Source organism: Pectobacterium brasiliense (assembly GCF_016950255.1).
In the GTDB taxonomy this organism is placed as follows: domain Bacteria; phylum Pseudomonadota; class Gammaproteobacteria; order Enterobacterales; family Enterobacteriaceae; genus Pectobacterium; species Pectobacterium brasiliense.
Genome location: NZ_JACGFN010000001.1, coordinates 748,818 through 864,160 on the forward strand (window position 1 = coordinate 748,818; position 115,343 = coordinate 864,160).

The 115,343-nt window shown below is 55.2% G+C and carries 90 protein-coding genes and 1 pseudogene (2 of these 91 cut by a window edge); 42 read left to right on the plus strand and 49 right to left on the minus strand.

Annotation, left to right across the window (positions count from 1 at the left end):
* Positions 1-11,682, minus strand: partial view of a hemagglutinin repeat-containing protein gene (locus H4F65_RS21980; protein WP_275899373.1) — the 5' portion only. 7,773 nt of this gene lie to the left of the window's left edge; 11,682 of the gene's 19,455 nt are visible here — the first part of the coding sequence; its start codon is at positions 11,680-11,682; the stop codon falls past the left edge of the window.
* A 50-nt stretch (positions 11,683-11,732) separates the two neighbouring features.
* Positions 11,733-13,397, minus strand: a complete 1,665-nt coding sequence (locus H4F65_RS03415) for a ShlB/FhaC/HecB family hemolysin secretion/activation protein (RefSeq protein WP_039319859.1) — start codon at positions 13,395-13,397, stop codon at positions 11,733-11,735.
* 334 nt (positions 13,398-13,731) lie between these two features.
* On the opposite strand from H4F65_RS03415, the gene H4F65_RS03420 reads away from it, so the two are divergent.
* Positions 13,732-14,397, plus strand: a complete 666-nt coding sequence (locus H4F65_RS03420) for a GntR family transcriptional regulator (protein WP_010681714.1) — start codon at positions 13,732-13,734, stop codon at positions 14,395-14,397.
* 20 nt (positions 14,398-14,417) lie between these two features.
* On the opposite strand, the gene H4F65_RS03425 is transcribed toward H4F65_RS03420, so the two are convergent.
* Positions 14,418-14,840 (minus strand): type III secretion system chaperone, encoded by a 423-nt coding sequence (locus H4F65_RS03425; protein ID WP_010681712.1) that lies wholly within the window; start codon positions 14,838-14,840, stop codon positions 14,418-14,420.
* A 35-nt stretch (positions 14,841-14,875) separates the two neighbouring features.
* Positions 14,876-19,759: an AvrE-family type 3 secretion system effector gene (locus tag H4F65_RS03430; protein ID WP_010681711.1), complete on the minus strand. Its 4,884-nt coding sequence runs from the start codon at positions 19,757-19,759 to the stop codon at positions 14,876-14,878.
* A gap of 173 nt (positions 19,760-19,932) precedes the next feature.
* Here H4F65_RS03430 and H4F65_RS03435 point away from each other — a divergent pair, with 173 nt between their 5' ends.
* Together H4F65_RS03435 and H4F65_RS03440 are read left to right on the plus strand one after the other, a co-directional pair.
* Positions 19,933-21,363 carry a pectate lyase gene (locus H4F65_RS03435; RefSeq protein WP_010681710.1) on the plus strand — a complete coding sequence of 477 codons (1,431 nt, stop codon included), beginning with the start codon at positions 19,933-19,935 and terminating at the stop codon, positions 21,361-21,363.
* A gap of 1 nt (position 21,364) precedes the next feature.
* Entirely contained in the window at positions 21,365-21,688 is a 324-nt protein-coding gene (locus tag H4F65_RS03440; protein WP_010681709.1) for a hypothetical protein, read from the plus strand.
* Positions 21,689-21,815: 127 nt separating this feature from the next.
* Here H4F65_RS03440 and H4F65_RS03445 read toward each other — a convergent pair whose 3' ends face one another.
* From H4F65_RS03445 to H4F65_RS03500, 12 genes are all read right to left on the minus strand, one after another.
* Positions 21,816-22,274, minus strand: a complete 459-nt coding sequence (locus tag H4F65_RS03445; RefSeq protein ID WP_010681708.1) for a hypothetical protein — start codon at positions 22,272-22,274, stop codon at positions 21,816-21,818.
* Between the two features lie 310 nt (positions 22,275-22,584).
* Positions 22,585-23,655, minus strand: a complete 1,071-nt coding sequence (locus tag H4F65_RS03450; protein ID WP_010681706.1) for a harpin HrpZ family protein — start codon at positions 23,653-23,655, stop codon at positions 22,585-22,587.
* Positions 23,656-23,799: 144 nt separating this feature from the next.
* On the minus strand, positions 23,800-24,147 hold the full coding sequence (locus H4F65_RS03455; protein WP_010681705.1) for a hypothetical protein: 348 nt from the start codon (positions 24,145-24,147) through the stop codon (positions 23,800-23,802).
* Positions 24,140-24,331 (minus strand): HrpT family type III secretion system protein, encoded by a 192-nt coding sequence (gene hrpT / locus H4F65_RS03460; protein WP_010681704.1) that lies wholly within the window; start codon positions 24,329-24,331, stop codon positions 24,140-24,142. Before hrpT ends, H4F65_RS03455 begins: the two co-directional genes overlap by 8 nt.
* A gap of 27 nt (positions 24,332-24,358) precedes the next feature.
* Positions 24,359-26,428 carry a type III secretion system outer membrane ring subunit SctC gene (sctC, locus tag H4F65_RS03465; RefSeq protein ID WP_010681703.1) on the minus strand — a complete coding sequence of 690 codons (2,070 nt, stop codon included), beginning with the start codon at positions 26,426-26,428 and terminating at the stop codon, positions 24,359-24,361.
* Positions 26,421-26,855, minus strand: coding sequence for a type III secretion system chaperone (locus H4F65_RS03470; RefSeq protein WP_010681702.1), 435 nt, complete (start codon positions 26,853-26,855; stop codon positions 26,421-26,423). Before H4F65_RS03470 ends, sctC begins: the two co-directional genes overlap by 8 nt.
* Positions 26,842-27,066: a type III secretion protein HrpF gene (locus H4F65_RS03475; protein ID WP_009112566.1), complete on the minus strand. Its 225-nt coding sequence runs from the start codon at positions 27,064-27,066 to the stop codon at positions 26,842-26,844. The genes H4F65_RS03470 and H4F65_RS03475 overlap by 14 nt, the downstream gene beginning before the upstream one ends.
* A gap of 146 nt (positions 27,067-27,212) precedes the next feature.
* Complete coding sequence (sctL, locus tag H4F65_RS03480) at positions 27,213-27,812, minus strand: type III secretion system stator protein SctL (RefSeq protein ID WP_010681701.1); 600 nt, start codon at positions 27,810-27,812, stop codon at positions 27,213-27,215.
* Between the two features lie 37 nt (positions 27,813-27,849).
* Positions 27,850-28,479, minus strand: coding sequence for a hypothetical protein (locus H4F65_RS03485; RefSeq protein ID WP_010681700.1), 630 nt, complete (start codon positions 28,477-28,479; stop codon positions 27,850-27,852).
* Positions 28,476-29,243 carry a type III secretion system inner membrane ring lipoprotein SctJ gene (sctJ, locus tag H4F65_RS03490; RefSeq protein ID WP_010681699.1) on the minus strand — a complete coding sequence of 256 codons (768 nt, stop codon included), beginning with the start codon at positions 29,241-29,243 and terminating at the stop codon, positions 28,476-28,478. Before sctJ ends, H4F65_RS03485 begins: the two co-directional genes overlap by 4 nt.
* 6 nt (positions 29,244-29,249) lie before the next feature.
* Positions 29,250-29,621: an EscI/YscI/HrpB family type III secretion system inner rod protein gene (locus tag H4F65_RS03495; protein ID WP_010681698.1), complete on the minus strand. Its 372-nt coding sequence runs from the start codon at positions 29,619-29,621 to the stop codon at positions 29,250-29,252.
* Between the two features lie 69 nt (positions 29,622-29,690).
* On the minus strand, positions 29,691-29,897 hold the full coding sequence (locus H4F65_RS03500) for a type III secretion system major pilin HrpA (RefSeq protein WP_010681697.1): 207 nt from the start codon (positions 29,895-29,897) through the stop codon (positions 29,691-29,693).
* Between the two features lie 345 nt (positions 29,898-30,242).
* Between H4F65_RS03500 and H4F65_RS03505 the strand changes: the two genes are divergently transcribed.
* The gene (locus H4F65_RS03505; RefSeq protein WP_010681696.1) at positions 30,243-31,823 is read left to right on the plus strand and encodes an EAL domain-containing protein; all 1,581 of its coding nucleotides are present in this window, start codon (positions 30,243-30,245) and stop codon (positions 31,821-31,823) included.
* Between the two features lie 82 nt (positions 31,824-31,905).
* Here H4F65_RS03505 and H4F65_RS03510 read toward each other — a convergent pair whose 3' ends face one another.
* The 4 genes from H4F65_RS03510 to H4F65_RS03525 all read right to left on the minus strand — a co-directional run bounded on the left by H4F65_RS03510 (position 31,906) and on the right by H4F65_RS03525 (position 36,271).
* Positions 31,906-32,961: a sigma 54-interacting transcriptional regulator gene (locus H4F65_RS03510; protein WP_010681695.1), complete on the minus strand. Its 1,056-nt coding sequence runs from the start codon at positions 32,959-32,961 to the stop codon at positions 31,906-31,908.
* A gap of 378 nt (positions 32,962-33,339) precedes the next feature.
* Positions 33,340-33,981, minus strand: coding sequence for a response regulator transcription factor (locus H4F65_RS03515; RefSeq protein ID WP_010681694.1), 642 nt, complete (start codon positions 33,979-33,981; stop codon positions 33,340-33,342).
* 36 nt (positions 33,982-34,017) lie between these two features.
* Complete coding sequence (locus tag H4F65_RS03520; protein WP_010681693.1) at positions 34,018-35,487, minus strand: PAS domain-containing sensor histidine kinase; 1,470 nt, start codon at positions 35,485-35,487, stop codon at positions 34,018-34,020.
* Positions 35,488-35,728: 241 nt separating this feature from the next.
* The gene (locus H4F65_RS03525) at positions 35,729-36,271 is read right to left on the minus strand and encodes an RNA polymerase sigma factor (RefSeq protein ID WP_010681692.1); all 543 of its coding nucleotides are present in this window, start codon (positions 36,269-36,271) and stop codon (positions 35,729-35,731) included.
* Positions 36,272-36,609: 338 nt separating this feature from the next.
* On the opposite strand from H4F65_RS03525, the gene sctW reads away from it, so the two are divergent.
* From sctW to sctU, 11 genes are read left to right on the plus strand one after another with little or no spacing between them, the layout of a single operon-like run.
* Positions 36,610-37,818 (plus strand): type III secretion system gatekeeper subunit SctW, encoded by a 1,209-nt coding sequence (sctW, locus tag H4F65_RS03530; RefSeq protein ID WP_010681690.1) that lies wholly within the window; start codon positions 36,610-36,612, stop codon positions 37,816-37,818.
* Positions 37,815-39,917 (plus strand): type III secretion system export apparatus subunit SctV, encoded by a 2,103-nt coding sequence (gene sctV, locus H4F65_RS03535; RefSeq protein WP_010681689.1) that lies wholly within the window; start codon positions 37,815-37,817, stop codon positions 39,915-39,917. Before sctW ends, sctV begins: the two co-directional genes overlap by 4 nt.
* A 9-nt stretch (positions 39,918-39,926) precedes the next feature.
* Positions 39,927-40,862 carry an FHA domain-containing protein gene (locus H4F65_RS03540; RefSeq protein ID WP_010681688.1) on the plus strand — a complete coding sequence of 312 codons (936 nt, stop codon included), beginning with the start codon at positions 39,927-39,929 and terminating at the stop codon, positions 40,860-40,862.
* The gene (gene sctN, locus H4F65_RS03545; protein ID WP_010681687.1) at positions 40,862-42,229 is read left to right on the plus strand and encodes a type III secretion system ATPase SctN; all 1,368 of its coding nucleotides are present in this window, start codon (positions 40,862-40,864) and stop codon (positions 42,227-42,229) included. The genes H4F65_RS03540 and sctN overlap by 1 nt, the downstream gene beginning before the upstream one ends.
* Entirely contained in the window at positions 42,219-42,656 is a 438-nt protein-coding gene (locus H4F65_RS03550; RefSeq protein WP_010681686.1) for a hypothetical protein, read from the plus strand. Before sctN ends, H4F65_RS03550 begins: the two co-directional genes overlap by 11 nt.
* Positions 42,653-43,186: a type III secretion system HrpP C-terminal domain-containing protein gene (locus H4F65_RS03555; RefSeq protein WP_010681685.1), complete on the plus strand. Its 534-nt coding sequence runs from the start codon at positions 42,653-42,655 to the stop codon at positions 43,184-43,186. The genes H4F65_RS03550 and H4F65_RS03555 overlap by 4 nt, the downstream gene beginning before the upstream one ends.
* Positions 43,183-44,340, plus strand: coding sequence for a type III secretion system cytoplasmic ring protein SctQ (gene sctQ / locus H4F65_RS03560; protein ID WP_010681684.1), 1,158 nt, complete (start codon positions 43,183-43,185; stop codon positions 44,338-44,340). Before H4F65_RS03555 ends, sctQ begins: the two co-directional genes overlap by 4 nt.
* Entirely contained in the window at positions 44,337-44,990 is a 654-nt protein-coding gene (gene sctR, locus H4F65_RS03565) for a type III secretion system export apparatus subunit SctR (protein ID WP_010681683.1), read from the plus strand. Before sctQ ends, sctR begins: the two co-directional genes overlap by 4 nt.
* Positions 44,991-44,997: 7 nt before the next feature.
* Entirely contained in the window at positions 44,998-45,258 is a 261-nt protein-coding gene (gene sctS / locus H4F65_RS03570) for a type III secretion system export apparatus subunit SctS (protein ID WP_010302163.1), read from the plus strand.
* Between the two features lie 6 nt (positions 45,259-45,264).
* Positions 45,265-46,068, plus strand: a complete 804-nt coding sequence (gene sctT, locus H4F65_RS03575; RefSeq protein WP_010681682.1) for a type III secretion system export apparatus subunit SctT — start codon at positions 45,265-45,267, stop codon at positions 46,066-46,068.
* A 10-nt stretch (positions 46,069-46,078) separates the two neighbouring features.
* Positions 46,079-47,158 (plus strand): type III secretion system export apparatus subunit SctU, encoded by a 1,080-nt coding sequence (sctU, locus tag H4F65_RS03580; RefSeq protein WP_010681681.1) that lies wholly within the window; start codon positions 46,079-46,081, stop codon positions 47,156-47,158.
* 10 nt (positions 47,159-47,168) lie between these two features.
* Here the strand turns inward: sctU and H4F65_RS03585 are convergent, their stop codons facing one another.
* Complete coding sequence (locus H4F65_RS03585) at positions 47,169-48,095, minus strand: LysR family transcriptional regulator (protein ID WP_010681680.1); 927 nt, start codon at positions 48,093-48,095, stop codon at positions 47,169-47,171.
* A gap of 142 nt (positions 48,096-48,237) precedes the next feature.
* Between H4F65_RS03585 and H4F65_RS03590 the strand changes: the two genes are divergently transcribed.
* A complete protein-coding gene (locus H4F65_RS03590) occupies positions 48,238-49,638 on the plus strand; it encodes a M20 family metallopeptidase (protein WP_010681679.1) in 1,401 nt (466 codons plus the stop codon).
* 98 nt (positions 49,639-49,736) lie between these two features.
* On the opposite strand, the gene H4F65_RS03595 is transcribed toward H4F65_RS03590, so the two are convergent.
* The 5 genes from H4F65_RS03595 to H4F65_RS03615 form a co-directional block, all read right to left on the minus strand.
* Positions 49,737-50,027, minus strand: coding sequence for a Bor/Iss family lipoprotein (locus tag H4F65_RS03595; protein WP_010681678.1), 291 nt, complete (start codon positions 50,025-50,027; stop codon positions 49,737-49,739).
* A gap of 198 nt (positions 50,028-50,225) precedes the next feature.
* A complete protein-coding gene (locus tag H4F65_RS03600; protein ID WP_010681677.1) occupies positions 50,226-51,035 on the minus strand; it encodes a MetQ/NlpA family ABC transporter substrate-binding protein in 810 nt (269 codons plus the stop codon).
* A 287-nt stretch (positions 51,036-51,322) separates the two neighbouring features.
* Entirely contained in the window at positions 51,323-52,435 is a 1,113-nt protein-coding gene (gene menC / locus H4F65_RS03605) for an o-succinylbenzoate synthase (protein WP_039319844.1), read from the minus strand.
* Between the two features lie 41 nt (positions 52,436-52,476).
* Positions 52,477-53,136 carry a methionine ABC transporter permease gene (locus H4F65_RS03610; RefSeq protein WP_010681674.1) on the minus strand — a complete coding sequence of 220 codons (660 nt, stop codon included), beginning with the start codon at positions 53,134-53,136 and terminating at the stop codon, positions 52,477-52,479.
* Positions 53,129-54,151, minus strand: a complete 1,023-nt coding sequence (locus H4F65_RS03615) for a methionine ABC transporter ATP-binding protein (protein WP_010681673.1) — start codon at positions 54,149-54,151, stop codon at positions 53,129-53,131. The genes H4F65_RS03610 and H4F65_RS03615 overlap by 8 nt, the downstream gene beginning before the upstream one ends.
* A gap of 603 nt (positions 54,152-54,754) precedes the next feature.
* Here H4F65_RS03615 and H4F65_RS03620 point away from each other — a divergent pair.
* Together H4F65_RS03620 and H4F65_RS03625 are read left to right on the plus strand one after the other, a co-directional pair.
* The gene (locus H4F65_RS03620; RefSeq protein WP_010681672.1) at positions 54,755-56,044 is read left to right on the plus strand and encodes an acid phosphatase; all 1,290 of its coding nucleotides are present in this window, start codon (positions 54,755-54,757) and stop codon (positions 56,042-56,044) included.
* Positions 56,045-56,442: 398 nt separating this feature from the next.
* On the plus strand, positions 56,443-57,969 hold the full coding sequence (locus H4F65_RS03625) for a methyl-accepting chemotaxis protein (RefSeq protein ID WP_010681670.1): 1,527 nt from the start codon (positions 56,443-56,445) through the stop codon (positions 57,967-57,969).
* A 34-nt stretch (positions 57,970-58,003) separates the two neighbouring features.
* On the opposite strand, the gene H4F65_RS03630 is transcribed toward H4F65_RS03625, so the two are convergent.
* From H4F65_RS03630 to H4F65_RS03665, 8 genes are all read right to left on the minus strand, one after another.
* Positions 58,004-59,305, minus strand: coding sequence for an aspartate aminotransferase family protein (locus H4F65_RS03630; RefSeq protein WP_010681669.1), 1,302 nt, complete (start codon positions 59,303-59,305; stop codon positions 58,004-58,006).
* Positions 59,302-60,426 carry a phosphotransferase gene (locus H4F65_RS03635; protein ID WP_039319839.1) on the minus strand — a complete coding sequence of 375 codons (1,125 nt, stop codon included), beginning with the start codon at positions 60,424-60,426 and terminating at the stop codon, positions 59,302-59,304. Before H4F65_RS03635 ends, H4F65_RS03630 begins: the two co-directional genes overlap by 4 nt.
* Positions 60,419-61,153 (minus strand): SDR family NAD(P)-dependent oxidoreductase, encoded by a 735-nt coding sequence (locus H4F65_RS03640; RefSeq protein WP_010276956.1) that lies wholly within the window; start codon positions 61,151-61,153, stop codon positions 60,419-60,421. The genes H4F65_RS03635 and H4F65_RS03640 overlap by 8 nt, the downstream gene beginning before the upstream one ends.
* A gap of 420 nt (positions 61,154-61,573) precedes the next feature.
* Positions 61,574-62,392 (minus strand): ABC transporter permease, encoded by an 819-nt coding sequence (locus H4F65_RS03645; RefSeq protein ID WP_010276953.1) that lies wholly within the window; start codon positions 62,390-62,392, stop codon positions 61,574-61,576.
* Between the two features lie 27 nt (positions 62,393-62,419).
* A complete protein-coding gene (locus tag H4F65_RS03650) occupies positions 62,420-63,688 on the minus strand; it encodes an ABC transporter permease (protein WP_010276950.1) in 1,269 nt (422 codons plus the stop codon).
* Positions 63,689-63,730: 42 nt separating this feature from the next.
* Positions 63,731-64,810, minus strand: coding sequence for an ABC transporter substrate-binding protein (locus H4F65_RS03655; protein WP_010276947.1), 1,080 nt, complete (start codon positions 64,808-64,810; stop codon positions 63,731-63,733).
* A gap of 342 nt (positions 64,811-65,152) precedes the next feature.
* A complete protein-coding gene (locus H4F65_RS03660) occupies positions 65,153-66,619 on the minus strand; it encodes an NAD-dependent succinate-semialdehyde dehydrogenase (RefSeq protein ID WP_010276944.1) in 1,467 nt (488 codons plus the stop codon).
* 10 nt (positions 66,620-66,629) lie between these two features.
* Entirely contained in the window at positions 66,630-67,895 is a 1,266-nt protein-coding gene (locus H4F65_RS03665) for a 4-aminobutyrate--2-oxoglutarate transaminase (protein ID WP_010276941.1), read from the minus strand.
* A gap of 154 nt (positions 67,896-68,049) precedes the next feature.
* On the opposite strand from H4F65_RS03665, the gene pdxR reads away from it, so the two are divergent.
* Both pdxR and H4F65_RS03675 read left to right on the plus strand, forming a co-directional pair.
* Positions 68,050-69,543 (plus strand): MocR-like pyridoxine biosynthesis transcription factor PdxR, encoded by a 1,494-nt coding sequence (gene pdxR / locus H4F65_RS03670; RefSeq protein WP_010276938.1) that lies wholly within the window; start codon positions 68,050-68,052, stop codon positions 69,541-69,543.
* Between the two features lie 191 nt (positions 69,544-69,734).
* Complete coding sequence (locus H4F65_RS03675; protein ID WP_010276935.1) at positions 69,735-70,829, plus strand: ABC transporter ATP-binding protein; 1,095 nt, start codon at positions 69,735-69,737, stop codon at positions 70,827-70,829.
* Between the two features lie 101 nt (positions 70,830-70,930).
* Here H4F65_RS03675 and H4F65_RS03680 read toward each other — a convergent pair whose 3' ends face one another.
* From H4F65_RS03680 to H4F65_RS03700, 5 genes are all read right to left on the minus strand, one after another.
* Positions 70,931-71,179 carry a GlsB/YeaQ/YmgE family stress response membrane protein gene (locus H4F65_RS03680; protein ID WP_005972245.1) on the minus strand — a complete coding sequence of 83 codons (249 nt, stop codon included), beginning with the start codon at positions 71,177-71,179 and terminating at the stop codon, positions 70,931-70,933.
* Positions 71,180-71,440: 261 nt separating this feature from the next.
* Positions 71,441-72,286: an excinuclease Cho gene (gene cho / locus H4F65_RS03685; RefSeq protein WP_010276924.1), complete on the minus strand. Its 846-nt coding sequence runs from the start codon at positions 72,284-72,286 to the stop codon at positions 71,441-71,443.
* Entirely contained in the window at positions 72,283-73,548 is a 1,266-nt protein-coding gene (gene umuC, locus H4F65_RS03690) for a translesion error-prone DNA polymerase V subunit UmuC (RefSeq protein ID WP_010276922.1), read from the minus strand. The genes cho and umuC overlap by 4 nt, the downstream gene beginning before the upstream one ends.
* Positions 73,548-73,967, minus strand: a complete 420-nt coding sequence (gene umuD, locus H4F65_RS03695; protein ID WP_010276920.1) for a translesion error-prone DNA polymerase V autoproteolytic subunit — start codon at positions 73,965-73,967, stop codon at positions 73,548-73,550. The genes umuC and umuD overlap by 1 nt, the downstream gene beginning before the upstream one ends.
* A gap of 173 nt (positions 73,968-74,140) precedes the next feature.
* Positions 74,141-74,764 (minus strand): helix-turn-helix transcriptional regulator, encoded by a 624-nt coding sequence (locus tag H4F65_RS03700; protein ID WP_010276918.1) that lies wholly within the window; start codon positions 74,762-74,764, stop codon positions 74,141-74,143.
* 279 nt (positions 74,765-75,043) lie between these two features.
* Between H4F65_RS03700 and H4F65_RS03705 the strand changes: the two genes are divergently transcribed.
* From H4F65_RS03705 to H4F65_RS03715, 3 genes are read left to right on the plus strand one after another with little or no spacing between them, the layout of a single operon-like run.
* Complete coding sequence (locus tag H4F65_RS03705) at positions 75,044-76,018, plus strand: threo-3-hydroxy-L-aspartate ammonia-lyase (RefSeq protein WP_010276917.1); 975 nt, start codon at positions 75,044-75,046, stop codon at positions 76,016-76,018.
* 9 nt (positions 76,019-76,027) lie between these two features.
* Entirely contained in the window at positions 76,028-76,966 is a 939-nt protein-coding gene (locus H4F65_RS03710; RefSeq protein WP_010276915.1) for an ornithine cyclodeaminase family protein, read from the plus strand.
* Positions 76,966-78,108, plus strand: coding sequence for a DSD1 family PLP-dependent enzyme (locus tag H4F65_RS03715; RefSeq protein ID WP_010276913.1), 1,143 nt, complete (start codon positions 76,966-76,968; stop codon positions 78,106-78,108). Before H4F65_RS03710 ends, H4F65_RS03715 begins: the two co-directional genes overlap by 1 nt.
* A 57-nt stretch (positions 78,109-78,165) precedes the next feature.
* On the opposite strand, the gene H4F65_RS03720 is transcribed toward H4F65_RS03715, so the two are convergent.
* A complete protein-coding gene (locus H4F65_RS03720; RefSeq protein ID WP_010276910.1) occupies positions 78,166-78,729 on the minus strand; it encodes a MarR family winged helix-turn-helix transcriptional regulator in 564 nt (187 codons plus the stop codon).
* A gap of 62 nt (positions 78,730-78,791) precedes the next feature.
* On the opposite strand from H4F65_RS03720, the gene H4F65_RS03725 reads away from it, so the two are divergent.
* A complete protein-coding gene (locus tag H4F65_RS03725) occupies positions 78,792-79,664 on the plus strand; it encodes an EamA family transporter (RefSeq protein WP_010276907.1) in 873 nt (290 codons plus the stop codon).
* Positions 79,665-79,765: 101 nt separating this feature from the next.
* On the opposite strand, the gene narI is transcribed toward H4F65_RS03725, so the two are convergent.
* The 5 genes from narI to H4F65_RS03750 all read right to left on the minus strand — a co-directional run bounded on the left by narI (position 79,766) and on the right by H4F65_RS03750 (position 88,668).
* Positions 79,766-80,455, minus strand: a complete 690-nt coding sequence (gene narI / locus H4F65_RS03730) for a respiratory nitrate reductase subunit gamma (RefSeq protein WP_010276906.1) — start codon at positions 80,453-80,455, stop codon at positions 79,766-79,768.
* The gene (gene narJ, locus H4F65_RS03735) at positions 80,455-81,174 is read right to left on the minus strand and encodes a nitrate reductase molybdenum cofactor assembly chaperone (RefSeq protein ID WP_010276904.1); all 720 of its coding nucleotides are present in this window, start codon (positions 81,172-81,174) and stop codon (positions 80,455-80,457) included. The genes narI and narJ overlap by 1 nt, the downstream gene beginning before the upstream one ends.
* Positions 81,167-82,732 carry a nitrate reductase subunit beta gene (narH, locus tag H4F65_RS03740; RefSeq protein ID WP_010276902.1) on the minus strand — a complete coding sequence of 522 codons (1,566 nt, stop codon included), beginning with the start codon at positions 82,730-82,732 and terminating at the stop codon, positions 81,167-81,169. Before narH ends, narJ begins: the two co-directional genes overlap by 8 nt.
* Entirely contained in the window at positions 82,732-86,493 is a 3,762-nt protein-coding gene (locus tag H4F65_RS03745) for a nitrate reductase subunit alpha (RefSeq protein ID WP_010276900.1), read from the minus strand. The genes narH and H4F65_RS03745 overlap by 1 nt, the downstream gene beginning before the upstream one ends.
* Positions 86,494-87,279: 786 nt before the next feature.
* Positions 87,280-88,668 carry a NarK family nitrate/nitrite MFS transporter gene (locus tag H4F65_RS03750; RefSeq protein WP_039289088.1) on the minus strand — a complete coding sequence of 463 codons (1,389 nt, stop codon included), beginning with the start codon at positions 88,666-88,668 and terminating at the stop codon, positions 87,280-87,282.
* Between the two features lie 336 nt (positions 88,669-89,004).
* Here H4F65_RS03750 and narX point away from each other — a divergent pair, with 336 nt between their 5' ends.
* From narX to H4F65_RS03770, 4 genes are all read left to right on the plus strand, one after another.
* Complete coding sequence (gene narX / locus H4F65_RS03755; RefSeq protein WP_172644786.1) at positions 89,005-90,813, plus strand: nitrate/nitrite two-component system sensor histidine kinase NarX; 1,809 nt, start codon at positions 89,005-89,007, stop codon at positions 90,811-90,813.
* On the plus strand, positions 90,806-91,456 hold the full coding sequence (gene narL / locus H4F65_RS03760) for a two-component system response regulator NarL (RefSeq protein ID WP_010276892.1): 651 nt from the start codon (positions 90,806-90,808) through the stop codon (positions 91,454-91,456). Before narX ends, narL begins: the two co-directional genes overlap by 8 nt.
* 277 nt (positions 91,457-91,733) lie before the next feature.
* Positions 91,734-93,011 (plus strand): acyltransferase family protein, encoded by a 1,278-nt coding sequence (locus H4F65_RS03765; RefSeq protein ID WP_010276888.1) that lies wholly within the window; start codon positions 91,734-91,736, stop codon positions 93,009-93,011.
* Positions 93,012-93,314: 303 nt separating this feature from the next.
* A complete protein-coding gene (locus tag H4F65_RS03770; RefSeq protein ID WP_010276885.1) occupies positions 93,315-94,355 on the plus strand; it encodes a DUF481 domain-containing protein in 1,041 nt (346 codons plus the stop codon).
* 80 nt (positions 94,356-94,435) lie between these two features.
* Here H4F65_RS03770 and H4F65_RS03775 read toward each other — a convergent pair whose 3' ends face one another.
* Complete coding sequence (locus H4F65_RS03775; RefSeq protein ID WP_010276882.1) at positions 94,436-95,119, minus strand: gamma-glutamylcyclotransferase; 684 nt, start codon at positions 95,117-95,119, stop codon at positions 94,436-94,438.
* Between the two features lie 433 nt (positions 95,120-95,552).
* Here H4F65_RS03775 and H4F65_RS03780 point away from each other — a divergent pair, with 433 nt between their 5' ends.
* From H4F65_RS03780 to dauA, 3 genes are all read left to right on the plus strand, one after another.
* A complete protein-coding gene (locus H4F65_RS03780; RefSeq protein ID WP_010276879.1) occupies positions 95,553-96,356 on the plus strand; it encodes a siderophore-interacting protein in 804 nt (267 codons plus the stop codon).
* Between the two features lie 325 nt (positions 96,357-96,681).
* The gene (gene chaA, locus H4F65_RS03785) at positions 96,682-97,782 is read left to right on the plus strand and encodes a sodium-potassium/proton antiporter ChaA (RefSeq protein ID WP_010276876.1); all 1,101 of its coding nucleotides are present in this window, start codon (positions 96,682-96,684) and stop codon (positions 97,780-97,782) included.
* A gap of 164 nt (positions 97,783-97,946) precedes the next feature.
* Entirely contained in the window at positions 97,947-99,665 is a 1,719-nt protein-coding gene (dauA, locus tag H4F65_RS03790; protein ID WP_010276873.1) for a C4-dicarboxylic acid transporter DauA, read from the plus strand.
* Positions 99,666-99,683: 18 nt separating this feature from the next.
* Here dauA and H4F65_RS03795 read toward each other — a convergent pair whose 3' ends face one another.
* Positions 99,684-100,100 carry a hypothetical protein gene (locus H4F65_RS03795; RefSeq protein WP_010276870.1) on the minus strand — a complete coding sequence of 139 codons (417 nt, stop codon included), beginning with the start codon at positions 100,098-100,100 and terminating at the stop codon, positions 99,684-99,686.
* A 138-nt stretch (positions 100,101-100,238) separates the two neighbouring features.
* Here H4F65_RS03795 and folM point away from each other — a divergent pair, with 138 nt between their 5' ends.
* The 3 genes from folM to H4F65_RS03810 all read left to right on the plus strand — a co-directional run bounded on the left by folM (position 100,239) and on the right by H4F65_RS03810 (position 102,307).
* Positions 100,239-100,961 (plus strand): dihydromonapterin reductase, encoded by a 723-nt coding sequence (folM, locus tag H4F65_RS03800; RefSeq protein WP_010276868.1) that lies wholly within the window; start codon positions 100,239-100,241, stop codon positions 100,959-100,961.
* A 69-nt stretch (positions 100,962-101,030) separates the two neighbouring features.
* Complete coding sequence (locus H4F65_RS03805; RefSeq protein ID WP_010276866.1) at positions 101,031-101,507, plus strand: sigma-70 family RNA polymerase sigma factor; 477 nt, start codon at positions 101,031-101,033, stop codon at positions 101,505-101,507.
* Positions 101,504-102,307: an anti-sigma factor family protein gene (locus H4F65_RS03810; protein WP_010276864.1), complete on the plus strand. Its 804-nt coding sequence runs from the start codon at positions 101,504-101,506 to the stop codon at positions 102,305-102,307. The genes H4F65_RS03805 and H4F65_RS03810 overlap by 4 nt, the downstream gene beginning before the upstream one ends.
* A gap of 49 nt (positions 102,308-102,356) precedes the next feature.
* Here H4F65_RS03810 and H4F65_RS03815 read toward each other — a convergent pair whose 3' ends face one another.
* Positions 102,357-102,932, minus strand: a complete 576-nt coding sequence (locus H4F65_RS03815; protein ID WP_010276862.1) for a YceI family protein — start codon at positions 102,930-102,932, stop codon at positions 102,357-102,359.
* Between the two features lie 251 nt (positions 102,933-103,183).
* On the opposite strand from H4F65_RS03815, the gene rstA reads away from it, so the two are divergent.
* From rstA to H4F65_RS03850, 7 genes and pseudogenes are all read left to right on the plus strand, one after another.
* A complete protein-coding gene (gene rstA, locus H4F65_RS03820) occupies positions 103,184-103,921 on the plus strand; it encodes a two-component system response regulator RstA (protein ID WP_010276861.1) in 738 nt (245 codons plus the stop codon).
* Positions 103,918-105,233 (plus strand): annotated as a pseudogene (gene rstB / locus H4F65_RS03825) (two-component system sensor histidine kinase RstB). The gene rstA and the pseudogene rstB overlap by 4 nt, the downstream one beginning before the upstream one ends.
* Before the next feature lie 177 nt (positions 105,234-105,410).
* Complete coding sequence (asr, locus tag H4F65_RS03830) at positions 105,411-105,875, plus strand: acid resistance repetitive basic protein Asr (protein WP_010276856.1); 465 nt, start codon at positions 105,411-105,413, stop codon at positions 105,873-105,875.
* 404 nt (positions 105,876-106,279) lie between these two features.
* Positions 106,280-106,576, plus strand: coding sequence for a type 1 fimbrial protein (locus tag H4F65_RS03835; RefSeq protein ID WP_072014207.1), 297 nt, complete (start codon positions 106,280-106,282; stop codon positions 106,574-106,576).
* A gap of 234 nt (positions 106,577-106,810) precedes the next feature.
* Positions 106,811-107,677, plus strand: coding sequence for a trypsin-like serine peptidase (locus H4F65_RS03840; protein WP_010276853.1), 867 nt, complete (start codon positions 106,811-106,813; stop codon positions 107,675-107,677).
* Positions 107,678-108,135: 458 nt separating this feature from the next.
* Positions 108,136-109,914 (plus strand): sensor domain-containing phosphodiesterase, encoded by a 1,779-nt coding sequence (locus H4F65_RS03845; RefSeq protein ID WP_010276850.1) that lies wholly within the window; start codon positions 108,136-108,138, stop codon positions 109,912-109,914.
* A 47-nt stretch (positions 109,915-109,961) separates the two neighbouring features.
* The gene (locus H4F65_RS03850) at positions 109,962-110,801 is read left to right on the plus strand and encodes an EcsC family protein (protein ID WP_010276847.1); all 840 of its coding nucleotides are present in this window, start codon (positions 109,962-109,964) and stop codon (positions 110,799-110,801) included.
* 16 nt (positions 110,802-110,817) lie between these two features.
* Here H4F65_RS03850 and hrpA read toward each other — a convergent pair whose 3' ends face one another.
* Complete coding sequence (gene hrpA / locus H4F65_RS03855) at positions 110,818-114,705, minus strand: ATP-dependent RNA helicase HrpA (protein ID WP_010276844.1); 3,888 nt, start codon at positions 114,703-114,705, stop codon at positions 110,818-110,820.
* A 305-nt stretch (positions 114,706-115,010) separates the two neighbouring features.
* Between hrpA and H4F65_RS03860 the strand changes: the two genes are divergently transcribed.
* Positions 115,011-115,343, plus strand: the 5' portion of a protein-coding gene (locus tag H4F65_RS03860) for an FMN-dependent NADH-azoreductase (RefSeq protein WP_010276841.1). Its footprint extends 273 nt past the window's final position; only the first 333 of its 606 coding nucleotides appear in the window; its start codon is at positions 115,011-115,013; its stop codon lies beyond the right edge, outside the window.

Sequence of the window (115,343 nt, forward strand, 5' to 3'; positions counted from 1 at the left end):
CTGATTAGCCAGCGTCGTTGCCTGCACGTTTAGCGTGCCGTCGCTGCTCAGACGTGACTGCGAGGCATTGGTAAACTGACTGGAGACCGTCGCGTTGAGCGCACTATCGCCACGCAAAGTACCATGGTTAGTGAGTTCATCGGTACCCAGCGTCAGTGTGCTTCCCTGTATCTGCCCGCGGTTGGTGATGTCATGTGCCGTCAGACTCAGGTCACCGCCGCTGACCAGCTGGCTGCCCTGCGCCCCCTGATAGGTCCCGCTCAGTTGCAGCGTCCCGCGCTGCACGCCCAGCAGATTGCCCTGCTGTTCCAGGTCACGGGCGGTCAGGTGTAACGCGTCCGACTGCCACAGCCCCTGATTGCTCAGCACGCCGGTCGTCAGTTCCCCGGTACCGCCGCTCAGCAGCCGCCCCGTCGCCAGGTTATCAACACGGTCAGTAAGCTTCAGCGTAAAGCCGCCGATGCCCGTCAGCGTGCCGCCGTTTTCCAGCCTCTTACCGGTTAACGTCACCGCCCCCTGCGAGAACAGTTCGCCCTGATTGTTTAGTGCGTCGCCGTTGAGCAACAGACGGTTCAGCCCCGCCACCGTGCCGCTATTGCTGAACGTATCACCGTCCAGCGTCAGCGTGCCCGCCTGCCATAAACCGGCGTTTTCTGTCTGTTTGGTCTGGAGCGTGGCCGCGCCTTTGCTGAGCAACTGACTGCTTTTATCGCCGACATAGCGCAACACGTCGAGCAGACGCAGCGCGTCAGTGCCCTGAATACGCCCCTGATTGTCGATTTCATTGGCGCGCAGTTGCAGGTCGTTAGTCTGTAGCGTACCGGCATTGCGCAGCGAACCGCTGTCGAGGTGGCCTGCGCCGTTAGTCAGTAGTTCCGCTCCGGCGTGGTTAATCAGCTCATCACGGTTGGTGACCGTCAGGCCATTGCTGCCCAACACGCGCCCTCTGTTATCCAGCGTATTGGTGGTCAGGTTCAGCGTGCCCGCCGCTATCTCACCGCTCTGCGTCAGGCGGTTGGCCGTGATAACGGCCTCACCGTCGCTCAGCAGGCGTGACTGTGCATTCCCCTGATAGGTGCCCGGCAACTCAAGACGCAGCCCGTCCTGACCGAGCAGCGTGCCGCCGTTTGTCAGATCGTTTGCGAACAGTGCCAGCGTGTTGCCCTGCCAGAACCCGTCGTTCAGGACCGTGCCCGCCTGCACCTGCAGGGTCCCGTTGGTCAGCAACTGGCCGGTGCCGCTGACCGTCAGGCCGTCACGTAATTCCAGCGTGATACCGCGCTCACCGATAACCGTGCCGGTGTTGTTGAACGAACTTCCGTTTAGCGCCAGCGCCCGGCTTTCCCAGCGTCCGCTATTGCGCAGTTGATTGCCATGCAGCGTCAGCGTGTCAGCGGTATGCAACAGGCCTGCGCCCTGATAGTCACCATTGAGCGACAGCGCCCCGTCGGCAATCACAGTACCTGCGTTGTTTATCGCCCCGCTGTCGAGCGTCAGCGTACCCACGCCGGACACCGTGCCCTGATTATCGAGCAGGCCAGCGCTTAGCCAGCCGTCACCGCCGGAGAGCAGCGTGCCCTGATTGGTGAGCAGGCTGGCCGGATTAGCGCGGTCCAGCGTAATGGCTAACCCGTTATCCCCCTGCATCCGCCCGCGGTTGGTCAGTTGCTGCGCCTCAAACGTCAGGCGGTCTGCCTGCACGTCGCCGTCGTTTGTCACCGTCGCCGCGCGCAGTACCGCGACGCCCTGCGACAGCAGTGTCGCGTTTTGCTGATTCGTCAGGCCGTTGGCGGCGCTCAGCGACAACGCATCAAGACCAAAAATCTGTCCGCTGTTAATCACATCGTTGGCCTGCAACGTAATGTCACCCGCCTGCCACTGGCCGTGATTGTCGACCCGATCCGCCGTCAGCGTGCTGGTGCCCTGACTCAGCCATTTACCCTGATTGCGTGCCGTTCCCGCAATTGCCAGCGCCAGCGCATCGACGCCCAGCATCTTGCCTTGATTGTTCAGCGTCTCGGCATCTACCTTCAACGCCCGTGCTTCCAGCGTCCCCTGCTGGCCGATATGGTTTGCAACGATACCCAATGTGGTGCTGCCGCTGATTAAACCGCGATTATCCAGCGTATTACGCAGATCGAGTTGCAGATCGTCCGAGCCCAGCACCTGCCCGTGGTTGAGCACGTCAGCCGCTCTGATATCAATGCGCTGGCTGGTGAGGTCGCCGGTGTTGGTCAGCGTGCCGTCCAGCGTCAGTTGCAAACTACTCGTGCCATTAAGCAGTCCGCCGTTGGTCACGTCGCGGGCGGCAATGGCGAGCGCCTGACTGTTCAGCGCCCCCTGATTATCCAGCTGATTACCGAGTTCCAGCGTCAGCCCGTTCACGCCCGTCAGGGTGCCGTGGTTGACGACGTCATTGGCTTTGAGCGTCAGCGCATTGCTACTGATGTCACGCGCGTTGTTCAGCGTCCCGTTCAGGTTCAGAGACAGGCTGTCCATACCGGTGAGCGTGCCGTGGTTGGTCAGGTCGTTCGCGTTCAGCGCCAGCGCCGTTCCGTACAGCGTGCCGGTATTGGTGAGGCTGTCACCGACGGTCAGTTCGAGCTGGTCAAGGCCGTTGATTTTCCCGCGATTGTCCAGCCTGTCGACCTGCGCGGTCAGGTAATAACTGCTCAGCGAACCCTGATTGGTTAAGGCGTCATCCAGTGTCAGTTGCAGACCATCAACGCCGGTCATCTCACCCGCGTTGGTCAGCGTGCGGGCAGCAATCGTGGCGAGCTTGCTCCACAGTGTGCCCTGATTAGTGACATCACCGTTTGCCAGCGTCAGTTTCAGTGACTGGTCGCCCTGAATATGACCGGTGTTGGTCAGTTGCTGCGCGTTCAGCGTCAGGCTGTCCGCCTGCCATTCACCCTCGTTGCTTGCCTCGGCCACGTTCAGCACTGCCAGTCCCTGGGTGAGCAGTTGGCCGGTTTTCGCATTGTCCAGACGGCTTTTCGCCGTCAGCGTCAGCGCCGACAGCCCCAGCAACTGGCCGGCATTTTCGACCTCATCCGCTGTCAGCGTCAGCGTGTTGCCCTGCCAGCGCCCGTCGTTCATGACCGTGCCCGCCTGCGCCTGCAGGGCCCCGTTGGTCAGCAACTGACCGGTGCCGCCGACCGTCAGGCCGTCACGCAGCTCTAGCGTGATGCCGCGCTCACCGATAACCGTGCCAGCGTTACTGAACGACCCGCCGTTCAGCGCCAGCGCCCGGCTTTCCCAGCGTCCGCTATTGCGCAGTTGATTGCCATGCAGCGTCAGCGTGTCAGCGGTATGCAGCAGACCCGCGCCCTGATAATCGCCGTTGAGCGTCAGCGCGCCGTCAGCCATCACGTTGCCCGCGTTGTTTATCGCATCGCTGTCGAGCGTCAGCGTACCCACGCCGGACACCGTGCCCTGATTGTCGAGCTGGCTGGCGCTCAGCCAGCCGTCACCGCCGGAAAGCAGCGTGCCCTGATTGGTTAACACGCTGGCCGGATTAGCGCGATCCAGCGTAACGGCCAACCCGTTATCCCCCTGCATCCGCCCGCGGTTGGTCAACTGCTGGGCCTCAAACGTCAGGCGGCCTGCCTGCACGTCACCGTCGTTTGTCACGCTCGCGGTGCGTAAAACAGCCAGTCCCTGCGACAGGAGTTTCCCGTTTTGCTGATTCGTCAGGTCGTTGGCGGCGCTCAGCGACAACGCATCAATACCAAAAATCTGTCCGCGGTTAGTCAGCTCGCTCGCCTGCAGCGTGAGGTCACCCGCCTGCCACTGGCCGTGATTGTCGACCCGATCCGCCGTCAGCATGCTGGTGCCCTGACTCAGCCATTTCCCCTGATTGCGTGCCGTCTCCGCAATCGCCAGCGTCAGCGCATCCACGCCCAGCATCTTTCCGTGGTTATCCAGCGTCTGCGCGTCCACCGTCAGCGCGCGGGCTTCCAGCGTCCCCTGCTGGTCGATATGGTTCGCGACGATATCCAGCGTGGTGGTGCCGCTGATTAAACCGCGGTTATCCAGCGTATTACGCAGATCGAGTTGCAGGTTGTCCGCGCCCAACACCTGCCCGTGGTTGAGCACGTCAGCCGCTCTGATATCGATGCGCTGGCTGGTGAGGTCACCGGTATTGGTCAGCGTACCGTCCAACGCCAGTTGCAGGTCACGCGTGCCGTTGATCTGACCATCGTTAGTGAGATCGTTGGCGGTGATGGACAGCGCCTGGCTGTTCAGCGCGCCCTGATTATCCAACTGATTGCCAAGCTCCAGCGTCAGCCCGTTCACGCCCGTCAGGGTGCCGTGGTTGAATACGTCATGGGCCCTGAGGGTCAGCGCATTGCTGCTGATGTCACGGGTATTATTCAGCGTTCCGTTCAGGTTCAGGGATAAACTGTCCACACCTGTGAGTGTGCCGCGGTTGGTCAGGTCGTTCGCGTTCAACGCCAGCACCGCGCCGTACAACGTACCCTGATTATCAAGGCTATTGCCAACGGTCAGTTCGAGCCGATCGAGGCCGTTGATTTTCCCCCGATTGTCCAACCTGCCGGCCTGCGCGATCAGGTTATAGCTGCTCAGCCTGCCCTGATTGGTTAAAGCGTCATCCAGCGTCAGTTGCAGGCCGTTAACGCCGGTCATTTCACCCGCGTTGGTCAGCGAGCGGACAGCTATGTCGGCGAACTTGCTCCACAGCGTACCTTTATTGTCTACATCACCGTTTGCCAGCGTCAGCGTCAGTGACTGGTCGCCCTGAAGGTGACCGCGGTTGTTCAGAGTTTGTGCGTACAGCGTCAGGCTGTCTGCCTGCCATTCACCGTCATTGTCGGCACTGGCCGCGTGCAATACCGCGAGTCCCTGGGTAAGCAATGTGCCAGTCTGCGCATTGCTCAGCGTGTTTTTCGCCGTCAGCGTCAGCGCCGACAACCCCAGCAGTTGGCCGTCATTCCCGACGTCCTCCGCCGTCAGCGTCAGCGTGTTGCCCTGCCAGCGCCCGTCGTTCATGACCGTGCCCGCCTGCGCCTGCAGGGCCCCGTTGGTCAGCAACTGGCCGGTGCCGCCGACCGTCAGGCCGTCACGCAGCTCTAGCGTGATGCCGCGCTCACCGATAACCGTGCCAGCGTTACTGAACGACCCGCCGTTCAGCGCCAGCGCCCGGCTTTCCCAGCGTCCGCTATTGCGCAGTTGATTGCCATGCAGCGTCAGCGTGTCAGCGGTATGCAGCAGACCCGCGCCCTGATAATCGCCGTTGAGCGTCAGCGCGCCGTCAGCCATCACGTTGCCCGCGTTGTTTATCGCATCGCTGTCGAGCGTCAGCGTACCCACGCCGGACACCGTGCCCTGATTGTCGAGCAGGCCAGCGCTTAGCCAGCCGTCACCGCCGGAGAGCAGCGTGCCCTGATTGGTTAACCGGCTGGCGGGGTTGGCGCGATCCAGCGTGATGGCTAACCCGTTATCCCCCTGCATCCGCCCGCGGTTGGTCAGTTGCTGCGCCTCAAACGTCAGGCGGTCTGCCTGCGCGTCGCCGTCGTTTATCACGCTCGCGGCGCGCAAAACAGCCAGTCCCTGCGACAGGAGTGTCGCGTTTTGCTGATTCGTCAGGCCGTTGGCGGCGCTCAGCGACAACGCATCAATACCAAAAATCTGTCCGCGGTTAGTCAGCTCGCTCGCCTGCAGCGTGAGGTCACCCGCCTGCCACTGGCCGTGATTGTCGACCCGATCCGCCGTCAGCGTGCTGGTGCCCTGACTCAGCCATTTCCCCTGATTGCGTGCCGTCTCCGCAATCGCCAGCGTCAGCGCATCGACGCCCAGCATTTTTCCGTGGTTATCCAGCGTCTGCGCGTCCACCGTCAGCGCGCGGGCTTCCAGCGTCCCCTGCTGGTCAATATGGTTCGCGACGATATCCAGCGTGGTGCTGCCGCTGATTAAACCGCGGTTATCCAGTGTATTACGCAGATCGAGTTGCAGATCGTCCGAGCCCAGGACCTGCCCGTGGTTCAGCACGTCAGCCGCTCTGATATCGATGCGCTGGCTGCTGAGGTCACCGGTATTGGTCAAACCATCGTCAAGCGTCAGTTGCAGACTGCGCGTGCCGTTCAGCTGTCCGCCGTTGGTCACGTCGCGGGCGGCAATGGCGAGCGCCTGGCTATTCAGCGCGCCCTGATTATCCAGCTGATTGCCAAGCTGCAGCGTCAGCCCGTTCACACCCGTCAGGGTGCCGTGGTTGACAACGTCATTGGCCCTGAGCGTCAGCGCATTACTGCTGATGTCACGGATATTATTCAGCGTTCCGTTTAGGTTCAGAGACAGGCTGTCCACACCGGTGAGCGTGCCGTGGTTGGTCAGGTCGTTCGCGTTCAGCGCCAGCGCCGCCCCGTAGAGCGAGCCCTGATTATCAAGACTATTGCCAACGGTCAGTTCGAGCCGGTCAAGGCCGTTGATTTTCCCGCGGTTGTCCAGTCTGTCGGCCTGCGCGGTCAGGTGATGGCTGCTCAGCGCCCCCTGATTGGTTAAGGCGTCATCCAGCGTCAGTTGCAGACCGTTAACGCCGGTCATCTCACCCGTGTTGGTCAGCGTCCGGGCAGCAATCGTGGCGTACTTGCTCCACAGCGTACCTTTATTGTCTACATCACCGTTTGCCAGCGTCAGCGTCAGTGACTGGTCACCCTGAAGGTGACCGCGGTTGGTCAGTTGCTGCGCGTTCAGCGTCAGGCTGTCCGCCTGCCATTCACCGTCATTGTCGGCATTGGCCGCGTGCACTACCGCGAGGCCCTGGGTAAGCAATGTGCCAGTCTGCGCATTGCTCAGCGTGTTTTTCGCCGTCAGCGACAGCGCGGACAGCCCCAGCAACTGGCCGGCATTTTCCACGTCATCCGCTGTCAGCGTCAGCGTCTTCGCCTGCCATTGTCCACGGTTTTCCAGTCGGCTGGCAGTCAGTGTACTGTCTCCCTGACTCAGCAACTTGCCCTGATTACGTGCCGTATCACGGATGGACAACGTCAGCGCATCGACGCCCAGCAGCGTGCCCTGATTATCCAGCGCGTACCCCTGCAGCCGGATAGCGTTCGCCTGCCAGCGCCCGCGGTTGGTGAGCGTGGTGCCGGACCAGTCCAGCAGACCGTCAGTCTGCAGCGTCCCGTGGCCCTGATAATTACCCGCCAGTGACAGCCCGGTGACGGCCACGATATCGCCGGCATTCTCCACCGTCTCGCCGACAAGGGTTGCTGCACCGTTGCTGGCGAGGGAGCCCTGATTGGCTAGCTGCGCAGCGCGCAGCTGCGTGTCGCCGCCGGAAATCAGCGTGCCGCGGTTGTCCAGAACACCGTCTATTGCTCCGTCGTCCTGGCGTGAGGATGACGCATTGAGTTGCTGGATATCTGTCGCCAGCGACAGCGCCATCGGCAGGAATGAGCGTTGACGAGGGGCACCCGCAGGCTCTATGGCGATGTCCATATTGCCTTCGGTCTGAACCCGTCCCGCATTGCTAAAATGGGCGGCTTGCAGCGTCAGGCTATCTGCCCGCCACTCGCCGTGGTTCGCCGCCTGCGCAGCCTGTAACACCGCCGCGCGCTGCGTCAGAAGTGTGCCGGTTTGCTGGTTGGTCAGTCCGTGCTGTGCAGTGATGGACAGCGCATCAATCCCCAACAGTTGCCCGGCATTCACGATATCGTCGGCCTGCAGCGTCAGACTTCCCGCCTGCATCAGGCCGCTATTGTCCACCTGCTGAGCGGTAACCGACCCGTTGCCCTGCGTCAGCACATTACCACTGTTCGTGACCGTGCCCACGATGGCGAGCGTCAGTGCATCCCACCCCAGCATTTTGCCCTGATTGGTCAGCGAGGCGGCGTCCAGCGTGACGGTTTTTCCTTCCAGCGTGCCGCGCTGTTTAACGTCACCGGCCGTTACCGCCAGCGTATTGCTGCCGCTGATGACGCCTGCGTTATCCAGCAGCCCGGTGGTGTTCAGTTGCAGGGTATTGATGCCCTGCATGTCGCCGCGGTTGTTCACCTCCGCCGCCGCAACCGACAGGCTGTCGCTGCGCAACGTGCCGATATTATTCAGGCTGTCGCCGAGCGACAGCGTTAACGTATCAACGCCGGTGATATCGCCGTGGTTTGTCAGTTGATCCAGAGACAGCGCGACCGTGTTCCCCAGCACCGTGCCCTGATTGGTCAAGTGCTTTCCTTGCAGGGACAGCGCACGACTTTCCCATTGCCCGCCGTTAACCAGCGTGTCGCCATCCAGCGTCAGTGTGCCCGCCGTGTTCAGCAGACCATGCCCCTGATAGTCGCCGCGCAGCGACAGCCCCGTCGCCGCCACCACTCGCCCGTCGTTCATTAGCGACACACCGGTCAGCTCAGTACGCCCTAGGCTGGAGAGCGTGCCCTGATTCTCCATCAGGCGTGCGAACAGCGTGGCATCCCCGCCCGTCGTCAGCGTGCCGCGGTTGATTAACGTCCCTTTGCCGTCAGTAGCGGGCAGCGTCAGGGATAAGGCGTCATCGCCCTGGATCTGGCCGTCATTGGTAAGATTATTCGCCGTCAGCGTCAGCGCTTTCGCCTGCCACTCTCCGGCATTGACGGCTTCTGCTGTCGTTAACGCCGCAGCGCCCTGAGACAGCAGCTTGCCCGCCTGCCGGTTGGTCAGCCCGTTGGCCGCCGTCAGCGTCAGCGAGGACACGCCGAGGATTTTCCCCGCGTTATCCAGTTCATCCACCTGCAGCGCGACGTTTTTCGCCTGCAAGGTGCCCTGATTGATAAACCGCTGTGCTGACGTGGTACTGTCACCGTCGCTCAGCAACTCGCCCTGACTGGACAGGTTGCCCGCTATCGCCAGCGTCAGCACGTCCGTGCCCCGCAGCGTGCCCTGATTATCAAGCTGTACCGCGTCCACATGAAGCCGATTGCCCTGCAGCGTACCGGTATTCGCCAGATGGCCAGTGACAGCCAGCGTCAGCGCATCGCTGCCGTGAAGCGTACCCTGATTATCAAGCTGTGCCGCATTCGCACGAAGTTCATTACCCTGTAGTGTACCGGCGTTAGCCAGATGGCCAGTCAGGAAGAGCGACAGATTATTGATACCGCTGACCGTGCCGCGGTTGTCGAAAGACGCGCCCTCTGCCGTCAGGGTTAACGCCTGCAGCGAGCCCCGGTTCTCGGTCTTCGCCGCCTGAAGACGCAGCATCTCCCCGCTGAGCCAGTCGCCACTATTGGTAAAGGTATCGGCGACGGTCAGGTTCACCGCCCCCCGCGCCTGTGCCTGCCCGCTGCTGGTGAGGGTATTGGCCTGAATCGTCAGGACATTGCCCTGCAACGCACCCGCATTGCTGACTGCATCGCTGTGAATGGTCCAGTTGCCCGCCGTCAACAGGCTGCCGCGGTTGTCCAGTTGCCCGGCGGTAATCTGTCCGTCGCCGGTAAGACTGGTTTTGCCCGCGTTCAGCCAGCGTTCGGCATTCAGCAGGAACTGCTGCGCCTGAATACCGCCATCGGTCTCCGCCTGTCCCGCGTTTATCGTCAGGTCGGTGCCCGCCAGCAGCACGCCTTGGGCGGACTGCGTCAGTGAACGCGTGGCGTCCAGCTGCAGCGCCTTGTCAGCCTGAATCGACCCCTGATTGGCGAGCGTGCCAGTGTGCAGCTGTAAGTCAGGAGCGGTGAGCGTGCCGTCATTGCTGACACGGTCGGCAGTCACCTGCAGGGTGTGGCCCGCCTGCATCAGGCTGCGGTTATCCAGTGAGTCATCCAGCTTCAGCGCCAGTTTTTCACCCGCGCTGAGCGTGCCGCGGTTCACCAGACTGCCGCCGTGCAGCGCCAGCATCTGCCGGGCGTTGATAACGCCGTGGTTCTCAGTCGTCTGGCTGGTCAGGTCAAGTGCGTTTGCCGTCACCTCACCCTGATTGGTGAACTGGTCAGCCTGTGCGGTCAACGTGGCGGCCTGCAGCGTCCCACCGTTGCTGATACTGCCAGCCAGCAAAAACAGCGAGTTATCCGTCAGGATATTGCCCTGATTGTTCAGCACCGTTTGCAGCTCAAGCTTCACGTCATGGCGGGCGCTGAGCAATCCGCGGTTGTCCAGGCGCTGCGCGTTAACCGTCAACCGCTCGGCGGCGGCCAGCGTGCCGCGGTTCGTTATGTCACCGCCGCTGAACGTCAGCGCCTGCCGCGCGGCGATATCGCTGCGGTTATCCAGCACATCCAGCGTCAGCGCGAGGGTTTTCCCTGCCAGCGTGCCGCGCTGTAACAACTGCCCGCCCTCAACACTCAGCGTATTGCCCGCCGTCAGATTCCCCTGCCAGTCACCCTGCTGCGTGACGCGCACCGTGGCATTGTTTTTCGCCTGAAGCTGGGCGCTGTCGGCACCGTTAAGGGTCTTCGCTTCCAGCCGCACGTCTTCAGCGCCCGCGCTGCCCGCCAGTGATACCGCGTCGCCGCGCATCTCAAGCGCCGACTCCGCCTTGATGCCGCTTTGCGCATCCTGCTGCAGCGATTGCCCCGCCTCGACCGTCACCTTTCCCGCGGCAAGCTGGGTATTGCTGAGTGTAACGCCGTCACCTTTGAGAGAGAGTTGATTGGCAGATTTGACCGTGCCATGTGCATCCACGCCGGCACTGATAACACTGTTGTGCGCGTTCAGCGCCCCGTCTGAGCGGAGAGCGATATCCTTCCCGGCACGCAGCGTCGCGTCCTGCAGCGTGATGTCCTGCCTCGCTTTCAGCGTCAGGGTTTCACCTGCCTGCTGTTTGCCCCGCAGCGCCAGCGCGTCGGCGTCGGCCTGAATACTGCCTTTCGCCACCGCATCGCCGAGGCTGAGTTTACCGTTGGCCGACAGCGTGATATCCCCGCTGCGCGCGCTCAGATTGCCGACGTTAACGCCCACGCCTTTATCGCTGGAAACCAGCTTGATGCGGTTGGTGTACATTCCGCCGAGTGCGCCCGTATCGAGCGCGACTTTTACATGACTGCCAGCCACGCCGCTGTCCGCCGCCTGCGCGGTGACCGAACCATTGGCATCGACCTGATTAGCCCCCAGCACAATCCGCGCATCGTTGGCATTCAGCCCGGCATCAATCTGCGCGGTGCGGGCAATCAGGCTGAGGTAGTCGCTCTTGCTCGCATCCAGCCCCTGCCCGGTCAGCGTGATATCGCCGCGTTTCACGTCGATATGCTGCAGGTTACCCTGCGCATCCAGCTGCGGTTTACCGGTGGTCAGCGTCACCTGCGGGGTGTTGATAAAGCCGCAGCCGTCGCAGGTAATGCCGTTGGGGTTGGCAACAATCACGCTGGCATGCTTGCCGCCCACTTCCAGGTAGCCCGCCAGCGTACTGCGGTTGGTGGACACCACTTCGTTGATGATGGCGTCGGCGGCTTTGCCCTTCAGGTTGGGGTTGTTCTGGATCAGCCCGCCGAGCTGGGTCGGATTGAGCTGTTCTGTACCGTTATTCAGGATCAGACCGGGCTTGTCGACGTTAAAATCGTGGTACTGGTTGTGGGAGATCCCCGCGCTGTTTGGCGTGGCGATATTGATGACCGGGACGCCGTTACCAGCCTGATCCAGCGCGGTATTGCCCGTCGCGACCTGCACCCCCGCCGCCATCGCCGGCAGCAGTGGCTGAAATGCAATCAGGTGGATCAGCGTATACGCCAGCAGGCGCTGTGTGGTTTTTATTGGTTTCATCCCTGATCCCCAGTCTTAATGATTACTCATGAACAACGAAAAGTTAAAAATTAAAAAGACAGCCCAACGCGGTAATACACCACGGCACTATCCGGTTTTAGCCAGTCAGGATGTGCCAATGGCCAGCCAACCGTGATTTGTTGTGATAGATATTGATTCGCGACACCCGCGCCTACCGCCGCACCCCACAAGGTACCTGCCGATTCGCTGTCGGCCTGATGTGAGAAAAGATGCCCGCCGTCAACCGCCGCCGTTAGGGTGACGCTGCCCAGCAGCGGCAGTTGCGCCGCTCGCCAGTTGACTTCGTTGCGCCAGTAGCCACCGCGATTGCCTGAGAGATACTGCTCTTTGAAACCGCGAACGGAGGTTTCCCCGCCCAGCGTGACCTGTTCGCTGCCATACAGGCGCTGCGGTGAGTACTGACCGTAGAAGTTGGTGAGATAATGAAGGTTGTCAGCAATCGGGTAGTAATAACTGGCCGCCAGCGTCACTTTGTTGAACTCAGCGCGCAGCGCATCATCAGATTTTCCTTCATCGCTTTCTGCACCGAACCAGCGCGTTCCCCTGCTGTAAGCAGGATTGAGCGTCGCCAGCCCGCCCCACAGCTTCTGGCTGTGGTTGATGCCGATAATCGCGCTGCTGAGTTTACGGCTGCTGGATTGCAGCAGCACATCGTTCAGGTAGTTCTTTCCGATACGGTGCGACAGGCCCGCCGAGAGGCTGGTTTTCATGTCGCCGTTGCGAAACATCACGCGTGACAGAGTGGCGCGGTGCGTCTGGCTGTCACCGGTTGAATGCCAGAGAAAATCCCGGTTGATGAAATCGTTACGGTAACGACTTTGAGAATAGTCGTAGCTGAGCGTCCAGTAACCATAGGGCAACGACACACCCGCTTGCAGGCTTTCGACATTGCGGCTATCGCGAAACTCGCTGCTGTGCCCGCCGTTGACAAACCACTGGTCAGCCAGCCCCAGCACGTTATCCGCCCACAGGCCGCCGCTTAGCTGCTGCTCTCCGGTGCTTTTTTGCCCGCTATTATCAAAACCGATGTTTGCCGTCAGCGGAATTTGCTTTTTACTGGTCAGGTTGACGATGGAATAGCCGGGCTGGCTACCGGGCTGAATTTCGATGCTCACCTGCTGCGTCGGCATGCGGTTGAGCTGTTCCATGCCCTGTTCGATATCCCGGAGATTGAGAATTTTGCCTTCCAGCCCCGGGAAAACCTGTTTTAATGCCCACGTTGATTGGTTATTAAGATTAATAGATTCGAGACGGCCTTCCAGAATATCGATCTGTAATACGCCGCCAGAAAGATCTTGCTCAGCAATAAAGGCTCGACTGGTAATATAACCCCGTTCGATATACCAATTACTGACGTCATGAATCAGCTGATTTATATCGTTAACATTAAGGCAACGATTAATATAATCTTTATTTAACTTATTTTTATCTTTTTCACGCAGCAGAGAGCTATTGTGATAATTAATATCCTTAATGAAAAAGCAGTGCCCGGCATCGCTTCCGCCATTAGGATTTATTGTCGTTTGAGGTTGATTTAACTGTAATAAAGCATCGCGCTGCTGCCGAGACTGGTCAATCACCTCGGCCTGCCGCTGCTGAATGTCATTTCGGTCTGCCGGATTAAGCGGCGCAGAGAATACAGTATAAGAAAATAGCGCAGGCATGATAACGATCAGCCTGAAAAAACCACGCATGGCTTCATCCCTGATAATAATTTTTTTCGGCATAGTAGAACCGTTAATTACCAAGCTCAATATGTCAGGTAATATATAATTTTATGACAATGGGTTTGCGTTAAGTCGCGATAAAATATTTTCTTAACCAATAATTTTAGATTGGTTACGCCTCGTCATACTATGCTGCGTATTTCATGACCTTTTCTTGTCAATTCTTCACCCATGCGATACCTCACCCCATAGCCTCGTTGATGCATCATATTGTATATTAGCGCCTCGTCGCCGCAGGTCGTTGCGGTGCGAACTCATGTTTATCTCATCACGTTGCGCGGCGCTTCTCTCTGGGGGAACAGTGAATTATCCAATTGGGCAGATCAATCACAGCTATCTGGGTTCCAGCGTTTATACCATGCTGCGTGAAGCGTTAATTACCGGCCAACTCAAACCGGACGATCGTTTGAGAATTCGGGAACTCGCCGCACAGGTTGGTACCAGCGTCACGCCGGTGCGAGATGCGATCCTGCAACTGGCAAAAGAACAGGCGCTGGTGCTCAAGACGCCGCGCGATATCCGCGTCCCTCAATTGACCGAAGCCCAGTTTATCGAGATCCGCACATTGCGGCTGGCGCTGGAAGGCACGGGAGCCGAGCAGGCTGCTGCGCATATTACGCCGAAGACGCTGGAGCAGATTGAAGAGAATATTCGCCAGAATCGTCTGGCGATTGACGAGAAAAATCTACGCGAAGCGCTGCGGTTAAATAGCGAATTTCACCTGTTTCTGGCGCAGGCAGCGCGTATGCCGCTGTTGACGCAGTTTATCGGTAGCCTGTGGATGCGCACCGGCCCGCTGATTGCGCAGGCCTATGCGCATTTTTCCGTGCAAATGGCGATCGAACATCACGAAGAGGTCTTCGCGGCGCTACAGCAGAGCGATGCCAGCGCCGCTCGACAGGCCATCCAATCCGATATTCTGGACGGCAGCGAAACGATGCTGGCCTTTATTGCCATCGATCAATAGCATGACGTGGCTCAACCGCGCTACGCCGCCATGAGTCGTGGCAACAAGCCGCGAATCAGCAGTCGGGTTTCTTTTGCCTGACTGATAAACGCGGGCAGCAGCGCGGTAAAGCCGGGTTCATCGAGCGATTCTGCGGAGTGCTGAGTGCACAAGCGCAGCGTCGCATTCTCATCCAACGCCAGCCAGCAGCCTTTCATCGCCGCCATTTCAAAGTTAAGCATCAGCATGAACTGATACACCGCCGTGCTAATGTCCCCCTGGAATCGCATCACGTCGCAGTGCAATAGCAGCACGCCGCTGCTGGCGGGGACTTCCAACACCACCGCCTCCTGGCCGTCAGGTTCGCGTAGTGCACAGATGCCGTCCTGCAAGCCCAGTTGGGTACGGCTGAGCGCGCCGTAATGGCGTAATAGCCGAGTAATATGCTGTTGTGTGGGTGTCATTCTGTTCTCCTGTAATCACCGCATGATATTTACGATTAGCTGTTTAGCTGCAAGCCTACCTGCTGGAGCTGTTGCAACGCGTTAGCGGTCGCGGGATTGGCTTTTGCGATCTCGCCGCTCAGTTTGTAACTTTGCGGTACGGTTTGATCCTGCCCGTAGCTAAAGCTGACGTTGCCGAGCAGTTTATTCATGCTGACGCCCGCGCTGCTTGACGCGTTGATGATGACCGCTGGGGTATTGAACCCTTCGCTTTTCTTCACCGCCTTCGAGACTTCAATGCTGGCGAGACGCAAATTATTGCCGTCTTTAAACAGCGCGATGACGTCATCCTTGCCGTGCGTCTTGTTCTGAATGCCCTTCTCGATCTTTTCCCGCACATCGTCTTTCAGTTCCAGCGAGACCGTCACCGACGCTCGGTCGTTATTCTGCAAGCGGCTCACGATGTCCTTCAGCGCCGGATTGTCCGCGATCAGTTGATTAATGCGATCGGCATTACTCGGCGGCAGCGAAGAAAACAAATGGTTGCCGATCACCTGAAACAGCCCGTTTTCCGTCAGTTTGCTGAGATTGGTATAGGACGTCGTGTGCTTGACGCTATCCAGCGTTGCCCCGTCGCGCAGCGCAACATCCTGCTGCACGTTCAGCTTTTTCAAACTCATTAATCCCTGATGCTGATCGTCGGTTTTTGCCGATTTATCCGCAAAATGCGCATTCAGGATGGCCAGTTGGTCGACCGGTTCCACCATTCCTTTCACGCTGTCGATCAACAGCTGACTGGCCGGATCGCTAAAGGCGGAAGCCAGCGTCTTGGTCACCGCCTCAATGTCTTTGTTTTCCAGCGGTTCTGCCTTTTTCATGCCCAGACTAATTGACTGGTTAGTGCGCGAATCGGTCGCCACATTCACCCCAACACTGGCCGCAGTGAAGAACGGGACGGTGCCATCCGGTGTCGTTCTGGCCGCCCCAGCACTGATAGTGGCATTGAGCCCCCCAGTGGCCTGATTCATGAAGCGCAGACGGTTGTCAGATTCCGCATAGGTGGTGGATTTCTCCCCTTGTGAAACGCTGGATGAACTGGTGCCAGACAGCACGTTAACGCTCGCCGTCACGCCAACCGACCCGCGCAGCGTCGCACTGGTTGGTGCCGCACCTTTTTCCGTCAGGTTGATTCCGCCGCGCAGCTCCAGCGCCGCATTGCCATCCAGATTAAAACTAACCGTTTTACCCGTCTTCACGCTGTGCTGCTCCCCTTTATCCAGCAGGGCAAGCGGGTTGATCGTGCCGCTCGACAAACCGTCAATAAAGCCGGGCAGTTCTTCTTCGCTGAGGGTGAAATTCAGAGCGTTTTGCTGTGCCATTTGCAGGCTGGCGGATACACCGAATGAGGCGCGGACATCCGGTGCAAAACTGTGTTTGCTGTTAATATTTTGCGTCATCTGCTCCGTGGTTTTCCCTGTCAGATACTGGCTGACGTCATACCCGCCGGAGTAACTCACTTTCCCGGTAATTCCGCCTGAACGCTCGAAGGCAACGTTGATGCCATTTTCACCGCGAGAAAAGCTCAGATTGTAATTGCGCTCACCGCTAACACCGCCGCCCGGCACCGGAGGGAAAGGCAATGGCGTGCCGCTGACCACAAACGACATGGATGCCCCGCCGCCATAGGTCCGGTTAAACGCGATGCTTTCGTTGCTGTCCAATGACAGGACGGTTGCCTTCATTTTATCGATCATGTCCGTCTGGCTGGCTGCCTGCATCACGGTTTTCGAGGTGACGCTGATGGCGTTATCCTCTTTCCTGAACGCCTTCATAAAGGTTTTAACCGAATCGTAATCCGCCTCCAGCGACTTATGACTGGTGAACCCCATGTCGGTCATCTTCTTCACCGGGTTTTCGCCGTAATCACCCTGCCGCAGCGCGTTAAGCGCTTTCATCATCGAGGCCAATTCCACCTCACCCGGCGACGTGCCGGATAGCGTATCGATGCGATCGGTCAGCTTATGCAAGTCTCCCAGCACCAGGGTATCCAGTACCAGCCGCGTTTTCGCCAGTGACAGTGCATCGCTGGTATCCCGCTGCTGCCCAAATGATTCACTATTCGGCTTTTGGGCTATCGGCGTTTTGCTGTCGACAAAGGCTTTGAGCAGCGTACCGGCCGTACTCGTTTTCGATGACGGATGACTTTCCATCGCAGCCAGCAGCATCGGGGCCAGATCTTTTTCTCTGCCATGCAGGCTGGCGGGTTTGCCTTCCGTGTTCATGACACCATTATCGTTCACCACGCCCTGCTGTCTGCCGATCAGCAGCGCCGCTTTGGCCGAGCTGCTTTCCAGTTCGGTATGGAACTGTTTTAACAGGTTCACCAGCGGTTTCCCTTTTTCCCCCAGATCCAGCTTGTCTAGCTTACTCGCCAGATCCATCACTGTGCCCTGCGGTTGGCTCGTTGTGGCATCCAGCTTTTTCAGCAATTCGGTTTGCATGTCATAAACAGGTTTCAGGCCTTCACGTCCGCTGACCTGATGCTGCACATGGTCGGCAAAGGTTTTTAACGGCCGCGGCACGTCCAGGGTGAATGAGACCAGATGGGCTCGCAGCAGATCTGACAGTTTGCTTTTCACCTGCTGCGACTCTTCGCCCGTTTTACCGAGAACCTGAACATCGGCTTTAAATGTGACCCCGGTTAACGGTATTTTTCCCCCTTTGGTCGCGACATCCAGCCGACCAAACACCGTTTCTGCGGCTCGTGGCTCCGCGGTTAACGGCGCTTCCCCTTTTGGCACCGTCGTTTTCCACGCGCTCCCTTGCAGGGTATGGAGTTCATGCTCGTCCTGCGCCACCTGCACATGATGCTGCGCATTCGTGCCCAGTGAATTCACTTTGCCCTCTGATGGCGTCTTCACTGGCTGCCATTGTGCGCTGTCGTGATTTGCCGCATTTTGCCAGTCGGCTTTCGGCAGTTGGAAAAGCTGCCCTTCTTTATTCAGGGCAAAGAGCGTCTGCTGGTGATCCAGCGCGATGTCCTGTATCTCACCGGACAAGCCATTTTTAGGCAGGGCCAGCGGTGGCGCGGCGAGCTTATCCGTTCCCGGCTTGATCTGGTGAAAGTGCAGATCGCCCTGCTTATCGACGGCAATAAATTTATTACGGTTGACCACCGCCATTGCCGAGACGTCATCATCCTTGGCAATTCCCGGAAGCGCGGTGCCCGCTGACGGCGTCATACGCACCTGCGGCAGCGTAAACACGGTATTATCACCGTGCGTAAACGAGTCTGATTTCTGGTTAATGGACAGCGGCTTTATTTCACCGTCTTTTAGCGTGTAAGCCTGATTGTCCAGCCCGCGCTTGAGCTGGCTGGCTTCAACGCTGGATGCCTCCCAACTTTTGGTATTGCCGTTGTAAAAATGAACTTTGCCTTCCTGTAGACCAACCTGTCCCAGTCGCCCCAGATCTAAGGTGTCTTTCGCCTCGGGTGCTGCCGTGGTCAGCCCTAGCTTGTTATCCACCACCAGACTGTCGCTCAGGTTCCACCCCGGCGTAGGGGACAACCCATTCTGCCCCAGAGGCGCGACATGCTTTTGTCCCTGACGATCGGTGGCGAGAACCTGCGTCTGGCCGTGTTCATCGTGGGCAAATCCGGTAATACGATGGTCGTCACCCAGCACCGCATTCAGTTCCGGCGTGCTGACCGGGGTTAATGTGGCGTGTGACGCACCCGCCTCGGGCAGCGGTGCGTGGTAAAGCTTGCCGTCATTGTCGGCAATCAGCAGGTGTTCTGCGGTTAACCCCACTGCTTTCGCATACACCGGTTCGCCATTGTCTAGCTTGAGATCCACTGGCTGCGGCGCAGCATCCAACGTGCTCATCAGATGCAACTGCGTAAGGTGATCCTGCTCGGTCAGCACGGCAGATTGCCCGTTTTGATTGGCGGAAAACGCCGTAATTTTATCGCTGAAGGCTGATGACGCCGTGCCTGACGACAAATTGCTCAGCGTGTGGTCGTCTTTGACCGCATACAGTTGACCATCGCCCTGCCGGGATAACTGGCTGTGGGCGACATCGCTGCTTTGCTGCCAGACGCCAAACTCGGTATTCAGTGCAAAGAGCTTGCCGTCATGAAGACGCAGTTGCTCGCCCGCGCCTGACGCTGAATCGGGCTGTCGGTGGACACCGGTTAACAACTCGTGGTTCATGCGTCCAGAGAGCGGCACGCTCGTAGATTCGCCCGAGGTTGCTTTCAGAGAAATACGTTCCGGCGTGGAGTCCAGCTGTATGTTACCCGCGCTCAGCTTGCCCGCAGGCATCGCGCCGCGGCCGCTACTGTGAAGCGCAATATGCTGATTGTCATCGCTTTGAATCACGAACAGCCGCCCTGATTTGTCGGCTAGCGCGTGCTGCTGTGCATCCTGATTTTCATGATGAGCCACGAACGGCTGGCTATTTTTCCCGATAGTCTGTTGTAGCAGCGTGCTCAGCGCCTCCGGCAAGCCTTTGCCAAACTGAAGCTTACCGTGGCTGTCCAGCGCGATATCGGGTTTCGCGGCAGGTGTAGCGGTATGACTGCCATTTATTTTGATCTCAGCGGCTTCAGTGGAGGCAAAACGCGGCAGGCTCTGGATCGGCCCACCGGATGCCAGCGAATCACGCGGCGCACGCGCTACGCTCTGACTCACGCCTTCCGCTGAAAATAGTTCGCGCAAGGTCTTCGAGCGCGAGTCCTGACTCTTCACTGAACTGCCGCTTCCCTGCTCCAGTTGGGGCGGTTTGTTTTTATCATGCAAACCTTGCTGAATCAGGGATTGCGCGCCTTTTTGGCTCGCGCTGGTGCTACTGCCCTGCGATAGCGATGTGTTAGCTAGCGTAGCGGGCGCAATTTCCGACACGGATAGACCGGGCTGAACATGCTGGATTTTCTGCATAACAGGTTCCAAGGGTGATGAATTGATCGTGTCGGTTAAGTGGTCAGTTTCTCCTTCCGGTTCCCGACACCTTTCTCTCCCTGAACGGGAACCGCACCACAGCTTCCCTCACTTAATACGCAACAGACGTAAGCCTGTTAATGACCCACATTATTCACTTTCAAGGAGATGTTATGGCTGATATGACGATCACGCTCAGCATACAACCCGGCGCAGGCCTGTCATCAACAGGTCTGAATTCCCCGCTGTCAGGCAGTAACGGCGGGGCATCGCCACGCTCTGCACAGCAGGATAGCCAGCTCATGGAGGCGCTGGGCACCTTACTTAGCGCGCTCTTGCCTAATGTACAGGGCAATACGCCGTCATCAACCGATGGCAGTCCACTGGGCCAGACTGGCGCAGGCAACGGCGGCAGCTCGCCATTAGGACGAAATGGCAACCCTGCCGATATGCTGATGAAACTGCTGGAAACGCTGATTCCGGGCAAAAATGGGCAGGAAGCAGGGAACCCACTCTCTTCCGGTTCGTCAGGCGCGGCAGGCGGCAGTGGCGGTGCCTCACCACTGGCCGGCTCATCCGGCACGGGCGGCGCAGGCGGTGCACAAAATCCAGAAAATTTAAGCCGTTCTCTACTGCAAGATTCGGCTGGCAGCGCATTAGATAACGCCATCAGCCCAACGGCAGACGGCGGTGGCCAACTGAGTGGCAACGCTCTGTTGAAAGCGCTGATGGAATTGATCGGCAATCTGATGGATTCACAGAAAGGTGAATTCGGCCAGCCGCAAGAAAAAGGACAGTCACAAGGTGGCGGATCGCCATCGGTGGGCGCACCTTCTGCCGGCGGTGGGGGTTCACCTGCTGCACCATCAGCGCCGCCTTCACCCGTTGGTGGTAACGGCGGCGGCGCGCCTGCTCCACTAACAGCCGCACCAACCGGTGTTGATGGCGGTTCGGCAGCATCGCCGACGACGTCAACAGCAGGTGCTGGCCCAGTTGCCTTCCCTAAAGCCAGCGGTGATGCCACCGTGGTCAATGACACCATCAAAGTCGGCCCCGGAGAGGTCTTTGACGGCGGCGGTAAAACCTTTACCGCTGGCAGCAAGTTAGGCGATGGCGGCCAGGCTGAAGGCCAGAAGCCAGTCTTTGAACTGGCTCCAGGCGCAACGCTGAAAAACGTGGTGTTTGGTGATAATGCGGCGGATGGCGTACACGTTCGCGGCGATGCCAAAATTGATAACGTACACTGGACCAACGTGGGTGAAGATGCGCTGACGGTAAAATCCAATACTGGTAAGCCAGCCAATGTTGAAATCACCAACAGTAGCGCTCAGGGCGCTTCCGATAAGATTTTCCAGCTGAATGCGGATGCCAATCTGACCATCGATAATTTCAAAGCGAAAGATTTCGGTACGTTTGTCCGCACCAACGGTGGACAACAGGGTAACTGGAACTTGAATCTGAGCAACATTGACGCAGAGAACGGCAAGTTCTCGTTCGTGAAAAGCGACAGTGAAGGGTTGAACGTCAAAGGCAGCAACATCAACCTGACGAACGTCAATAATCACTACAAAGTGCCGGATTCCGCCAACTTACAGGTGAAGTAAAATGCCAACCACGATGACATCTCCCGCACCGACACGCTGGGCGGATATCGCCAGACAAGGCGGATATATTACACCGGCGCAACGTGAATCGTTCACGCAGGCTATCCATCTGGTGAGAACACAGTTGAACACGGTACTCAGCCAGTCAGGATCGCTGCGGCGGGGTGAGTTCGAGTTCGATGCGTTTGTGGATTCGCTGGAGCAGGATTTTCTGCATCAGGCCGACGTCCATACGAAGAACGGGCTACATAGCGACGTGGCGCAGACCTCGTTCTGGATCGCCCGCCTGATCGCCGATCGTTTTATTGCGGTGCGTCAACTGTAATACGTGCGCCATGCCACACCGGGAAAAAGCCAGCCAGGGAAACCTGCGCTGGCTTTATTACTTACTGACAATAAAAAAGAAGATGACCATTCCTGATCATCTTGTTCTTCCAGCGTCACCAGATCATTTAGTATTGTGGGTAACGCGTTTCCCAATTTTTCTTGAAGTGACTTTCATTAACGCCAAATCTCTGCTTTATGAAGGCCATACATTTATAGAAATCATCGAAGGTATAATATTCGTCATCCTTCACGTGTGCAGCGAAAACCTCGGAGTCAGAGTCTTCCAGATATTGCTTTTCAATATCGCAAATATTTAGGTTATAGAGCCAGAAAACATTGTTTCTATCAGGAACGTAGCCTAATGCTTTTACCTCTGGGTACATCTCTTCCAGCGTCAGCATTCCCTTTTCCAGAAAACCCATTTCTCTTTCGAGCATCTCTTCAGGGAAATAAGCTCTGGGTCTGATGATAATAAAACGTGAATCCTTACCGCCATTGATATCCATTTCACAGTAGGAACCGTCTCTAACATCCCCTCTAAAACCGTAGGGGTATGGGTTATAAGGGGTGATTTTCTCGGTCATTACTGACGTCCTTACTGTGCCCAGTATCGTGATTGCCAATGGGTTTACTCAACAAGAGGCTGGTTTGACGAAGCGAAATAAAATAATGAAAACGTTCCATGTGGTTCCTTGACGCAAGTCCCGTTCAGAAAAAGTTGCGCGTAAAGGATAGCAAGCGAAGGGAAAACACCATAATACAATACAAAGAAAGGACTAAAACGAAGCAAGCTGATTGAATTGATTTGAATTGATTTGAATTGATTTGAATTGAAATAATCACATTAAAACAAGAGAGCAGTGCTTCCGCCCTGCTCCCTGTCGTTTTTTTGTTTTAGCTGGAGAGCTTTTGCAGCCCCATATTGACGATACGGTCGCCGATCATCGCCGCATCAATACCCAAAGACGCACCGCCATTGCCGCGAGCATTCAGGTTAGTATTGCCGGTATCGCCCGCCACCGCGCTCTTGATCATGCCAACCGCCTTCATGAATTTATCCATGCTGCCTTTGGTCATGCCGTCATCATCCGGCTTGCTCAGCGCTTTCGCCCAGGATTTGTCATCCTGCTTTGCCGTCTGCCAGTTATCTTTCTGGTATTCCGGTTTACCGAAGACTTCAGGATATTGATCCATAAACTGACCAATTTCTTTCGCCATCGCCCGATCTTCTTTATCCACGAAGTAACGCGTCGGGCTGTCGTTGTGCGTGCTGATGTTGTTCAGTTCCTGCAAACCGGCTTTTTGCCCAACGCTCATCCCCAGCGTGCTACCCAGTTGATTGAACGCACCCGCACCGCTCAGGCCTTGCAGACCGTTATTGCCCAGTTGCAGCGGTGGCGTTTGCCCTTTCGTCTGGCTCAGGCCGTTGCCCAGAATGGCAGACAGCGCATCGTTAACGCCTTGGGTATAGGCAGAAATTTCCGGTGACGACGGCTGTTTGTTGCCGAACAGCCCCCCCTGCTGCTGCGACATGCCGCCGCCCAGCAGATCTTCCAGCGCGCTAAACAGCAAGCTCCCCATCATGGCCGATGGATTCATGGCATTCATGCCGGCACCCAGCGCCCCGCCTAATCCACCGCCGAGCGCACTGCCCAGCCCACTACCAAGGCTACTGCCGAGACCGCCCCCTAGGCCACCGCCCAGCAAACCGCCGCCGAGTCCGCCCAGGCTGCTGCCTAAACCACCGAGCCCACCACCCATGCCGCCGCCCATCATGCTGCCCATGAACATCATGGTTGTCATGATATCGGACAGTTTTTCTGCGATGTTGCTGCGCTGGCCACCAAACGCTGACTGCAATGGCGATCCGCCATTTTGTGAAGACTGTGATTGAAATAAACCGCCGTTACCGCCCGCCTTGATCGTGATTTGCAGAGAGGTTCCGCCACCAAGAGAATTAAGCATAATGTTTCCTCAATGAGTAAATGGGTTATGAAAGCGCCAATGATGTGCGGTCAACCCGCGTGATTGTGACACTCCCCCATTAAGTGATTTCCTTGCACGCTCAGTTCCCGTCTTATGCACGAAAACGCATGACTTTTTCACGGTTCAGCGCGGCGGCAGACCGGCCAAACGCCACAGTTCGTCGATTGCCACAACCGACTCTGCCAATGTGGATAACGCGCGACGTAACCGCAGATGTTGCTGTTCATCCAGACTCAGGTCGCAGGCAAACAGCGCATCGGCCTCCAGAAAGCGGCGTTGTAAAATTTGCCGCAGCATACCGGGGTAATGTCGAGCGGGAGCCAGCGTTAAGATAAGCATGGCCTTATTCGCCGACACCGCCGTAAACCACAGCGTGACGCCCGACTGTACCGCCCAGCAGGCCGTCGTCGCGGTTTTCAGCGCAGTGAGGAAATCATGCTGATTATCGAATACCGCCACGGGTTCACTCATCCACGCTGACTCTGCTGTAATCCGCCGGGCTGCTACGCAGATCGGGCTGCCACCAGATGATGAGCTGCCGCGTTTCCGGCTGCGGACGACAGGTCACCGAGGCGCAGTTGGCGAGCTGCCGCGGGGTATTGCAGGCGCTCAGCAGGAGTGCGATCAGCGCGACGGACAGTGCTTTATGATTCATGACCATTTCCTGTTTTAATTGGAATCGCTACTGAGATGTCAGCAGATTACGTCGGGCGGGCTGAGACGTCAGCGCGGGCTGCAACGCAAGGAACACCTCGCTGGATTCCCCCGGTGCTAGCGTCGTTTTCGGCCACACCGCCACCGCTAACGTGCGGCTACTGGCACAGGCGGCTTCATCAAAACGCTGGGGCTGTGTGCCGCCGTTACGTACGACGCCGACGCTCAGGCGCACCTGACCATTGCTATACCACTGATAGCGCGAACTGTCGTAGATCAGGCCCGACTGCGAGCGGCATACCTCGCCCAATCGCGTACCTTTACCGTCTGCCTGAAACCCGGCGGGAAGTTGGCGGCTGGCGAGATCGCGAAACGCGCCTTCAATCAGGCTGTAGAGATCCGTTTTACCGTTGCGCTGCGCGACGCGGTTCATCGCACCATTCAACTGCTGACGATTGGCGGAGGACACATAGCGCGTGGGATCGGTTTGATCGCCGACCAGATGTGGCGTCAGGATAAACAGGCGCTCACGGCGCGAGACTTCATGACGCGTCGAGGTAAACAGCTGCCCCAGCAGCGGGATATCCCCGAGGATCGGAATGCGGCGATCGCGGTCACCGCTCTCTTCAACGTGAAAACCACCCAACACCAGCGCACGGTTCTCTCCAATCAGCGCCTGCGTGCTGACAGTGCCACGTTTCACGCCGGAGGCCTCACCTTCACGCCCGGTCTCCACCTGACCGTCTTCGATATCGATAACCAGTTGGATACTGCGCTGCGCCCCTTCGCCAATCACGCGCGGCGTCACCTGCAGGCTGGTGCCAGCGGTCACCGGTTGAATGTCCGCGACGCGTTCACCCGTCGCCGTGATGAACGCCGTCCGGCTGAAATCAACAATCGCGGGTTGATTCTCCAGCGTCAGTACGGAAGGATTGGCGACGATGGACGCCGTTCCTTCCCCTTCGAGCGCCTGAATATCGGCGAAGAAGCGTTTGAAATCGCTGACAAACAGGGTGCTTCGTCCCATCATCATGGTGCTGCCCGCGCTCACATTGCCGAGCTGCGCCTGCCAGTTCGCTTCCAGCCGCGACAGTGCGGTTCGGTCCACATCCAGAATAATGGCATCAATATTGACCAGATTTTGCGGTACATCGATATGGTCGACGAGCTGCTGATACTCCGCACGGCGCTTTTCATCATCCCGAATCAACAGCGCGTTATTACGCACATCGGCGGAAATCTTGCCGCTTAGCGTCACACGGCCTGACGCCTCGCCGTTGCGACCTGGGTTATTACGGGTTGCCAGTCGGGTCATCAGCGAACGCGTACTCTCCCGCATCGCTTCCATGCCGTTATCCGGCTGCACGGGCATCGGGCCGGATGCGCCTGCCGGTGCCGCACGCTGACCATCCATCAACTCATTGAGAATAGTCGCGACGCCGGGAATGGTGACTTTTTGATCGCGATATTGCAGCGTCCGGTCGGATACCGAGGCATAGCGCAACGGAAATATCATCACCTTGCGCCGTTCGTCCTGTTTTTCCCGCTGCTGACTGAAATTACGAATCAGATCGATATACGCCTGCGGGCCGGTGACCAGCACCACGCCCTCTTCCGGCAGTTCCCCCCAGCCGAAGCGGGAATCGAGCAGACCGATACCGCTGAGCGCCTGTTTGATATCGGGCGCGGCATCCGGAGAAATCTCCAGCCGCACCGACGCCTGTTCATCCTGCGGGCTGACATACAGCGCATTGTTATACACGAACCACTGAAAACGGTGCTCCAGCGCCAGCCTGTCGAGGAATAACGTGGGGTTATCCGCGCGAATTTTCGCCGTAACCTCATTGTCCGCAATATTGCCCAGCACCAAATCCACGCCGTGGCTGTTGGCAAAATCCGTCAGAATCGCGGACAGCGGCGTTTGCTCGGCAGAATAGGCATACGCGCCCTTGTTCCAGTCAGCTGGCGTGGCAGCGTGCGCCAGCGAAATCATCCCATTCACCGGGATAATCCCCATCAGCACTACCGCCCAGCAAAACCAGCGATAGACCGCCAGAAAAATGCTATACGCTTGATGACGTATCAGTCCCTTACGCATGTCGTTCTCCTTGCAAAAAAGCCAGCGTGTTCAGATTCAGTGGAGCGGAAACGGGCGTTTTCGCCCGCGGCGTGAGCAGGCTCAGCCAGACGTCCCGTTGGTTTAGTAAGGTTTCCAGGCTGCGGCACAGCTGCATGACGTCATCGGCATCAGGCCGCATCCATAGCCAGAGCTGTTCATCCTGCGGGGAGAGCGACAGTATGGCGGTATCATCCTGAAACTGGGCGCGGGCGGCGTCAGCCAGCTGTAAGGCACGCGCCAGCATCGGCTCATCCGGCAACACGCGCAGCGGAATGGCCGCGCTACACGCCACGCCCGAAGACTGCCGTACAAGCGCCACCGCCCCGCCATCAATGTTCAACTTCAGCGTCGGCGTCCCGCCGTTTAGCCAACGCTCCAGCATCACGGCCAACTCAGTTGAAGTCATTGATGATGGCCTTTGCCAAGCCGTGTTTCACGCTCAGCAACTGCCCGACCGCCCAACTGGCATTGGAATAGTCCATGCTGGCTTCAAAAAAGGCATAACTGTCTGCCTGACTGGCTCCACCTTCGGCAACGTTCAGCGCAATATCATCCAGCTGTTGCTGCGAATCGACCAGATGCGCGTCAAGGCGACGTTGAATGGGGTTAAGGGACATAGCACGCTCTCCTCATAGGGTATTTTCCTCACAACAGGGTTTGGGTCGGTGACGAGAACGTTGGTCGTAAACCTGAGCGTTCTCGTCATTGACTCAATAGTGAGTGGTTAACCCCGGCATGCAGTTCCCATTAGCAGACAGTGATTTCACATCGCAGCGGGATATTCAGGAGGAATCAGCTGTGCTGTCGCCTGTCGCCAGCTCAGCGACATCACGCCATGCGCCGTAATCAGCTTCATGGCATCGCTATCCAGCGTGTCGTCGCTGGCGAGACGCCACTCAAGATGCGTATGTGCATCCAGCCAGTGCTGTACATCGGCAAGTTGGGCGGGATGGCAATACAGCGTTCCCCGACTTTCTCCCTGCTGTTGCTTCAACAACTGTCGCAATAAAGCGTGATGGCGCGACGGTTCAGGCGTTTTATCCAGCAAATGCGCCAGCGCATCACGCAGCAGCTGTCCGGCTTGCGTAATCATGCTCTTTTCCAGATCCATTCGGTCTTGTCGAACGCCCTGTAATAGCGCGTTTGCCTGCTGCCAGAATTCCGCTTCTGCCTGTTCGACAGCCTGCTCACCGAGCGTTCGGGCACGTTCGTGCGCCTGCGCCACAATCGTATCGGCCTGCGCAGTGGCCTCTTCCCAAAGTGTCCGACTGCGGCGGTGCGCCGCGACTCGCTCCGCCGGAATAATCACCGTTTCCTCCCGACTGCCGCCGGGTAATGTCGCAAACGTCTTTGTCATCAGCATGCTTCGTCCTTAGCAAAATGAATAGAAATGAGGAGGGTTATGTGGGTGTCGATGCCTTCCAAATCAGGGCATCGCACAGCGCATTCAGCCGGGCGGCGGGCAATGACATCGTCGGGGCATGGCAGGGAGTATCCCCACAACAGGGCCAATCGCGAGGAAAAAGCAGCCGCAGACGCGGCCAGCACGTTTCACCATAGCGAATGCGCAGCAGCGTCAGCGCATCCTGATAGCTCGTGGCGGGTGACGTCGACGATAAGGCAGAAAAGGTGACCGCTGACGGCAGCCATAAGCCCGGCCGCAGCGCCTTTGCCAGCCGCTCGCACCATATACCTTCCGCGTCCGAGCGGTCCGGATTGCGTACGGGCTGACACACCCGCACCATCAGCCGCAATACCGTTTCGCGCTGCGCCGTATCCAGCGCCCCTATTTGCATCAGTGAAGCCAGCGGATCCGGTGGCAACACCGACGGCAGAGAAAAATGACGATGAAGCTGCACGGCATTCACATGCAGCCAGTCGCGGCGCGGCGGCGAATCGGGCAACCTCACCTTCCCGTCCCACCAACTGAGATCGGCTTGTAACAGGCAATCCTCTGCCCACCAGGTCAGCCAGGCAAGCGGTGTGAGATCGCCCGACTCATGCCGTTGGCGTTGCGCTTGTATGGTCATGGTGACGATACTTCCTTCGCTTTTTTCTGCTGCCATTGTCGCAGGTGAGGCGCGCCGATGCGCCAGCCTAATAGCCCAGCCAGCATTAGGCCAAATAGCCCTGCGCCCCACTGCCAGCGGCGCATCTCATCCGGCGTAAGCGTGAACGGCCCGAGCGTGACCACGGGGATCGTGTCCTGATACGGTTCCGCCGGAACAAAGACGATCGCCAGTTCTTTATCATCTTTGCCAGACAGGCCGGGGATGCTACTGGCGACCATACGGCGGATGCGCTGCTCCATCCCATCGGGCTCAAGCTCGGCACGGTATTTGATAAACACCGCTGCCGAGGCTGGCTGAACCGGCTCGCCGGGAGCAATACGTTCGGGCAGCACCACATGCACCCGCGCCACCAGCACGCCGTCGATCTGCGCCAGCGTCGCCTCCACTTCCTGCGACAGCGCGTAGATATAACGGGCGCGCTCTTCCAGCGGCGTCGAGATCACACCGCTTTTCTGAAAGACCTCGCCCAGATTGGTACGCGATTGCTTCGGTAAACCGGCCGCATTCAGAATATTGACGGCACGTTCCATGTTTTTTGCATCGATCACCAGCGTGACGCCGGTTTTATCCACCCGTTTCTCCGCGCCGATCTGATAGCGGCCGAGCATCGAAATCGCTTCGTTGGCATCGTTCTCCGACAACCCACGATTCAGCTCAATCGGCTCGCCGCAGCCGGTCAATAGCCCGATCAGCAGAAGAAACACTCGCTTATCGATTTTCATAGGCCGCTACTGTAAGTTGGTGAGTTTTTCCAGACTTTGCACACTTTTCGCCACCAATTTAGCGCTCAGCAGACTTTCCAGATAGAACGACGACAGCGTTCGGGTCGCATCCAGCACATCTTTTGGATTATTGGAGCGCATCGACTGGCTCACATCGCGTTCGGCGGATTTAAATACGCCGTTCAGTCCCTGAGATTTTTCCGCCAGTGCGCCCAGCCACTGACTGTTGCCGCTTTCTGCTGTCATCGGTGCCGACGACATCGCTGCGCTAAACCAGGACACATCCTGATTGGTCGAAGAAGAGGAAAAAGACGTGCCGTTGTCCGCCAGCGGAGCATCCCCCGGCTGGGGCAGCGTAGTAGCGTGGTTGATTTTCATGGTGTGGATTCCATCGCGGACGGGATAAAAAATAAAGCCGGAGCAAAGCTCCGGCTCGTTGCATCACGATCAGAACTGGATAGCTTTCGCCGCTTTCTGCCCGGAGTTCAGTGCTTTAGACGCGGAATCCATCTGACCATCCAGAATGGAGTTTTCCGTATCTATCGCCATTTTCTCTGCCTGGGCGCCTGCTGCACGTGTCAGAGAGCCAGCCATCGCGGTATCCAGAGTCTGAGAAGCTGCCTGAGATGCAATCTGGGAAAGTCCAAAGTTCATGATATATCTCCAAATATAATAAATGTTTACGGTAGTGAACTGTCATGCTGTACATACAGTCATCTTGTTCATTCATTAAGTGGGATAGCGGGTCAGTGAGTTCCAACGAAAAGGAAATTCTTTCGGTAATGACAATGCGAGGGGAAGAACTAGCCTAGTTTTCTCTGTGTTTCCGGCCGTTAGTTATCATAGATTTTCTTTTAAAATAATAAAAAACGTTATTACCTGACCGAAAGGCCATACGTTGTTTCTGATTTGCAGGGACGTTTTTATGCTGTGCAACTGGCAAGGATGCGATATTTGAACCCATGCCGTACTATTCCGTCACGCTGCCAAATGGTCGCTATGCTCACCTTAACTACCAATACCAGATTGTGGTTCAGACTTATTTTGATTTCGTTTGCCAGCGCATTGCTGGCGCTGTTTATTGGTCAGGGAATTTTAGCCAGGCTGGAACAAACGCAGTTGCAGCACTATAGCCAGAACGTGCTCGAACAAGGAACCGCCGTCGCCCGTGAAAGCCGGGAAACCATAGACCGCGTACTGACGCTGAATAACACGCCTTGCTCCAGCGCCGATCTGAAAGAATTACGCCTGCTCTCCTTTTACTCCGTCTATCTGCGTGATATTGGGCGAATCAAGAACAACTATCTCATCTGTTCCGCGGGCTGGGGCATCCTCAACCCACCGATTTATCTGCTACAGCCAAACCTGACGACCGATGAAGGCATGCAGTTGTGGACGGCGATGAAAGACGTGATTGATCCACGTATTACCGCCGATATGGCGAGTCTCAACGGTGTCGTCACTGTCACCGCAGCCGCCGCATTTCGTCATTTCACTCAGCCCCCCGCCGAATACAGCGCGATGCTGCTCACGCGTAATCTGGGGCATATCTATCAGACCTTTGGCAACATCGACCTCACGATGTTCAAAGAGAAACGGCATGAGAGTAACGGGTGGCTGACCATGGGAAAACGCCAGACGTTTTTCTGCGCAACAACCCTGAATGTCTGCGTGCTGGCTCAGTTGGATTCTGCCGGCATCCTGTATCGCCCCTGGTATATCATCGCGGCGCTGTTTTCTGTCGGGGCGATCCTCGGGACCAGTTTTGCCCTGTCCTACCAGCTCTATGACGATCGGCACCATGCTTTACCATCACAGCTAAAACGCGCGATCAAACACCAGCGGTTTCAGGTCTATTATCAGCCGCTGATCAGCCTGCCGCAGCGCACCATTATTGGCGTAGAGGCGCTAGCGCGTTGGAAAAATGAACGCGGCGATAGTGTCTCACCGGAATACTTCATCAATATTGCAGAAAAAATGGGCTACTCAGATGAGCTAACCCGCATCATTACGCGTCAGGCGCTGCGTGACATGCAGCCGTACCTCACGCAGGACACGCCCTTTCTTCTGAGTATTAATCTGTCCGTCTCCGACATTATTTCGCCGGATTATCATCACTTCCTGAAGCAAATGTGTGATGAATTGGCGATCGATAAAACACGCGTCATGCTGGAACTCACCGAGCGCTCGAGCACGTCCCACAAGACGCTGGCTGATGGCCTTGAGGCGCTACGGCGCTCGGGCTATAAGATCGCGCTTGATGATTTCGGCACGGGTTATTCCAATCTCGATTATCTGAGCCATTTACCGTTCGATATGATCAAGATCGACAAAATTTTTGTCGACGCTATCGGCACAGACACGGTTAATGCCGCTATGGCCGATCTGTTATTTACCCTCATCAAAAAACTCGACGTCCCGGTGATCGTCGAAGGGGTAGAAACGCGCGAGCAAGCCGCCTACATCCTGCAACAGTGCCCGTCGGCGATTATGCAAGGATGGTATTTCAGTAAGGCGGTAGCCTTGCACGATCTACCGGATATCCATCACTATCCATGCCCGCCGATAGAGACGGTGTAACCTGAAAGCAGGCCTACAGGCAAAAGTCGGCCTGCCGTCATTGGCTACCGTACCCCAATCGGTAAACGGCGGAGAGTCTACCTCATGCCTCACAGGCTTCCCCGCCCCCTGCGCACATCTCTCGCGCCGTCACGTTCAGCACTTTCAGGCGGTGATAAAGCGTCCGCTTGGGGATCCCCAGTTCCACAATCACATCGTCAATGCAGTGGTCGTGGCGGCGCAGCGCATCCTGAATCAGAAATTTTTCAATCCGCTTTAAGCGGTCTTTCAACTGCAAAGGACGCGGATGTAGCAGCGGCTGAGTTTCAGCCAAAGGCGATAGCCCCAGCGCCCATCGATCCGCCGCAGCTTTCAGCTCGCGGATATTGCCCGGCCAGCTGTGAGTCAGCAGCTGTTCGTGAATTTCCGCCGTCATCGGTGGCAGCGCCATTTTCAGGCGCACAGCGGCTTCCTGACTAAAACGCTGAAACAGCGGCAGAATGAGATCGCTACGGGAACGCAGCGTTGGCAGTTGAATCTTTACGGTATCCAGACGGAAATAGAGATCGCGGCGAAACAGCCCTTTTTCCACCAGTTGCAGCAGCGGCGTTTGCGTCGCCACAATCACACGCATATCCACGGGCGTGAACTGGGTGCTTCCCAGCCGCTTTACGCCACGGCTTTCCAGCACGCGCAGCATCTTGGCCTGCAGCGTCATGGGCATACTGTCGATCTCATCCAGAAACAGAATGCCTTTATCTGCACTTTCCAGATAGCCGGCGCGGGAGCGGTTCGCGCCAGTATAGGCACCCGAGACCACGCCGAACAGCTCACTTTCGGCCAGGTTTTCCGGCACGGCGGCGCAGTTCACCGCCACCAGCGGGCCGCTGCATCGAGAAAGTTGATGAATGCGGTTCGCCAGCGTGTCTTTGCCCGTACCGGTTTCACCTTCCAGCACGATGTCGACATTGAGAGGCGCAATAACATTAATGATGGGCGAGAGCGATGAATGAATATCATCTGCTGTGTGTGTGGAATGTCCCGACGATGGCGGGAAATAGTCTACTGATGACCGAGCTTTTTCTAATGAGGGCTTTTCTAATGACGAATGCGCTAATAACGAATCGTGCTGTCTGTCCTGACGGTAATAATGATTCATTAACTACTCCTGAGGCCCAAATGGGCTAACTGACTGCCTTCCATAACGTGGTGCCCTACCGTGCATCTGTCGCGTTTCTCCGCATAACGTCGACAGATACCTCACCGGTAGCACGATGATAAGCATTACCGCCATTGAATAATGAAACCATCAGGCATCGCTGAACATCAGGTAGGAATTCCAGAGGAATTTGTAGGGAAATACCTACAAAAAACGATCAACATAAGCAAAAACAATCTGTTACTTCCCTGAACAATTAGCAGGAAAACGAAAAGATATTGTCAGGAAAGCGTAAATCTCAGCAAAGGGATTCACCGACTGTTGAATCCCTTTTATCTGTTATTTCTCGCACAGCGGATTTCCGCTCCTATTCCGCAACTAGGGAATGAGCTTCTTACTCACGACATACTTCACAATTTCCACATTGGTACTGAACTGCATTTTCTCCATCAGACGCGCTTTATGGGTACTGACCGTTTTGTTGCTGATGGCCAGCTCATTGGCGATGGCGTTGATACCCATCCCCTGCGCAAACATAATCATGATTTGGTGTTCTCTGGCCGTCAGCACATCGTGCGCGGCTCTGTCACCCTCCGTGTAGTTGGAAAACACCAGCTGCTCGGCAATCGTATGATCGATATAGCGAGCGCCCTGCGCCACGCGTCGGATCGCCGACAGCAGCGCTTCCGGGTCTTTATCTTTGGTAATGTAACCTCTGGCACCGCTCTTCAGCGCATGCTGCGCAATTTGTGCCTCGCTATACATGCTGAGCACCAGAATCGGCAGACGCGGATATTGCGCCACCACGCGCGAAATCAGCGCTTCACCGCTGATACCAGGCATCGACATATCCAGCAGCAGCAAGTCGGGGGTCACGCTGCGCAACTGCGCCAGTACCTGTGCGCCATTTCCCGCTTCAGCGACGACGCTCAGCGAGTCATCCAGCGCAAAGATCTGCTTGAGACCTTCACGCATGATGACATGATCGTCGGCGATCATTAAACGTATTGATTTTCCCATCGCTCATTTCTTCCTTTTGTTATTCTTATCCCGCGGTTAGCGGGTATCGCCATTTTTAGGAAACGTTAGCTGCACCAACGTGCCTTTGCCGAGCGCGCTGTCTATAACCACTTCGCCTCCCAGCATCCGTCCGCGTTCTTTCATGCTCATGAGTCCGAAAGCGTTTTTATTTTTAGCGCGGGAATCAAAACCTTTACCGTTGTCCTTGGTGCACAGCACCACGCAGTCCTGCTGGTTATCCAGCGTAATGATGACCTGCGTGGCAGCGGCGTAGCGCGCTACGTTAGTCAACGACTCCTGCACGACGCGGAAGGCCGCCGTGGTGCTCTCGTCATTTAGCGCCAGCGGTTCTCCCGACGTTCGCAGCAGACAGGTTGCGCTGTAGTGCCGGTTAAACTCGTCACACAGCCACTCCAGCGCGGGCGTCAGCCCCATATTCAATACATTCGGCCGGAGCCGGGTCGACACGTTCCGCACCACCTGGATCGTTTGGTCAGTCAGTTGCATCAGCTTTTGCAAATGCGCCTGCATCTCTGGGTTTTCCTTGGCAAAACACATGCGCATGAGCGACAGGCTCATGCGGATCGTGGTCAGGTGCTGCCCCAGCTCATCGTGAATTTCCTGAGCGATATGCTTACGCTCTTCTTCGCGTGAAACCTCACGCTGGCGCGCTAATAAACGCAGCTGCATGTGCGAATCGGCCAGTTTCTTCTCCGCATAGCGAATCGCCGTAATGTCCCGTCCGACGGTCAGAATGGACACCAGCGCGCCGTGCTGATCGAACTCAGGCACACAGCGAATATGGTGAATATGGTGATGACGCTGCTCACCTCTCCCCAGTTCTTCCATGACTTCACCTTCCGCACTACTGCGGGTATCGACAACCATCTGCACCAGCTGTTCCATGCGGATCGCACAGCCCACGCCGGGCATCAGTTCCGTAATCATACGGCCCCGAAGTTGCTCTATGGTGAAATCCAGATGTTTCAGACTGGCAGGGTTGGCGTACAGGCAGTTCAGGTTGGCATCGAAGCGAATAATCAAATCCGGCGTGTTCTCAACCAGCGCGCGAAATTCCTGTTCTCGCGCGTAAGCCAACTGCTCGATATGTTTACGATCCCTGATATCTCTGACGACACACATGTTGTAGCTACGTCCTCTGTGTTGGAAATGCGTGAGATTAACCTCGACCGGAATAGTCATGCCATGGCGGGTGAGGTGCTTGGTTTCAAACGTGGTGCCGACGCCCAATGCGTACTCATGAAACCAGTCGGGCGAGCTATGCTCAGCGACCCAGTCGGGATCGATATCGGCAACGCTCAAATGCATGAATTCCGTAATGCTGTAGCCCAGCGTCTGGCTGGCTGCTTCATTGACGTAACAAAAACGCTGATCTTCGTTGACGATATAAATCGCGTCCTTGATACGACCAAATGCAAAATCCACCAGCTCTAGCTCGGGAGCCTTGGTTTTCTCACCGGAACGAAAAGGTTGAGTGAACATCATTGCCATCTCCTTATTTGAATTAAGACTGTTGTGCAGCCACCCACCGTGCAGGTAGCGCAATACGGCGTCTCAACATTCCAGAAGATGGACAGGGAACCCTGCAACGGCATCAATGCGACCTGATATCACGGCGTGCGACCACGAACTGAACGGCAACCACCATCATTAAATACAGCGGTCACCACCTCAGTCAGTGAAAAACGGCAGGTGCAGGCGCGTCCTTTCGTCCCGTGAAATGCCGTCAGGATTCAACAGCCTGACGGATCACACCTCGGGCACGAGATAGTCGCGACCGCACCGTACCGATCGGGATCTCCAACTGCAACGCAAGATCCTGATAGCTGGCATCGGTATCCAGCAATTGCATCAGCATCTGACGGGTATCTTCAGGCAGTGAGACGATGGCATCCATCGCGCGTTTCAAGGACCGTTGACTTTCGGTGATAGCACCGGGATCGAGTTCTATCGCGATATGTTCCAGCATCTCATCGCCCATTTCCTGAGCACGCTGGCGTGCCTGCTTGAAATAATTGCGAACCAGGTTGAGGGCAATACCGAATACCCACGTCTCCGGCCGCGATGCTCCCGCAAATTTATCCTGATGTTTGAGCACTTCCAGATAGGTCATTTGCTGTAAATCCTCCACGTCGTCATGGTTGCTGACGCGCTTGCGGATAAAGTTATGCAATTTCTTTCCGTGTTGACGAAACACCTGTTCCCAATCGACAGATAACGCCGGGTAAAGCGAAGGGGTCTGTTCGATGTGTTTGGTAGACATTTCCATTTGCTGACTCTCCGTTGTTGTGCCTTATTGGCAAAAACGGAAGAGCAAGCCTTGTGCCAGCCCGAAAATATTTTTATCACACTGATTTTTCATCAGTTATTTTTTATCTTGCCTACTATCGTGCCATTTTTTGCCAGCGCCCACAGCACGAAATTGCAAGTTATTGCAATCCGTAATTTCAATAAGTAACGGCATTTAATCCAATCCGCCATCAAATTCGGCCTGCTCCGATGACTTCACGTCGGGGAACCCATCCTTTTCTGCGTCCACATAGCAATACATTCATACCGCTGCACGTTCACACCACGACACGTAGCCGATTTATTCAGGATGACATCATGATCAAAATGCCGACGGTTCTTCCCTCCAGTAGCGCCCTGCCGCGCCCTGTCGTGGTGGATGACGATCCCGCGCCGCAGGCTGCGGTACAGCAGACGAGTTCGCACCACGCGTCTCCCGGTTCGCCGCTATCCACCTCGATGGAGGAAGTGGCGATGGCGTTTGGCGAGCAGGCCGAGCGAAGGAGCAAATCGCTGAACCGACGCCACATCGCCCAGCAGCCGGACGCGCGCGCCACCGCCAATGTCGAACGGATTGAGAAACTGACCGAACTGTTCAGGATGCTGGAAAATCCATCGCAAAGTACGCTCGATCAGCAGTTGAGCCGGATGCGCGATCTGCTCATGCAGCAGGGCTCGTCGTCTCTTGAGGCGGTGCTGGAAGCCGCGGGCAACGATCCGGCGCGCGGCGATATCCTGCTGCGCCACATCCAGCAGCAATCTCCCCAGCAGCCTGAGCTGACCGCGGCGGCGGAAAGTGCGTTACAGCAGTTACATCAGGAGAAAGGGCCGGAAGTCCGAGCCGGTCTGAATACGGCAACGGCCATTGCGCTGTTCAGCACCCAGCCGGAACAAAAACAGGCGATGCGCGATCTGTACTACCAGAAAATCGTACATCAGCAGTCGGCCAGTGCACTGCTGGATTCCCTGCTGGAACGCTTTGACGCCGCGACGTTTTCCATTGGGCTGCGCACGTTGCAGCGGGCGCTGGCGGCGGATATTGCCTCGCTGACGCCGTCGATTTCGAAAGCCGTACTCAGCAAAATGCTGAGCAACCTCAATGATTCTCGTCACCTGAGCCATACGCTGTCATCCAGCCAGACGCTGCTTACCCGGTTAGCAAACAAAGTGCCCGCCTTTACGCTCGGTGCCGTGGAGCTAACCCGCCGTCTGATTGGTCTGAGCGCCAACGGTGCCTATGCCCGCGACCTGCATAATCTCGGACGGGAAGTCGCCGGTACGCAGGTACAGCATCAAGCCATGTTTTTCAGCGCCCTGCTGCCGCTCGTCAGCGACCTGCCGCATCCCCTGTGGCGCGACAGTAAAAACCGGCAAACGGCGCTCCAGCTGATACGCGGGATGATTGGCGATATCGCCCAATATGAGAAACAGCAGGCCAAAGGCACTCAGCATGATGACCTGACGCAGCGTGATACGGCATCGTGGCAAAAACAGAGTGCGCGCGATTCGGATAAGGAGCAGCCATGAATCTGTTGATTATCTGGCTGAACCGCATTGCGCTGAGCGCGATGCAGCGCTCGGAGGTCGTTGGCGCGGTCATCGTGATGTCTATCGTCTTCATGATGATCATTCCGCTGCCCACCGGGCTGATCGATGTGCTGATCGCACTCAATATCTGCGTCTCTTCCCTGCTGATCGTGCTGGCAATGTACTTACCCAAACCGCTGGCCTTTTCGACGTTTCCGGCGGTCCTGCTGCTGACCACCATGTTTCGACTGGCGATCTCCATTTCCACCACGCGCCAGATTCTGCTCCAGCAGGACGGTGGCCATATCGTTGAGGCCTTCGGTAACTACGTGGTGGGCGGGAATCTGGCGGTCGGTCTGGTTATTTTCCTGATTCTGACGGTGGTGAACTTTCTGGTGATCACCAAAGGCTCCGAACGCGTGGCTGAGGTAGCGGCACGCTTTACGCTCGATGCGATGCCCGGTAAACAGATGTCCATCGACAGCGATCTGCGTGCTGGGTTAATCGAAGCCCATCAGGCACGGCAGCGGCGGGAAAATCTGGCGAAAGAAAGTCAGCTGTTCGGGGCGATGGACGGCGCGATGAAGTTCGTTAAGGGCGACGCCATTGCGTCGCTGGTGATCGTGTTCATCAACATGATCGGCGGTTTCGCCATCGGCGTGTTGCAGCACAACATGGCCGCGTCCGATGCGATGCACGTCTACTCGGTATTGACCATCGGCGACGGGCTGATCGCCCAGATTCCGGCTCTGCTGATCTCGCTGACCGCCGGGATGATCATCACCCGCGTCTCGGCAGACGGGCAAAAAGTGGATGCCAATATTGGCCGCGAAATTGCCGAACAGCTCACCAGCCAGCCCAAAGCGTGGATTATCTCCTCCATCGGCATGTTCGGTTTTGCGCTGCTGCCAGGGATGCCGACGCTGGTATTTGTCACCATCAGTCTGGCATCGCTCGGCAGCGGTCTGTTCCAGCTCTGGCGCATCAAGCAACAAGGTCAGTTGGATGCCAGTCAGTTGGAAGCGGACAATATACCTGCCGAACAGAACGGCTATCAGGATCTGCGGCGCTTCAATCCCACACGCGCCTATTTGCTGCTGTTTCATCCGGTCTGGCAAGAGCAGCCAACGGCAACGGCGCTGGTGCAGAATATTCGCCGCCTGCGTAACAAACTGGTCTACCGCTTCGGTTTTACGCTGCCGTCCTTTGATATCGAATTCAGCGATCGACTGGCAGAGGATGAATTTCAGTTTTGCGTCTACGAAATCCCCTATGTGAAAGCCACGTTTGTCACCGATCGGCTGGCCGTTGCCAGCGGTGCTGTCGAATCGACTGATGTTGATCTTGCCACACCCGGTCCGACGCTGCGGGATGAAAGCCAGTGGCTCTGGCTGCCGCTCGCACAGGTCGCGCAACAGCCGGACGACGTGCCGCGCTGGGGTGCGGATGAGCTGATTCTGGCGCGCATGGAACAGGCCATTCACCGCACTGGCTCACAATTTATTGGTTTGCAGGAAACCAAATCCATTCTGGCCTGGCTGGAGAGCGAGCAGCCGGAATTGGCGCAGGAGCTTCAGCGCATCATGCCGCTTTCGCGTTTCGCCAGCGTGCTGCAACGGCTGGCTTCAGAACGCGTGCCACTGCGGTCGGTACGCCCCATCGCCGAGGCGCTGATTGAAGTCGGCCAGCACGAACGCGACACGCTGGCGCTGACCGACTACGTGCGTCTGGCGCTTAAATCGCAAATCTGTCACCAGTACAGCGACGAAAACAACCTTGCCGTCTGGCTGTTGACGCCAGAAAGCGAAGAGCTGCTGCGCGATGCGCTGCGCCAGACGCAGAACGAAACCTTCTTCGCCCTGACGCAGGACTACGCCTCCACGCTGCTCGGTCAGCTGCGACAGGCGTTTCCACCGCTCTCGCCGCAGCGCAGTCTGGTGCTGGTGGCACAGGATTTACGCAGCCCGCTGCGCACGCTGTTGCAGGACGAATTTCACCACGTTCCGGTGCTGTCCTTCACCGAGTTGGAATCCACCCTGTCGATCAACGTCATTGGACGTCTCGATCTTTACGACTCCCCCGACCCCTTTAGCGCATAGGAACACACCATGTTTGAATTACGCGTGCTGACTGGTTTACATCGCGGTGCAGCGCTGCCGCTCTGTGGAAACGCCTGGCGTATCGGTGCAGCCGATGATGCCGATCTCGTGCTCTACGATCCCGGCATTGCGCCTTATCACGGCCAGTTGGAGAAGACCGCTGGCGGCTGGGCGCTCAGCGCACAGGATGGCGCGTTGTGCAACGCGGAAGGCCATACCGTCGAGCAGATTGACGCCCTACCGCCCGGCACCCCGTTTGCGCTGGGGCAGATTTGGCTCTGCATCGTCGCAGCCGATACGCCCTGGCCTGACGACAACGAAACGCCTCCGACTGCGGAAGAGAATGTTCTTCCTGCGGAGATGCCTGTCGAGGAACCGCCGCACCATACTGCTACGCCGATTCCTGCGCCTGCCCCCGCACCGCGCCTGCCGCTGTGGGCCAAAGCCAGTTACCTGCTGCTTGGCGCGTTGCTGCTGGTGATGGTGGGCAGTTGGCAGCTACAGGAGAGCGTCGCGATGCCTGCCGCCCCATCGCCGCAGGATACCCGCAAGCCGCTCGGCACCCTGCCACAGCTGGAGAGCACGCTGCGCATCATGTTGCAGGAGCGGGAACTGAGCGCGGCCGTGAAAGTGGCGGCGTATCAGGATCGCGTCACACTCACCGGACAATTAACGCCAAACGATCAAAAAAAGCTGGAACGGATGCTCGCCCAACTCCACCAACGTTATAGAACCGCGCTATCCGTGGATAACCGCACGCAGCTAAAAACAGAGCAACTGCCGTTTCAGATCGTTCAGGTAACCAGCGGGTCACGCGCCAACGTCGTCACGGCGGACGGTCAGCGCTTTTTCATCGGTGATGAGATCGACAACCTGCGTCTGGTGAGAATTGACGAGCACCAGATTGAATTCAGTGGCAGACAACAGATAACGGTGAACTGGTAATGCAGACACAACCTTCTTCTTTTCCGCTGCTCGACCAGTGGGTCACACAGCAGCGCCAGCATTTGGCAGCCTATGCGCCCGTGGAGAAAAAAGGCCGCGTCATGGCCGTCAGCGGCATCCTGCTGGAGTGCAGCCTGCCGCAGGCACGCATTGGCGATCTGTGCTGGGTAGCCCGTCAGGATGACAGCCAGATGATGGCCGAAGTCGTGGGATTTAGCCCAGACAACACCTTTCTCTCCGCGCTCGGCGCGCTGGACGGCATCGCACAAGGGGCCACCGTGACGCCGCTCTATCAGCCGCACTGCATTCAGGTGTCGGAACGTTTGCTGGGCAGCGTACTGGACGGATTTGGTCGGGCGCTGGAAGACGGCGGCGAGAGCGCGTTTGTCGAACCGGGTCAGGCTTCCGGCCGCACGCAGCCGGTGCTGGGCGATGCCCCACCGCCCACCTCCCGACCGCGCATCAGCCAGCCGCTCCCCACCGGATTACGCGCCGTCGATGGCCTGTTAACCATCGGTCAAGGGCAGCGCGTCGGTATTTTCGCCGGGGCGGGCTGCGGTAAGACCACGCTGCTGGCCGAACTGGCGCGTAATACGCCATGCGACGCCATCGTTTTCGGGTTGATTGGCGAACGCGGTCGCGAACTGCGCGAGTTTCTCGATCACGAACTGGACGATGAACTGCGCAGCCGCACCGTGCTGGTGTGTTCCACCTCCGACCGCAGCAGCATGGAACGCGCCCGTGCGGCGTTCACCGCCACCGCTATCGCCGAGGCTTACCGCGCCGAAGGCCGTCAGGTGCTGCTGATTATTGATTCCCTGACGCGTTTCGCCCGCGCCCAGCGCGAAATTGGTCTGGCGCTCGGGGAACCACAAGGGCGCGGCGGGCTGCCGCCGTCGGTCTATACGCTGCTGCCGCGCTTGGTCGAACGCGCCGGACAAACGGAAGACGGTGCCATTACCGCGCTCTATTCCGTGCTGATCGAACAGGATTCCATGAACGATCCGGTTGCCGACGAAGTGCGTTCGCTGATTGACGGGCACATCGTGCTCGCCCGACGGCTGGCGGAACAGGGGCACTATCCGGCTATCGACGTGCTGGCCAGCCTGAGCCGCACCATGAGTAACGTCGTGGATACCGATCACACTCGCAACGCGGGCGGCGTACGGCGTCTGATGGCGGCGTACAAACAGGTCGAGATGCTGATTCGCCTGGGCGAATACCAGCCCGGCCATGACGTGCTAACCGATTCTGCGGTCAACGCACAGGCAGAAATCACCCAGTTTCTGCGTCAGTCAATGCGTGAACCGATGCCGTATGGCGTGATTCAACAACAGCTCGCCGGAGTCAGCCGCTATGTCCCATAACACCGAACGCGATGCCGAATTACAGACCGTATTGAACCTGCTGATGCCGATACGCCGCCAGCGCTTAAGCCGCAGCGAGCGTCAGCAGCGGCAGGAAGAACAGCAGTTGATCCGCATTGCGGAACAGCAACGCCGTCATCAGCAGCAAGTTGAGGCGCTGCGACAGGCCAGTCAGACGCAGCGCGACCAGTTTGCCCGAGACACTCAGGGGCAATGCCAAACGCTGGAAAACCTGAAAAAAAACCTTGCTGCCGAACAGCGTTTACTCGGCGAAATCGCGACAGAAACGCAGCAGGTGCAGGCCACACAGCAGCAGCACCGCGATCAGCAGCGTCAGGTTGATCACGCCCGAGATGCCACTCGCCAATGTCAGAAGGCGGTGGAGAAACTGGAATATCTGCTTACGTTACCTCAGGAGCACGTATGAATAACCGACAGATTGCGTCATCCGAGTCCAAGGCGACGCAGAATGCGCAGGCCGTGCTGCACGGCAAGTCCTCGCGCGCAGACCATTCGCAACCCGATCCACAGCATAGGGATTTCTGGGAAGCCTTCACGTTTTCGGACGGCTTTGAAGACGCGTTCTATCAGGACGCGTCTTTCGCCTTAGCGCCGGGCGGCTCCGTCAATGCCCCGCAGCCGTTGCAGAGTGAGGCACCGGACAGCCCACAATATGTGACACCGTCACAGTGGCAGCCGCTGCAATGTGAGCTGATTGAAGCGATGGACAACATCTGCGCCCCGCCGTTTTCCTTCAGTCTACAGCTGCCGCAGTTGGGCGATATTGATGCGCGGTTAGCCGCACTGGTGCCGCGCGGCTGGGATATTTCCCTGCGCTTCAGCCGGGAAAGCTACCACCAGTTAAAAGATCGGCGCGAAGCCTGCCGTCATTCGCTCTCCAGTGCGTTGGACTGCCCGATAAACCTGCGTTTTGACGCCAGAGAGTATGAGCGATGAGTCCAAATTCCCCACACATTCGACAGCTGACACTGCCGACCTTGAGCGCACAGCACGCCCGCATCCGCTCGATGCTGGCCACTGGACTCGTGCTGCCGTTTACCCGCGACGGACTGGCTGGCCGCCTGCACCTTCAGCTGGCGAACGCACGCGGACAGGCAGAGGCATCGTTCACCGCACAGGCCAGCCGTTGGCGTAGCGACATCGGCAATATCTCTCTGACCGATCCGTTTCCCGTGCTCAGCCTGCTGTCGGACTGCCCGCTGCTACCGCTCTCTGAAGACGATGACGCGGCACAGGAGTGGTACTGGACGCTCTACAACCAGTCGCTTAACCCCGTCCTGCGGGCGCTGGTCGGGGAAATTTACCCGCTGGGTCGTTCTCAGAAAGAGCAGGATTCAGCAGAGCAACACGACAACGATGCGCTACTCTGCGCCTGGCTCAGCGTGAACTGGAACGGCATAACCGTGCGCAGCCGGATGCAGGCCACTGACGCCGTCTGGCTGACGCTATTTTCCCGCGCAGACTGGCACCGCCAGCGTCGCGCACTACCCGCAGGAATGGCTATCGCTATTCCGCTCACGCTGGCTGATGCAGTGCTGCCGCTGTCCGCGTTATGTCGTTTGCATCCGGGCGATCTTATTCTGCCCAATCGCCCGTGGTTTACCCCCTCTGGTGAGGGGACGCTGTCAGCCGGCACGCTGCGACTGCGCGGCACGCTACAGCTAACGGAACTCGCCCCCTACACCTTTACCGTTACCGACATGGAGACTGTCTCAATGCCCCCGTCCGCTACCGACACGATGTTCGCCGATCCCCACTCAGAGGTCTCAGCCCTTGAATTCACATCAATGCGTGACAACGTCACTGAGAGCTTACCACCGCTACCGGTCACCTTACACCTTCGCTGCGGCAGCCTGACAATGACGCTGGCTGAATTGCAGCATCTTGCCAGCGGGAGCGTGCTGACGCTGCGCGACGTAGTGCCGGGACAAGCCTGGCTGTATCACGGCGATATCGCACTGGCGAGCGGCGATCTGGTCGATGTGGAAGGCCGGCTGGGGCTACAGATTACCCAGCGTTTTTCCTCGCCGACGCCAATACTGCCGATAGCGGATGAAGAACACGCCGCCGAACCGGAGCTGGCACCATGACCTCCGGCGCATTCGACCCCTTGATGTTTGCGCTCTTTCTGGGCGCACTCTCCCTGATTCCGTTGATGATGATTGTCTGCACCTGCTTTCTGAAGATTGCGATTGTGCTGCTGATCACCCGCAACGCCATCGGGGTACAGCAGGTGCCGCCCAATATGGCGCTGTACGGCATCGCACTCGCGGCGACGCTGTTTGTGATGGCACCGGTGTTTCAGGACATCAGCAAACGCGTGCAGGAAAAGCCGCTGGATATGACCGACATCACGTCGCTTCAGGCCAGCGTGACCTACGGACTGGAACCGCTGCAAACCTTTATGTCACGCAACGTTGACCCCGATATCCTCACCCACCTGCATGAGAACAGCCTGCAAATGTGGCCTGCGTCGCTATCCGAAAAGGTAAACACGCAAAATCTGCTGTTGGTAATTCCGGCTTTTGTGCTGTCGGAGCTACAGGCTGGGTTCAAAATCGGCTTCCTGATCTATATCCCATTTATCGTCATCGACCTCATCGTCTCCAACGTGCTGCTGGCGCTGGGGATGCAGATGGTCGCGCCGATGACGCTCTCGTTGCCGTTAAAGCTTCTGCTGTTCGTGCTGGTCAACGGCTGGACGCGGCTGCTGGACGGCCTGTTCTACAGCTACCTGTGAGGCCGCGATGGAAATAATCACGCTTTTCCGTCAGGCCATGGTGATGGTCGTGCTGCTCTCTGCGCCGCCGCTGCTGGTTGCGGTGATTGTCGGCGTGCTGATTTCGCTGCTACAGGCGGTGATGCAGTTGCAGGATCAGACACTGCCTTTTGCCGTCAAACTGATTTCCGTCGGGCTGGCGCTGGCGCTCTGCGGACGCTGGATTGGCGTAGAGCTGATGCAGTTGGCTATCACCGCATTCAACATGATTGCGCACACCGGAGTATAAATCCGCATGATCGCCACCATTCAGCACGTTTACGACTTTATCATTGCCATTACACTCGGCATCGCCCGACTGTATCCCTGCTTTATTTTGGTGCCGGTTTTTTCACTCAACGTGTTGAAAGGCATGACGCGCAACGCCGTGGTGATTTCCCTGACGCTGCTGCCCGCCCCCATCGTGCAGCAACAGCTTCTGCTGACGCCACTGTCCTGGCCGATGCTACCCGGCCTGTTGCTGAAAGAGGTTATTGTCGGGCTCCTCATCGCGTTGATTTTGGCAATGCCGTTCTGGCTGTTTGAATCTGTCGGTGCCCTGTTTGATAACCAGCGCGGTGCGCTCATGGGCGGTCAGCTCAACCCCGCGCTGGGCTCGGACGCCACGCCGCTCGGCCATCTGCTGAAACAGACGCTGATTCTGCTGTTGATTATCGGTATTGGCCTGAAAGGGCTGACGCAGCTGATTTGGGACAGCTACCACATCTGGCCGGTGCTGTCGTGGCTGCCCGCGCCGGGCGAGCAAGGCTTTGAGGTGTATCTCAGCTTGCTGGCCGACACCTTCACCCATCTTGTGGTGTACGCCGGGCCGCTGGTCGCGCTGCTGCTGCTGTTGGAGTTCAGCATTGCGCTACTCAGCCTGTATAGCCCGCAGCTCCAGGTATTCGTCCTGTCTATTCCGGCCAAATGTCTGGTGGGAATGGCATTTTTCATCATCTATCTGCCAGTGCTGCAATATTTAGGTGACCATAAACTTCAGGGGCTACCGGATCTCAAGCACCTGCTCCCACTGCTTTTTACGACATCAAACAGCGGATAAGGAAGAAGCGATGAGCGAGAAAACGGAAGAACCCACAGAGAAAAAGCTCGAAGATGCACGCCGTAAAGGAGAAGTCGGGCAAAGTCAGGATGTGCCCAAGCTGCTGATCTGCATCGGCCTGCTGGAGTGCGTACTGACGCTGGCGGACAGCACGATGGGGAAACTGCAAACGCTGGTACAACTGCCGCTGCAACGGCTGGATGCCCCGTTTGCGCAGGTGGCGAAAGAGGTGTTCCACGATGCCGCCGTGCTGGCGGGCACGCTCTGCCTATTAGCCGCCGCGATTGCCGTGCTGCTGCGGGTAGTCGGCGGCTGGCTCCAGTATGGTCCGCTGTTTGCACCCGAAGCGCTGAACCTCGATCTCAACCGCCTGAACCCGATCAACCAGTTCAAGCAGATGTTTTCGATGCGCAAGCTGGTAGAAATGCTGACCAATATCCTGAAAGCCGTGGTGATCGGGACCGTCTTTTATAAAGTGGTGGTGCCGGAGCTGGAAGCGCTGGTCGAACTGGCCTATGGCGATCTACACGGCTTCTGGCAAGGGGTTAAAGCGCTGCTGACGCGCATTGCCCGCACCACGCTAACGGCACTGCTGGTGCTGTCCGCACTGGATTTTGGTCTGCAAAAGTATTTCTTTCTCAAGCAGCAGCGCATGAGCCACGAGGATTTACGCAACGAGCACAAGGATTCCGAAGGCGATCCGCATATGAAAGGTCACCGCAAATCGCTGGCGCATGAACTGATGAACGAACCTGCTGCGCCGCGCCCTAAAGCCAAGGTCGAAGACGCCGATATGCTGCTGGTTAACCCGACGCACTATGCGGTGGGACTCTACTATCGTCCCGGTAAAACGCCGCTGCCGCGCATTTTATTCAAGGGGGAAGACAGCGCGGCGCGGGAACTTATTGCGCAGGCGCAAAAAGCAGATATTCCGGTGATTCGCTTTATCTGGCTGACCCGCACGCTGTATCGCACCACGCCGGAAGGCCACTACATTCCGCGCGAAACGCTTCAGGCCGTGGCGCAGGTTTATCGCGTCCTGCGCCAGCTCGAAGACGAGCAAAAACGCGACATTATTGAGATGGAGTGAAGGCAGATAGTTAGCTTTCCGCGATCTGACTCAGATAATACGCCTCCCCCTGACGCAGCTCCGCCATCATGAAATCAAGGAAAGCCTGTTGCTGCGGCGCGTGCGCTTTGCCTGCCAGCGTTTGGATTTGGAGCGAACGCTGGTCAAGTTGCTTAATATTCAGCGGTTTCAGGCTCATCGGTTCCTGTAAGCACTTATACATCACGGAATAGAAGCTACAGGCGGTGACCGCCCCCGGCGTGCTCATCGCATAGTAATAAAGCGTGGTGAAGTTGTTGCAGCACAGCGTCGGTTCCAGAAAGGTACCGTTCATGCGGCATGAGAGGTCAAACAGCTGCCGCAGCGTGGTCGAGGATTCCGGCAAGGCCAGTGGGAAAGGATGCAAATCCGCCAGTTGAATAGACTGCTGCGCCAGCGGGTGATCGTCAGACATCAGCAGCATCAGCGGCGCAGGCAACGCCAGTTCCACATTCACGCCCTGCTCAGGTGCCAGCGCAAACTGGAGCGCGATATCCACTTCACCATTGCGGATCATCTGGGACACCTGCATCGCCGAGTCCACTTTCAGCGCAAAGGTGGTATCCGGGTCATGCTGGCGAAAACGCGCAAATAGCGTCGGCAGCAGATCAAAGGCCATCCCTTCCGTGCAGCCGATGCGTAGCAGCGCCCGCCGGCTGGCTTTCAGCCCCTGAATCTCTGCTACGGCGGCATCCATATCCATCATGCTCTTACGCACGTGATTTTCCAGAATGCGTCCCGCATCGTTTAACACCATACCGCGCGCATGACGCTCGAACAGCGGCACGCCGATGCGTTCTTCCAGCCGCTGGATTTGGCGACTGATCGCAGAAACGGCCACAAACAGGTGCTGACTGGCGGCGCTGAGCGAACCGGTGGTGGCAACCACTAGAAAATAACGAATCTCGGAGCTGTGCATGGTGGCGTTCCTTTCAGACATCGCGGGGGATTCGCAGGTTTATATTAAAAGCAAAGCTTAATTGCAATTTTTATTATTGTTGCAAAGCTCGTTTTTTCTTTAAATATCGGTAACTTCGGCACATTATCCAGCAAGGAAAGGCATGACCAGCGCAGACCTTATTCGTATCGCCTGTGAACGTTTCGATCGCGGAGAATTTAAACAGACGCTGGCTCGGCGTATTGCCCACGCCAGCGAGAGCCAGAAAGCCGGTAACCATCCCGCGCTGAACGGCTATCTGACCGACGAAATCCAGCCCGCCTTGCAGGCGATGGGATTCAGCGTAAGGCTGATTGCCTCGCCAGATGAACGCCATCCCCCTTTTCTGCTGGCCGAACGCATTGAAGATCCCAGCCTGCCGACCGTGCTATCTTACGGCCACGGCGACGTGGTTTTTGGTGATGAAGAAAACTGGCGCGATGGGCTCAAACCCTGGGAATTGGTGGAAGAAGGCGACCACTGGTACGGACGCGGCAGCGCCGATAACAAAGGTCAGCACAGTATTAATCTGATGGCGCTGGAGCAGGTATTTCAGGCTCGTGGGCAGCGTTTAGGGTTCAACTGCAAACTGCTGTTCGAGATGGGGGAAGAAATTGGCTCACCGGGGCTGGCCGAACTGTGCCAACAGCACAAGCAGGCGCTGGCGGCCGATATCTTTATCGCCTCCGACGGGCCGCGTCTTAATGCAGAACGCCCGACGCTGTTCCTCGGCTCTCGCGGCTGCATCAATTTCCGTTTGCGCATCCAGGCACGCGATCAGGCATACCACTCTGGCAACTGGGGCGGATTGCTGAGCAATCCGGGCACTCAGTTGGCGAACGCCGTAGCAAGTCTGGTTGATGGACAAGGACGGATGAAAATCGACGCCCTGCTGCCACCTCGGCTAACACCGGCGCTGCGCGAAATCCTCAGCACAATCGACCCCGCCGGCAGCGAGGGCGATCCAGCGATTGATGAAAACTGGGGCGAAGACGGTCTCACGCCTGCCGAACGGCTATTTGGCTGGAACACGCTGGAAGTACTGTCGTTTATTACCGGTAACCCAAACAAGCCGGTGAATGCGATTCCCGCCGACGCCACGGCGATTTGCCAACTGCGCTTTGTGGTCGGCACCGACTGGCAGCATCTGGCGCAACATGTGCGTCAACATCTCGACCAGCACGGCTTTACGCAGGTGGACGTTGAGGTGCTTAACATCTCTCCGGCGACGCGCTTTAACCCTGAAGATCCGCTGGTGAACTGGACGCTGGCACTGATACAACATATCAGCGGCAAACAGCCCGCGCTGTTACCGAATTTGGGCGGATCGCTGCCCAATGACGTTTTTGCCGATATCCTCGGCCTGCCGACGCTGTGGATCCCCCACTCCTATCCGGCATGCGGTCAGCACGCGGTCAACGAACACCTGCTGAAATCCGTCGCCCGCGAAGGGTTAGCGATCATGACCGGCCTGTTTTGGGAACTGGGGGAGCAAGGCAGCCCGCTGTTGACACAGCAACAGTAACACTCCCTGTCATGACTAAACGACATGAAAAAGCCATCTCAATAGGAGATGGCTTTATCGTAAGACAGCCTTATATTCTATTAAATACAGGCTTTAGTTTAGAGTGAGCAATAAACGCGGGCTTCTCTAGGTGTATAAATCCCGAACGTTACCAGCCCAAGCAGGCCGTTAACAAAGGTCTGCTGTGTTTCGGTGCGAACAACTTTATCAGAACCACCACATACAGCCGCAGCATCAATCGTTTTCTTCTGACCAATACCAGAAACGAAGAAGTGATGCGTTGTCACCTGTTTAGGTGTTGCAACAGACTCATTCTTTACTGTAAAGGTTTGTTGAGCACATCCCGTCAGTACCAGCGCCAATACGGCTGTAGAAAGTATTTTTTTCATCGAACCCTCGTTGTGTTTGTGTCGTCTTAATAACTCTTACAAAGAATGGCATTTATACAAAAAAATACAATACTTGAAATATTTTTATCTTTACGCTAACAAAGAATGTTAGCAGACGGCAATTTGCTGATTGTTACAAGTGTCAGTGAAGGAGCCAGTGGCCTACGGCAATAGGTCACTGGCGGTTTGAAAGAGGGATTACTTCTTCATCCACTCCGGCTTTTGGAACGCGTGGAACATTGAGTTTTTATCCTCAAAGAACGCTGCGAATTCCGGGGATTGAACGGCGGCTTTCAGATCTTGAGCAAATGGTTTGTCGGCATCTTCCGCACGCACAACGATCATGTTTTTCAGGTCTTCCGGCAGCACATCCAGTTGAATCGCGTCAGACAGGTTCAGGCCAGCAGAAATCGCGAAGTTGGCGTTAATCAGCGAGCCAGTTACGCCGCCCAAAGCACGCGGCAGCTGCGCCGCTTCCAGCGGTTTAAACACCAGCCCTTTCGGATTTTCCGTGATATCACGCAGCGAGGCTTTGGTCGGCGTAATGTCTGGATTGATCTTGATCAGGCCGTATTTTTGCAGGAAATCCAGCGAACGTGCCAGGTTTGACGGATCGTTTGGCAGCGTCACGATATCGCCCGCTTTCAGCTCATCCAACGAGCGCACTTTATTGGAGTAAAAGCCCATGCTGGCCGTCGGCACGGTGATCACTTCTGCCAGTTTCAACCCTTTATCCGCGCTGAAACGATCAAGATAGCGGCGGTTTTGGAACAGGTTGGCGTCGATACTCTTGTTCGACAGCGCCAGATTCGGCTGGATGTAGTCGCTGAATTCGCGCACTTTTACCTCGTAGCCTTTTTTCACCATTTCCGGCTTAATCGCTTTCGTGACCATATCGCCATACGGCCCCGGCGAGACGCCGATGGTGATTTCTTTGCCTGAATCTGCTGCGTAAGCCTGAGAGATGCCCAATGCCAGCATGAGTGGAATGAGTTTTTTCAATCGCATCGTCGCGTTCCTGTCTGTCCGATTTAGTCAGTCTTCGCCGTTTTGCTAACGGCATTCTCGTTATGTTGGGCGTCTGTAGCCACGGTTAAGATCGAGATACCGGGAGCGACCACGGTGCGAGGCATCCCTGCGGGAACCTCATCACCGTGTTTCTCCCTAAATCTATACCTTACACGCGATGCAACATCGCTCATTATTTTTCTCTATTTTTATAACGTTATTCCCTGGTGTTGGATAACGTTTTACTGCTCACATGCCTTACTAAAAAAGGCTTACTCAATAATCAGTTAAAACAAAAAGGTTTCCTGCCCGTAGCAATATTTGTCGTATAGCTCAGGGTTAATTTCGAAGCCAATTCCCGGTTTATTTGGCACGGCGACGCAGCTGTCTTTGTCTAATTCGACAAACGGCAGCATGAAGTCTTCATGCCAATAGCGGGAAGATGGCGGGATATCGTGCGCGTAGATAAAGTTCGGCAGCGTGGATACCGCGATGTTGTGTGCTTTACCGACCGCCGTATCCAGCATACCGCCGCACCACACCGGAATATTGTGCGCCTGACAGTAGTCATGAATCAGCTTGGTTTCGGTAATGCCGCCCACGCGCGCGACTTTAATATTGATGATTTTGGCGCTGCCCAGTTCGATCGCCTTACGCGCATCCTCTACCGACGCAATGCTTTCATCCAGACAGATAGGTGTATTCACCGCCGCCTGAAGTTTACGGTGATCGATAATATCGTCGTGCGCCAGCGGCTGTTCAATCATCAGCAGATTGAATTGATCAATGCGCTTAAAGAAATCGATATCGTCCAGCGTGTAGGCTGAATTGGCATCCACCATCAGTGTGATATCACCAAATGCCTGACGCAGCGCCAGAATATAGTCGTAATCTTTTCCCGGCTTGATCTTTATTTTGATGCGCTTGTAGCCTTCATTCAGAAAATTATCGACCACACTGACTAATTTATCGGGCGTTTCCTGAATACCAATACTCACACCCGCTTCGACGTTATTCCGCACGCCGCCCAATAATTGATGCAGCGGTACGCCTTTTATCTTCGCGTAAGCATCCCAAATACCGCCTTCGATTGCCGCTTTAGCGCAGTTATTACGCTTTACCGGGGCGAAAATATCGCGCACCTGAGAAGGATGCTCTATATCTCCGACCTGCTTAATCATCGGGATCAGGAAGTCACGCATAATATGCCAGGCGGTGACGTTGGTTTCTTCGTTATAAAATGGCAGCGAAATTGCCGAGCAATCGCCGTAACCAATTTGTCCGCCCGCGTGTACTTCCGCGATGGAGAAATGCTTCTCCGTCTGCGTCGCAAAGCTGGTCGTAAATGGCGTTTTCAGCGCCATTTTCATTTTTCTTAATACAATTTTGTCTATTTTCATGACATCTCTCTGCTGCCCTGAATACCCTATTCTATCGTGGTTTAGCGGCGTTCGCGCTTATTCGCCCGGCGCGATAACATGTCGCCCAGCGTTTGCACGAGCTGCACCAACACCACCAGCGCAATCACGGTCACCACCATCACTTCGGTTTCATAACGGTAATAGCCGAAGCGAATCGCCAGATCGCCGACACCGCCGCCGCCAACAATCCCGGCCATCGCCGAGTAGCCAATCAGGCTGACCAGCGTGATCGTCAGGCCGCGTAATAATCCAGCCAGCGCTTCCGGTAACAGCACGGTCGCAATGATACGCGTCGGGCTAGCACCAAAGGCTTCCGCCGCTTCTACAATACCCGGATCGACTTCACGCAGCGCGGAATCCACCAGACGCGCATAAAAGGCAATCGCTGCGACGGACATCGGCACCGCCGCCGCAACTGGCCCAATTGTGTTCCCCAGCAGCAGCTGTGTTAATGGCAACAGCAGCACCAGCAGGATCACAAACGGGATCGAGCGGATGATATTCACCAGAATGGTCGAGACCAGATAGACAAAACGGTTCTGCCAGAATAAATGACGATCGGTCACATAAATCGCGATACCTAGCGGCAGGCCGAATATCACCGCACAGAGCGTTGAAATACACACCATCGTGAAGGTTTCACCGAAGGCGAAGATTAATTCACCGATTAACTCAGTCATTGATGACCTCCACCCCAAAGGTATTCTGTCGAATATAAGCAATAGCAGCGGCTAAATTATCCGCTGTCGGATCGTCACGGTATGAAATCTGAGCGATAATGTGCCCCAACGCGCGATCGTTAATGTATTCAATATTGCCGTGCAGAATATTGACCGATACCTGAAACTGCTGTGCCACGTCGGATAATATCGGTTGCTCTACCGAATCATCGGCGAAGAGTATTTTCAGCAAGACGCCTTTATTATTCTGCTTAAAGCGCTCAGGTAATTCGACCGGGCTGGTATGGCTAACTAGCTGTTTGGTGTAGGCGTGCTGCGGCGAGGAGAAAATCGTAAAGACGTCGCCCTCTTCCACAATATTTCCGCCCGTCATCACTGCCATGCGCTGACAAATACTTTTAATCACGCTCATCTCATGGGAAATAAGCACAATCGTGATACCTAACCGGACATTGATACTTTTCAATAGCGCCAAAATAGACGCCGACGTTTCCAAATCCAGCGCCGAGGTCGGTTCATCACACAACAGCACTTCAGGATGGTTGGCGATGGCGCGAGCGATGCCCACACGCTGCTTCTGCCCGCCGCTCAGCTGCGCCGGATAGGCTGTCCCTTTGTCCTGCAACCCGACCAGCGCCAGAATTTCCGGCACGCGTGAGGCAATCTCTTCTTTACTCTTCCCCGCCGCACGCAGGCTGAACGCCACGTTGTCATACACATTGCGGGTATGCATCAGATTAAAATGCTGGAATATCATCCCGATACGCTGCCGATGCTGACGCAGTTCGCGGCCGGACGCATCACTAATCAGCGTGTCGCCCAGAAACACGCGTCCCTCGGTTGGACGCTGCAATAGATTGATCGTCCGCAGCAGCGTACTTTTTCCTGCGCCGCTGGTGCCGACAATCCCAAAAACTTCACCCTGTTGAATGGTCAGGTTGACGTTGTTTACCGCCCTGGACTGTGCTGCTTTACCGGCGGGAAAATCAACGCTCACGTTTTCTAACCGAATCATTACCTGACTCACTCCTGCTGTTACAGACTATTTATCGACATACGCAAACGTATGCCTGTTTGATGTAAGAAAACCACTGTTCTTGGGTAAAACTACTGTTCGTAGGTGAACATTGTTTGTAGGTAAAACAGTATTCGTGGGTAAAATTATTTCGCATTAGTTGACGTTGAACCTATCCCACAGGACTGTTTCACTTGCCATTTTTAACAGGGGTAGGCTCGCCATCGCCTTTTTGCGCTGAGGAATAACCGGGCTATTTATGTCTATCATTTTTGTTATAATTAGATTAATTGCTTATAAATCAATTAAATATTAAAAAATAATCGTCTGTTTAAAGTAGAGAGAAATGAGCTTTGCGTCAATGATAAAAAAAGCAAATCACCTTTCTGTTTTTTAGAAACTCTTTTATGTCTTTTTCTTCTATATAGGTAACTACCGCCTCCGGTTATTCCCGTGGGGGATCACCGCGTCACCAAACATAACAAATCATGATAATGCGTTGATAAGCATCTCAAAATATATCCTGCAACATTACCATCACAATCAGCGCCTAGCCTGATCCCGCACCGACAAACGTTTTTCCTCCCAATTAAGGATGCCACCATGCGTTATCGTTCCACACTGCTGCCTGTTGTCAGTCTTTTCTTATTACCGCTTTCTGAGTTTGCAACGGCGTCTGAGCCGAATAGCGCGACGATCGGCACGATTGTCGATACCACTACGCAGGCCAATAACCGCCCTCAGGTTATTGAACTGGAGCAAAGCATTCAGTCCGCGCTGCGCAAAGCAATTCAGGGGGATGCGCCGACGCTTACTCGGGTACAGTTGGATCAGGCGAAACAAACGTCGCTGATGGCAGATACCGAGTGGCTAAACGCCAGCGGCTATGACTTCACCGTGAAGGCCAACCAGCAGGCCGGTATTGCTTTACTGGATTCTTTCTCACACCTTTCTACTGATGTATTACAGCAAAATACCGCTATTGTGACGCGCATTAACCGCGAAGCGACCAAGGGCCAACGCGAACAGGCACTCGTGGATGCCGAGGGTCAGGGATATCTCTACTATCTGGCTGATGCACTGGGCCCCAAACTCGGCCATGCATTTATCAGCGCTTATAATCGCGGTGAACTGCGCAAAGCAGCAGCCTTAATCAAGGCGTCTGAAGTCAGTACGTCCGCCGCTAAACAGCATTTCGACTATCCTCGCCCTTTCCTACAGCCGAATAACACCCTTCATCTGGTGCCGGATACCGCCGTGATTGGCGATAACAAACCCTACACCGCTTCCGGCGGCGCGTTTCCAAGCGGGCATACCAACACTGGTTACACTGATGCTCTGCTGTTAGCGGAAATGATCCCCGAGCGCTTCGTTCCGTTGATCGATCGTGGCGCGCGCTATGGCTATTCGCGCATCGTGTTGGGCGTGCATTATCCATTAGACGTGATGGGTTCGCGGATGCTTGCCGAGCGCAATGTGGCGCACTACCTCAACGATCCACAGTATCGTCGGCTGTTTGAACAGGCGAAGACGGAGCTGCGCAGCGCGTTAGAGAAAGCCTGTGGTACAACGTTGAGCGCCTGTGCCAAGAGTGATCCACAGGACGATCCCTATGCCGCGCCGGAAATGAAGACGTTTTATCGCTACACAATGACGTACGGCTTGCCAGCCCAACCTGGTGCGGTGTCTCCGGTTAGCATTCCCGAAGGTGCAGAAGTCCTGCTTGATCCCGTGCTTCCGCATCTCTCCGTTACCGAGCGCAGAAGCCTGATGGCGAAAACCGCGCTGGCTGACGGGTACCCGCTCTCCGGCGCACCGGGCGATAGAGGTCCACAGAATTTCTGGCAGCGCCTTAATCTGCATGACGCCGTGCAGTTAGCTCAGCATCGGTAACGGCTCGCCTCTTCCCCGCATTTTCCTGCGCGGGGAAGAAGGACATCACACGGTGGAATACTATTTGATCACGGAATTTTATTATCCTCACCGTGGTTTTGTTTCATTTTTTAAAAACTTACGCCTCTGGTTTTTTAAAAATCGGCAATTATGGCGTTACCTCAAATATTATTTCGATTAGTTAGCTGTAACGGTAAGTTTCCGGGCAGGATAATATTTTAATGACTACCACCCAAACAGCATAGAATGCCAACCGATTTGTAAATTAATGTAAATGAACGCTATCACAAGTCCCCTGATGCCATTTTTTAATTTTAGTTAGTCTCAACATAAATATTCTCTTTTTTCTGTCGATATAGGAATACCGCTCCTTATCTGGGAGTAATTTAGAGGTACTTATGAGCATTAAAATTAAATTAATTTCGGTTATGTTGTTAATGGCATTATTGCTTTTGATTGTCTCTCTTATCGGGCTGTTTGGCATGAACAACACTAACCAATCGATGAAAACCCTGTATCAGGATCGGCTGATAGCACTGGGTTATCTGGACAACATCACCAGACAGGTGAACACCGTGATGTTTGAAATCGCCAGCGTTGATCTCTCACAGCCAAACAATGTCAAAACCGGGTTGGAGCACATCGCAGATGCACAAAAAATTTATGATTCGCAATGGGATTTATACAGCAAGACGTATTTAACGGGCGATGAGAAATTATTAGAAGAACAATTTGCAATGTTATACAAGCAGTACAACGATAAAGTCGTTATTCCCGCCATTAATGCAATTAAGAAGAATGATAAAGATGCATTAGAATATATTATTAATCACACCTTAAAAAGCCAATACGCGCCGCTACAAAAGACTGCCGACCAGTTGATTAAATTACAATCTGATGTAGGCCAGGAACTCTACTCTGAATCACAACGTAGTTTCAGTAACATATTATTTTCCGTAGTGATTACCCTTCTGGTCGGGATAGTTATCGTTGCCTTATCCGGCTGGCGATTGATTATATCGATCGCCGTACCGATAAAAAATGCCGTGGATTTAGCCAAAAAAGTGGCAGATGGCGATCTGACACACCGTATCGCGATTACGTCGAACGATGAAATGGGACAGCTACAAACTGCACTGCGGGAAATGGTGCTGAACCTGACCGATATCGTTGAGCGCGTACACAGCAACGCCGATATTATTGCGACGGCATCCAGTCAGATCAGCAGCGGCAATATCGATCTCTCCTCTCGTACCGAGCAGCAGGCCAGTTCACTGGAAGAAACCGCGGCATCAATGGAACAGATGACCTCCTCGGTCAAACAGAATGCCACCCATGCTGCTCACGCCAGCCAGTTGGCAACCACCGCCTCACAGCGCGCGGTTGACGGCGGCAAGATGATGGGCGATGTGACATCCGTAATGCAGCAGATGGTGTCATCCGCAGAGAAAATCACCAATATCATCAGCGTGATCGACGGCATCGCGTTCCAGACCAACATCCTCGCGCTGAACGCCGCCGTGGAAGCCGCACGAGCGGGCGAACAGGGACGAGGCTTTGCGGTAGTCGCGGGCGAAGTTCGCACGCTGGCACAGCGCAGCGCCAACGCGGCGAAAGAGATCAAAGAACTGATCGGGACGTCCGTCGAACAGGCAAACCGTGGACACCATGCCGTCATCGACGCGGGCAGCACGATTCAAAGCGTGGTGGAAGACATCAAACGCGTGGCCTCGATCGTGACCGAAATCTCCACCGCCAGCAATGAACAAAGTCTGGGCATCGGGCAGATTAATACCGCGATTTCACAGATGGAAACGGTCACGCAGCAAAACGCCGCGCTGGTAAACGAAGCCGCCGCAGCCGCCAGTTCGCTGTCCGAACGTGCGGGTGAACTCAGCCATGCCGTTGCGGCGTTCCGTATCTAATCACCTTGCCTTTTCACGTCACCCGCACGATTGCTTATTCCCACGTGCGGGTGCCGATGACCTTTAACACGTCGCTCAATGTGGTTAAAAACACATCGGCGTGTTCTTCCTGAAACACCAGCGGCGGGCGAACTTTCAGCACGTTTGCCGCTGGCCCCGTCGCGCTGATCAGCACGCCGCGCTGACGCATAGCATTCACCACCTGCGATGCGAATTCAGTTGCCGGCGCTTTGCTTTCGCGATCGCTGACCAGATCTACGCCGATAAACAGACCGTAAGCCCGAATATCGCCAATCAGCGGGAAATCCTGCGCCAACTGCTGTAACCCTTGCCTCAGGTAATGACCCACGCGCTGGGCATTCTGCTGTAACTTTTCTTCCCGAATCACCCGCAACACCGCGTACGCCGCCTGACAAGACACCGGATTGCCGCCGAACGTATTGAAATAGCGGACATCTCGCCCGAATGCATCGAACAACGCGGAACGGCCAACCAATCCAGCAATCGGATGCCCGTTGCCCATTGGTTTCCCTAAACTCACCAGATCGGGGACAACACCGTGACGCGCAAAGCCCCACATTGATTCCCCGGTGCGCCCAAACCCCGGCTGCACTTCATCCGCGATAAACAGTCCGCCCGCCTGACGAACCAGCGCGGCTGCCTGCGCCATCTCGCCTTCCGGTGCGCAGAACACACCATCGCTGGAAAAAATCGTATCGATCAACAGCGCGGCAGGACGAATGCCTTCCTGCTGCATCTGCGCCAGCGCCTCACGAATACTGCGAAGAAATGCACCGGGCTGGCGATAGGTATCCGGCGGCTCGATCAGTTTCACGTGACTGCCGCGCGCCACGCCATCCCCCAGCGACGGCGACAGTTCTGCCAGCGCGCTGGTCACACCGTGATACGCCCAGCGTGTCACCAACACCCCCGTTCCCCCCGTCGCATGTCGGGCAATGCGCAATGCCAGATCGTTGGCTTCACTGCCGGTACAGGTCAGCATCACATTGTTCAACTCGGCAGGAAATTCACTCAGCAGATCTTCCGCGAAATCAATAATCGCAGGGTGCAGGTATCGCGTGTGGGTATTGAGCTGTGCGCTCTGTCGCGCCATCGCCTCAACCACTGCTGGATGGCAATGTCCGACCGAGGCCACATTGTTATAGACATCCAGATAGCGTTTCCCCTGATGATCGACCAGCCACACACCCTCGCCGCGTGCAACATGCAGGGGTTCTTCATAAAACAGGCGGTAGCCGCTGCCTAATACTCGCTGACGGCGCGCCAGCAACGCCTCTGTCGTGGTCATCTCAGGCGTGATTTCTCTCTGATTCATCGCGCGTTCTCCGGGCAAACCTGCTGTAGGCGAGTCACAAACTGGGTATGGGAATAGGTCGCGATGCGCTGCAAACTGTGCCAGCAGCGCGGCACATTGCGCAGCAGATATTCCCGATTGTCGGGATAGCGTGATGCCCGCCACTGCGCAATCGTCAGGGTCAGCGCCATGCGGGTCGCAATCAAATCCGGTAACAGTGCGATCTCCGCCGATGTCAGCGGTCTGTGCTGGTGATAGGCGGCAATAAACGGCACAACCTGTTCCAGCAGGTCCGCGCCATCGCCAATCTGGTACGCCAGCGCCGTCGCCACTTCGCAGATTAGCGGGGCAAAGACGGCATCGCCAAAATCGATAATGCCAGTGACCCGCGTCGGCGACGAACCGTCTACCAGCACGTTATGCGGGTTCAGATCGTTATGAATGACCTGGCGGCGTAGCATCGTCAATTCAGGCGCGACATGACTGTCATAACGGTCAAAAGTGCGCTGAAGATGCTGATACTGCTGTCGCTCAGGAACGAAATCGAGATAAGGACGCACCTGCTCTGCGCGGCTGATATCCCACAGTAGAGAGCGGTTCGCCGCCGGATGCGTAAAGCCGTGAAGCGCGTTGTCCAACTGCGCCAGCGTGCCGCCCAGTTGCGGCATCAGTGCCGTTGAAGGCGAAGCCAGATAGTGCGGCATGCCTGCGAGATAGCTCACCAACCGCACGCGCAGCGGTACGCCATCAATTTCAACCCACGTTTCTGGCAGACCCGCTGTTGTCGGCCTGATGCGCGGTACGGGCAATTCGGGTGCCTGCTGAGCAAGATGCAGTAGCAACGCGGTCTGAAAATCACTGACGTCGGGAGGCTCCGCCGCATTGATGACTTTCAGCATGTAGCGTTCATCGGGCGTGACCGTCAGGCAGAAATTCATATCACGCTCGCCCTGAAGCAGCGCCATCTGCCCAGACAAGCCATATTCTTGCTGCGCGATAGCCAATGCCTGCTGACAGGAAACCTGCGGGGCGGCCTGCATCATCAGCTCGTCACTATGCGGTGCAACGTCGGCAAACACCGGCTGATTGGACGCCTCGGAGGGAAACGTGGGAAAAAGTGCAGTGCGTCGTCCGTCAGACATGCTGCCCTCCGTTAACGTGGATTTCCGCGCCGTTGACATAAGAAGCCCCAGAAGTGCAGAGAAAATAGATCAGGCTTGCTACCTCTTCGGGTTTACCTAAACGCTGCATCGGCACCTGCCGCTCAATGATGTCGTCCGTGCCCGGTGACAGAATCGACGTTTCAATTTCCCCCGGCGCAATCGCATTCACGCGAACGCCGTGTGGACCAAAATCAAAGGCCATTTCCCGCGTTAGCGCGGACAACGCCGCTTTTGACGTGGCGTAAGCCACGCCGGCAAAGGGATGAACGCGCGATCCGGCAATCGAGGTCACATTAATCACACAGCCCTGTGATGCTTTTAGCTCGTCGAACAAGCCGTTTGCCAGCAGCGCGCAGGAAAACAGATTGACGTTGAAGACCCGCAGCCAGGTTGCATAGTCCGTGTCGCGCACGCCCAGACGCTGCCCGTCTGCCCCCTTTGGTGAAATCCCTGCGTTATCGACCAGCGCATCCAGCCGCCCGCCCAGCTTTTCTTTAATCAGCGGCAGCGTCTGTTGCAGACTGTCGATATCTTCCAGATCGAGATGAATGTGATTAAGCAATTTTTCCGCCCACGGGCACTCTTCAGCCCAGTTCTGGCGCGACGCGGTAAAGATTCGCCACCCCGCCGCGTGAAAATGCTTAACGGTGGCATGCCCGATTCCCCGGCTAGCGCCGGTCAGCAAGAGTGTTTTTTGCACTGTCATACCGAATCTCCTGAGCCTTTGTACGCGACACATCAAAATGGTGTTTGATGCATCATAAATTGAGTTTTAAAAAAAGCTGAAGGAATTTTCAGCAAAAAAGCGATTTTTCTCCTTGGCGTAAAATGATGCTGAAGAGACAACGTTTTCCCGGATGAGCAGCATGGATGCTGCGAAAGCCAGTGCCGCGTCGGGAACGCGTCACTGGCGGTCCGTCAGGAAAACGTTATCTCTGAAGGCACCGCGTAGCGGCATCATGAACCGCCAAAAAGCCAGGGTTCCAAGGGCGACGGCAACTGAGCCGCCCTTGGTCGTGCGCTCTACGGTGTAACGGGAGAAATAAGCTATCAACGCGCACGAAACAAACCACCAATACTAAACAAAGATTACGAGGCACATCCTAACGTGGTGCGATTCCCCACCTTAGCCCCCACTCCGTAAACGCTCCGAGCGACGGCGCAGGATTTCCATCACGATTAGCAAGACGAGCGCAGCACCGACCATCATGGTGGCGGCGGCGGCTATCGTCGGGTCGAGGTTTTCACGGATACCGGCAAACATCTGTAGCGGCAGCGTGCGCTGGCGCGGGCTGGCGAGGAACAGCGTGACGATCACCTCATCAAACGAGGTCGCGAAAGCAAAGAGCGCCCCAGAGAACACACCGGGTGCAATCAGCGGGAACGTTACCTTGCGAAAAGCCAGCAGCGGCGAAGCCCCCAGGCTGGCGGCAGCACGCGTCAGGTTGTGATCGTAGTTCTTCAATACCGCCGTGACCGTGATCACCACGAACGGCACGCCCAGCATCGCATGTGCCAACACCAACCCCAGATAGCTGTTCAGCAGCGACAGCTTGGCGAAGAAGAAAAACATCCCTACCGCGACAATCACCACTGGCGCAATCATCGGCGAAATCAGCACAGCCATCACCAGCGACTTCCCACGAAACTCACCGCGTACCAGCCCGACCGATGCCAGCACGCCGAGCACCGTCGCCAGCAGCGTGGCAAGCGGCGCAATCAGCAGGCTGTTGCCCAGCGCCCCCAGCCATTCGCTGGAGTTGAAAAATTCGCGATACCAGCGCAGAGAAAATCCCGTCAACGGATAGCTCAGAAACGAACCGGCATTAAATGAGAGCGGAACAATCACCAGCACGGGCACGATTAAAAACAACAGCATCGCCGCCCCGTAAAAATTAAAGAACGTGTTCCACAGACGGATCATCACTTCACCCTGCTGTCTCATGTGTTATCTCCCCAATATAAGGTGTGCTTAGTGCGCCGCCGCTTCCGCATTAGTGCGAGTGACACGGATGTACACGACGTACAGCAGCGTCACGATGATCAGCAACTGCGTCCCCAGCGCGGCCGCCATTCCCCAGTTCATCGTGCTATTGGTGAAGAATGCGACAAAATAGCTCAGCATCTGGTCGCTCGGCCCACCCAACAGCGCAGGCGTAATGTAGTAGCCAATCGCCATCATAAAGACCAGCAGCGCTCCCGCCGTCACGCCCGCGTACGTTTGCGGCACGTAAACCCGCCAGAAGGCGATAAACGGATGCGCCCCCAGCGAAATCGCCGCACGTACATAGTTTGGGGAAATGCCTTTCATCACCGCATACAATGGCAAAATGAAGAACGGCAGCAGGATGTGGGTCATCGAGATATAGACACCGATGCGGTTAAACACCAGCACCAGCGGCTCATCGATAATGCCGATGTGCATCAGCGAGCGGTTGATCAAGCCGCCCGACTGCAACAGCACAATCCAACTCGCGGTGCGCACGATCAGCGATGTCCAGAACGGCAGCAGCACCAGAATCAGCAATAGGTTGGCGCGGTTAGACGGCTGTTTTGCCAGCCAATAGGCCAGCGGATATCCCAGCCCCACGCACAGCAGCGTCACCACGCCCGCCATTAGCAGCGTGCGCAGCAGCACGTCGACGTACAGCGCCTGATCGGCAGGCTGCGGGACAATCTGCTGCGTGGTGGCATCGACTTTGTGATCAAACACCGCCAGCAGGTAATAGCTGGTGAAAGGCCGCGCCGCCCGGTCGAACGTTTGCCAGGTCGCCAATTCACCCCACATTGGCTGCTCACGTATCAGTTGAGCACGTATGTCGCTGCTGCCCTCGGCGGGCAGCTTACGCAGTGTGCGGGTAATCAGCGTACGGTATTCCGACCCTTCATACCCTAACCGTTTGGTGATCGTGCTTAGCTTACCGCTGCTGCGGGCATCGCGCAGATCGCCAACCAGCGCCCGAAAGACGGCTTCATCCGGTACATCGTTGCCCGACCAAAGCCGCATCGCGGCAATGGTCTGTGGCATATTGTCACGCAATTCCGGGTTGGAGACGCTTTTCCCCAAAATCGAGGTGATCGGGAAGAGAAAACTCACCACGATAAACAGAAACAGCGGCGCAATCAGCAGCAGAGAGCGTTTCTTATAGGCTTTCTGCGCGAGCCACAGTTGCTGCTTCAAGGTTGAATTTTCTTCGTTTCCGCCAGACGGTACAGCGGCGACAACATCGCTCTGGGACATAGGCTCTTTCTCCATCATCACGTATGGTCACTCACTGCGGCTTTATTGCGCGGCCCAAGCGTTGAAACGTTGCTCCAGCTCTTCGCCGTGATCGATCCAAAACTCCGTGTCAACTTGCAAGGCCTGTGCCAGATTATCCGGTGCGGTCGGCAGATTAGCCGCGACGGCAGGTGCCAGCAGGCTGGTGGTTTTGACGTGGGTCGGGCCGTACGGAATGTTTTCGGCGAATATCTTCTGGTTTTCCGGCTGATTGGCAAACGCAATAAACTGCTCCGCCAATGCCTTGTGTTTGGAACCTTTGACGATCGCCCAGCTATCCAGATCGTAAATGCTGTCGGCCCAGACAATCTTGAAGTCATGTCCTTCTTTCTGCGCTGCCGCGACGCGGCCGTTATACGCGGAGGTCATCACCACATCGCCCGACACCAGCCATTGCAGCGGCTGTGCGCCGGATTCCCACCACTGGATATTCGATTTGATCTGATTCAGTTTCTTGAAGGCGCGATCGACACCTTCTGGCGTCGCCAACACCGTATAGAGATCTTCGCGCTTCACGCCATCGGCCAGCAGCGCGATTTCCAGCGTAAATTTGGCGCTTTTACGTAGCGCACGCTTGCCGGGATAATCCTTCACATTCCAGAAATCAGCCCAGCTTTTCGGTGCCTGTTTCAGCTTCTGCGCGTTATAGGTCAGTACGGTAGACCACAGGAAGATCCCCGCGCCGCACTCGCTGACTGCGCCTTTAACAAACTGGGATTGATCGCCCAATTTTGACCAGTCCAGCGGTTCAAACAGCCCTTCGTTACAACCGCGCATCAGTTCTGGACCTTCAACTTCCACGACGTCCCAACCTACCTGTCCGGTTTCCACCATCGCCCGGATACGTGCCATTTCACCGTTGTACTCACCGGCTTCCACCGTGCCTTTGCCCGCTGCGGCGAACGGTTTGTAAAATGCCTTATCCTGCGCATCCTTGTTTAACCCGCCGAATGAGATCACCGTGACGGACTCCGCCTGCACCTGACAGGCCATCGTCACCAGAAAAGCCGTGGCCGCTATTTTCTTCAGTACCGGACGGTTGAAGAGGCCTTTCGCTTTGGATGTGTTGTTGAGTTTGGACATCTTTTCGCTCCTGGAGTGTTAGCCAACGTAATAAGGTCAAATACGAACCACAATTTTTGTGCTCTGAATTTTTGATGCATCATGTATCATCACAATCACGCAAAAAAATATGAGCATAAATTGTGCCAATTCAAAAATTTTATTGATGTTTTACTACCGCGGCGGCGGGAACGGTGAGGAGAAGTATCAGGGATACACAACCGCTATCGACACCTGATGCCATTTCACCATTTTTGCCATGTTGTGGTGCAATCCAGCATTGCCTTGCACCACTCAGACACATTGCGCGTCTGGTGTTCGCGTGCCGATACGGGCTATCGACACGCGTTTCTTACCGACGATCTACCGGGAAAGATCGACGCAGAGATATTTCATTTCCAGATAGTCTTCGATCCCGAAACGTGACCCTTCACGCCCCAGCCCGGACTGCTTCACACCGCCAAACGGTGCGACTTCATTCGAGATCAACCCGGTATTAATGCCAACCATGCCGTAGTCCAGCGCTTCCGGCACCGTCCACTGACGCACGGCATCACGCGTGTAGACATAGGCTGCCAGCCCAAACTCGGTATCGTTCGCCATCGCAATCGCCTCTGCTTCATCACTGAAGCGGAACAGCGGTGCCACGGGCCCGAACGTCTCTTCGCGGGCAAAGCGCATCTCGCGCGTCACCCCGCCGACGATGGTTGGCGTGAAGAACGTGCCGCCCCGTTCGTGGCGTTTCCCCCCCAGCAGCAGCGTTGCCCCGTGCGATAGCGCATCAGCAATGTGCTCCTCAACCTTGCTGACCGCATCGGCATCAATCAGCGGCCCCTGCGTCACGCCCGGCTGCGTACCGTCGCCGACGTTCAACTTGCGCACTTCTTCAACCAGTCGTTCGACCAGCGCTGGATAAATACCCTCTTGCACGTAGATACGGTTGGCGCAGACACAGGTCTGCCCGCTGTTGCGGAACTTGGAGGCCAGAATACCTCTCACCGCCTGATCCACATCAGCATCATCGAATACGATAAACGGCGCGTTGCCGCCCAGCTCCAGCGACAGCTTTTTCACCGTCGGCGCACTCTGCGCCATCAGAATGCGGCCTACTTCCGTCGAACCCGTGAAGCTCAGCTTGCGCACCACCGGGCTATCGCACAACACTTTACCGACCGACTGCGCATCACCGACGATAACCTGCAACACGCCGCGCGGAATCCCCGCCTGCTGCGCCAGTTCCGCTAACGCCAGTGCGGTAAACGGCGTCTGCTCGGCAGGTTTAACGATCATCGTGCAACCGGCCGCCAGCGCGGGTCCGACCTTACGCGTGATCATCGCCGCGGGGAAATTCCACGGCGTAATCGCCGCACACACGCCAATGGGCTGCTTGATGACCAGCAGGCGCTGTTGCCCCTGTGGGGATTGCAGCACGCTGCCTTCAATTCGCTTGGCTTCTTCCGCAAACCAGTCGATAAAGCTGGTCGCATAGGCGATTTCGCCCCGCGCTTCCGCCAGCGGTTTTCCCTGCTCCGCCGTCAGCAGCGCAGCCAGATCCTCCTGATTGTCCATAATCAGGCGCGCCCACGCCTGCAATAGCGCGGCACGTTCTTTTCCCGTCTTCTTACGCCACTCAACCAGCGCCTGTTCAGCGGCGGTAATCGCCTGCTGAGTTTGTGACACCGTCACTAGCGGTACGCTACCCAGTACCTCGCCCGTCGCCGGATTGGTGACGTCCAGACGCTCACCGTTTTGGCTGTCTTGCCACTCGCCGTCAATCAGGCAGTGTTGACGGAATAAGGCTTGTTGTTTCAGTAACTGTTCCAGTTGCATAGCTTCTCTTCTATCGTGTTAATACGCGCGTCAGGATGCTCATCGCCTTGCTGAACTGATCGTCAGGCACCGTTAACGGATACAGGAAACGAATCACGTTGCCATGCACGCCGCAGGTCAGAAGCAGCAGACCCGCTTCCAACGCGCTTTTCTGAAATTGACGGGTAATCTCTGCCGAGGGTTTACCGGTCTGCGGATCGTTAAATTCGGCCGCTACCATCGATCCCTGTGCACGAATCGCCACCAGTGCCGGACACTGCGCTTTGATCTTCTCCAGCGTTTCCACCAGCGCAGCACCCAGACGCTGTGCTCGTTGGCACAATTTCTCTTCTTCAATCACATCCAATACTGCCAGCGCAGAGGCGACCGACAGCGGGTTACCCGCATAGGTGCCGCCCAAACCGCCCGGCGAAGGGGCATCCATGACGTCAGCGCGACCAACGACACCGGAGATCGGGAAGCCACCACCCAGGCTTTTAGCCATGGTGATCAGGTCCGCTTTCTCCGCGTAATATTCCATCGCAAACAGCTTACCGGTACGGGCAAAGCCGGTCTGCACTTCGTCGGCAATCAGCAGGATGCCATGTTCGTCGCACAGTTTACGCAGCCCGCTGATAAAGGCCGGCGGCGCGACGTGGAAACCGCCTTCGCCCTGTACCGGCTCCAGAATAATCGCGGCAACCTGATCGGCGGCGATATCGGTATGCATCAGGCGTTCGACACTTTCCAGCGCCTGTTCAACGGTGATGCCTTGTTTTTCATTCGGATAAAGTGCGTGAAAAATGGAACCGGGGAACGGCCCGAATCCTGTGGAATACGGAGCCACTTTGCCCGTCAGCGTCATGGTCAACAGCGTACGGCCATGGAACGCCGCATTGAAGGCGATCACGCCGGGGCGTTTGGTGTACGCGCGGGCAATTTTCACCGCGTTTTCTACCGCTTCGGCGCCGGTGGTAAAGAACGTGGTCTTTGCCGCGCCTTCTATCGGTGCCAGCGCGTTGATGCGCTCGGCCAACGTGACATAGCTTCCGTAAGGCACAATCTGGTAGGCCGTATGGGTAAAGCGTTCCAACTGCTCGCGCACCGCCGCGACAATCTTCGGGTGGCGGTGGCCGGTGTTCAGTACCGCAATCCCGGCGGCAAAATCGATAAATTCTCGACCTTCCACATCCCACAGGGTGCTGTTTTCCGCACGCTCGGCATAGAAATCACACATGACGCCCACACCACGCGGTGTGGCAGCCAGACGGCGTTGATTCAGTTCGCTATTCTTCATGGTCTGCTCCGGTATCCCAAACACATCGGTTAGTCGTTGAACGGTGATGAGTCGAACGGTAACGATTAGTGTAGTTGCAAGATGATGATGTCATTTAGACGCGAGATGGTTCTATAATCCAGTGCCAGTTTTGAATATTTTAAGGATCCACTTTTTGCGCTCACTTCTGACCGACTTATTGCTTCAGCGTTTAGCCAACCAGCAAGACGGCGCGCTGAACAAGCGTTTGTACGACAGCATTCGGCTGGCGATTCTTGATGGCGCGATTGCCGCTGGCGAGCGTCTGCCATCGTCGCGCGATCTGGCGCAGCAGCTGTCGCTGTCGCGTAATACCGTGCTGACGGCTTACGAACAGCTACTGGCGGAAGGCTATATTGACGCGCGCAAAGGAAGCGGGACCTTCGTCACGGAACAGCTCCCCGATGGCAATATGCAGCCGGTGAGTAGCGACAATGCCGGGGAGATACGCGAGCCTAAACATGAGCTGTCGCGGCGCGGTATGCATCTGCTGGGGTATGCCGGTGCTTCCGCCCGACAATGGGGCGCATTTATGCCGGGCATCCCGGATATCGCCAGTTTTCCCCACGATTTATGGCGACGGATTCAGACGCGCTTGACGCGGCGCGTTCGTCCCGAACAGCTTTCCTATTCGCCGATTGGCGGCTGCCCCGAGCTGCAATTGGCGCTGGTGGATTACCTGCGCGTCGCCCGTTCGGTGGAGTGTACGCCGGAGCAGATTTTGATTACCGAAGGCACCCATCAGGCGATGGATCTGTTGGCTAAAATGCTGTGCAACCCCGGCGATCTGGCCTGGATTGAAGATCCCTGCTATTGGGGCATTCGTAATGTCCTGACGATTAACGGCCTGCGCGTTGCCCCCGTCGATGTGGATGAACAGGGGCTGGTACCGCCGGACACACTTTCGCCCGACGCCGCCCCTCGCCTGATTTGCGTGACACCGTCACATCAGTATCCGCTGGGTGCAGTGATGAGCCTGGCGCGACGTCAACGGCTGCTGGCACTGGCGCAGGAGCACGGCTGTTGGGTCGTTGAGGATGATTACGATAGCGAGTTTCGCTTTTCCGGCAGCCCGATCCCTGCGCTGCAAGGATTACAGACGCAATCACCGGTGATCTATATCGGCACATTCAGCAAGACGCTCTACCCCGGCCTGCGTGTCAGTTACATGGTGCTGCCACCGCTGCTGGCGCAGTCGCTGAAGACGGCCCATTCTGAACTCTATCGCGGCGGACACTGGCTCACGCAGGCGACGCTCGCGCAGTTTATCCGCGAAGGCCACTATGCCGCGCATATCCGCCGCATGCGCCTGCTGTATGCCAAACGCCGCGCGCTATTGACGTCACTGATCGAACAGCATCTGGGCGCAGATTACGTCGGAGACAACAGCAACGCCGGGCTGCATATGCTGCTCAGCCTGCCTTCCCACATCGATGATGTTGTATTGAGCGCCGCGATTTTGCGCCGCGGCGTGATGGTCAAACCGCTTTCCAGTTACTATCTGCAACCGACACAGCAGCGCGGTTTATTACTGGGCTACGCCAGCGTGGAAGAGAGCCACATGACGCAGGCTTTCTCCGAGATTGTGGCCTGTATTCAGGCGCTGAATACTCCCCATTCTGACGCCTGACAGTTCCCGTTTTGATACGCGTCTCTCCGCACCGTTACGGTGCTCTCTTCCATCGATGCGCCCTATTACGGCGCATCCGTATGATGAACGACGGCGTTATGACGCCTTGCAACACGGTATTTTCTGCTCACTACGCATTCGGCATGGTTTATGCATTCTTATGAATAACAGTGACTGCCGGAGAGTGAAAAATGAGAAATTATGTCAGCTTCAGGAATGTTCAGAAGACCTATGACGGCGACCGCCTGATCGTCAAGAACCTCAATCTGGATATCCGTGAAGGTGAATTTCTGACCCTGCTTGGGCCATCCGGCTCGGGAAAAACCACCAGTTTGATGATGCTCGCCGGGTTTGAAACCCCGACGCAGGGGGAGATTATGCTGCGCGACGCCCCGCTGCACCATCTCCCGCCGCACCAGCGCGACATCGGTATGGTGTTTCAGAACTACGCTCTGTTCCCACACATGACCGTGGCGGAGAATCTGGCGTTTCCACTTTCCATCCGCCGGCTGAACCGTGCCGATATCAAAGAGAAAGTGGATCGGGTACTGGATCGCGTGAAGCTCACCAGTCTGGCCGACCGCTACCCTGCACAGATGTCCGGCGGCCAGCAGCAGCGTGTGGCGCTGGCTCGCGCGCTGGTTTTCGAACCAAAGCTAGTACTGATGGATGAACCGCTGGGCGCACTGGATAAGCAACTGCGCGAGCATATGCAGCTAGAAATCAAGGAGCTGCATCAGTCGCTGGAATTAACCGTGGTGTACGTCACCCATGACCAGAGCGAAGCGATGACCATGTCCAACCGCGTCGCCGTGTTTAACGATGGCGTAATTCAGCAGATGGACAGCCCCAGCGACATCTACGAAAAACCAGAGAACGCTTTTGTGGCGCAGTTCATCGGCGAAAATAATACGCTGCTCGCCACGCGTGCCGAGGCCGAAGGCGCATTCTATCGGGCAACGCTGGACGACGGCACGTCGCTACGCGCGCTGAAAGTTCGCCCCAGTTCACCGGGCCGAAAAATCACGCTCTGCATCCGTCCGGAACGTATTCACGTCAACGCGGCTCACGTCGATGACGGCATGCAGCACGTCAAAGCCCGAATTCAGCAGTTCATCTATCTGGGCGATCACGTCAGGATGATGACGGAAGTGGCAGGCCAGCCGCAGTTTATGGTGAAACTCCCCGCCAGCGAGATTCAGCCACACTGGAAAGCCGGCACCGAAGTCAACCTGTCCTGGCAACCGGAACACCTGCGCGCACTGGATAGCATCATCACGCATTAAGCGTGGCGCACTGACAGCATCAAGAATATGCAGAAAAAACCATCAGACAGGAAATAGGAAAGAAAACACGTTGCCCCTGAACAGGGGCAACGGATATCACACTAGTCTCGAATCTTGCGGTACACCCACAGCACGACAATCGCGCCGACAATCGCCACCACAAAACTGCCGAAGTTAAAGCCATCGACCCGACCGAACCCAAAGAAAACGCTGATGTAACCACCCACGACCGCACCGACAATCCCGAGCAACACCGTCAGGATAAAACCGCCGCCGTCTTTACCGGGCATAATCCACTTAGCCAGAATCCCCGCAATCAAGCCAAAAATAATCCAGGACAAAATACCCATATCTACCTCACTTTTATTTCATTATATACCCCAAATAATTCGAGTTGCATGAAGGCGGCAAGAGAGGAAATCCCGATGAGCTTACTCAGGTAAGTGACTCGGGTGAGCGAACGCAGCCAACGTACATGCATCTTGAAGAATGACAGGTATACCCGTTTAAACGCCAATCCTTGACAGATAAGACGCGAATCAAAGTATAGACAAGGATTTCATAAACACGCGGCCAACGGTAAATAAAAACATTGACGATCTGTCGCCATCTCATTCATCCAGCAAAATAATATCCACACTGTCACTCACAATCGGCCTACATAAAATCTTGTAGCCATCACTGTCAAAATTAGCCGCGACTCGTTTTAATGTCGCTACCTCTGACAGCTGTGCGACAGTGCCTAAATAGAACCAATTATGCACAATGTGGTAATCCGTCTTTCCCTGACGGCTTTCTTTGATAGCAATCCGGCCAGGGTATGCCCAGCAGTTCAGCTTCATCGCATCAAGTCGCAGCGACAGCCTGTTTTGATGTTCCGATATTGACTCTTTGCCGCAGCAGGCCCCAGCGCATTTTTTCAATGCGTGGCGAAAACACGCTCTACCTGCGGGCAAGTGCTCAATGCCCAGCACGCCCAGACATAGCTTTTCTTCATCAGCAATCGTTTTCAATGCATTCACCGCCGCGAGGCGGTGGCTGAACAATCCATAAAGTCCGGCTGTCGTGGAGAAATCGACATTTTTGGCGTAAACCACTTCAATCTGCGTTCCATCAAAATGTAACGAACATAGCTGACGTGAACGCCGCAGCCGCTTGTTAAAAAGCGGTACCTGCTGTTTAATCATCTGCGCTTCCAATAACAGCGCACCGATTTCCCCTGCCGTTTCAATAAAGGTAATGCGTCGAATCTGCCTCAGCAATTTTGCTTCTTTACGCGTCCGCATATGCGACAACACGCGAGCGCGGATATTGATGCTTTTTCCGATATACAGCGGCAATGTTTCACTATCACCGTAAAAAATATACACACCGGGTGCCGTAGGCAGCCCATCCAATTCACTACGCAGATGCTCCGGATATTCATAAATATCAGGCATTTTTTCAGGCAACATCATGATATTACAACCTTCAAATCTTCAGCTCGCGTCGTGTAAGCAGGCGAGAGGCGCTCTCGTTTCATCGACCAGCCAGGAGTAATACCTTGACCCGCAAACCAAATTTTCCCTTTACCAGAATGGTTGATACGGTCGATAGCGTCCATCAAACCCGCGCTATTGGCATACGGGCTACGTGCGTCAAACATATCTAATTGCGCAACGCCTTGCTGGTAGAAATCGGATAACACGACACCCGCTCGACAATAACGATAGCCTTGTTTCCAGATACGGTTGAGTGCCTCAACGGCTAACGCAATAATGTCTCGCGTATCGTTGGTCGGTACGTATGTCACGCGGATCGCCTGATCGCCATAGTACTCACCCGGTGGAACATGGGGGCTGGTGCGGATAAATACGGACACCTGACAGCAATACTGTTTCTCATGACGTAATTTCTCTGCTGCACGCTCAGCATAGCGACAGACTGCCTGACGCAGATGCTCATATTCGGTAATACGCGAACTGAACGAGCGGGAACACAGTATTTGCTGCTTGGCCGGAGCCAGCTCTTCAACCGCCAGACAGGGCTGGCCACGCAATTCTCGCACCGTTCTTTCTACGACAACGCTAAAGTGTCGCCGAATATAGGCAAGATCGCAGTGCGCCAGCGCCAAAGCATTCTCTATTCCCATAGATTCCAGCTTACGTGCCAGCCGCCGTCCGATTCCCCACACCTCGCTGACAGGCGTAATTGCCAGCAGTTTTTCCTGACGTACAGGGCTGGATAGATCAACGACGCCGAAGGTTTTACGCCAGACTTTAGCCGCATGATTAGCCAATTTGGCCAGCGTCTTGGTCGGTGCGATGCCTACACCAACGGTCAAATGAGCCTCGCGCCTTATTCTGTCTTTGATCTGTTGTCCAAAACACGCCAACGATGTGCAGTAATCCACACCAGACAAATTCAAAAATGCTTCATCAATACTGTAGATTTCCACGGCGGGTGCCATCTCCTCCAAAATACTCATCACGCGCGCCGACATATCAGCGTAAAGCGCGTAATTGGAAGAAAAAACGGTAATGTTGTGTTTTTGAATGAGCTCGCCAATTTGAAACAACGGGGCGGCCATCTTTACCCCTAGCAGCTTTGCCTCATGGGAACGAGCAATAACACAGCCATCGTTGTTACTAAGAACAATGACCGGTTTGTTTGCCAAATCAGGGCGAAAAATTTTTTCACAGCTGGCATAAAACGTGTTCACATCAACCAATGCGTACATTAGCGTGTCGCATGTATGGCATAGGTCACGACACCAAAAATATCAAGGCTGTCGCACTCGTTAATCGGAATCGGGGCATAGGCAGCATTCATTGGAACCAAGGCACGGGTCGGTGTCAGTTGCAATTGCTTGATAGTGAACTCGCCGTCGAGCGCAGCAATAATGATATCGCCATGGCGCGCCTGCAATGCGCTATCAACCACCACCAGATCGCCATCATGAATGCCTCCCTCCACCATGGACTGACCGGAAACGCGAACGAAATAGGTTGCCGAAGGATGGCGAACACACAGCGTATTGAGATCGATACGCTGCTCAACATAGTCATTCGCCGGACTGGGAAACCCCGCAGGCACCGTATCAGCATAAAGATTTAACGCCTGCATATCGGGGCAGGACACAGGAAGATAGTGTTTCATCGCTCGGCAACATAACTGTATTTTTATACAGTATAGAAAGCGAATATCGACAATGCAATGCGCAAGATTCACCAAAATGGTCAGCTCGTCGCTGCTAATCTTGCGTAACAAAGCAGACCACGTATCACATCAGTGACTTAACGCATTAGCGATGGGGTAAATAGGAAATTCAGTTACTCCTTCGCATACAAATACACTGAAGCTCGTGATACGCCGAGGTGCTGTGCGATGGTTTCCATGGATTTTTTGACTTCCAGCAGGCCGCTATCTTTCAGTTCCTGAAGCAGGATTTTTCTGTCCTGCGCTTTTAGCGCCCGTGGCGTGGTGGCAAGCCGGGCGGCGAAGTGATCGATGTGTTGTCTGATCGCCGCCGCACCGTTTGGTTCTAAATGCTCCGTTACGGAGTCCGACGCGAGCTGGGTGAACTGCGCCAGCGCATTTTGCATGCCGCGAAATAGCGTCATGTCGACGTTCAGGCACAGCGCGGCGACGTAGTCGCCTTCCGCATTTTTGATGCCGACCGAGGTGCTTTTTACCGGGCGTCCGTCTGCAAACTGGTTGGCGTAGTTCGCCAAAATATTGGGAAATTCGGGCGAGGCGATGCGGGCAAGACCCAGTTCCGTCGCGGGCGCGCCCACCTCCCTGCCGGAGAGGTTATTGTGAATGGAAAGTATCGCGTGTTCTGGGTTCTTCAGATCGTGCACAACCACTTCACAGAATGGCGCGAACGTTTCGCTCAGACCTTTGGCTATGGCATCTAACTGCGTCAGCAGCAGATCTTCTCCAGATGCAGACATATTCCTCTCCAATTCCTCTACCCATGCTTGCACAAGCGCGTTTTCTGGCGCTGAGTGTACTGTAAGTGCGCCCGATTGAGTACTGCGCCTTACCCCGTGGCACCGACTCATTCCGCCCCTTTTCAGCAACACACAATGAATCTTACGACAGACTAGATACTAAAAATAAATCAAATTAGACAATTTATCTAATTTTATATATTTTGTTTATAGGATATTTGACAGTATCGGAACCAACGACTCCGGTATTCATAATCACTAACATCGGATTATCCAACTATGAGCGACTTACGCCTCCCCACTTACGACGATGTGGTAGCCGCAGCGGAACGTATTGATGGCTATGCCAATAAAACACCCGTGATGACATCGCGCACGGTCAATGACACATTCGGCGCAGAGGTTTTCTTCAAGTGTGAAAACCTCCAGCGCATGGGTGCATTTAAGTTTCGCGGCGCGATGAACGCACTATTGCAGTTCTCAAACGAGCAGAGAGCCGCTGGCGTCGTCACCTTCTCTTCCGGTAACCATGCACAGGCGATTGCACTGGCTGCCAAATTACTCGGCATTCCCGCAACGATTGTCATGCCGCACGATGCCCCTGCCGCAAAAGTCGCCGCAACGCGCGGCTACGGCGGAAACGTGGTGGAATACAACCGATATACCGAAGATCGTGAGCAGATCGGTAACGATCTGGCGAAAAAACATGGTCTGACGCTCATTCCCCCTTACGACCACCCGCATGTTATTGCCGGGCAAGGCACCGCAGCGAAAGAGTTGCTGGAAGAAACCGGTGAGTTGGACGCCCTGTTCGTCTGTCTGGGCGGCGGCGGATTGCTGGCGGGTTCTGCACTTTCTGCCCGCCAGCTATCACCGCATTGTAAAATTTATGGCGTCGAGCCTCTCGCGGGCAACGACGGGCAGCAATCTTTTCGCAGCGGTAACATCGTGCATATCGATACGCCCAACACCATCGCCGATGGTGCACAGACCCAGCATTTGGGCAACTATACCTTCCCTCTGATTCACCAAAACGTCGACGATATTCTGACCGTGACGGACGATGACCTGATTGACACGATGCGGTTTTACGCCGAGCGCATGAAGATCGTCGTTGAACCAACGGGATGCCTCAGCTTTGCAGCGGCACGCAATCTCAGGGAATCGCTACGCGGCAAACGCGTCGGCATTATTATCAGCGGCGGGAACGTCGATATCAGCCGTTACGGCGCATTTCTGACCGGCAATGCCTAAGGAAAAACGATGATCTTTATTTCTGAAGCAGAATCGGCATCACTCATCAGCCATGAGCTGGCTTATGACGCCGTTCGTGAAGCCTTACTCGCCGCCAGCGAACCGGAAGCGCGCAGTTTTCCGGTGGTGCACGGGCAAGGCTCCGATCCGGTCAACACCTTCAGTATCAAAGCATCCGCCACAAGTGAACTGGCGGGGTTAAAAGTCGGCTCGTTCTGGCCGGGGAATCCCGCTAACGGGCTGCCCCGTCATAATTCGCTCATTCTGCTGTTCGATCAGCAAATCGGGAAAATAGCGGTCGCGATTGAAGCCGGAAAGGTGAATGCCTTTCGTACCGCCGCTGCCAACGCCGTTGCCGCCGATTTGCTGGCAAGACCCGATGCCTCGGTTCTCGCCGTGTTCGGAACCGGTCATCAGGCCCGCTATGAATGCGCCGCGCTGGCAAGAATACGGCCAATCCGTACCCTGCTGATTGTCGGGCGCGATAGCAGCAAATCCGCAGAGATGGCGCAAGAATTCAAAGCAGCCGGACTGGATGCGCACGTCAGCGATGCCGAAAGCGCGTGTCGTGCGGCGGATATCATCGTGACCGCAACGCCATCACGCACGCCACTGTTTAACGCCGAGTGGGTTAATGCCGGAACGCACGTTGTCAGCATGGGATCGGATGCCGTCGGCAAGCAGGAACTGCCGCCAGAGCTGTTTACCGCAGGCCGCCTGTTTTGCGATCTACCTTCCCAGTCCCGAATGATTGGTGACTTCCAACATGCGCCAGCCCATGTGACGCTGACGGCTATCGGCGATGTGATTAGCGCAAGCGCAACAGGACGACAAACGCCGGACGATATCACCGTGTTTGACAGCTCCGGTTTGTCCATCCAGGACTTATATATCGGCCAACGCATTCTTGCCGCCTGGCAGCAGGCTAAACAAAATGAAGGTGAATAATGAACAATATTGAATGGCTTAACGCGTTGGAAACGCCCTTTTTGCTGATTGATGAGTTCCGCTTTCGACGCAACATCGACAGGCTTTATCAGCGTACGGAGAAATTAGGCAGCCAGATCCGGCCGCATCTCAAAACGCTACGCTCGATTGAAGCCGGTCGCTATCTGCTCAAAGACGCGGCGTCGCCCGCGACGGTTTCGACGTTGGCAGAAGCGGAAGCCTTTGCCGCCGCGGGTTACACCAACCTGCTCTACGCCGTAGGGATCGTCCCGCACAAGCTGCCGCGTATCGCCAACTTAATCCGCAAAGGCGTGGATATTCATATTCTGCTGGATAGCCCAGAACAGGCGCGCGCGGTGACGGTTTATGCACGCGCCAATGGCGTGACGTTTTCGGTCTTTATTGAGATCGACTGTGACGGGCATCGCGGTGGCATTCCACCGGAAAGCGACGCATTACTTAAGCTGGCACAACAGATCGACGGCAACGGCGCGACGCTCACCGGCCTGCTGGCACACGCGGGAGAATCGTACGCCTGCCGTACGGACGAGGCGATCAGAGCGGCTGCGCGCGCCGAGTGCAAAGCCATCAATACCGCCGGACAGAGAGTGCGCGCGCTGGGAATTGCCTGCCCCGTGCTCAGCGTCGGTGCCACGCCGACGGCGCACTTTGCCGAGGATTTAACAGGTATTACCGAAGTCAGAGCGGGCGTTTTCACCACGTTCGATCTGGTGATGAAAAATGTCGGGGTCTGTTCGCTGGATGATATCGCACTGTCGGTCGTCAGTACCGTGATTGGGCACAATCGCGAAAAAGACTGGGTGTTTATAGACGCAGGCTGGATGGCACTTTCCCGCGATCGCGGTACGGCCTCTCAGGCAAAAGATTACGGTTACGGGCTGGTTTGCGATCTGCATGGCAGCCCTTACCACGACCTCTGCGTGACGATCACCAATCAGGAACACGGCATCATCGCGCTACCCGCCGACAGTGGACTTTCGATCGATAATTTTCCCGTCGGCACGCGGTTGCGGATATTGCCTAATCACGCCTGTGCGACGGCCGCGATGCACCAGCACTATCAGGTGCTGAAATCACACAAGCACGAGCAGGAAACCTGGCAGCGCATTACCGGATGGTGATGCTCGGCTGACCGTAATCGGCCACGCCGCCCGATCTGAACGCGTCGGGCGGTCATTTCAGGTTTCATCTGGCACTGAATTTGTCTCTTTCGGCGCAGCACGCCCAGAGTGGTTCTCCAGCCCTAGCAGTAGTGCAGCGAGATTAGCATCAAGCACAGCCAGCACATCGGCAGGCAGTACAGAGAGCACCTGACGCTCGTTCTCAATATGTGCCTCAACGGCACGATTAATCAGTTCAAGCCCTGTGCCAGTGAGTTGCACAAGCGTACTGCGCGCATCTTGTGCGTTCTGCACTCGTTCGATAAATCCTCGGGTTTCAAGGCGCTTGAGTCGGTGAGTCATGGTACCCGACGTCACCATCAGCGCGGAGAACAGTTCCGTCGGGCTAAGGCAATGTGGCGCACCAGCACGCCGCAGCGTAGCCAGCATATCAAACTCCCAACTGCTCAGTTCAAATCGAGAGAAACAGGCTTCCAGACGCAGTTCGATGAACGCGGCACATCGTCTGAGGCGTCCAATCGGTCCCATGGGGCTGGCATCCAGATCGGGCCGTTCGCGCCGCCACTGTTCAAGGATGGCATCTACCGCGTCGTATTCGCGTTCGCTGGTTTGATTTTTCATTTATCTTGACTTCAAGGTAATTAATCAACACTATCATGATATCTTGAATTGAAGGTAAAGTCATGAACACTACACCCTCACCACACTATTGGCGTGACGTCCTACTCACAGCGCTGGCCCCCGCGATTTGGGGGTCGACCTACATCGTGACATCAGAAATCCTGCCGCCAGACCGCCCCTTTACGGCGGCGCTTATCCGCGTACTGCCTGCGGGGCTGCTGCTGCTCTTATTCACGCGCCGCTTCCCCGCCCGCCGAGACTGGTGGCGCGTGCTCGTGCTCAGCGCCCTGAATATCGGCGTCTTTCAAGCGCTGCTGTTTGTCGCGGCTTATCGTTTGCCTGGCGGACTGGCAGCAGTCCTTGGCGCGATCCAACCGCTGCTGGTGATGGTGTTGGTTTGGGCAGTGGATCATCGTGCGCCCAGACTGGCGACGCTGTGGTCGGCGATCGTCGGTGTGGCGGGCATGGCTATTTTGCTGCTGTCGCCGCAGACAACATTTGAGCCCGTAGGCATTGCCGCCGCGCTGCTGGGAGCGGTATGTATGGCGACCGGAGTCTGGTTAACACGTCGCTGGAAACTTGACTTGCCCGTACTGCCGCTTACCGGCTGGCAACTCTTCCTCGGCGGATTGATGCTGGCACCCGTTGCATGGCAGGCCGATGCGCCTCTGCCTACGTTGACTCTGCCGCAGTGGGCGGCCTATTCCTATCTCTGTCTTGCGGGTGCCGTGCTCGCTTATGGTCTCTGGTTTCGTGGCGTATCTCGCCTCCCGACAGTTGCCGTTGCCTCATTGGGGTTGCTGAGTCCGCTGACCGCCGTGGTGCTGGGCTGGGTATTGCTTTCACAGTCGATGACCGGTACGGCATTTCTGGGTTTGGCCATCGTATTAGCCAGTGTCTTCGCCGTGCAATGGACGACGGCGCGAGGTAAGTAATCAGCTAAGAGCTGCTGATGGCGAGCGTTGTTGGCGGGGAAAGATGAAAAGGAAGACGTTAAAACGGCGGCGTTATGATAACGCCGCCGTGTTTATCATACTTAGCGACGGTTACGTACTAACTGGTAGCGACGCGTCAGGTACTCGACCGGTGCGCTCCAGATGTGAACCAGACGGCAGAACGGGAACAGAACAAACAGCGTCAGCCCCAGCACGATGTGCAGCTTGAAGATCAGCGCGACACCCGCCAAATGCTCAGACGCCCCGCCCTGGAAGAACGCTACGCTTTGCGCCCACCCGACCAGTTTCAGCATTTCGCTGCCGTCCATATGCTGTGCAGAGAACGGAATGGTCAGCAGCCCTAAACCAGCCTGAATCACCAGCAGAGACAGAATGAGAATATCGCCAACGCTGGACGTGGCACGAATACGCGGGTTGGTCAGACGGCGTTTTAGCAACAGCACACCACCGACAAACGTCAGCAGGCCTGCCGCACCACCGCCGAACATCGCCATTTTCTGTTTTACATCCATTGGCAGAAAAGCTTCGTACATCCAGTGCGGCGTCAGCATACCGAGGAAGTGCCCGGCAAATACGCCCAGAATCCCCAAATGGAACAGGTTAGAAGCCAGACGCATCCCTTTCTTATCCAGCATTTGGCTCGAACCGGCACGCCAGCTGTACTGACCGTAGTCATAACGCAGCCAGCTGCCAATCAGGAAAATAGCCATCGCTAGGTAAGGATAGATATCAAAAAAGAACACATTGAAATAGTTCGTGATTGCACTCATTAGCGTTGCCCTCCCGCCGATGTAGCGTCAAGATTCAGATATTGCGGCACCACCGCGCCAGCGAAGCGGCGTTGGTGTTGCGTTTGTTGGGCCGATGCGCAGCCTTCTTCGCCGAGGAACTTAACCTGTTCCTCTTCCCACACGGCATCCAGCGCCTGCGGCGTGTCGTCGCGTGCTTCGTCAGCGACCTGATGTGTGACATCGTCACTTTTCAGATCACTGCCGGATAACGCCAACAGCAGATCGAACAGCACGGCATAGATGCTGTCACGCTGCTGCAAACGCGCACCAATCAACGCCAGAATCGGCGCGATGTCGAGTAAACCCGCGCGCCCCTGCGCGGGTTCCAGACGAGAAAGGTACTCAAGATACAGCGGCAGGTAGTCCGGCAGTTCACGGCAATCCAGTGCCAAACCGGCATCCTGATATTGCTGCATGAGATCGACCATCGCCTGACCGCGGTCACGAGACTCACCGTGAACGTGTTCGAACAGCAGAAGCGAGGTCGCGCGACCGCGGTCAAACAGGCCGCTATACTCCGCCTGTTTGTCCAACAGATCCTGCGCGCACAACGTATTGATGAACTGCATGAGCTGATGACTCTCACGCAGCGGTAAAGCATCAGCCTGCTCTACCGCTTCGATCAACTCAGCCCGGTTTTCCCACAGCTCGCTGTCGGGATAGTCCAGCAGGCGGGCAATAATCCGCAGGCTAATCATGGTTCGTCTCCCGCATGATTTTGCTGTTCATGTCGCGCGTTTTGTTACTGACATCAATGGCATCGATACGCTTGCTGTTGAACAGGTTGAATTTGGTATCACTACCGTGGCAACCATCGCCAAAGCTGAAACCGCAGCCTTTGCTTTCCGGGAAGGCTTCACGCGCCAGTTCACGATGGCTTGATGGAATCACGAAACGATCTTCGTAGTTCGCAATCGCCAGATAGCGGTACATTTCCTGCGCCTGTGCTTCGGTCAGCCCAACCTGCTCCAGCGCGCTGGTATCGATTTTGCCTTCTACGGTTTCTGCACGTTTGTAATGACGCATCGCCAGCATACGTTTCAGCGCCAGCAATACCGGTTCGGTATCCCCTGCGGTCAGCAGGTTCGCCAGATATTGCACTGGAATACGCAGACTTTCGACGTCCGGCAGTACGCCGGTGTGCGCCAATTGACCGGCATCCGCAGCAGACTGAATCGGTGACAACGGCGGCACGTACCAGACCATCGGCAGCGTGCGGTATTCTGGGTGCAGCGGCAGCGCCAGCTTCCAGTCCATCGCCATTTTGTATACCGGCGACTGCTGTGCCGCTTCAATGACGCTGTTTGGAATGCCGTCTTTCAGCGCTTGTTCAATGACTTTCGGGTCGTGCGGGTCAAGGAACACATCCAGTTGGCTCTGGTACAGATCTTTCTCGTTTTCCACAGAGGCCGCTTGCTCGATGCGGTCAGCATCATAGAGCAGCACGCCCAGATAGCGGATACGTCCAACGCAGGTTTCTGAGCAGAGCGTCGGTTGACCACTTTCGATACGCGGGTAGCAGAAAATACATTTTTCTGATTTGCCGCTCTTCCAGTTGAAGTAGATTTTCTTGTACGGGCAACCGGTCAGGCACATACGCCAGCCGCGGCATTTGTCCTGATCGATCAGAACGATACCGTCTTCGCCACGTTTGTAGATCGCGCCGCTCGGACAGGTCGCCACACACGCCGGGTTCAGGCAGTGTTCGCACAGACGCGGCAGATACATCATGAACGTGTTTTCGAACTGGCCGTACATCTCTTTCTGCATATGCTCAAAGTTCTTATCTTTGGAGCGCACGCTGAATTCACCACCCAGATCGTCTTCCCAGTTCGGGCCGTTCTCGATTTTCTTCATCCGCTGACCGGTAATCAGTGAGCGCGGACGCGCGACAGGCTGATGCTTGCCTTCCGGCGCTTTACGCAGGTTCTGATAGTCGTAGTCGAACGGCTCATAGTAGTCGTCAATTTCCGGCACATCCGGGTTAGCGAAGATTTTGGACAGCACGCTGATGCGGTTACCCATACGCGGTTCGAGCTTACCGCTGATTTTACGGATCCAGCCGCCCTTCCATTTTTCCTGATCTTCCCAGGCATGGGGATAACCCACGCCCGGTTTGGTTTCGACGTTGTTGAACCAGGCGTATTCCATCCCTTCACGGCTGGTCCAGACGTTTTTACAGCTGACGGAGCAGGTGTGACAGCCGATGCATTTGTCCAGATTCAGCACCATGCCCACTTGTGAACGAATTTTCATCAGGCTTTCTCCTGCTGTACCGCTTTTTGTACATAGTCCTGGCCTTCATCATCCAGCCAGTCGATGCGTTTCATTTTACGAACTACGACGAACTCATCGCGGTTTGACCCAACGGTGCCGTAGTAGTTAAAGCCATAAGCCAGTTGGGCATAACCGCCGATCATATGGGTCGGTTTCGGCGTGATACGGGTTACCGAGTTGTGAATACCGCCGCGCTGCTGGGTAATTTCCGACCCCGGCAGGTTAATAATGCGTTCCTGCGCGTGGTACATCATGGTCATTCCCGCTGGCACACGTTGGCTGACAACCGCACGCGCCGTCAGCGCACCGTTGGCGTTAAACGCTTCTACCCAGTCGTTATCCGCAATACCCAAATCGCGGGCATCGTCTTCGCTCAGCCAGATAATCGGGCCACCGCGACCCAGCGTCAGCATCAACAGGTTGTCGCTGTACGTGGAGTGAATGCCCCATTTTTGGTGCGGCGTCAGGAAGTTCAGCGGTTTTTCCGGGTTGCCGTTAGGCTTCTTATTCATCACCGGCTCAGCCGCACGGGTATCGACTGGCGGACGGTATACCAGCAGGCTTTCACCGAAGGCACGCATCCACTCATGGTCTTGATACAGCTGTTGGCGACCAGACAGCGTACGCCACGGAATCAGCTCATGAACGTTGGTATAACAGGCGTTATAGGAAACGTGTTCATCTTCCAAACCAGACCAGGTTGGGCTGGAGATAATCTTGCGCGGCTGCGCCTGAATATCGCGGAAGCGAATTTTCTCGTCTTCTTTATTCAGTGCCAGATGCGTGTGGTCACGACCGGTGAATTTGCTCAGCGCTTCCCACGCCTTCACCGCTACCTGACCGTTGGTTTCCGGAGCCAGAGACAGAATCACCTCTGCCGCATCGATCGCCGTTTCAATCTTCGGACGACCCGCCGCCGCACCGTCAGCCTTGGTGTAGTTCAGTTTTTTCAGGAAATCGACTTCGGTCTGCGTGTTCCAGCCGATGCCTTTACCGCCGTTGCCCAGCTTGTCCATCAATGGACCGAGCGAGGTGAAACGTTCGTACAGGTTCGGGTAATCGCGCTCCACCATCATCAGGTGCGGTGCAGTTTTGCCCGGAATCAGATCGCATTCGCCTTTTTTCCAGTCATCCACGCCGAACGGCTGCGCCATTTCAGCTGGGGAATCGTGTTGAATAGGCAAGGTAACCAGATCGGTTTCCTGACCAAGGTGTCCCTGACAGACGCGGGAGAAGGCTTTCGCGATGCCTTTGTAGATTTCCCAGTCGCTTTTGGAATCCCACGCCGGATCGACAGCCGCAGACAGCGGGTGAATAAACGGATGCATATCCGAGGTATTCATGTCGTCTTTTTCGTACCAGGTTGCCGTTGGCAGGACGATGTCGGAGTACAGACAGGTGCTGGACATACGGAAATCAAGCGTCACCACCAGATCCAGTTTGCCTTCAACGCCCTGGTCGCGCCATTCCACTTCTTCCGGCTTCACGCTGCCAGCTGTACCCAGATCTTGCCCTTGAATACCGTGCTCCGTACCCAGCAGGTACTTCAGCATATATTCGTGGCCTTTACCGGAAGAACCCAGCAGGTTAGAACGCCAGATGAACAGGTTGCGCGGGTAGTTTTGCGGACTATCCGGCTGTTCAGCGGCAAATTTGATTTCGCCTGATTTCAACGCGGCAACGGTATAGTCCTGCGGAGTTACGCCGGCGGCACGCGCTTTTTCTGCGATATCCAGCGGGTTAACGTTCAGCTGCGGTGCAGACGGCAACCAGCCCATACGCTCGGCGCGCACGTTGAAGTCAATCATGCTGCCGGTAAAGCGGGATTTATCCGCCAGCGGTGACAGCAGTTCCTGCGGCGCGACGGTTTCATAACGCCACTGGCTGGAATGGTTATAGAAGAACGACGTACTGTTCATGTGACGAGGCGGACGCTGCCAGTCCAGACCAAACGCCAGCGGCGTCCAACCGGTTTGCGGACGCAGTTTTTCTTGTCCGACGTAGTGCGCCCAACCGCCACCGCTCTGACCAACACAGCCGCAGAAAATCAGCATGTTGATGATGCCGCGGTAGTTCATGTCCATGTGGTACCAGTGGTTGATACCTGCACCGACGATGACCATCGAACGACCGTGCGTTTTATCGGCGTTATCCGCGAATTCACGCGCAATACGGATGATGTTCTGACGAGAAACGCCAGTAATCTTCTCGGCCCAGGCTGGGCTGTACGCTTTCACATCATCGTAATCACGCGCGCAGTTATCGTCGCCCAGACCGCGATCCAGGCCGTAGTTCGCCATCGTCAGGTCATACACGCAGGCAACCAGCGCTTCGCTACCGTCAGCCAGCGTCAGGCGCTTAACGGGCAGTTTGTGCAGCAGGATTTCTTCTAGCGCAACGTTGTTGAAATGTTCGCTGACCGCGCCGCCAAAATACGGGAAGCCGACATCAACGACATCGTCGTGCGACCCCAGCAGGCTCAAGCGCAGCTTCACTTCTTCGCCGCTCACGCCGTCGCGCTGTTCCAGGTTCCATTTGCCCTGATCGCCCCAACGGTAGCCGATAGACCCTTGCGGCGCCGTCAGATTGCCGCTTTCATCGTCAATCGCGATGGTTTTCCACTGCGGGTTGTTGTCCTGGCCGAGGTTGTCCACCAGATCGGAAGCGCGCAGCATACGACCCGCCGCATAGTAACCGTCTTCTCGCGGCTCCAGCAGCACCAGCATCGGTAAATCCGTGTATTGACGAACGTACTCGCTGAAATACTGGCTCGGTTTGTCGAGGTGGAACTCTTTCAGAATCACGTGGCCCATTGCCAGCGCCATCGCGCTGTCGGTACCTTGTTTCGGGTTCAGCCAGTGGTCGCACAGCTTGGCGATTTCAGCGTAATCCGGCGTGACCGCAACGGTTTTAGTGCCTTTGTAGCGAACTTCCGTAAAGAAGTGGGCATCCGGCGTACGGGTTTGCGGAACGTTAGAGCCCCAGGCAATGATGTAAGAGGAGTTATACCAGTCGGCAGACTCCGGTACGTCAGTCTGCTCGCCCCAGGTCATAGGTGACGCCGGTGGCAAGTCACAGTACCAGTCGTAGAAGCTCAGGCAGACGCCGCCGAGCAGAGACAGGTAACGGGCACCCGCTGCGTAGGACACCATCGACATCGCAGGAATCGGTGAGAAACCGATCACGCGGTCTGGGCCGAAGGTCTTGGTGGTGTAAACGTTAGAGGCAGCGATCAGTTCGTTGACTTCATTCCAGTCAGAACGAACGAAACCGCCACGGCCACGAATTTGTTTGTAGTATTTGGTCTTCTCGGGGTCGTTGACGATGGATGCCCACGCATCAACCGGATCGCTGTGTGTCAGTTTCGCTTCACGCCACAGTTTCAGCAGGCGCTTACGCATCATCGGGTATTTCAGGCGGTTGGCGCTGTAGAGATACCAGGAGTAGCTGGCACCGCGCGGGCAGCCGCGAGGTTCATGGTTAGGCAGGTCCGGGCGGGTGCGCGGGTAGTCAGTCTGCTGCGTTTCCCACGTCACCAGACCGTTTTTCACATAAATCTTCCAGCTACATGAACCGGTACAGTTTACCCCGTGGGTAGAACGCACGATTTTGTCATGCTGCCAGCGACTGCGATAGCCGTCTTCCCAGTCACGATTGGTATTGAGGGTCTGGCCATGCCCATCGGAAAACGGTTCGGCCAGTTGTTTGAAGTAACGTAACCGGTCAAGGAATTTGCTCATCCGGACTCTCCTGCTGCGAAGCCTGCTGGCCCCTGTCGTTATGAAATGCTCGTAGCAGACATCTGTTTTTGCTTACGACACATCGCTCAAGTTGGCGCTAGGGTATCCAGCAACCGCGTTGTCAAACTTGATAACGATCAAGAGTGTCACCCTGTGAAAAACGGAGTACACCGCCAACTACCACCAAAGAATTATTATATAAAAAATACATAATTAATTGATTTTAAAAGATAAAAATAAAACCATTCGTTTTGTGCTTATACTGAATTCATACACACGACTATTTAGAGGTAGTAGTCGGGAAGCGACGAAAAATCATACAAATTCAGTAAAGGGGGTAGCTGGATGACGCGCGAAAAAAACGCCTCCCCGAAAAGGAGGAGGCGTCGTAGTTATATTTTTATGTTTTATGCAGATATTGCGAATGTTTCGTGCGCGACAACACTGTCATTTTCATGCTACTTCGTAGCACGCGCCCGACAAGGAGCGCTCAATTGCCGCGCTCCTTGACCTGTGGCTATTTGGCGCTAATTGTGTCGCTACGCGATACCTTCGGCGTTCGTGGCTGCAATTCGGGCCACCAGTGACGCGTTTACTCGCCCCATAAATGGAGCTCGCCCTTCGGGCCAGCACAAGTGCTGTTCAAAAACGTCTCTGACGTTTTTGTCAGACGCGGCACTGGTTTTCGTCGCATCCATGCGCCTCACCCGGCAACCACGCCCACCTCAGCACAATTTTTTACGCCGGGAAAAACGAAGGCAGAGAATATTTCGGAAATGTAGGCCGCTAACTTTTCTTTCTGGCGTAGAACAGCCAGGTCACCAATACGCACACCACGTAGCACACCACAAACACCTTCATCGCACCGGTGGGTGAACCGGTTAACTCAAGCGACATCCCAAAGGCCTGAGGAATGAAGAAACCGCCGATAGCGCCAATGGCTGAGATAAAGCCCAGCGCCGCTGCGGTATCCGTGGCTGCTGTACGCTGCGCATCCGCATCGCTTCCACCTTGAGTTTTCACGCGATCTGCCGTTAATTTACGGAAAATCACAGCGATCATCTGGAAGGTTGACCCACTACCCAGACCGGCCGTCAGGAACAGCATCATGAAGATACCAAAGAACATCCCGAATGAGCCCGCAGAGTTCGCACTCGGCAGGGACAGGAACAGTAATACCGAGAGAATCACCATCAAGATGAAGTTAATCAACGTGACTTTCACACCGCCAAAACGGTCAGACAGCATTCCGCCCACCGGACGCGCTAACGCCCCCAACAGCGGCCCGAAGAACGCGTAGTACAGAATCACAATGTCTGGGAACTGTGTTCTGGACAGCATGCCGAAGCCCGCCGAAAAGCCGATAAATGAGCCAAACGTGGACAAGTACAGGAAGCTCAGTACCCACAGGTGCATTTGCTTCAGAACTGGCAACTGCTTGCGTATTGACGCATTAGGCGCAGGAAGATCGTTCATGCCAAACCAGGCAGCGGTTGCAGCAATCACCAAAAACGGTACCCACATCCATGCTGCATGGTGCAGCCAGATCTGGTGCCCGTCAGGCTGAACAACGCCATTGCCAGAGAAGCCCAGAATCGGCAGGAAAATCACCACTGGCACCAGCAACTGCATCACGCTCACGCCGAGGTTGCCCAATCCGCCGTTAATGCCTAGCGCACTACCCTGACGTGATTTGGGAAAGAAGAAACTGATGTTCGCCATGCTGGACGCGAAGTTAGCACCCGCGAAGCCACACATCAGAGAAATCGTGACGAAAATGCTGTACGGCGTTTGCGGATTTTGTACGGCAAACCCGAGCCAAATACACGGGATCACCAGAATGATGGTACTTAATGTCGTCCAACGGCGACCGCCAACCATTGGGATAACAAAGGAGTATGGAACACGTAATAGCGCGCCGGAGACGGAAGGCAGCGCGGTAAGCAAAAATAACTGGTCTGTGGTAAAACTAAATCCAACCTTGTTTAGGTTAACGGCTACGGTGCTGAAAATCATCCAGACACAAAACGACAACAGCAGGCACGGTACAGAGATCCAAAGATTACGCTGTGCTATCCGTTGGCCGCCAGATTGCCAGAATTTTGTATCTTCAGGATTCCATTCCCTTATCAGCGTGCTCTGCGATACTTTTTCGGGTGATGAAGGCTGCGTCATAAAAACCTCGATAAATAAAAACGCGGTAGAATTAAGGCGCAACATTAGGGATTACACCGCAGGTAAAGTTGATGCAAATCAACGCGCTGTCAGGTAAAAAAACCGTGTAAAAATAACCACACTCCTTAATGAGTAATAAAAATAGAAAAATAAGCAACGATAATTCAAGCTGTTATATCTCTATTTTTTCGCACTGTCATATCCCCTTTCAAGGCGCGGATATTCGGTGGTACTCACTAGTAGGTATGGGGTTATCATGTAGGATCGGGAAAAATGCCTAAAGGGTTATCCTTCTCGGTACTGGTTTTCTACTCCTCCAGCAGAGGTCGCTTTATTATGTTGAAACGTTTCCTGCTGCCGCTGTCGCTCGTCAATCAGGTTGCCTTATTGATGCTGCTACTCGGTTTGCTGGGTATTGCAGGTATGTCGGTTTCCAGTTGGATGTCTCAAAGCATTCAAGGGAACGCGCACGCCATTAATAAAGCAGGCTCGCTGCGTATGCAGAGTTACCGTCTGCTCTCGATGGTGCCGCTCTCTGCCGAGAATGAAATTTACCTGCAAGAACTGGAAGAAGACGAAATCAGCAGCGACCTACAACAGGCAGTACGTCGGGAAGGGCTTAGTGAACAATTCACTGCGCTGCGCGTTTTCTGGCTGGAAAACCTGCAACCGCATCTGCGGCAGGCAACGAATTCTGCTGATGCCTCGGCGGATGTCGCCCGCTTCGTGAAACAGCTCGACGATTTGGTTTCCGCCATCGATCATAAAACCGAACAGCGGTTGAGGATGGTCACGCTGGTGCAGCGCATCTTCATCGGCATCATGTTTATTCTGCTGGTCACAACGTTCTTTTACTTGCGCCGCCGCCTGTTGAGGCCGTGGCGACGTCTGGTTGCGATGGGACAAGCTATCGGGCAAGGTGATTTCACTCAGCGCGTCGCCATCAACGGCCATGACGAAATGAGCACGCTGGGGCAGGTGCTGAACAGCATGTCGGATGAACTTTCCGCCATGTACCACAGTCTGGAACTGCGCGTCGCCGAGAAAACGGCCGACCTGCAACAGAAAAACGATCTGCTTTCTTTCCTCTATCGCGCCAGTCGACGCCTGCATACCGGTGCACCGCTGTGTAGCCGACTGATGCCGATCCTGAACGAACTGCCGTCGCTGACCCCGCTGCGCAATATTCAACTGCGGCTGTATGAAGATAACAATCAGGAACAGTTTCATCAGTTTAGCGATTGCAGCCAGTCACAGCCGGATCATTGCCCAGATGACAGCTGTCAGAGCTGCGGTATGCAGGCAAATCGGGAAGAACTGCCGGGCGAGCCTCACTGTTGGGACCTGCATGACAAGCACGGACAATATGGCGTCGTGTTAGCCACGCTGCCGGGCAACACCGTATTGAGCCGCGATCAGAATCAGTTACTGAATACCTTACTGGAACAGTTGACCAGCACGCTGGCGCTGGAGCGCCAATCTAACCATCAACAGCAGTTGATGCTAATGGAAGAACGCGCCACCATTGCCCGCGAACTACACGACTCTATCGCCCAATCCCTCTCCTGCCTGAAAATTCAGGTGAGCTGTCTGCAAATGCAGGGCGGCGATTTGCCGCCCGCGTCGCAGCAACTGCTGACAGAAATGCGGGAAGAGTTAAACACCGCCTATCGCCAACTGCGTGAGCTGCTGACGACGTTCCGGCTGAAGCTGTCGGAATCCGGCTTACTTGCCGCGCTGCGGGCGTCGGTCGATGAATTCAGCAAGCGACTGGGCTATCCCATCGAACTGCATTACCGTCTGCCGCCGCAGTCGGTTTCCGCTCACCAAGGTATTCACGTCCTGCAAATTGTGCGCGAAGCGCTGAGCAATATTTATAAACACGCGCAGGCCACACAGGTCGATATCACCCTGCAACTACGTCAGGGCTACATCGAACTCAGCGTAGCCGATAATGGCATCGGTATTCCGGATGATGCCAGCCGCGCCAACCACTATGGACTTATTATCATGCGCGACCGTGCACGGGGTTTGCACGGCGAATGCATTGTTCGACGCCGGCCATCGGGGGGCACTGAAGTCAATGTCAACTTCCTCTCCGAATACCGTCACCGGCTGCCATTAACAGGAGAAACTCATGATTAACGAAGATGCCGCCACCCTACTGCTGATTGATGACCATCCCATGTTGCGTAATGGCGTTAAGCAACTCATCAGCATGGATCCAGAATTGCAGGTGGCAGGTGAAGCCAGTCACGGCGAACAGGGTGTCGAGCTAGCGGAACAGCTGGACCCGGATTTGATTCTGCTCGATTTGAACATGCCCGGCATGAATGGTCTGGAAACGTTGAATCGTCTGCGGGAAAAATCGCTGTCTGGTCGCATTGTCGTCTTTAGCGTATCCAACCATGAAGACGATGTTGTCAATGCCCTGAAAAATGGTGCTGACGGTTACCTGCTGAAAGATATGGAGCCGGAAGATTTACTGGCCGCGCTGCATCAGGCGGCATCAGGAAAAATGGTTCTGAGTGAAACGTTAACCCCGATTCTGGCCGCCAGCCTGCGAGAAAGCCGCCACAGCAGCGACCGGGACATTCAGCAGCTCACGCCGCGCGAACGCGATATTCTGAAGCTGTTGGCTCAGGGATTATCCAATAAAGTGATTGCCCGCAAGCTCACGATTACCGAAAGTACCGTTAAGGTTCACGTCAAACACCTGTTGAAAAAAATGAAGCTAAAATCACGGGTTGAAGCGGCTGTCTGGGTATTACAAGAAAAAGTGATTTAATCCAATCGTCACAAGATACCGCTATTATCAGCGGTACGGATAAGGCGCTCTGGCGCCCTTCCGTCCGAGATTATCCTCGCGTGAGCGAGGATGCCGCCGTAGTTGATGAAAACCGAATTGATGAAAATACCATCAACACCCCGCCCAACCTAAACGCTTGCTAAACGGCACCGGCATTTATAGCCATTATCCTAATTAATGTGACGTTGCTCTCGACTAAACTAGTTAGTAATCGCATTTTTCGGCTTTTACACCGAGTTTAACGTTGAGGAACAACATGAAAAAGGTCAGTAAGGAGCGGTTTATCGGCCTGGAATGGTTACGGTTTTTGCTCGGCTGCTACGTGATGATTTATCACACGGTACACGTTTATCCCCAGCGTGAGCGCATTCCCTTCCTGAGCGAGCTCACCAGTATGGGTTTCTTCGCGACCAGCACGTTCTTTGTCCTGTCTGGCTTCTTGCTAGCACATGTCTACATTAAGGACGGACGTCTGCGCGAACCTGTTCGCCAGTTCTGGGCCAAACGCTTCTTTAATCTTTATCCCATCCATATCATCGCCCTGCTGTCTTCGATTGCCGTTGTCACGCTGATGCAGTGGCTGGCCGTGCCGCCGGAAGGACAAGTCGCCAGCGCGCGTTTCGTTATTTATGACACCAACGATCCCGCAGCCGACCCTGAAACGCTGCGCCATTACATGACGAATGCACAGTTGGCGTTCAACGGGTTATTACAGGTACTGATGTTGCAGGCATGGAATCCTTACTTTCTGACCTTCAATGCCCCGTTATGGTCGCTTTCAACGCTGTTCTTTTTCTATCTGGCGTTTCCGCTGCTGGCTCCGCGTCTGTTGAACAGCCGCCATCCGTGGCTGTGGATGGGGATCGTCTGCCTGCTGTATCTACTGCCGCCGATTTGGGTAATTTGGCAACAGCAGTTCGGTATGCCGTACACTGGGCTGTTGCAGCGTGGGCCGATCTTCCGTCTGCCAGAATTCCTGGCAGGGATATTGGGCTATGCGCTGTTCCGTCATTATCGCCAGAAAGATCGCTTACCGTTGACCAAAGGCCAGCGCTACGCACTCGCCCTCTTTATCGGTGTGAATTTCCTTGTCGCTACCTGGCTATTCACAAAAGGCGAAGCCTATTGGTACTTCTTGCTGCACAACGGCTTGCTCCTGCCGGCTCAGGTTGGTCTGGTTTGTCTCAGCGCGCTGGCGCGTGAACCTAATAGTGAATGGCTGCGGCACTGGTCGCCCCGACTGGGAGCCGCCTCGCTGTCTATCTTTGCGCTACACGTTCCGCTCTTTAATCTGTTCCGTACGCTGGAACAGCTGGTGCGCGGTAACCCGATGGCCTGCTTCAGCGATTGGGGTCAGTGCATTTCCGCGGCAGGTCAGGTACAGCTGTCCATGACGGGGTATATCATTTTCCTGCTCAGCACCGTGACGCTCTGTGTTCTCTTCCAGGAACGGATCGTGTTCCGCGTAAGGACATTCCTGACAGCACGTTTCCTGAGCAACAACAGCGCTTCCCGCACGCAGCGCACCGCATAGCGTTCTCTATCGCTCACGCTCTCTGACCTGAAACAAGCAGGGTCAGAGAGCATCACCCCCGCACGACTCCTCCCCTTTCCTCCAGCCAAGAAATGTGACAGATATCGCGTTATAGCTGTTAATCATCAATAGCCACTTTTATAACTATTTACATTCTAATCAATTTTCGTTTTCGGGTAGAGCATCACTACGATTCCTGTTAATGTTTGCCGTTCCGGACTAAACCGGTTCGTTATCATCGGCTGTACGTCTTTGTCTTTGACGGACATCTCACTACCTGTCACCACTGTTTACTTGGCAATAATGACACTATCCAAACACGCACTCTCTTCCCTCAGCCTGGTTATCGCCCTCTCTGCTGGCATTACACAGAGCCGCGCTGACACCATTTGGCTGAACAACGGCGACAAGCTTACAGGGAAAATCACGCTGCTTGACGGCGGTAAACTCTTTATCAACACCGACTATGCCGGCTCTATTTCTGTCGCCTGGGATAAGGTGAAGACCTTTGAATCCGACCATGGTCTGGTGATTCAAGGCGAACGCTACGAGAAAGGCGTTCTGTATCCGGCGGTTAAAGCGGGCGAAAACCGCGCCGTCGTCGCAAGCCCATCGCTGGCTAACGAAGCGGCTGGCCCACAAACGTTGCCACTTTCTGAAATCACGTCTATTGTCGCGCAGAAGCCGCTGGTGACCGATTTCGCCTGGAAAGGCAACATTGACGCTGGCATGTCGCACAAGAAAAGTTCGACAGAAACCGACAACTACGATGTGACGCTGAACACCAAGGCGCGTCACGATACGTGGCGACACAACCTTGATGCCAGCTACCATTTGGCAAAAGAGGATAAAGTCGAGAGCACCAAGAATGCGGCTGGCGAATATGCACTGGATAAGTTCGTGGATGAGAACTGGTTCTGGCAGGGTCGTTATCAGTACAAACGCGACTGGATTGAAAGCATTAAAATCAACCGCTCTTTCGGTCTCGGTCCCGGTTATCAGTTCTGGGATAACGATTTAGGCGCGTTCTCACTGACGTCGCTGGTCAACTCCCAAACCTTCGTCTACCGCGATCAGGGCAATGATGACTTCTACTCCGGTGCGATTAAGTGGGCGTACAACCGTTACCTGTTCAGCAAATCGGTTGAAGCCTTCACCAACGGTGAATTGGGTCGTTCATTTGATGGCACTGCGCCAATCTATCTGAAAGCGGATGCAGGTCTGCGCTTCAAGCTGACCGACTGGTCTTCTATGAGCATGAAAGTGTCACGTACCCGTATCGAAAGTAATCAGGGGAATGTTGACGACACGCTGTACACCATGGGTGTTGGCGTCGGCTGGTAAGTCAGTGGCTTCACATTGTTTCAAGGTGAACGGCGATTTCGTCGTTCACCTCAATGCTTATATCCACCGTTGTTTCGTTATTAGCCGTTCCCTACTGCCGCAGAACACGACTGTTGCAGGATACGCACCCGCTGTGCCAGTTCGCTCACGCTTTCGTCTTCCGTTCCGTGATTTTTCAGCTCTTGCTCGAGTGCAAACAGATATTGCGCATTGGTGCCGAGTGGACCGCTCGCGCGCGCAATCAGCGGGGCAACGCTCTGAATGCAGGTATCATTTTCGTTGAGGGGATGCTCCGGCTCGGAGACAAACACCAGCGCCGTCAGCGGTGCGCCGTTCTTGCGATGCAATTCACACCAGAGCGGACGATAGCAGCCCGTCAGCATTTCACGCTTCCACAGCAGCTCCAGATCTTCACGCAATGAGGTTTCCGGCAGTCGGAAAGCCAATCCCGTCGTTTGTCCACCGGGTTTCAGCGCCAGCATCCGCCCCGGCTGCGTTAGCGTGCCGCGGCCGATGGTGAGGCGCAGGCAAAAGGCTCGCTGCCACCCTGCCAACGTAGCCAGACAGGTTTCTTCGGCGTCAAAAACCGGATTCCACATGAGTGAACCATAGCCAAACACCCAGACAGGACAGCTATTTGGCCGGAGCGCCAGCGTCCTGTCCAACGAGTCAGCCCGCTGTTGCGGGGTGAGCAGTAAGGTTTCTTCAATACAACCAAAAGACGTTCTACAATCTGCTTTCTGCAAAAAATCGCGTGTTAACACTACTTACTACCCCCAACCTTACTCTTTTGCTGCTCGTCAGATCGGCTCTCGCCCTGCGTGTAAAAATCTAACTGCTTCATCTGCTTAATTTTACAACACTATGGATCTTGAGGTTATTCATTTATGGCTTTGCAATCAAGTTTGATACTAGTCACAAAAACAGAAAAAGTTCGTGATAATGTTTCACTCACGAAAAATTCCGCTGTTGTATCAACTAATCGGCAACTCGCCGTTAGACTTGACGCATTCCTGATACAAACCTCATTTTTGTGACGTCAGGAGCCTGTCGTACGTTTGATGTGAAAGCTCTCGACGCCAATGAAACGTATCGGCGGCAACAAGAATAATAACGGATAGACATCAAATGATAATAATTATCATCTCGTGTTATTATCATCCTTAATTTGGAATCGACTATCCACGGAGACACTAAATGGCAACGCCGCGTCAGCCTGTTTTAGTTCAGGTTAAACACATCCACGATATTTCCCCTCATTTACGCTGCATTACTTTCCATCATGGCGCGCTACGCGATTATCCGACCGAGCGATACGGTGCACACATCAAGCTCTTTTTGCCTCAGGCTGGACAGCAAAAACCGGTTCTGCCCGCGATTGGCGAACGCGGCCCGATCTGGCCAGAGGGCGAAGCTCGCCCCATCGTTCGCACCTATAGCGTCCGCGCGTTGCGCCCAGAGGATGCGGAGCTGGATATGGTTTTCGCGCTGCATGAGCACGCTGGGCCTGCCGTCACCTTTGCCCGTCAGGCACAGCCCGGCGACTGGGTCGGTATTTCACAACCCGGAGGCCCGCTCCCGATGCTGCCGCCAGCGGCCGCTTATTATCTGGCAGCTGACCCGTCATCGTTCCCCGCGCTCATGGCGCTGCTGGAGAATCTGCCTGATGACGCAACGGGGCATGCGGTCATCCGTGTCGACAGCGAGGCTGATAAGCTTGATATCGCGAAACCAGCACAGCTTCAACTGCACTGGATTATCGGCGGAACGGACGTGACCGACGCATTGTTGCAGCGGTTTCAGGCACTTCCGTCGGCTGAAAATGCGTTTTACTGGTTAGCGGGTGAGGATCGTATCGTGGTTCAGCTTCGTCGCCACGTGCGTCGCGAACGCGGGGGTGAGCGAAATCAGATGTATGCCGTGCCTTATTGGCGAGAAGGGCTAAATGAAGAGGATTATCATCATAAACGTCACGATATTATGGATAATCCTGACGAATAACCACAAAAAATACATTTGATATTATCATGATAGGGAGAAGACACGTAGATTCTCCCTTTTCATTTAAATTTAGGCGCAAAGCGTAAAAATCCGTAAAACTTCCCGCATCAATATGACAATCTGTTATCATATTTTTCGTTTTATTACGTTATAACTACTTTTTAGTAACCTTTTGCTGTTTATTGTTGTTCTACCCTTAACAAAGGGCTTACGACCACAATAAATCGCTTTATGCCCTAAATAGTTCGAGCTGCCAGTATGTTGACTTGAAATATGACGGGGATATTTTGCCGTATCATTCCTCTGGATAAGGAGAACTCCCGCAATGAAGTCTCATGCTGAGGTGGTCAAAACTCGCCACCATGAATACTCGCTCATTTTTCCTGTTATTGCGCTGGCCGTGCTCTACATGTGGGGCACTTCACAAAATTTTGTCGCCATTCTCGGCATCAACGCCATCGCGCTAGCCGGGATACTGTTCAGCGCCTTTAGCGTAGTACGTCACGCCGACGTGCTTGCACACCGTCTGGGTGAACCCTACGGTTCATTGATCCTCAGCCTATCCGTCGTCATTCTTGAAGTCAGCCTGATTTCGGCGCTGATGGCAACCGGTGACGCTGGTCCGGACCTGATGCGTGACACTCTCTATTCCATTATCGTGATTGTCACCGGTGGTCTGGTCGGCTTCGCCCTCCTACTCGGTGGCCGTAAATTCGCCACACAGTACGTCAACCTCAGCGGCATCAAGCAATACCTGATGGCGATCTTCCCATTGGCTGTGATTGTGCTGGTTTTCCCCAGCGCCTTACCCGGTGGTAATTTTAGCGTAGCGCAATCGCTGATTATTGCGGCTATTTCTGCGGCGATGTACGGCGTTTTCCTGTTGATTCAAACGCGTACGCACCAAAGCCTGTTTGTATATGAGCATGAAGACGAAGGCGACGGTGACGATCCGCACCATGGTAAACCGTCCGCGCACAGTTCTCTGTGGCACACTGCCTGGCTGCTGGTTCATCTGGTTGCTGTTATCGCGGTCACCAAGACAAACTCCATGCCGCTGGAAACGCTGCTGACCGAAATGAATGCGCCGACGCAGTTTACGGGCTTCCTGGTCGCGCTATTAATCCTCTCGCCTGAAGGGCTGGGAGCAATCCGCGCCGTCCTGAAAAATCAGGTACAGCGTGCCATGAACCTGTTTTTCGGCTCCGTGCTGGCAACCATTTCACTCACGGTCCCTACCGTTACGATCATCGCTATGATTACAGGCCGCACGCTGAACTTCGGTCTGGATATGCCGCACATCGTTGTGATGCTGTCGGTACTGGTGCTATGCCACATTACGTTCTCCACGGGTAGAACCAACGTATTAAGCGGTAGCGCACACTTGGCGCTCTTTGCCGCCTATCTGATCACCATCACGCTGTAATTCCCCCTGCCGACGCGGTTTTCGCCGCGTCGGCCTCGCCAAAAACCACTTCTATTGATGTATATCTGGATCTTCTGAGCGCATCCGGCGTATCGTAAGGCTGTCGTCGACGGACCGGCAGGCCCGCCATATTGATTTACTTCCTTACTTTGGTTTCTGCTTAGATGAAAACGCACGGAATTAACGGCGTCAGGCCGTTCAGCGCGCTGATTGACGCGTGCTGGCGCGAAAAATATACGCTGCAACGTTTTACCCACGACATTATCGCTGGCGTAACTGTCGGCATCATCGCCATACCGCTGGCGATGGCACTGGCTATTGCCAGCGGCGTTCCTCCGCAATACGGACTATATACGTCAGCTATTGCCGGGATTGTCATCGCCGTCAGCGGCGGTTCACGCTACAGCGTCTCAGGCCCGACGGCCGCCTTCGTCGTCATTTTGTATCCGGTGTCGCAACAGTTCGGGCTATCCGGTCTGCTGGTTGCCACCTTGCTGTCCGGCGTATTTCTGCTGCTAATGGGGCTCTGCCGCTTCGGCCGGCTGATTGAATATATTCCGCTTTCCGTGACGCTGGGGTTCACCTCAGGGATCGCTATCACCATCGGTACCATGCAAATCAAGGATTTTTTCGGCTTACAGATGGCGGTAGTCCCCGAGCATTACGTCGAAAAAGTAGCGGCGCTGGCGCAATCGCTGCCGACCCTGCATCTTGCTGATACGCTGATTGGCGCAACGACGCTTTTGGTTCTCATCGTCTGGCCCAGACTCGGTATTCGCCTGCCCGGTCATTTGCCTGCGCTGCTGGCAGGTGTCGCGGTGATGGGGATCATGTCACTGCTCGGTGAAAACGTGGCCACCATCGGTTCCCGATTCAGCTATATGCTGGCGGACGGTTCGCAGGGGCAAGGGATTCCGCCTATCCTACCGCAACTCATTCTGCCGTGGGATATTCCGTCGCCCGATGGGAAGACAATGACGCTGGATTGGCAAAGTATTTCCGCCCTGCTACCTGCGGCGTTCTCTATGGCGATGCTGGGGGCGATTGAGTCGCTGCTGTGCGCCGTCGTGCTGGACGGGATGACGGGCAAAAAACACAATTCTAATGCGGAGCTGATGGGTCAGGGCTTCGGTAACATTATCGCGCCCTTCTTTGGCGGTATTACCGCGACCGCGGCGATTGCCCGCTCCGCCGCTAACGTGCGCGCGGGCGCAAACTCGCCGATCTCCGCCGTGATCCATGCGCTTCTGGTGTTACTGGCGCTGCTGATCCTTGCGCCGTGGCTATCTTATCTGCCGCTGGCGGCAATGGCATCGCTGCTGCTGATCGTCGCCTGGAACATGAGTGAAGCGCACAAAGTGGTGGATTTGCTGCGCCACGGGCCGAAAGACGACATTATCGTGATGCTGCTCTGTATGTCGCTGACCGTGCTGTTCGATATGGTGATCGCCATTACCGTCGGTATCGTACTGGCATCCCTGCTGTTCATGCGTCGCATCGCACAGATGACCCGACTGAGCGAACTGCCAGACACCAAAATCCCGGATCATCTGGTACTGCGCGTTAACGGCCCGCTGTTCTTCGCCGCGGCGGAACGCATCTTCAACGATCTGACCGTACGCAGCGAAGGCTATCAAAATATCATCTTACAGTGGGATGCGGTGCCGGTGCTGGATGCTGGCGGACTCAATGCGTTCCTGCGCTTTAGTGAAACGCTGCCTGAAGGTAAACAGCTCATCATCACCGATATTCCCTTCCAGCCGTTAAAAACGCTGGCGCGGGCGAAGGTTCATCCGATTGAAGGGCGGCTCAGCTTCTACGGCTCACTCGCACAGGCGATTGAGGCGACGACGGTGCGCTCAGCGGAAACAGAACTGAAATAGTGTGCGAGCCACGCCGTGCTAATGCTGCACGGCTGGCATCTTAAATCGGACGGACAGGCGTTCGTCCCACAGCGTTAAATCCAACGCGTCGTCACATTCGCGGCTAATGGCGCTCAGTTGCTCGTTCGTCAGCGAATAAGGCAGTTGGATATCAAACGCGGTCAGACCTTGCTGACGTGCCAGCGTAATCAGCCTGATGATGTTGGTTTCGTCACTCACCTGCGTAGAAAGCACCTGTAACGCCAGTCCCTTCAGCCGCTCTTTCGGCGCACTCTGCCGAGCCGGTGCCATCTTGGTTACCATGCCAAAAATCGGCATCACGCCGTACATCGCATCCACGAAACGCCAACGTTTCTTGCACAATGCTGCTAAATAATCCGTGTAGTCCAGACAAAGTGGCTCACTGGAACTTGTAGACTCAGGGGACTTTTCCATATTCCCTTTTCTCCTCTTCGCCAGTGGTTTGCCGCGCGCTACCCTGACGGGCATAAAACCGTAAACAATATGATGGTTAATTCAGGTATATTGTCACGCTTCGCCCCCTTTTGACTAGCGTGTTGAGGAGACCTAATTGTGACAACTTTTTCTTCTGCTCCCGTGTTAATTACCGGCGGCGCACGGCGTATTGGGCTGGCGCTGGCGCGTTCGTTTCTGGCCCAGTCGATTCCGGTCATCATCAGCTATCGCACACCTTATCCTGAGCTGGAGACGCTACAGCAAGATGGTGCCGTTTGTCTGACCGCCGATTTTTCCACCACGGAAAACATCTATGCGTTTGCGGAGCAAATTCAGTCGCTCACGCCGCAGCTGCGCGCCATTATTCACAACGCCAGCCGCTGGGAACCTGAAAGCCCCTCCACACCGCCAGAAAAAACGCTGGCCGATATGCTGCAAATCCATGTCTATACGCCCTATTTACTCAACCAACTGCTGGAACCTTGCCTGCGTGGGCAAGGCATCGCGGGTGCAGATATCATTCATCTGACCGATTACGTGGTAGAAAAAGGCAGCGATAAGCATATTGCCTATGCCGCCAGCAAAGCGGCACTGGATAACATGACGCGGTCATTTGCTCGCAAGCTGGCACCAGAGGTGAAAGTCAATGCGATCGCCCCCGGTCTAATCTTGTTTAATGAAAAAGATGACGAATCCTATCGTCAGCAGGCGCTGGAAAAGTCATTGATGAAAATTGCCCCCGGTGAAGAAGAAATTGTCCGGCTGGTGGATTACCTGCTCAGCAGCCGCTACGTCACTGGGAAAACACTAGGCGTTGATGGTGGACGGGCTTTGCGTTAATTCCCTGAGTATCAATGTGAGGATAAACCCATCACTACCAGCGACGTTCGCCAGCAGCTTACTGCTCATTTGACGCGCCTGTGGCGCTATGGACTGGTGCTGTCGCGCAGCCATGAAGTTGCCGAGGAGTTAGTCCAGTCCACCTGTGTTCGCGCACTTGAAAAAAGCGGGCAATTTACCTCAGGCACTCAAATCGACAAATGGCTGTTCTCCATTCTCCACTCGATATGGATTTCCGAACTGCGCGCACGCCGCGTGCGTCTGGGGCAAGGTTTTGTCGAAAGCGAAGCCCTATTGGCCCCGGATACCCGAGAGCGGAATGATGATTGTCGGCATTACCAGAAAATAATGCAGCGCGTTAGCGCCTTGCCAGAAGCGCAGCGCAATACCGTATTTTTAGTTTATGTCGAAGGATTTACCTATCAGGAGGCAGCAGACACGCTATCGGTACCCATCGGCACCATAATGAGCCGGCTGGCCACAGCACGAAGTACGCTGGCAAAATCAGTTGATGCTCTGCCCGCGGCAAAGGAGAAACGGTTTTGAAACCCATGCGTTTTACGCCCCCCTACAGTGATGAAGCCATCGTTGCCTGGTTGGATGGTGAGATGGATGACAACGATGCACAACAATTCGCGACACAGCTGGAGAGCGATGAGCCACTTGCCGAGCGCACCGCCGAGCTGATGAAAAGCCATCTCGATTTTGAAGAGGCCTTCGCGCCGTTACTCAACAAAGCGCCGCAGGCAAAAATGCAGGCCAGGCTTGAGGAACTGCTAGCAACGCATCCGGCGTCTGTAGAACCGCCATCGCATGCCGGTGTCAGTCGCCGCTCGCTCATTGCTGCCTCACTCAGTTTTTTGGTGATTGGCTCAGGGCTAGGCTACCTTGCCCGTCCTGTTTCGACTGTTCGCAACGACAGTGAGAAAATTCGCGATCTTGAAGCGCAGTACATGTCACTGTACAGCACCGAAACCCTGCTTGATGCGGACAGTTCCTTACCTACCTTACAGCGCGGGCTGTCTCGTGCCACTCAAGAGATTGGGCTGCCGCTCCATGAACGGCAGTTGATGCTTCAAGGCGCGGATCTGAAAATAGTGCGTATGCTGCGCTACGACAGCACCGCCATTGCGCAGATTGCCTGGATGCACGCCAAGTATGGCCCCATGGCGTTGTGCATTTCTCCCGATCGGGGAGCAACCACCTCTACGCTTAACAATGAACAACGCCATGATATGCATGTCGTCTGGTGGCACCATCGTGGCTATCAGTTCGTATTAATTGGCCGTAATACTGTACCGCAACTGACTGAAAACGCGCTCAGGTTGCAAACTTCTCTTGCCTAGCCATTGATGCTCCCGCCACTCGCGGATTCCCTTGAGTGGCGGGAAACGTTTATGCGGAGTGTCGTGCTTTCGTCTGGATATCAATACTGATTGCCACGCGATCGTCCACCACCCCGGTAAAGCGATCCATATTAAAGGCCGAGCGAGAAATCGCCGTGGTGGCATGAAGAGACAACGCCTCTTCGCCTGATGCGTTTCCGCCATGTTCTTCAAGCGTGGCGTCCAGAATAACGGGGCGTTGAATATTTTTTACCGACAGTGAACCAAAAACTCGAAAATGACCATGACCTAGCGCCACCACCCTACTGCTGGTGAACGTGATATCGGGATAGTGTTCGGCATCAAAAAACAGGCTGCTTTTTAACTGGTAAGTCAGCAGGCCATTGGAAGCCTGTAGCGTCGTGATGGGGATTTTCACATCAATACGGTCATTGATTTCCTTTTCAGCATCCAGTGTGATATTTCCCGTCACGCCGTCGAGAGAAGCCTGTGAAAGGTGACCAAATGCTTGCCATGAAAGCGCAATGGCGGTTTTATCCGTGGCAATGGTGTAGTTGAGAGGCATAGCGTGCAACAGTGGGCTGATAAGCAGCCCGGCGGCCAAAACGGGAACGATGCGCGTCATAACAGGGTTCTCCTAAAAGTAGACAACGTGTAAACGCACCAACGAACGAATTTATTCGGCCAATTTTCATTATTTTTATCAATGTGGAAAAAATTTGTCAGGAACGGTATCGCCAAAAAAAAGCACGCCCCGCAGCGTATGTAACTTGGGCAAATAAACAAACGCTTAACACCCATTTACGCTTCATTTCTCGTTTATCGCCTATCATCAGGCTATGCTATCAACAGTGAGTTGGGGATAACGTAGATACCATGCATAAGATTGTTTTTATAGAAGATGATACCGAGGTGGGGAAATTGATCGCCGCTTACCTCGGCAAGCATGACATTGATGTTCAGGTTGAAGCTCGGGGCGATCAGGCATTGGCCTTTATTGAACAGCAGCAGCCCGACCTTGTGCTGTTGGACATCATGCTGCCCGGCAAAGACGGCATGACAATCTGTCGGGAATTGCGGCCACAGTACAGCGGCCCGATTGTGCTGCTGACCTCGCTGGACAGCGATATGAATCATATTCTGGCGCTGGAAATGGGTGCCGATGATTACATTCTGAAAACCACACCACCCGCCGTGTTGCTCGCCCGCCTGCGCCTGCATTTGCGGCAATACGCTGCGGCACCACAGGCCGTGACAGAAAACGCCGCGCCCGCCGCGTTACAGGTGCACAAATCACTGCACTTCGGCCTGCTCTGTATCGATCCGGTCAATCGGGAAGTGACATTAGGGCAAGAACACATTGTGTTATCCACCGCAGATTTCGATCTGCTCTGGCAGTTGGCGACCCATGCCGGTCACATCATGGATCGGGATGCGCTGCTGAAAAACCTGCGCGGCGTGACCTACGACGGCATGGATCGCAGCATTGACGTCGCGATTTCCCGCCTGCGTAAGAAACTGTACGACAACCCGCTGGAGCCGTTCCGTATTAAAACGGTACGCAACAAAGGTTATCTGTTTGCGCCCAATACCTGGGAGAGCGTCACGCTATGAGAAAGCTGTTCGTCCAGTTTTTTCTATTGCTGTTCGCCTGCTTTGTCGTCATGACGCTTCTGGTCGGGCTGGTCTATAAAGTCACGGCCGAACGCGCCGGACGTCAGTCCATGGATGATCTGATGAAAAGCTCGCTGTATCTGATTCGTAATGAGCTGCGCGCGCGATTCCGCCCCGCGAGTGGCATAAAACCATCAGCCAGCTCGATTTAAACCTGTCATTCAAACTGCACATCGAACCGGTGAGCAAATATGCGCTGAGCCCCAAGAATCGGCAGCGTCTGAATCAGGGAGAAATTATCGCACTGGATGATGAATACACATTTATCCAACGCATTCCCCGCAGCCACTATGTTCTTGCCGTCGGCCCTATTCCTTATTTGTTCTTCCTGCATGAAATGCGGCTGCTGGATTTACTGCTGGTGATGCTCATCGGGCTGTCGCTGGCGCTGCCGGTTTTCCTCTGGATGCGCCCACACTGGCAGGCCATGCTAAAACTGGAGAATGCCGCACAGCGCCTCGGGGATGGTCATCTGGAGGAGCGCATTCACTTCGATAGCACCTCAAGCCTGTACCGGCTTGGCGTCGCCTTCAACCGCATGGCGGATAACCTGAACCAGCTCATCAACAGCAAAAAGCAGCTGATTGACAATATTGCGCACGAACTGCGTACGCCGCTGGTCAGGCTGCGCTATCGGCTCGCCATGAGCGACAACCTGACAGAAGACGAGCAGCAGGCGTTAAACCGGGATATTGGTCAACTCGAAGCGCTGATCGATGAGCTGCTGACGTATGCCAGACTCGACCGCCCGCAGGTGACGCTGCATCTTGCCGATATCGATATTCCTTCATGGCTACAGGCAAAAGTTGATGATTTCCGCCTGATCCATCCTGACAAACACATCTCGTTGGACATGCCCCATTCGGCACGGATTGGGGCGCTCGATTTACGCCTGATGGAACGAGTGCTGAATAACCTGATCGGCAATGGATTACGCTTCTGCCACAACCGATTGCATATCAGCCTGACATCCGACGCCGAGCATATCGCGTGTCTGCAAGTCGAAGATGACGGCCCCGGTATTCCGCCCGACAGCCGGGAAAGCGTGTTTGAACCGTTTGTTCGTCTGGAAGCGGGTATCGAGAACAGCAGCGGCGGATGTGGGCTGGGGCTGGCGATTGTTCATGCTATCGCCCGGGCTTACGACGGCAGCATTACCGTGGATGACAGCCCGCTCGGCGGAGCCCGTTTCCGTTTTTGCTGGCCAGTAAAAACCGCAACAACGCAGGGCACCATCGCCATTCAGCACTAGCACGAGACGGCGGTAACCCCGCCGTTTTCCCCTGTCTTTCCCACTTTTTCTGGCTTGTACATTAGGTTACACGCCGAAACCAATCACTCACTGAAGCCGCCCTCTGTTTCTCCTATTCTCTCTCTACCAGCCCAACTGAGGGCTACGAAACGTGAATGAGACAACGAGGAAATGATGATGAATAAAGTATTAGTTATGATCGCAGGTGCGGCACTGGGTCTGTCCTCTGTAGCGTTTGCCGCGGATACCGTAACCAGCGCACCAGCTCAGCCTACGGCGACTACTTCTGCACCGGCTAAAGCCACTCACCATAAAAAACCGGTGAAGAAAGCTAAGCCAACCACTGAACAAAAAGCGCAAGCTGCCAAGAAACACGTGAAGAAAGCCCAACCAGCGCCAGCACAGAAAGCGCAGGCTGCAAAAAAACATGTGAAGAAAGCTAAACCCGCCCCTGCTCAGAAAGCACAGGCTGCCAAGAAACACGTGAAGAAAGCTAAGCCCGCTCCTGCTCAGAAAGCACAGGCTGCTAAAAAACACGTGAAGAAAGCGAAACCCGCCCCTGCTCAGAAAGCGCAGGCTGCCAAGAAACACGTGAAGAAAGCAAAAACGGCAAAACCAGCGACCACCACGCCAGCAGCGTAATGGTTAGCACCCACGCCTTCCCCGCGGGGAAGGCGTCACTTTCAGTTAGCCCTATTTGAAACCTATCTCTAAGGGCTTGCCGTAGAACAATCATCAAACACCCGGTTTACCGGGTGTTTATTTCATGGGGGGACGGGAGAATGATGCGGCGTTACTCATTTGAAATTATGTTATCTCTCGTTCTGCTCTGTGGCCTTATCACCCTGAGTTTTTTTCTCTAGTCGCAGGGTCTGCATCACGCAATGATTAATCGCACCGCTATTAATCATAAGATTATTGAACGTCAAAAACAGTAAACGTCAAAAATGTAGACAGCTAGCCAAATAAAGATTGTGGAGCAGTAAAGTTTTATCACTCAGCGCCGTTTATATCATTACACTCCGGGCAATACCGAGAACCGTATAATGAAAAGAACCCTGCAAATATCTGCCCTATTGCTGAGCACGCTGGCTGCGACATCGTATACCTTCGCCTCTTCATCGTCCGGTATCATCCGCTTTTCGGGTGCCATCGTCGAACCGGTCTGTGATGTTACAACACGATCAAATAATGTGACCGTCAGTTGTGAACGACAAGGTGAAATACAAAGGCTACACGTGAAAAATAGCTCGCAACACGCTGTTTTGCCGCAAGGCATCGGTTCTGTGAGGTCAAAAACGTTAAGTTCAGATGCGCGTATTGTGATCGTCAGCTACGAATAAAACGGGTGTCATTCACTGTACTGCTGATAGGAAAACGCGACGCCACTTCGGATCGTGGCGTCGCGTTTTGAGCATTGGGGTAAAATGAAATAAGCGCAGTGATGTCGTGCGACGCCTTTTACACTCGATAACATTTTAATTTCCAGTCCCTCATCAACAAATACATCTATAATTAATTCAACGCGCTATATTTAGCGCTTCAAGATGACTTTTTTCATAAGGTTTATTTACTGCATGCGCATATCAGCCTGGTTGTTATGTTCATTATCATTTATCGCCCCGCTCAGTTGGGCTGAATCCTCACCGGCAGACACCGCCGCGCAGAAGCAGCAACAAATCTTATTTTTCAACCATGACGATCGGGATATCGTTCCCGACACGGCGATATGGCCGTGGCAAGCGATTGGACAGTTGGAAACCGCCAGCGGCAACCTCTGTACCGCGACGCTGATTTCCCCGCATCTGGCGCTGACGGCCGGGCATTGCGTGGTTACGCCACCGAAGGGTGAGATAGATAAACCCGTCGCGCTGCGCTTTCTGGCGACAGAAAAGGGCTGGCGGTATGAAACAACGGAAATTGAAGCGCTGGCGAATAAAACGCTCGCTAAAAAATTGAAAGCCGACGGCGAGGGGTGGATCGTTCCTCCTTCAGCAGCACCGCTGGATTATGCGCTGATTCGGCTAAAGCAAACACCTCCAGGCATTCGCCCGCTCCCGCTCTGGCAAGGCAGCCGCCAGGAATTGATGCAGGCCTTGAAGGACAACGATCAGCGCGTCACGCAGGCGGGTTACCCAGAGGATCATCAGGAAACGCTTTATCGCCATCAAAACTGTTTGATCACCGGCTGGGTTCACACCGCCGTTATGGCGCACCAGTGCGATACGCTGCCTGGCGATAGCGGCTCCCCGCTGATGTTGAATTCAGCAGCAGGCTGGGTGCTCATGGGCATCCAAAGCTCCGCACCCGATGCCAGTGAACGCGATAGAGCCGATAATCGCGCCGTTTCCGTTACCGCCATTCGTCAGCAGTTAGAAACGTTAGCAAAACTAAATTCACCAAAAGAAGGTTCGCCAAAAGAAAGCTCACTAAAACAACACTAGCGCTCTGCTGAGCCAACACCGTCAGGCGGAAATCGTTATTCTGGATACCGCCTGGCACCGCCGTTTTCATGGTATAAAAAAATATCTGTTCTATTCTTATCAGAGAGATAGGTTAATCATCCATACTGTCACCCTACAATGGGTATAACAATTATCAGGATGCTATTTTTTATCTTCTGGAAGCGGCCCTTTTTTATAATTAGATTCACGCTTTATTTGCGGAGCACTTTCTCAGCCAGACCGTTTACCTTTACTTGTAACTTACTGGAAAATAGCACAAATCCATACAATACACTGAAAAACGAAAACATAATTTAAGACAAAAAAACGTCTAAACCTTAACGGAAAGATAAAGGCGATATAATAAGTTACCTCAATTTTTAGCCTCTATGTTATTGTGTCGCCGTTAAATTAAATTGATGTTGTCGCGATTATTATTGCGGAAAGGAAGAGTCTACATGTTAAAACATTTGAGCCATGACGAAAAAAAACGCATGCAGACTCTCGACGAATTACAAAAAACCGATACATCTCAAGACGATATTCTTCACAAACTCACGAAATTGGCCTGCCAACTCCTTGAAACCCCGACGGCTCTCGTGACGCTAACCGGTTCCAAATCTCTGCATATTAAAGCGAAAAACCGTTTTCCTCTGGATGATATGGATAAAATTGGTTCCTTCGACCATTTTACCGTACAAACGGGTCAATCCTTTATCTGCCCCGATGCCACTCAGGACGACCGTTTTAAAGACAGCCCTTACGTCACCCGCGCACCTTTTATCCGTTTTTACGCTGGTGTACCGCTGAAAACCAAAGACGGCTATTCCATCGGTACGTTCAGCGTCATCGATTATATCCCACGCACCTTCAGCAAGTTCCAACTACGACTCCTGCATGACTTAGCGACCATTGCGATGGTGTTAATGGAATACCGCAACGCGGTTGGGCTGATCGATGCCGTCACGCTATTACCTAATCGCCAGCGCCTGATTGACGACATTAGCCACATTACCGACATTCACGAGCCCTACCTGCTTATTCTGATTGATACCATCGACATTTCTTACGCCTATGAAATGGGATGTGCGCTGGGTATGCCGACCGTAGAAGGCCTGCTGAAAGATATCGGAGTCTTTTTACGGCTTAGCTTAAATTCATCAGACAATCTGTACTCTGCCGCCGTCGGCCGTTTCGCCCTGCTGGTGAAGGCCGATAGGAAAGAGAAGGTTCTGGCGGAGCTAGACGCCTGCGCTGAACGGATTCATGAAAGTATCGCCAGCCATATTCCGCTCAAGTTGGAGCTTTTTGTTGGCTACACCGTATTCCAGATTCCGGCCAAAGATCCTCAGCAAATCTTACGTGAATCAATGAGCGCACTACGTACTGCCATCACCAGGAATATTCGCCAGTTTGCTTATGACCCTGAGGCCGATCGGGCGCAGCAAATCGCCTTTACCTTGCTCAATGAACTAGCTGATGTGCTACAGAACAATAAGCCGGGTCTCTATTTAGTTTATCAGCCGAAGCTAAGTATCAAGACCAACAGCGTGATTGGTGCCGAAGCGCTGATTCGCTGGCGACACCCTGAGTTAGGTGAGATTTATCCCGATCAGTTTATTCCGTTAGCGGAAGGCACAACGCTGATGCGCCCGTTAACGGACTGGGTCACCCGAGAAGCGGCATGCCAGGTGAAGCAGTGGCGTCAGGAGGGGCTAACATTCCCCGTATCGATTAACGTTTCCGCCCGAAATTTTTCCGAGAATGATTTTATTCCACGTCTCATCACCATTCTCGAGAATCACGGCCTCACCCCTAGGGACATTGATATCGAGTGTGTCGAGACGCAGAAAATCATCGAAAGCACGGAAACGCTCGCCACTATCCAAACGCTGCAACAGCTCGGATTTACTATCGCGCTTGATGATTTCGGCACGGGATATAGCAACTTAAGCTATCTGCGCAATATTCCCTCTACGGTGATAAAGCTGGATAAATCGCTGATTAAAGATATAAAAACTGACCGCAAAAGCCGCGTCATTGTGCAATCCATTATCAGCATGCTGCACAAACTGAATTACATTGTGCTGGCGGAAGGCGTAGAAAATAAGGAAACGCTCGAATACCTGGCTCATTTTGGATGTGATGAAGTACAGGGTTACTATTTTTCGCGGCCTATCCCTCCTGATGCGTTCACCACCTGGTTAACGACGCGTTCATCACAAACGTCTGCATAACATCCCCCGTCAGGCGGGCTATTCAACCAACGGTACGGAGAACGCCTATGACTCTTCTTACTCAACAGGATGCGCTCGCCATCAGACAGGCCATTGCGCTGCTGGAAGCTCCCTCTTTTACCATACAGGCGGCGAATCTGGTTGGAAAACCGATTGAATGGAGCCTGTCGAAGCTACCCGCCCTGGTGAAAAATAAAATACAGGATGTGGTTCATTCCGCGCTCTACAAAGCGGTAGACGCCGCACTCTATACGCTAGACGATGCACCCGATCGCGTGGCATCACCAAAGACACACAAGCTAGTCGTTGCCGCTTCCGGTGCAGTCAGCGGTTTTTTTGGCGTGGCGGGTCTGCTGGTCGAACTGCCTATCAGCACCACCATCATGATGCGTTCCGTGGCGGATATTGCCCGCAGCGAAGGTTTCTCCCTCACTGATTTTTCCGTCAAAGCCGCCTGTGTGGAGGTTTTCGCGCTCGGGGGGACACAAGAAAGCGACGATGCTGCCGATTCTGCCTATTACACGTCACGCGCCGTTCTGGCCGATATCACCCGGCATGCCAGCCGCGAATTAATCGGCATTGCCGGCAAGAAAAGCGCCGGGAAAGCGTCAGCCAGAATGAGCACCTCACAGGCAGGGAAAACGCTGGCAAAATTGATTGATGCGGTCGCGGCCAGACTGGGCGTCACCATGACGGAAAAAATGGCCGCACAGATTGTTCCGGTGATTGGTGCTGCCAGCGGTGCGGCTATTAATACGCTGTTTATTCACCACTACCAAAACATGGCGAAAGGTCATTTCATCATAAAACGTCTGGAACAGCAGTATGGTGAAGAAGCGATCAGGTCGGCTTACCTTGAGATCAAAAAGCAGCCCTTGCCGACCTGATGTGATACCGAGAGCATTACCCTTCGACCTGCTCCATCGCCTGCAATACGCGCTTATCCGAGATTGGGAACGGAGTTCCTAACTGCTGAGCAAAGTAGCTGACGCGCAGCTCTTCAAGCATCCAGCGCACCGCTTTCACATCGTCGTCGTCACGTCTCTCAGCAGGCAGCTTATTCCACCACTGCTGCCACGCCTGTTGAACGTGTTCCACTTTCAGCATCTGCGCCCGATCGCGGTGAACATCCTGCGCCAGTTTCTCCAGACGGCGCTCTATCGCTTGCAGATAACGCAGCACGTCCGGCAGACGCTGCCAGCCGTTTTCGGTCACAAAGCCACGGAACACCAGCCCATTCATCTGGCTCTTGATATCACTTAACGCCAGCGCCATCGCCATATCTACACGCCCCTTCAGACGCTTGTTAATGGTGAAGACAGCCGTCAGGATTTGCTCAACCTGCTTGGCGATATCAACCACCGTATCATTCAGCTCCGCACGCACTTTTTCATGCAGTTGCTGGAAGGCCTCTTCCTGCCAGACCGGACCACCGGATGATTCAATCAGCTTATCCACCGCGCAGGCGATACAGTCATCGATGAGATCCAACACTTTGCCGTACGGATTGAAGTAAAGACCGAGTTTCGCCTTGTTCGGCAGCTTTTCATGCAGATATTTAATCGGCGACGGAATGTTCAGCAATAACAGACGGCGCAGCCCCTGCCGCATCACCTGCTGTTGCTGGTGCGGCGTGTCGAACAGGCGAATCGCCACGCTATCCTTTTCATCCACTAACGCCGGATAGGCTTTAACCGAGTAGCCGCCACGCTTCTGCTCATAGCAGTCCGGTAGCGAACCGAAGCTCCAGACGTGCAGACCGCGCTGCTCCAGCCCATCATCCACTACGGATGACAGCGTTTGCTGCACTTTATCCTTGAGCTGATCTTTCAGCGCATTCAGGTCTTTGCCTTCCCGCTGCGTCCGCTTCTTCTCATCAATAACGCGGAACGTGATTTTCAGATGATCGGGCACCTGATCCCACTGCCACGCCTCGCGTGGCACCGTGACGCCCGTCATCAGCCTCAACTCACGTTCCAGGGCATCCAAGAGCCCTTTCTCTAATGGCGTGGTACGGGCCAGAAACGCTTCGGCATAGTTCGGCGCGGGAACAAAGTTACGACGTAACGGCTTAGGCAATGACTTAATCAGCGCGATCGTCAGTTCGCGGCGCACGCCGGGAATCTGCCACTCGAAGCCCTCTTCACGCACCTGATTGAGAATAGGCAGCGGAATATGAACCGTAACGCCATCGGCGTCCGCGCCCGGTTCAAACTGATAAGACAAGCGTAATTTCAGGCTGCCCTGATGCCAGAAGTTCGGATAATCCAGCGCGCTTACCTTCTCTGCGCCGTCTTTAATCAACATGCTCTTTTCAAAATTAAGCAGGTCGGCATTATCCCGGCTAGCGGCTTTCCACCATGTGTCAAAATGGCGCGACGACACCACATCGTGCGGCAACCGCTGGTCATAGAAAGCAAACAGCGTTTCGTCATCCACAAGAATGTCACGGCGGCGCGATTTATGTTCGAGATCTTCCACTTCCGCTAGCAATTTGAGGTTGGCGCGGAAAAAGGCGTGGTGCGTTTGCCAGTCGCCTTCCACCAGCGCGTGGCGAATGAACATTTCACGCGCCAGCGTCGGATCGATTTGGCTGTAATTCACCTTGCGCGCCGCAACAATCGGCAGCCCGAAGAGCGTCACCTTCTCCTGCGCCATCACCGTGCCCTGCGCTTTCTCCCAATGGGGATCGCTGTAGCTCCGTTTAATCAGGTGCTGGGCCAGCGGCTCGATCCACTCAGGTTCAATACGCGCGGCAATGCGTCCCCACAGGCGGCTGGTTTCCACCAGCTCAGCCACCATCGTCCACTTAGGCGGTTTTTTGAATAATCCGGAGCCTGGGAAAATCGCAAACCGTGCGTTACGTGCACCGCTGAACTCCTGTTTCTCAATATCTTTTTGCCCGATATGCGACAACAGGCCAGTGAGCAGCGCGCAGTGAATACTCAGGTAATCGGCTGGCTCGCTATTGACCGGTAGCCCCAGCTCTTTCACTACCTGACGCAGCTGCGTGTAGATATCCTGCCATTCGCGCACGCGCAGGTAGTTAAGGAAATCGGTGCGACATTGGCGACGGAACTGGCCGGAAGACAGCGCTTTTTGCTGGTCACGCAGGTAGTCCCACAGATTGACGAAAGCCAGAAAATCGGAGTCTTTATCGGCGAAACGGCGGTGTTTCTCATCCGATGCCTGCTTCTTATCCATCGGCCTTTCGCGCGGATCCTGAATCGACAGCGCAGCGGTGATGATCATCACTTCACGCACACAGCCGGTTTTACGCGCTTCCAGCACCATTCGCGCCAAACGCGGATCGATCGGCAATTGCGCCAGCTGTTGCCCCTGCGGCGTCAGGCGGTAATGCCCGTTCTCGGCCAGATTAATCGCGCCTAATTCCTCCAGAAGCCTTACGCCGTCCTGAATATTGCGCTTATCCGGCGCTTCAACAAACGGGAACGCGGCGATATCACCTAGCCCCAATGACGTCATTTGCAGAATAACGGAAGCCAGATTGGTGCGAAGAATTTCAGGATCGGTAAATTCAGGCCGTGACAGGAAATCCTGTTCGGAATAGAGACGAATACACACCCCAGCGGCGACACGGCCACAGCGGCCTTTACGCTGATTCGCAGACGCCTGCGAAACGGGCTCAATCGGCAGGCGCTGTACCTTGGTGCGGAAGCTATAGCGGCTGATGCGCGCGGTGCCCGGATCGATGACATAGCGAATCCCCGGCACGGTGAGCGAGGTTTCCGCCACGTTGGTCGCCAGCACGATACGGCGGCCGTGATGTGACTGAAAGACGCGGTTCTGTTCCTGATTCGACAGGCGGGCGTACAGCGGGAGGATCTCGGTATGCGGCAAGTCCAGACGGGTCAGCGCCTCTGCCGTATCGCGAATTTCGCGTTCGCCGCTCATGAAGACCAGAATATCCCCCGGCCCTTCGCGCGTCAGTTCATCAACCGCATCAAAAATCGCCTGTAGCTGATCGCGATCGCTGTCATCAGCGTCTTCCACCACGGGACGATAGCGCACGTCAACCGGATAGGTCCGGCCGGACACTTCAATGATCGGTGCGTTATTAAAGTGGCGGGAGAAGCGCTGTGGGTCGATGGTCGCCGACGTAATAATCACTTTTAAATCAGGGCGCTTTGGCAACAGCTGGCGCAAATAGCCCATGATGAAATCGATATTCAGGCTGCGTTCGTGCGCTTCATCGATGATCAGCGTGTCGTACTGCATCAACAGGCGGTCCTGCTGAATTTCCGCCAGCAGAATACCGTCGGTCATCAGTTTGACCAGCGTATTGTCACTCACCTGATCGTTAAAGCGGACTTTATACCCTACGCTGCCACCCAGCGGCGTTTCCAGCTCGGCAGCAATGCGGTCAGCAACGGTTCTGGCTGCCAGACGACGCGGCTGCGTGTGGCCGATCAGACCATGCACGCCGCGCCCCAGTTCGAGACAGATTTTCGGCAACTGCGTGGTCTTACCCGAGCCCGTCTCACCCGCAACGATAATCACCTGATGATGGCGCAGCGCCTCCAGTATCTCGTCTTTTTTCTGGCTAACGGGCAACTGTTCGGGATAGTGAATCGCCGGACAACTTGCCCGCCGGTTCTCGACTTTCTGGCGCGCGACAGCGATTTCCCCCTCAATTTCCTGAGCGATCGCCGCCTGAGCCTGCGGGCTGCTGACCTTCGCCGCGCCCTGTAAACGGCGGCGCAGACGTTGCCGATCGCGAAGCATTAGCTCACTTAACTGCGTAGATAATGCACTGAGAGGTGATTTCACGTTGCTCTTCCTTAATCGTTTTCTCTAATTCTTGTCTCTGCCGGGGCGATGCTCGCCGCCGAATCTGGCTCGATGGAGCCTAATCTACTTGCAAGGCACGAAATTTTTAAGCCGTGGATAGTAGCACATTGTCATAAACGGCTCTAATCGTCCCTGCCCGGTCTTAGTCAAACATCGTCTTATTCAATAAAATCGAATAAAGACCTCGAATATTTGCACTTTTCTCTTTCCAGATCACCGCATAAGATGTGACGCATCAAGGGGCGTTATGTTGTCGCCCACTTCAATCACTAAAGGAATTGGCAATGAGCAAAGTATTGGTTCTGAAATCAAGCATTCTGGCAGGTTATTCTCAGTCAAACCAACTGGCCGACCACTTCACCACCGAGTGGCAGTCTGCACATCCGAACGACAGCATCACCGTCCGTGACCTGGCCGCTCAGCCGATTCCCGTTCTTGATGGCGAATTGGTCGGCGCACTGCGTCCTTCCGATGCTGCACTGACCCCACGTCAGCAGGAAGCCCTGAAATTGTCCGACGAGCTGATCGCGGAATTGCAGGCGCATGACATTATCGTCATCGCCGCACCGATGTATAACTTCAACATTCCTACCCAGTTGAAGAACTACTTCGACCTG

Coding starts and splice junctions, on each gene's coding strand:
- H4F65_RS03815 (WP_010276862.1), bottom strand. CDS start 102,932: ATGACGCGCATCGTTCCCGTTTTGGCCGCCGGGCTGCTTATCAGCCCA.
- H4F65_RS03445 (WP_010681708.1), bottom strand. CDS start 22,274: ATGACCGAGAAAATCACCCCTTATAACCCATACCCCTACGGTTTTAGA.
- H4F65_RS03475 (WP_009112566.1), bottom strand. CDS start 27,066: ATGTCCCTTAACCCCATTCAACGTCGCCTTGACGCGCATCTGGTCGAT.
- dauA (WP_010276873.1), top strand. CDS start 97,947: ATGAAAACGCACGGAATTAACGGCGTCAGGCCGTTCAGCGCGCTGATT.
- rstA (WP_010276861.1), top strand. CDS start 103,184: ATGCATAAGATTGTTTTTATAGAAGATGATACCGAGGTGGGGAAATTG.
- H4F65_RS03620 (WP_010681672.1), top strand. CDS start 54,755: ATGCGTTATCGTTCCACACTGCTGCCTGTTGTCAGTCTTTTCTTATTA.
- narX (WP_172644786.1), top strand. CDS start 89,005: ATGTTGAAACGTTTCCTGCTGCCGCTGTCGCTCGTCAATCAGGTTGCC.
- H4F65_RS03555 (WP_010681685.1), top strand. CDS start 42,653: ATGAATAACCGACAGATTGCGTCATCCGAGTCCAAGGCGACGCAGAAT.
- H4F65_RS03725 (WP_010276907.1), top strand. CDS start 78,792: ATGAACACTACACCCTCACCACACTATTGGCGTGACGTCCTACTCACA.
- H4F65_RS03660 (WP_010276944.1), bottom strand. CDS start 66,619: ATGCAACTGGAACAGTTACTGAAACAACAAGCCTTATTCCGTCAACAC.
- H4F65_RS03640 (WP_010276956.1), bottom strand. CDS start 61,153: ATGACAGTGCAAAAAACACTCTTGCTGACCGGCGCTAGCCGGGGAATC.
- hrpT (WP_010681704.1), bottom strand. CDS start 24,331: ATGAATCATAAAGCACTGTCCGTCGCGCTGATCGCACTCCTGCTGAGC.
- sctN (WP_010681687.1), top strand. CDS start 40,862: ATGCAGACACAACCTTCTTCTTTTCCGCTGCTCGACCAGTGGGTCACA.
- sctV (WP_010681689.1), top strand. CDS start 37,815: ATGAATCTGTTGATTATCTGGCTGAACCGCATTGCGCTGAGCGCGATG.
- H4F65_RS03680 (WP_005972245.1), bottom strand. CDS start 71,179: ATGGGTATTTTGTCCTGGATTATTTTTGGCTTGATTGCGGGGATTCTG.
- H4F65_RS03450 (WP_010681706.1), bottom strand. CDS start 23,655: ATGCTTAATTCTCTTGGTGGCGGAACCTCTCTGCAAATCACGATCAAG.
- H4F65_RS03645 (WP_010276953.1), bottom strand. CDS start 62,392: ATGAGACAGCAGGGTGAAGTGATGATCCGTCTGTGGAACACGTTCTTT.
- H4F65_RS03750 (WP_039289088.1), bottom strand. CDS start 88,668: ATGACGCAGCCTTCATCACCCGAAAAAGTATCGCAGAGCACGCTGATA.
- H4F65_RS03590 (WP_010681679.1), top strand. CDS start 48,238: ATGACCAGCGCAGACCTTATTCGTATCGCCTGTGAACGTTTCGATCGC.
- H4F65_RS03430 (WP_010681711.1), bottom strand. CDS start 19,759: ATGCAGAAAATCCAGCATGTTCAGCCCGGTCTATCCGTGTCGGAAATT.
- H4F65_RS03485 (WP_010681700.1), bottom strand. CDS start 28,479: ATGACCATACAAGCGCAACGCCAACGGCATGAGTCGGGCGATCTCACA.
- sctS (WP_010302163.1), top strand. CDS start 44,998: ATGGAAATAATCACGCTTTTCCGTCAGGCCATGGTGATGGTCGTGCTG.
- H4F65_RS03510 (WP_010681695.1), bottom strand. CDS start 32,961: ATGAATCATTATTACCGTCAGGACAGACAGCACGATTCGTTATTAGCG.
- H4F65_RS03655 (WP_010276947.1), bottom strand. CDS start 64,810: ATGTCCAAACTCAACAACACATCCAAAGCGAAAGGCCTCTTCAACCGT.
- sctC (WP_010681703.1), bottom strand. CDS start 26,428: ATGCGTAAGGGACTGATACGTCATCAAGCGTATAGCATTTTTCTGGCG.
- H4F65_RS03425 (WP_010681712.1), bottom strand. CDS start 14,840: ATGACACCCACACAACAGCATATTACTCGGCTATTACGCCATTACGGC.
- H4F65_RS03455 (WP_010681705.1), bottom strand. CDS start 24,147: ATGAGTGAACCCGTGGCGGTATTCGATAATCAGCATGATTTCCTCACT.
- narI (WP_010276906.1), bottom strand. CDS start 80,455: ATGAGTGCAATCACGAACTATTTCAATGTGTTCTTTTTTGATATCTAT.
- H4F65_RS03470 (WP_010681702.1), bottom strand. CDS start 26,855: ATGACTTCAACTGAGTTGGCCGTGATGCTGGAGCGTTGGCTAAACGGC.
- H4F65_RS03780 (WP_010276879.1), top strand. CDS start 95,553: ATGGCAACGCCGCGTCAGCCTGTTTTAGTTCAGGTTAAACACATCCAC.
- H4F65_RS03630 (WP_010681669.1), bottom strand. CDS start 59,305: ATGAATCAGAGAGAAATCACGCCTGAGATGACCACGACAGAGGCGTTG.
- H4F65_RS03705 (WP_010276917.1), top strand. CDS start 75,044: ATGAGCGACTTACGCCTCCCCACTTACGACGATGTGGTAGCCGCAGCG.
- sctU (WP_010681681.1), top strand. CDS start 46,079: ATGAGCGAGAAAACGGAAGAACCCACAGAGAAAAAGCTCGAAGATGCA.
- sctJ (WP_010681699.1), bottom strand. CDS start 29,243: ATGAAAATCGATAAGCGAGTGTTTCTTCTGCTGATCGGGCTATTGACC.
- umuC (WP_010276922.1), bottom strand. CDS start 73,548: ATGTACGCATTGGTTGATGTGAACACGTTTTATGCCAGCTGTGAAAAA.
- H4F65_RS03795 (WP_010276870.1), bottom strand. CDS start 100,100: ATGGAAAAGTCCCCTGAGTCTACAAGTTCCAGTGAGCCACTTTGTCTG.
- H4F65_RS03515 (WP_010681694.1), bottom strand. CDS start 33,981: ATGGGAAAATCAATACGTTTAATGATCGCCGACGATCATGTCATCATG.
- H4F65_RS03700 (WP_010276918.1), bottom strand. CDS start 74,764: ATGTCTGCATCTGGAGAAGATCTGCTGCTGACGCAGTTAGATGCCATA.
- H4F65_RS03710 (WP_010276915.1), top strand. CDS start 76,028: ATGATCTTTATTTCTGAAGCAGAATCGGCATCACTCATCAGCCATGAG.
- H4F65_RS03635 (WP_039319839.1), bottom strand. CDS start 60,426: ATGTCTGACGGACGACGCACTGCACTTTTTCCCACGTTTCCCTCCGAG.
- H4F65_RS03765 (WP_010276888.1), top strand. CDS start 91,734: ATGAAAAAGGTCAGTAAGGAGCGGTTTATCGGCCTGGAATGGTTACGG.
- H4F65_RS03550 (WP_010681686.1), top strand. CDS start 42,219: ATGTCCCATAACACCGAACGCGATGCCGAATTACAGACCGTATTGAAC.
- H4F65_RS03770 (WP_010276885.1), top strand. CDS start 93,315: ATGACACTATCCAAACACGCACTCTCTTCCCTCAGCCTGGTTATCGCC.
- H4F65_RS03495 (WP_010681698.1), bottom strand. CDS start 29,621: ATGAAAATCAACCACGCTACTACGCTGCCCCAGCCGGGGGATGCTCCG.
- H4F65_RS03720 (WP_010276910.1), bottom strand. CDS start 78,729: ATGAAAAATCAAACCAGCGAACGCGAATACGACGCGGTAGATGCCATC.
- H4F65_RS03715 (WP_010276913.1), top strand. CDS start 76,966: ATGAACAATATTGAATGGCTTAACGCGTTGGAAACGCCCTTTTTGCTG.
- narJ (WP_010276904.1), bottom strand. CDS start 81,174: ATGATTAGCCTGCGGATTATTGCCCGCCTGCTGGACTATCCCGACAGC.
- sctR (WP_010681683.1), top strand. CDS start 44,337: ATGACCTCCGGCGCATTCGACCCCTTGATGTTTGCGCTCTTTCTGGGC.
- sctL (WP_010681701.1), bottom strand. CDS start 27,812: ATGCTGATGACAAAGACGTTTGCGACATTACCCGGCGGCAGTCGGGAG.
- H4F65_RS03610 (WP_010681674.1), bottom strand. CDS start 53,136: ATGACTGAGTTAATCGGTGAATTAATCTTCGCCTTCGGTGAAACCTTC.
- narH (WP_010276902.1), bottom strand. CDS start 82,732: ATGAAAATTCGTTCACAAGTGGGCATGGTGCTGAATCTGGACAAATGC.
- H4F65_RS03625 (WP_010681670.1), top strand. CDS start 56,443: ATGAGCATTAAAATTAAATTAATTTCGGTTATGTTGTTAATGGCATTA.
- asr (WP_010276856.1), top strand. CDS start 105,411: ATGAATAAAGTATTAGTTATGATCGCAGGTGCGGCACTGGGTCTGTCC.
- H4F65_RS03500 (WP_010681697.1), bottom strand. CDS start 29,897: ATGAACTTTGGACTTTCCCAGATTGCATCTCAGGCAGCTTCTCAGACT.
- sctW (WP_010681690.1), top strand. CDS start 36,610: ATGATCAAAATGCCGACGGTTCTTCCCTCCAGTAGCGCCCTGCCGCGC.
- H4F65_RS03520 (WP_010681693.1), bottom strand. CDS start 35,487: ATGATGTTCACTCAACCTTTTCGTTCCGGTGAGAAAACCAAGGCTCCC.
- H4F65_RS03505 (WP_010681696.1), top strand. CDS start 30,243: ATGCTCACCTTAACTACCAATACCAGATTGTGGTTCAGACTTATTTTG.
- menC (WP_039319844.1), bottom strand. CDS start 52,435: ATGAAAATAGACAAAATTGTATTAAGAAAAATGAAAATGGCGCTGAAA.
- H4F65_RS03845 (WP_010276850.1), top strand. CDS start 108,136: ATGTTAAAACATTTGAGCCATGACGAAAAAAAACGCATGCAGACTCTC.
- H4F65_RS03675 (WP_010276935.1), top strand. CDS start 69,735: ATGAGAAATTATGTCAGCTTCAGGAATGTTCAGAAGACCTATGACGGC.
- H4F65_RS03665 (WP_010276941.1), bottom strand. CDS start 67,895: ATGAAGAATAGCGAACTGAATCAACGCCGTCTGGCTGCCACACCGCGT.
- H4F65_RS03650 (WP_010276950.1), bottom strand. CDS start 63,688: ATGTCCCAGAGCGATGTTGTCGCCGCTGTACCGTCTGGCGGAAACGAA.
- H4F65_RS03600 (WP_010681677.1), bottom strand. CDS start 51,035: ATGCGATTGAAAAAACTCATTCCACTCATGCTGGCATTGGGCATCTCT.
- sctT (WP_010681682.1), top strand. CDS start 45,265: ATGATCGCCACCATTCAGCACGTTTACGACTTTATCATTGCCATTACA.
- H4F65_RS03595 (WP_010681678.1), bottom strand. CDS start 50,027: ATGAAAAAAATACTTTCTACAGCCGTATTGGCGCTGGTACTGACGGGA.
- H4F65_RS03835 (WP_072014207.1), top strand. CDS start 106,280: ATGAAAAGAACCCTGCAAATATCTGCCCTATTGCTGAGCACGCTGGCT.
- H4F65_RS03840 (WP_010276853.1), top strand. CDS start 106,811: ATGCGCATATCAGCCTGGTTGTTATGTTCATTATCATTTATCGCCCCG.
- H4F65_RS03415 (WP_039319859.1), bottom strand. CDS start 13,397: ATGCGTGGTTTTTTCAGGCTGATCGTTATCATGCCTGCGCTATTTTCT.
- H4F65_RS03585 (WP_010681680.1), bottom strand. CDS start 48,095: ATGCACAGCTCCGAGATTCGTTATTTTCTAGTGGTTGCCACCACCGGT.
- narL (WP_010276892.1), top strand. CDS start 90,806: ATGATTAACGAAGATGCCGCCACCCTACTGCTGATTGATGACCATCCC.
- sctQ (WP_010681684.1), top strand. CDS start 43,183: ATGAGTCCAAATTCCCCACACATTCGACAGCTGACACTGCCGACCTTG.
- chaA (WP_010276876.1), top strand. CDS start 96,682: ATGAAGTCTCATGCTGAGGTGGTCAAAACTCGCCACCATGAATACTCG.
- H4F65_RS03615 (WP_010681673.1), bottom strand. CDS start 54,151: ATGATTCGGTTAGAAAACGTGAGCGTTGATTTTCCCGCCGGTAAAGCA.
- H4F65_RS03440 (WP_010681709.1), top strand. CDS start 21,365: ATGCCAACCACGATGACATCTCCCGCACCGACACGCTGGGCGGATATC.
- H4F65_RS03745 (WP_010276900.1), bottom strand. CDS start 86,493: ATGAGCAAATTCCTTGACCGGTTACGTTACTTCAAACAACTGGCCGAA.
- H4F65_RS03540 (WP_010681688.1), top strand. CDS start 39,927: ATGTTTGAATTACGCGTGCTGACTGGTTTACATCGCGGTGCAGCGCTG.
- cho (WP_010276924.1), bottom strand. CDS start 72,286: ATGATGTTGCCTGAAAAAATGCCTGATATTTATGAATATCCGGAGCAT.
- H4F65_RS03435 (WP_010681710.1), top strand. CDS start 19,933: ATGGCTGATATGACGATCACGCTCAGCATACAACCCGGCGCAGGCCTG.
- H4F65_RS03525 (WP_010681692.1), bottom strand. CDS start 36,271: ATGGAAATGTCTACCAAACACATCGAACAGACCCCTTCGCTTTACCCG.
- H4F65_RS03850 (WP_010276847.1), top strand. CDS start 109,962: ATGACTCTTCTTACTCAACAGGATGCGCTCGCCATCAGACAGGCCATT.
- umuD (WP_010276920.1), bottom strand. CDS start 73,967: ATGAAACACTATCTTCCTGTGTCCTGCCCCGATATGCAGGCGTTAAAT.